The organism is Sporosarcina sp. Y838 (assembly GCF_056786515.1).
This window is the reverse complement of record NZ_JBXCJD010000008.1, coordinates 1-98,649: the sequence shown is the minus strand read 5'-3', so window position 1 is coordinate 98,649 and position 98,649 is coordinate 1. Positions and strand designations below refer to the sequence as shown.

Annotated in this window: 102 protein-coding genes, 1 tRNA gene, 1 pseudogene, 1 riboswitch and 1 other annotated feature; of the genes and pseudogenes, 39 read left to right on the top strand and 65 right to left on the bottom strand. The window is 39.0% G+C overall.

Annotation, left to right across the window (positions count from 1 at the left end):
• Positions 1-142: 142 nt before the first annotated feature.
• Positions 143-214: transfer RNA gene (locus AC1TO4_RS12680), tRNA-Asn, on the bottom strand.
• Positions 215-526: 312 nt separating this feature from the next.
• Here AC1TO4_RS12680 and AC1TO4_RS12675 point away from each other — a divergent pair.
• A complete protein-coding gene (locus AC1TO4_RS12675) occupies positions 527-1,084 on the top strand; it encodes an SLOG family protein (RefSeq protein WP_482105629.1) in 558 nt (185 codons plus the stop codon).
• A gap of 423 nt (positions 1,085-1,507) precedes the next feature.
• Positions 1,508-2,242: a glycerophosphodiester phosphodiesterase gene (locus tag AC1TO4_RS12670; RefSeq protein ID WP_482105626.1), complete on the top strand. Its 735-nt coding sequence runs from the start codon at positions 1,508-1,510 to the stop codon at positions 2,240-2,242.
• Positions 2,243-2,296: 54 nt separating this feature from the next.
• Here AC1TO4_RS12670 and AC1TO4_RS12665 read toward each other — a convergent pair whose 3' ends face one another.
• The 4 genes from AC1TO4_RS12665 to AC1TO4_RS12650 form a co-directional block, all read right to left on the bottom strand.
• Positions 2,297-3,010 carry a gamma-glutamyl-gamma-aminobutyrate hydrolase family protein gene (locus tag AC1TO4_RS12665; protein WP_482105625.1) on the bottom strand — a complete coding sequence of 238 codons (714 nt, stop codon included), beginning with the start codon at positions 3,008-3,010 and terminating at the stop codon, positions 2,297-2,299.
• 78 nt (positions 3,011-3,088) lie between these two features.
• On the bottom strand, positions 3,089-3,406 hold the full coding sequence (locus tag AC1TO4_RS12660) for a thioredoxin family protein (protein ID WP_482099958.1): 318 nt from the start codon (positions 3,404-3,406) through the stop codon (positions 3,089-3,091).
• A gap of 105 nt (positions 3,407-3,511) precedes the next feature.
• The gene (locus AC1TO4_RS12655; RefSeq protein WP_482105624.1) at positions 3,512-4,309 is read right to left on the bottom strand and encodes a GNAT family N-acetyltransferase; all 798 of its coding nucleotides are present in this window, start codon (positions 4,307-4,309) and stop codon (positions 3,512-3,514) included.
• 109 nt (positions 4,310-4,418) lie between these two features.
• Entirely contained in the window at positions 4,419-4,925 is a 507-nt protein-coding gene (locus tag AC1TO4_RS12650) for a DUF3231 family protein (protein ID WP_482099960.1), read from the bottom strand.
• A 202-nt stretch (positions 4,926-5,127) separates the two neighbouring features.
• Between AC1TO4_RS12650 and AC1TO4_RS12645 the strand changes: the two genes are divergently transcribed.
• On the top strand, positions 5,128-6,090 hold the full coding sequence (locus AC1TO4_RS12645; RefSeq protein WP_482100117.1) for a M23 family metallopeptidase: 963 nt from the start codon (positions 5,128-5,130) through the stop codon (positions 6,088-6,090).
• Positions 6,091-6,261: 171 nt separating this feature from the next.
• On the opposite strand, the gene AC1TO4_RS12640 is transcribed toward AC1TO4_RS12645, so the two are convergent.
• Positions 6,262-7,278 (bottom strand): LLM class flavin-dependent oxidoreductase, encoded by a 1,017-nt coding sequence (locus tag AC1TO4_RS12640; protein WP_482105623.1) that lies wholly within the window; start codon positions 7,276-7,278, stop codon positions 6,262-6,264.
• 154 nt (positions 7,279-7,432) lie between these two features.
• Positions 7,433-7,660: a binding site (T-box leader), on the top strand.
• 70 nt (positions 7,661-7,730) lie between these two features.
• Here AC1TO4_RS12640 and AC1TO4_RS12635 point away from each other — a divergent pair.
• Entirely contained in the window at positions 7,731-8,891 is a 1,161-nt protein-coding gene (locus tag AC1TO4_RS12635) for a pyridoxal-phosphate-dependent aminotransferase family protein (protein ID WP_482105622.1), read from the top strand.
• The gene (serA, locus tag AC1TO4_RS12630; protein ID WP_482099963.1) at positions 8,892-10,478 is read left to right on the top strand and encodes a phosphoglycerate dehydrogenase; all 1,587 of its coding nucleotides are present in this window, start codon (positions 8,892-8,894) and stop codon (positions 10,476-10,478) included.
• Between the two features lie 123 nt (positions 10,479-10,601).
• Here the strand turns inward: serA and AC1TO4_RS12625 are convergent, their stop codons facing one another.
• From AC1TO4_RS12625 to AC1TO4_RS12615, 3 genes are all read right to left on the bottom strand, one after another.
• On the bottom strand, positions 10,602-10,856 hold the full coding sequence (locus tag AC1TO4_RS12625) for a GlsB/YeaQ/YmgE family stress response membrane protein (protein ID WP_482105621.1): 255 nt from the start codon (positions 10,854-10,856) through the stop codon (positions 10,602-10,604).
• Positions 10,857-11,125: 269 nt separating this feature from the next.
• Entirely contained in the window at positions 11,126-11,920 is a 795-nt protein-coding gene (locus AC1TO4_RS12620; protein WP_482105620.1) for an HAD family hydrolase, read from the bottom strand.
• Positions 11,921-12,138: 218 nt separating this feature from the next.
• Positions 12,139-13,227 carry a branched-chain amino acid aminotransferase gene (locus tag AC1TO4_RS12615; protein WP_482105619.1) on the bottom strand — a complete coding sequence of 363 codons (1,089 nt, stop codon included), beginning with the start codon at positions 13,225-13,227 and terminating at the stop codon, positions 12,139-12,141.
• Between the two features lie 314 nt (positions 13,228-13,541).
• On the opposite strand from AC1TO4_RS12615, the gene thpR reads away from it, so the two are divergent.
• Both thpR and AC1TO4_RS12605 read left to right on the top strand, forming a co-directional pair.
• Entirely contained in the window at positions 13,542-14,087 is a 546-nt protein-coding gene (gene thpR / locus AC1TO4_RS12610) for an RNA 2',3'-cyclic phosphodiesterase (protein WP_482105618.1), read from the top strand.
• Positions 14,088-14,213: 126 nt separating this feature from the next.
• On the top strand, positions 14,214-14,915 hold the full coding sequence (locus AC1TO4_RS12605) for a DUF421 domain-containing protein (protein WP_482105617.1): 702 nt from the start codon (positions 14,214-14,216) through the stop codon (positions 14,913-14,915).
• Between the two features lie 103 nt (positions 14,916-15,018).
• Here the strand turns inward: AC1TO4_RS12605 and AC1TO4_RS12600 are convergent, their stop codons facing one another.
• The 6 genes from AC1TO4_RS12600 to AC1TO4_RS12575 all read right to left on the bottom strand — a co-directional run bounded on the left by AC1TO4_RS12600 (position 15,019) and on the right by AC1TO4_RS12575 (position 22,356).
• Entirely contained in the window at positions 15,019-15,468 is a 450-nt protein-coding gene (locus tag AC1TO4_RS12600; RefSeq protein ID WP_482105616.1) for an SRPBCC family protein, read from the bottom strand.
• Positions 15,469-15,621: 153 nt separating this feature from the next.
• Positions 15,622-16,344: an amino acid ABC transporter ATP-binding protein gene (locus tag AC1TO4_RS12595; RefSeq protein ID WP_482105615.1), complete on the bottom strand. Its 723-nt coding sequence runs from the start codon at positions 16,342-16,344 to the stop codon at positions 15,622-15,624.
• A 16-nt stretch (positions 16,345-16,360) separates the two neighbouring features.
• Complete coding sequence (locus AC1TO4_RS12590; RefSeq protein ID WP_482099971.1) at positions 16,361-17,071, bottom strand: amino acid ABC transporter permease; 711 nt, start codon at positions 17,069-17,071, stop codon at positions 16,361-16,363.
• Positions 17,072-17,125: 54 nt separating this feature from the next.
• Entirely contained in the window at positions 17,126-17,920 is a 795-nt protein-coding gene (locus AC1TO4_RS12585) for a basic amino acid ABC transporter substrate-binding protein (protein ID WP_482105614.1), read from the bottom strand.
• A 219-nt stretch (positions 17,921-18,139) separates the two neighbouring features.
• The gene (helD, locus tag AC1TO4_RS12580; protein WP_482105613.1) at positions 18,140-20,365 is read right to left on the bottom strand and encodes an RNA polymerase recycling motor HelD; all 2,226 of its coding nucleotides are present in this window, start codon (positions 20,363-20,365) and stop codon (positions 18,140-18,142) included.
• A 242-nt stretch (positions 20,366-20,607) separates the two neighbouring features.
• Complete coding sequence (locus AC1TO4_RS12575) at positions 20,608-22,356, bottom strand: EAL domain-containing protein (RefSeq protein WP_482105628.1); 1,749 nt, start codon at positions 22,354-22,356, stop codon at positions 20,608-20,610.
• A 410-nt stretch (positions 22,357-22,766) separates the two neighbouring features.
• Here AC1TO4_RS12575 and AC1TO4_RS12570 point away from each other — a divergent pair, with 410 nt between their 5' ends.
• A complete protein-coding gene (locus AC1TO4_RS12570) occupies positions 22,767-23,165 on the top strand; it encodes a hypothetical protein (RefSeq protein ID WP_482105612.1) in 399 nt (132 codons plus the stop codon).
• Positions 23,166-23,232: 67 nt separating this feature from the next.
• Here the strand turns inward: AC1TO4_RS12570 and AC1TO4_RS12565 are convergent, their stop codons facing one another.
• The 8 genes from AC1TO4_RS12565 to AC1TO4_RS12530 form a co-directional block, all read right to left on the bottom strand.
• Positions 23,233-23,907: a hypothetical protein gene (locus AC1TO4_RS12565; protein WP_482105611.1), complete on the bottom strand. Its 675-nt coding sequence runs from the start codon at positions 23,905-23,907 to the stop codon at positions 23,233-23,235.
• 63 nt (positions 23,908-23,970) lie between these two features.
• On the bottom strand, positions 23,971-27,615 hold the full coding sequence (locus AC1TO4_RS12560; protein WP_482105610.1) for a multicopper oxidase domain-containing protein: 3,645 nt from the start codon (positions 27,613-27,615) through the stop codon (positions 23,971-23,973).
• A 19-nt stretch (positions 27,616-27,634) separates the two neighbouring features.
• The gene (locus AC1TO4_RS12555; protein WP_482105609.1) at positions 27,635-27,937 is read right to left on the bottom strand and encodes a hypothetical protein; all 303 of its coding nucleotides are present in this window, start codon (positions 27,935-27,937) and stop codon (positions 27,635-27,637) included.
• Between the two features lie 18 nt (positions 27,938-27,955).
• On the bottom strand, positions 27,956-28,246 hold the full coding sequence (locus AC1TO4_RS12550) for a hypothetical protein (RefSeq protein ID WP_482105608.1): 291 nt from the start codon (positions 28,244-28,246) through the stop codon (positions 27,956-27,958).
• 18 nt (positions 28,247-28,264) lie between these two features.
• Positions 28,265-29,020 (bottom strand): hypothetical protein, encoded by a 756-nt coding sequence (locus AC1TO4_RS12545; RefSeq protein ID WP_482105607.1) that lies wholly within the window; start codon positions 29,018-29,020, stop codon positions 28,265-28,267.
• 106 nt (positions 29,021-29,126) lie between these two features.
• A complete protein-coding gene (locus AC1TO4_RS12540) occupies positions 29,127-29,705 on the bottom strand; it encodes an SCO family protein (RefSeq protein ID WP_482105606.1) in 579 nt (192 codons plus the stop codon).
• A 40-nt stretch (positions 29,706-29,745) separates the two neighbouring features.
• Positions 29,746-30,216: a hypothetical protein gene (locus tag AC1TO4_RS12535; RefSeq protein WP_482105605.1), complete on the bottom strand. Its 471-nt coding sequence runs from the start codon at positions 30,214-30,216 to the stop codon at positions 29,746-29,748.
• A complete protein-coding gene (locus AC1TO4_RS12530; RefSeq protein ID WP_482105604.1) occupies positions 30,216-30,635 on the bottom strand; it encodes a hypothetical protein in 420 nt (139 codons plus the stop codon). The genes AC1TO4_RS12535 and AC1TO4_RS12530 overlap by 1 nt, the downstream gene beginning before the upstream one ends.
• Positions 30,636-30,800: 165 nt before the next feature.
• On the opposite strand from AC1TO4_RS12530, the gene AC1TO4_RS12525 reads away from it, so the two are divergent.
• The 3 genes from AC1TO4_RS12525 (at position 30,801) to AC1TO4_RS12515 (ending at position 35,023) form a co-directional block, all read left to right on the top strand.
• Complete coding sequence (locus tag AC1TO4_RS12525) at positions 30,801-32,837, top strand: PKD domain-containing protein (protein WP_482105603.1); 2,037 nt, start codon at positions 30,801-30,803, stop codon at positions 32,835-32,837.
• Positions 32,838-32,866: 29 nt separating this feature from the next.
• Positions 32,867-33,700: a collagen-like protein gene (locus tag AC1TO4_RS12520; RefSeq protein WP_482105602.1), complete on the top strand. Its 834-nt coding sequence runs from the start codon at positions 32,867-32,869 to the stop codon at positions 33,698-33,700.
• A gap of 606 nt (positions 33,701-34,306) precedes the next feature.
• Positions 34,307-35,023, top strand: a complete 717-nt coding sequence (locus tag AC1TO4_RS12515; protein WP_482105601.1) for a 3-ketoacyl-ACP reductase — start codon at positions 34,307-34,309, stop codon at positions 35,021-35,023.
• A 112-nt stretch (positions 35,024-35,135) separates the two neighbouring features.
• Here AC1TO4_RS12515 and AC1TO4_RS12510 read toward each other — a convergent pair whose 3' ends face one another.
• From AC1TO4_RS12510 to AC1TO4_RS12485, 6 genes are all read right to left on the bottom strand, one after another.
• The gene (locus tag AC1TO4_RS12510) at positions 35,136-35,393 is read right to left on the bottom strand and encodes a hypothetical protein (RefSeq protein ID WP_482105600.1); all 258 of its coding nucleotides are present in this window, start codon (positions 35,391-35,393) and stop codon (positions 35,136-35,138) included.
• 88 nt (positions 35,394-35,481) lie between these two features.
• A complete protein-coding gene (locus AC1TO4_RS12505) occupies positions 35,482-35,670 on the bottom strand; it encodes a hypothetical protein (RefSeq protein WP_482105599.1) in 189 nt (62 codons plus the stop codon).
• Between the two features lie 183 nt (positions 35,671-35,853).
• Positions 35,854-36,075 carry a DUF6366 family protein gene (locus AC1TO4_RS12500; protein ID WP_482105598.1) on the bottom strand — a complete coding sequence of 74 codons (222 nt, stop codon included), beginning with the start codon at positions 36,073-36,075 and terminating at the stop codon, positions 35,854-35,856.
• 177 nt (positions 36,076-36,252) lie between these two features.
• On the bottom strand, positions 36,253-36,705 hold the full coding sequence (locus tag AC1TO4_RS12495; protein WP_482105597.1) for a hypothetical protein: 453 nt from the start codon (positions 36,703-36,705) through the stop codon (positions 36,253-36,255).
• A gap of 573 nt (positions 36,706-37,278) precedes the next feature.
• Entirely contained in the window at positions 37,279-37,830 is a 552-nt protein-coding gene (locus AC1TO4_RS12490; RefSeq protein WP_482105596.1) for a DUF420 domain-containing protein, read from the bottom strand.
• A gap of 106 nt (positions 37,831-37,936) precedes the next feature.
• On the bottom strand, positions 37,937-38,734 hold the full coding sequence (locus tag AC1TO4_RS12485) for an ABC transporter ATP-binding protein (protein ID WP_482105595.1): 798 nt from the start codon (positions 38,732-38,734) through the stop codon (positions 37,937-37,939).
• Positions 38,735-38,957: 223 nt separating this feature from the next.
• Between AC1TO4_RS12485 and AC1TO4_RS12480 the strand changes: the two genes are divergently transcribed.
• The 3 genes from AC1TO4_RS12480 to yyaC all read left to right on the top strand — a co-directional run bounded on the left by AC1TO4_RS12480 (position 38,958) and on the right by yyaC (position 41,496).
• Positions 38,958-39,863, top strand: coding sequence for an AEC family transporter (locus AC1TO4_RS12480; protein ID WP_482105594.1), 906 nt, complete (start codon positions 38,958-38,960; stop codon positions 39,861-39,863).
• An 80-nt stretch (positions 39,864-39,943) separates the two neighbouring features.
• The gene (locus AC1TO4_RS12475) at positions 39,944-40,384 is read left to right on the top strand and encodes a YusW family protein (RefSeq protein WP_482100119.1); all 441 of its coding nucleotides are present in this window, start codon (positions 39,944-39,946) and stop codon (positions 40,382-40,384) included.
• Between the two features lie 500 nt (positions 40,385-40,884).
• On the top strand, positions 40,885-41,496 hold the full coding sequence (gene yyaC, locus AC1TO4_RS12470) for a spore protease YyaC (RefSeq protein ID WP_482105593.1): 612 nt from the start codon (positions 40,885-40,887) through the stop codon (positions 41,494-41,496).
• Positions 41,497-41,514: 18 nt separating this feature from the next.
• Here yyaC and AC1TO4_RS12465 read toward each other — a convergent pair whose 3' ends face one another.
• From AC1TO4_RS12465 to AC1TO4_RS12455, 3 genes are all read right to left on the bottom strand, one after another.
• A complete protein-coding gene (locus AC1TO4_RS12465) occupies positions 41,515-42,837 on the bottom strand; it encodes a CitMHS family transporter (protein WP_482105592.1) in 1,323 nt (440 codons plus the stop codon).
• 238 nt (positions 42,838-43,075) lie between these two features.
• Positions 43,076-43,780 (bottom strand): response regulator, encoded by a 705-nt coding sequence (locus AC1TO4_RS12460; RefSeq protein ID WP_482099994.1) that lies wholly within the window; start codon positions 43,778-43,780, stop codon positions 43,076-43,078.
• Between the two features lie 2 nt (positions 43,781-43,782).
• Positions 43,783-45,411 carry an ATP-binding protein gene (locus AC1TO4_RS12455; protein ID WP_482105591.1) on the bottom strand — a complete coding sequence of 543 codons (1,629 nt, stop codon included), beginning with the start codon at positions 45,409-45,411 and terminating at the stop codon, positions 43,783-43,785.
• A 228-nt stretch (positions 45,412-45,639) separates the two neighbouring features.
• Between AC1TO4_RS12455 and pssA the strand changes: the two genes are divergently transcribed.
• Together pssA and asd are read left to right on the top strand one after the other, a co-directional pair.
• On the top strand, positions 45,640-46,173 hold the full coding sequence (gene pssA, locus AC1TO4_RS12450) for a CDP-diacylglycerol--serine O-phosphatidyltransferase (protein WP_482105590.1): 534 nt from the start codon (positions 45,640-45,642) through the stop codon (positions 46,171-46,173).
• Between the two features lie 23 nt (positions 46,174-46,196).
• A complete protein-coding gene (asd, locus tag AC1TO4_RS12445; protein ID WP_482105589.1) occupies positions 46,197-46,973 on the top strand; it encodes an archaetidylserine decarboxylase in 777 nt (258 codons plus the stop codon).
• A gap of 95 nt (positions 46,974-47,068) precedes the next feature.
• Here the strand turns inward: asd and AC1TO4_RS12440 are convergent, their stop codons facing one another.
• The gene (locus AC1TO4_RS12440) at positions 47,069-47,941 is read right to left on the bottom strand and encodes a LysR family transcriptional regulator (protein WP_482105588.1); all 873 of its coding nucleotides are present in this window, start codon (positions 47,939-47,941) and stop codon (positions 47,069-47,071) included.
• 156 nt (positions 47,942-48,097) lie between these two features.
• Here AC1TO4_RS12440 and AC1TO4_RS12435 point away from each other — a divergent pair, with 156 nt between their 5' ends.
• Positions 48,098-49,234 carry an AbrB family transcriptional regulator gene (locus tag AC1TO4_RS12435; protein ID WP_482105587.1) on the top strand — a complete coding sequence of 379 codons (1,137 nt, stop codon included), beginning with the start codon at positions 48,098-48,100 and terminating at the stop codon, positions 49,232-49,234.
• 203 nt (positions 49,235-49,437) lie between these two features.
• Here AC1TO4_RS12435 and AC1TO4_RS12430 read toward each other — a convergent pair whose 3' ends face one another.
• Both AC1TO4_RS12430 and AC1TO4_RS12425 read right to left on the bottom strand, forming a co-directional pair.
• Complete coding sequence (locus AC1TO4_RS12430; RefSeq protein ID WP_482105627.1) at positions 49,438-50,883, bottom strand: DEAD/DEAH box helicase; 1,446 nt, start codon at positions 50,881-50,883, stop codon at positions 49,438-49,440.
• 290 nt (positions 50,884-51,173) lie between these two features.
• A pseudogene (locus AC1TO4_RS12425) lies at positions 51,174-51,578 on the bottom strand (ABC transporter ATP-binding protein); the annotation flags it as partial.
• Between the two features lie 342 nt (positions 51,579-51,920).
• Here AC1TO4_RS12425 and AC1TO4_RS12420 point away from each other — a divergent pair.
• The gene (locus AC1TO4_RS12420; protein ID WP_482105586.1) at positions 51,921-52,130 is read left to right on the top strand and encodes a hypothetical protein; all 210 of its coding nucleotides are present in this window, start codon (positions 51,921-51,923) and stop codon (positions 52,128-52,130) included.
• A gap of 45 nt (positions 52,131-52,175) precedes the next feature.
• Here the strand turns inward: AC1TO4_RS12420 and AC1TO4_RS12415 are convergent, their stop codons facing one another.
• The gene (locus AC1TO4_RS12415) at positions 52,176-52,589 is read right to left on the bottom strand and encodes a pyridoxamine 5'-phosphate oxidase family protein (protein WP_482105585.1); all 414 of its coding nucleotides are present in this window, start codon (positions 52,587-52,589) and stop codon (positions 52,176-52,178) included.
• 304 nt (positions 52,590-52,893) lie between these two features.
• On the bottom strand, positions 52,894-53,856 hold the full coding sequence (gene corA / locus AC1TO4_RS12410) for a magnesium/cobalt transporter CorA (protein WP_482105584.1): 963 nt from the start codon (positions 53,854-53,856) through the stop codon (positions 52,894-52,896).
• A 253-nt stretch (positions 53,857-54,109) separates the two neighbouring features.
• Here corA and AC1TO4_RS12405 point away from each other — a divergent pair, with 253 nt between their 5' ends.
• The gene (locus AC1TO4_RS12405; protein ID WP_482105583.1) at positions 54,110-54,451 is read left to right on the top strand and encodes a DUF5658 family protein; all 342 of its coding nucleotides are present in this window, start codon (positions 54,110-54,112) and stop codon (positions 54,449-54,451) included.
• Between the two features lie 89 nt (positions 54,452-54,540).
• Here the strand turns inward: AC1TO4_RS12405 and AC1TO4_RS12400 are convergent, their stop codons facing one another.
• Both AC1TO4_RS12400 and AC1TO4_RS12395 read right to left on the bottom strand, forming a co-directional pair.
• A complete protein-coding gene (locus tag AC1TO4_RS12400; protein WP_482105582.1) occupies positions 54,541-54,858 on the bottom strand; it encodes a spore coat protein in 318 nt (105 codons plus the stop codon).
• Entirely contained in the window at positions 54,855-55,793 is a 939-nt protein-coding gene (locus tag AC1TO4_RS12395; RefSeq protein WP_482105581.1) for a ferritin family protein, read from the bottom strand. The genes AC1TO4_RS12400 and AC1TO4_RS12395 overlap by 4 nt, the downstream gene beginning before the upstream one ends.
• Before the next feature lie 174 nt (positions 55,794-55,967).
• On the opposite strand from AC1TO4_RS12395, the gene AC1TO4_RS12390 reads away from it, so the two are divergent.
• Positions 55,968-56,591 carry a YIP1 family protein gene (locus AC1TO4_RS12390; protein WP_482105580.1) on the top strand — a complete coding sequence of 208 codons (624 nt, stop codon included), beginning with the start codon at positions 55,968-55,970 and terminating at the stop codon, positions 56,589-56,591.
• Between the two features lie 159 nt (positions 56,592-56,750).
• On the opposite strand, the gene AC1TO4_RS12385 is transcribed toward AC1TO4_RS12390, so the two are convergent.
• Genes AC1TO4_RS12385 through AC1TO4_RS12375 form a run of 3 tightly spaced genes read right to left on the bottom strand, consistent with a single transcriptional unit; the run spans position 56,751 to position 60,541 of the window.
• On the bottom strand, positions 56,751-57,875 hold the full coding sequence (locus AC1TO4_RS12385; RefSeq protein ID WP_482105579.1) for a Ger(x)C family spore germination protein: 1,125 nt from the start codon (positions 57,873-57,875) through the stop codon (positions 56,751-56,753).
• Positions 57,872-58,984 carry a GerAB/ArcD/ProY family transporter gene (locus AC1TO4_RS12380; RefSeq protein ID WP_482105578.1) on the bottom strand — a complete coding sequence of 371 codons (1,113 nt, stop codon included), beginning with the start codon at positions 58,982-58,984 and terminating at the stop codon, positions 57,872-57,874. The genes AC1TO4_RS12385 and AC1TO4_RS12380 overlap by 4 nt, the downstream gene beginning before the upstream one ends.
• Entirely contained in the window at positions 58,985-60,541 is a 1,557-nt protein-coding gene (locus tag AC1TO4_RS12375) for a spore germination protein (RefSeq protein WP_482105577.1), read from the bottom strand.
• 171 nt (positions 60,542-60,712) lie between these two features.
• On the opposite strand from AC1TO4_RS12375, the gene AC1TO4_RS12370 reads away from it, so the two are divergent.
• The 3 genes from AC1TO4_RS12370 (at position 60,713) to AC1TO4_RS12360 (ending at position 62,091) form a co-directional block, all read left to right on the top strand.
• Entirely contained in the window at positions 60,713-61,012 is a 300-nt protein-coding gene (locus tag AC1TO4_RS12370; RefSeq protein WP_482105576.1) for a DUF3219 family protein, read from the top strand.
• Between the two features lie 123 nt (positions 61,013-61,135).
• Positions 61,136-61,618, top strand: coding sequence for a DUF948 domain-containing protein (locus AC1TO4_RS12365; protein ID WP_482105575.1), 483 nt, complete (start codon positions 61,136-61,138; stop codon positions 61,616-61,618).
• A gap of 23 nt (positions 61,619-61,641) precedes the next feature.
• Complete coding sequence (locus tag AC1TO4_RS12360; protein WP_482105574.1) at positions 61,642-62,091, top strand: DUF948 domain-containing protein; 450 nt, start codon at positions 61,642-61,644, stop codon at positions 62,089-62,091.
• 53 nt (positions 62,092-62,144) lie between these two features.
• On the opposite strand, the gene AC1TO4_RS12355 is transcribed toward AC1TO4_RS12360, so the two are convergent.
• From AC1TO4_RS12355 to AC1TO4_RS12340, 4 genes are all read right to left on the bottom strand, one after another.
• Positions 62,145-62,699, bottom strand: a complete 555-nt coding sequence (locus AC1TO4_RS12355) for a DUF948 domain-containing protein (RefSeq protein ID WP_482105573.1) — start codon at positions 62,697-62,699, stop codon at positions 62,145-62,147.
• Positions 62,700-62,713: 14 nt separating this feature from the next.
• Entirely contained in the window at positions 62,714-63,145 is a 432-nt protein-coding gene (locus AC1TO4_RS12350) for a DUF948 domain-containing protein (RefSeq protein WP_482105572.1), read from the bottom strand.
• Between the two features lie 137 nt (positions 63,146-63,282).
• Positions 63,283-63,684: a VOC family protein gene (locus AC1TO4_RS12345; RefSeq protein WP_482105571.1), complete on the bottom strand. Its 402-nt coding sequence runs from the start codon at positions 63,682-63,684 to the stop codon at positions 63,283-63,285.
• 17 nt (positions 63,685-63,701) lie between these two features.
• Complete coding sequence (locus tag AC1TO4_RS12340) at positions 63,702-64,124, bottom strand: DUF1801 domain-containing protein (RefSeq protein WP_482105570.1); 423 nt, start codon at positions 64,122-64,124, stop codon at positions 63,702-63,704.
• Positions 64,125-64,281: 157 nt separating this feature from the next.
• Here AC1TO4_RS12340 and AC1TO4_RS12335 point away from each other — a divergent pair, with 157 nt between their 5' ends.
• A complete protein-coding gene (locus AC1TO4_RS12335) occupies positions 64,282-64,677 on the top strand; it encodes an SRPBCC family protein (protein WP_482105569.1) in 396 nt (131 codons plus the stop codon).
• Between the two features lie 79 nt (positions 64,678-64,756).
• Here AC1TO4_RS12335 and AC1TO4_RS12330 read toward each other — a convergent pair whose 3' ends face one another.
• Both AC1TO4_RS12330 and AC1TO4_RS12325 read right to left on the bottom strand, forming a co-directional pair.
• Positions 64,757-65,302 (bottom strand): hypothetical protein, encoded by a 546-nt coding sequence (locus tag AC1TO4_RS12330; RefSeq protein WP_482105568.1) that lies wholly within the window; start codon positions 65,300-65,302, stop codon positions 64,757-64,759.
• Positions 65,303-65,354: 52 nt separating this feature from the next.
• Complete coding sequence (locus AC1TO4_RS12325; protein WP_482105567.1) at positions 65,355-66,110, bottom strand: NRDE family protein; 756 nt, start codon at positions 66,108-66,110, stop codon at positions 65,355-65,357.
• 239 nt (positions 66,111-66,349) lie between these two features.
• Here AC1TO4_RS12325 and AC1TO4_RS12320 point away from each other — a divergent pair, with 239 nt between their 5' ends.
• The 4 genes from AC1TO4_RS12320 (at position 66,350) to AC1TO4_RS12305 (ending at position 69,646) form a co-directional block, all read left to right on the top strand.
• Entirely contained in the window at positions 66,350-67,168 is an 819-nt protein-coding gene (locus tag AC1TO4_RS12320; RefSeq protein ID WP_482105566.1) for an EcsC family protein, read from the top strand.
• Between the two features lie 191 nt (positions 67,169-67,359).
• Positions 67,360-67,788, top strand: coding sequence for an Rrf2 family transcriptional regulator (locus tag AC1TO4_RS12315; protein WP_482100026.1), 429 nt, complete (start codon positions 67,360-67,362; stop codon positions 67,786-67,788).
• Positions 67,789-67,916: 128 nt separating this feature from the next.
• A complete protein-coding gene (locus AC1TO4_RS12310; protein ID WP_482105565.1) occupies positions 67,917-68,558 on the top strand; it encodes an NAD(P)-dependent oxidoreductase in 642 nt (213 codons plus the stop codon).
• 23 nt (positions 68,559-68,581) lie between these two features.
• The gene (locus AC1TO4_RS12305; RefSeq protein WP_482105564.1) at positions 68,582-69,646 is read left to right on the top strand and encodes an LLM class flavin-dependent oxidoreductase; all 1,065 of its coding nucleotides are present in this window, start codon (positions 68,582-68,584) and stop codon (positions 69,644-69,646) included.
• 117 nt (positions 69,647-69,763) lie between these two features.
• Here the strand turns inward: AC1TO4_RS12305 and AC1TO4_RS12300 are convergent, their stop codons facing one another.
• Positions 69,764-71,041: an acetylornithine deacetylase gene (locus AC1TO4_RS12300; protein ID WP_482105563.1), complete on the bottom strand. Its 1,278-nt coding sequence runs from the start codon at positions 71,039-71,041 to the stop codon at positions 69,764-69,766.
• 207 nt (positions 71,042-71,248) lie between these two features.
• A riboswitch (TPP riboswitch) is annotated at positions 71,249-71,351 on the bottom strand.
• Between the two features lie 103 nt (positions 71,352-71,454).
• The gene (locus AC1TO4_RS12295) at positions 71,455-71,715 is read right to left on the bottom strand and encodes a hypothetical protein (protein ID WP_482105562.1); all 261 of its coding nucleotides are present in this window, start codon (positions 71,713-71,715) and stop codon (positions 71,455-71,457) included.
• 265 nt (positions 71,716-71,980) lie between these two features.
• Between AC1TO4_RS12295 and AC1TO4_RS12290 the strand changes: the two genes are divergently transcribed.
• On the top strand, positions 71,981-73,009 hold the full coding sequence (locus AC1TO4_RS12290) for an NADP-dependent oxidoreductase (RefSeq protein ID WP_482105561.1): 1,029 nt from the start codon (positions 71,981-71,983) through the stop codon (positions 73,007-73,009).
• 125 nt (positions 73,010-73,134) lie between these two features.
• Here AC1TO4_RS12290 and AC1TO4_RS12285 read toward each other — a convergent pair whose 3' ends face one another.
• Complete coding sequence (locus AC1TO4_RS12285; RefSeq protein ID WP_482100031.1) at positions 73,135-73,512, bottom strand: PH domain-containing protein; 378 nt, start codon at positions 73,510-73,512, stop codon at positions 73,135-73,137.
• A 268-nt stretch (positions 73,513-73,780) separates the two neighbouring features.
• On the opposite strand from AC1TO4_RS12285, the gene AC1TO4_RS12280 reads away from it, so the two are divergent.
• From AC1TO4_RS12280 to AC1TO4_RS12255, 6 genes are all read left to right on the top strand, one after another.
• Positions 73,781-74,290, top strand: coding sequence for a ferritin (locus AC1TO4_RS12280; RefSeq protein ID WP_482100032.1), 510 nt, complete (start codon positions 73,781-73,783; stop codon positions 74,288-74,290).
• Between the two features lie 498 nt (positions 74,291-74,788).
• Positions 74,789-75,121 carry a DUF485 domain-containing protein gene (locus AC1TO4_RS12275; protein ID WP_482105560.1) on the top strand — a complete coding sequence of 111 codons (333 nt, stop codon included), beginning with the start codon at positions 74,789-74,791 and terminating at the stop codon, positions 75,119-75,121.
• Positions 75,122-75,136: 15 nt separating this feature from the next.
• Positions 75,137-76,687, top strand: coding sequence for a solute symporter family protein (locus AC1TO4_RS12270; protein ID WP_482105559.1), 1,551 nt, complete (start codon positions 75,137-75,139; stop codon positions 76,685-76,687).
• Between the two features lie 81 nt (positions 76,688-76,768).
• Complete coding sequence (locus tag AC1TO4_RS12265) at positions 76,769-77,959, top strand: CBS domain-containing protein (RefSeq protein WP_482105558.1); 1,191 nt, start codon at positions 76,769-76,771, stop codon at positions 77,957-77,959.
• Positions 77,892-78,695: a DUF294 nucleotidyltransferase-like domain-containing protein gene (locus AC1TO4_RS12260; RefSeq protein WP_482105557.1), complete on the top strand. Its 804-nt coding sequence runs from the start codon at positions 77,892-77,894 to the stop codon at positions 78,693-78,695. Before AC1TO4_RS12265 ends, AC1TO4_RS12260 begins: the two co-directional genes overlap by 68 nt.
• Before the next feature lie 32 nt (positions 78,696-78,727).
• Complete coding sequence (locus AC1TO4_RS12255; protein WP_482105556.1) at positions 78,728-79,393, top strand: 3'-5' exonuclease; 666 nt, start codon at positions 78,728-78,730, stop codon at positions 79,391-79,393.
• A gap of 148 nt (positions 79,394-79,541) precedes the next feature.
• Here AC1TO4_RS12255 and AC1TO4_RS12250 read toward each other — a convergent pair whose 3' ends face one another.
• From AC1TO4_RS12250 to argC, 10 genes are all read right to left on the bottom strand, one after another.
• Positions 79,542-81,086 (bottom strand): S-layer homology domain-containing protein, encoded by a 1,545-nt coding sequence (locus AC1TO4_RS12250; RefSeq protein WP_482105555.1) that lies wholly within the window; start codon positions 81,084-81,086, stop codon positions 79,542-79,544.
• A gap of 168 nt (positions 81,087-81,254) precedes the next feature.
• The gene (locus AC1TO4_RS12245; protein WP_482105554.1) at positions 81,255-81,482 is read right to left on the bottom strand and encodes a stalk domain-containing protein; all 228 of its coding nucleotides are present in this window, start codon (positions 81,480-81,482) and stop codon (positions 81,255-81,257) included.
• Positions 81,483-81,932 (bottom strand): hypothetical protein, encoded by a 450-nt coding sequence (locus AC1TO4_RS12240; protein WP_482105553.1) that lies wholly within the window; start codon positions 81,930-81,932, stop codon positions 81,483-81,485.
• Between the two features lie 2 nt (positions 81,933-81,934).
• On the bottom strand, positions 81,935-82,141 hold the full coding sequence (locus tag AC1TO4_RS12235; RefSeq protein ID WP_482105552.1) for a hypothetical protein: 207 nt from the start codon (positions 82,139-82,141) through the stop codon (positions 81,935-81,937).
• Between the two features lie 11 nt (positions 82,142-82,152).
• The gene (locus tag AC1TO4_RS12230; RefSeq protein WP_482105551.1) at positions 82,153-83,127 is read right to left on the bottom strand and encodes a hypothetical protein; all 975 of its coding nucleotides are present in this window, start codon (positions 83,125-83,127) and stop codon (positions 82,153-82,155) included.
• A 32-nt stretch (positions 83,128-83,159) separates the two neighbouring features.
• Complete coding sequence (locus AC1TO4_RS12225; protein ID WP_482105550.1) at positions 83,160-83,807, bottom strand: hypothetical protein; 648 nt, start codon at positions 83,805-83,807, stop codon at positions 83,160-83,162.
• A gap of 319 nt (positions 83,808-84,126) precedes the next feature.
• Positions 84,127-85,281 carry an acetylornithine transaminase gene (locus tag AC1TO4_RS12220; protein ID WP_482105549.1) on the bottom strand — a complete coding sequence of 385 codons (1,155 nt, stop codon included), beginning with the start codon at positions 85,279-85,281 and terminating at the stop codon, positions 84,127-84,129.
• On the bottom strand, positions 85,278-86,057 hold the full coding sequence (gene argB / locus AC1TO4_RS12215; protein WP_482105548.1) for an acetylglutamate kinase: 780 nt from the start codon (positions 86,055-86,057) through the stop codon (positions 85,278-85,280). The genes AC1TO4_RS12220 and argB overlap by 4 nt, the downstream gene beginning before the upstream one ends.
• Entirely contained in the window at positions 86,020-87,246 is a 1,227-nt protein-coding gene (argJ, locus tag AC1TO4_RS12210; protein WP_482105547.1) for a bifunctional glutamate N-acetyltransferase/amino-acid acetyltransferase ArgJ, read from the bottom strand. Before argJ ends, argB begins: the two co-directional genes overlap by 38 nt.
• Before the next feature lie 15 nt (positions 87,247-87,261).
• Positions 87,262-88,296 (bottom strand): N-acetyl-gamma-glutamyl-phosphate reductase, encoded by a 1,035-nt coding sequence (gene argC, locus AC1TO4_RS12205; RefSeq protein WP_482105546.1) that lies wholly within the window; start codon positions 88,294-88,296, stop codon positions 87,262-87,264.
• A gap of 214 nt (positions 88,297-88,510) precedes the next feature.
• On the opposite strand from argC, the gene fabI reads away from it, so the two are divergent.
• Positions 88,511-89,290: an enoyl-ACP reductase FabI gene (gene fabI, locus AC1TO4_RS12200; protein ID WP_482105545.1), complete on the top strand. Its 780-nt coding sequence runs from the start codon at positions 88,511-88,513 to the stop codon at positions 89,288-89,290.
• A gap of 705 nt (positions 89,291-89,995) precedes the next feature.
• Here fabI and argH read toward each other — a convergent pair.
• The 4 genes from argH to AC1TO4_RS12180 form a co-directional block, all read right to left on the bottom strand.
• Positions 89,996-91,324, bottom strand: a complete 1,329-nt coding sequence (argH, locus tag AC1TO4_RS12195) for an argininosuccinate lyase (RefSeq protein ID WP_482105544.1) — start codon at positions 91,322-91,324, stop codon at positions 89,996-89,998.
• Between the two features lie 206 nt (positions 91,325-91,530).
• Positions 91,531-92,634: a Ger(x)C family spore germination protein gene (locus AC1TO4_RS12190; RefSeq protein WP_482105543.1), complete on the bottom strand. Its 1,104-nt coding sequence runs from the start codon at positions 92,632-92,634 to the stop codon at positions 91,531-91,533.
• On the bottom strand, positions 92,631-93,713 hold the full coding sequence (locus AC1TO4_RS12185; RefSeq protein WP_482105542.1) for a GerAB/ArcD/ProY family transporter: 1,083 nt from the start codon (positions 93,711-93,713) through the stop codon (positions 92,631-92,633). Before AC1TO4_RS12185 ends, AC1TO4_RS12190 begins: the two co-directional genes overlap by 4 nt.
• 3 nt (positions 93,714-93,716) lie before the next feature.
• On the bottom strand, positions 93,717-95,183 hold the full coding sequence (locus AC1TO4_RS12180) for a spore germination protein (RefSeq protein WP_482105541.1): 1,467 nt from the start codon (positions 95,181-95,183) through the stop codon (positions 93,717-93,719).
• 210 nt (positions 95,184-95,393) lie between these two features.
• On the opposite strand from AC1TO4_RS12180, the gene AC1TO4_RS12175 reads away from it, so the two are divergent.
• The 3 genes from AC1TO4_RS12175 to AC1TO4_RS12165 are packed head-to-tail and all read left to right on the top strand — an operon-like array spanning position 95,394 to position 98,509.
• Positions 95,394-96,299 (top strand): DoxX-like family protein, encoded by a 906-nt coding sequence (locus AC1TO4_RS12175; protein WP_482105540.1) that lies wholly within the window; start codon positions 95,394-95,396, stop codon positions 96,297-96,299.
• Positions 96,300-96,309: 10 nt separating this feature from the next.
• Positions 96,310-96,924, top strand: a complete 615-nt coding sequence (locus AC1TO4_RS12170) for a DUF4166 domain-containing protein (protein ID WP_482105539.1) — start codon at positions 96,310-96,312, stop codon at positions 96,922-96,924.
• Complete coding sequence (locus AC1TO4_RS12165; RefSeq protein WP_482105538.1) at positions 96,911-98,509, top strand: YndJ family protein; 1,599 nt, start codon at positions 96,911-96,913, stop codon at positions 98,507-98,509. The genes AC1TO4_RS12170 and AC1TO4_RS12165 overlap by 14 nt, the downstream gene beginning before the upstream one ends.
• Positions 98,510-98,649: the final 140 nt, after the last annotated feature.

Genomic DNA, 98,649 nt, shown 5'->3' with positions numbered 1-98,649 from the left:
CGTCGCCATGGACACCCTTGCGTTAAGCTAACTGTTACTTCTGCCTTCACAGTTCGGGACTTGCACCCTATAGACTACGCCCATGCTGGGCGCACTCAAAAAACCTCTACTCAATTGAGAAGAGGTTTTTACTAAAAAATGACTCCGGAGGTAGGAATCGAACCTACGACCGATCGGTTAACAGCCGATTGCTCTACCGCTGAGCTACTTCGGAATGGATATTAACTTTGTAAACGTATTATATCCAAAACTCATTATGTTATACATTACATTCATCGACAGAAGATAAGATTTCCAAACAGATGATTATATCCAAAAATAAAATCCCAACCTTTTGGAAACAGTTTGGATTTTGTTCCTGATTTCAATCCATGTTGCATGACATGGATATTCCCCCTGTCCAAAATAACCTTTACAATATTAGGGAAAGCGTAATATGAACATCAGAGACTTACCTATATTACAACCACTATTCATGCTAAAATGATAGGTAATCATTTTTTTACTGGTAAAGGAGGCGGAACGTATTCTAAAACGATTGGTCGTTACGGGGTATAAACCGCATGAACTTGGTATATTTGATGATAAACACCCAGGAGTACATTTCATTAAAAAGGCTTTGGAAAATCGACTAGTAACATTGCTAGACGATGGATTGGAATGGGTTATTATTAGCGGTCAACTAGGTATTGAAACATGGGCAGCGGAAATCGTAATTGAATTAAGAAAAGAACATACCGGATTAAAATATGCGATTATCACCCCTTTTAAAGAGCAAGAGAAAAATTGGAACGACATGAAAAAGGAAAAGTACCATACGATTGTTGCTTTGGCCGATTATCATGTTAGTTTAACGAGCAAACCTTACGAAGCTCCATGGCAGTTTATCGAAAAAGACAAATTTTTCATGCGTAATTCTGATGGAATTCTCATTGTCTATGATGAGGAAAATGAAGGATCTCCAAAATTTGTGAAGAAGGCAGCAGAAAAACACGCTGAACGTACGGACTACCAAGTACTCACAATTACCGCGGACGACTTACAAGTAATCGCGGAGGAAGAACAGATGGATGAATGGCAATGAATCTTATGTTACCTTGACAGATGATATTATCCATGATAAGATGATTCAGTTAACAATTAGGTAATCGTTATGATTGAATATCTGGCATTCTATGTACTGTTTTTGAGAATACTTATTCACACTGGCGCGACTAAAGGGTCGCAAGGACGTAAAAGTAGGCAGGGTTTATGTTGCTTAAGTTAGAAGACACCCAGTGGAACAATGACCGCGGCTCTGAAAGCTTATCCTTTCTATGGAAATTATTCCCCGAATTTTCGGGATGAAAAATTAAATTCAAAATAGTAGTGGTACCTAACAAAAAACAAAGGGATGTCCTCAATTGAGGACATCCCTTTTCCAATTTACATTGTTTTCAGCAAGTAAATCAATTGCTACTCCATGATGAAAGCCTTACAATTATAGGTAAATAAAGGAGGTTTTAAATTGAATATTTATGCTCATCGCGGCTCATCAGGAACACATCCCGAAAATACAATTTCTGCCTTTCGGAAAGCTGCTAAACTGCAAATATACGGCGTAGAATTTGATGTTCATCTTACAAAAGATGGTGAACTGGTCGTCATCCATGACGAAACAATTGATAGAACGTCTAATGGCCACGGTTTCATAAAGGATATGACGCTATCAGAACTAAGGATGTTTGATTTTGGCAGCTGGTTTTCTTCCGTATTTCAAGGGGAAGTCATACCTACATTACGTGAAGTACTCGATATTTTCTCTGAAACGTCTCATCATCTAAATATTGAACTCAAATCAGATATTTTTCCATATGAAGGAATGGTCAAAAAAGTTACCGAGCTAGTATCGGTTATGAAACTTGATAGTCGTGTCGTAATTTCTTCATTCGACCACGGAGCGGTTCAAATGGCAAAAAAAATAGCCCCCCATATAGAAACCGCCGCCTTGTTTATGGAAGTACTTGTGGAACCGCTTGATTATTTGCGATCAATTCCTGCAGATGCCTTGCATATAACATTACCATCCGCTCTCCGACCGTTTGCTAAAATGGTTATCGATAAAGGTGTTTCCATTCGTGTATTCACGGTAAATGAGTATCAATATGTAGATGCTTTGACTCAAGTCGGTGTCACCGCTATTTTCACAGATTACCCAGAAAAAATGATGACTTATTTGAACAATAAAAAACTGAGCAAATGAACTGCACCCCAGCTAGTAAGTGTGACTACCAATTGGGGTACCGTTCAAACTAGCTCAGCTTTTTTTCCTAGCAGACGCACCAATAAACTTATCAAAAAGCCGTAGGGAGACAGAATCTCCTTTTGCTGATAATGATTCGGGATGCCACTGAACACCCAGTACAAATTCCTTACCAATGCATTCGATTGCTTCTATAATTCCATCACTCGCCATACCAGTAACTTTGAAAACAGCAGCTACATCTTTCAAAGATTGATGGTGGTATGAATTAACTTGAATGCGCTCACTTCCCGCTATCGATTTTAGCAGACTTCCTTCTTCGACCAGGACATAATGAGAAGGATGTGTTTTGGGTGCGATTTGCAAATGCTGGAGCGTTGGCCCCTCGTTCTGTTTATGTAAATCTTGAAAAACTGTACCACCAGCTGCAACATTCAGTATTTGGATTCCCCTGCATATACCGAGAATAGGTTTGCCTGTTTTGAGCATTTGACGTGCAAGTTCCAACTCGATTGAATCCCTGATTGGTGAAACTTCACCGAGATAAGCATATGGCTCCTCATTGAAAAGCATTGGATTAATGTCCTGCCCTCCGGATAAAATAAGTCCATCCAACATTCCAAGCAGTTGACTGACATCTTCCTCAATCCCAACCGGAATAATAAGCGGTAAACCGCCCGCTCTGATGACCGATCGGACATATTCATTATCTAAAACGTGCTTGCCACTTTGTTCGACATCTGTCGTTATGCCGATAACCGGTTTCATCAACAGTCCCCCTACTTAACGGTATTTTATTTACCAGGGTTACAAATTGCAAGTTCACGTCAATCAAATCACGATGCATTAGGCAGACAAGCTGTTGATAAACTCTTCAATCTCTGCTTGCGATTTTCGATCCTTACTGACAAAGCGCCCTACTTCTACCCCGTCATGGAATGCTATGAAACTGGGGATTCCAAAAATATCAAGTTCCCCACATAAATCGATAAACTCGTCACGGTCAACCAGGATGAATTGATATTCAGGATAATCCGCTTCAATTCGAGGTAAAATTGGTTCAATGACGCGACAATCCCCACACCAATCTGCTGAGAACATAAAGATTATACGCTCCTCACTTTTCAATTGTTCAAATTGCTCGATCGATTGCAACTTCTCCATTCGAATCACTCCTTATTTTAAATTATCTATAATTTTAATTCTATCATCAAAAAAAGTGGCAGTCACCAACTCAGCCTTTAATCGACTCATTTTTTTAACAACCAACTATTTTTTGAAGCTCCACATGGACCATTTTCCGATGTCTACAAAGCCAATCCGTTTGTAAATAGAACCTGCATCGGGATTATCGTAAAACAGACATATCATCTTACCTTCTTTGAGAAGTTCTTCGCAGATCACCGACATACAAAATGAAGCCAACCCTCTTTTTTCGTGACCTGGTAACGTTCCTACACCTACAATCATTGCAGACTGGCTATTCTCAGCCGTACTCGATGCAGAACTAATTATTCGACCGCCCTCTTCGATGTAATAAGACCGTGCTGACCCATTGCTAAGTGAATCACGTTTATGTTCAACACTCATCGTACTCATTGCAAATTCAGGTATCCCTTGCATTTGATCAATGATTATTTCAGCGTCTTCAGGTACAGCTTTCTTCACAACTATTCGTGCGGGAACTACTTGCAAGTCATTTCCCTTCTCACATTTCGCATAATAAAGTACTCGAGGATTGGTTGGTTTCAAATTCAAATGCGGTTCCAATTTAAGAACAATATGTTCAATCCCAGATATGAACTCGTATTTTTTATCAAAATTGATTATTTCTGCGATTCCTTGCGCATCGAATTCTCCAGGTGCATAGACTATGAAGTTTCCAGCATATTTTAACAGAACACCACGCAATTGATCATCCTCTGTGACATCTCCCCATAATTTCTGAATGGGATTATCAAACCCATAGGCTTCGATATCTCCAATAATAAAAAGGTTTTCTGCTGGTTTTTGAGAGACAAAATCTAAAGTTAGTTGCCTGTCTTCCTCAGTAAGTAGTCGAATCATTCAGAACACCTCTTTTACTTTTATGCCTAAGTTTACCAAGAGGTGCTCGATTTCACAATATGAAAAGGACCTTGTCAATAAAGCTGACAAGGTCCTTCTAATCCAGCCGTTAGCTTGGAACACTTTTATGAAGCGGTGGGGGAATAATCCACCCTTTTTCTTTATTCAAAGTTAACAATTTAAAACCGAACAGCATTTTATCCGCGTGGAATTTACTGAACATCATTGCGACATCTTCCCGCAAGCATTGTCCCATTACTTGACTGCATGACACAAGACCCTGCCCGACATTAATGGACATTGCAGCACTGATTTCCGGATCCATAAATCTCGCACCGACCGGTATATCTTCTGCTGTCGCTTTAGGTCGTTCAGGCAATGAAGGGGGTAATGCGATTCCATTCTCTTTCAAAACATTTTCAAGTTGCTTATTTTCTGATTTCATCGTTTTAATTGCCTCTTCTAGGAGTTCAATGAGATCTCCGTCACCTGCATGATTAACAAATGCTTCGTAGCCACTAATTAGCCCATTATTCGCCAAAACATATGCCCATGATCCTATTACTTCTCCGTAGTGCAACGGTTCGTCTTTCGGATTTCCATCTAAAATTCCCAATTTTATTATCTCTCCTTTTTTCTCCACTTGTTTAAATGGATCTCAACCTTATTATGTGAAGATATAAAAGTTATATACATCATTTTGTCTAGCTCGAAAATTTTCACATAGCTACACAGTTATGAATTAATCAATTTAGGGAATTCTAATTAAATGGCTAAAAAGGGAGGGTATTTTTGTGCGACATTGGATTTTGTTTCCGATGTATATCATCACATTGTCGTTTCTATTCTTTACTGTTGTTGTAGCTAAGGAAGAACCATCAAGAGAAACAATTCTGGAAGAACGAATGCAATTTTATTTACGTTTCGAGAATGTAACTGTTCCGTGGTATTATTTAGCCGCCGTCGATCAGTATGAACGTAATATCCAGCAGGTTCGAACTGATATACCCAAGAAAGATGGAACCATCGCAATCCAATTTTTAGATGATTATTGGATTGGCCCACTTAATCCAAATAAAGACGATACATCTTCTGAATCGATTGCCTACTTTGGCGGAAATGGCCTTGATGGTAATGGAGACGGTGTTGCAGATAATAATAATGCGGAAGATGTGCTTTTTACAATGGCTACTTATTTAAGCGGGTATGGACAAGAAGAAGAGGATTTTAAATTAGCTTTAGAAGAATATTACAAGCGTGAAGAAACTGTTAGACAAATCATGACGATTGCAAAACTGTATAAGCACTTTGAAACGCTGGATCTGGATGAACATGCTTTCCCTATTCCCACCAATTATAATTATAGTTACAATGGAACCTGGGGGGCAAAAAGAGGCTGGGGCGGCCGAAGAATTCATGAAGGAACCGATTTATTTGCAGGTTATGGTGTCCCCGTGCGAGCCACGTCTTATGGAGTAGTTGAAATAATGGGCTGGAATGAATTTGGAGGTTGGCGGGTCGGTATTCGAGATACACATAATACGTACCACTATTTTGCCCATTTAGCTTATTTTAATAAAGATATCACAGAAGGTGACATCGTTGAACCAAGAACAATCATCGGTTCAGTAGGCAGCTCAGGTTATGGTAAAGAAGGGACATCAGGTCGTTTCCCTCCCCATCTCCACTACGGGATGTACAAATATAACGGACGGACAGAATGGGCTTTTGATCCGTATCCTTCGCTCAAAGTTTGGGAACGACAAGATAAGCAGAGATGAATAAAAGTGTAAAGCATCGGTTATCATACCGGTGCTTTTATTTTCGAATTTGTTTCCCCCTCTTATCTTCCCAACGTCTATCATCAATATTTACCATAAAAAGATTTTAATTGAGTAATTTTTCATGGTAAAAAGCCGCACCCCTTCATAAAGGTCGCGGCTTTTATTTATTCAATTCATCAATTCTGCAACAATTTCATAAGAACGCAATCGATCTTCATGATTGAATATTTGCGTGTTAATAATTAATTCGTCTGCTCTCGTTTCTTGAATGAAACTTTCGAGCTTTTGTTTTACAGTTTCCGGACTGCCGACGATTGTTGTACGAGAATCTAGCGTTTGCGCAATAGATGCCTTTTGTTGTGGTGACCAAAAGTCTTCGATATTGTCGACGGGTGGTTTTAGTTGTGACGGCATTCCCGTAGTGATACCAAGGAATTGTAGTTGCTGTGAAGTTGCCAACCATTGCGCCTTCTCATCCGTCTCCGCTGCGATGACGTTGACGCCGAGCATGGCATATGGTTCCTTAAGAAATTTAGATGGTTTGAAATTTTGATGGTAAAGCTGCATAGCAGCCATTGTATAGGCTGGCGCAAAATGACTTGCAAAAGAGAATGGCAAACCTTTCTGCGCTGCGAGCTGTGCACTGAAACCGGATGAACCAAGAAGCCAAATCGGAATATCAAGCCCTTCACCTGGAAATGCGCGAACACGGGCTGATCTGTCCGGTTCAAAATAAGCTTGAAGTTCCGCCAACTGTTCCGGAAAATCATCGCCAGTGCTTTGCAAAGTACGGCGCAGCGCATAGGCTGTTGCCTGATCCGAACCAGGTGCACGGCCTAACCCCAGATCGATTCTTCCCGGATAAATCGATTCGAGTGTACCGAACTGCTCGGCAATAACAAGCGGCGCATGGTTAGGTAGCATAATCCCTCCCGAACCGACGCGAATCCGATTTGTTGCTCCAGCAATATGCCCGATAAGGACTGATGTCGCAGAACTTCCAATACCTGGCATATTGTGATGCTCAGCAAGCCAGTAGCGGTTGAATCCCAATCGCTCGACGTGTTGTGCCAATTCTGCACTATTTTTGAAGGACTGCGTTGCGTTGCTGCCTTCATTTATCGGAGAAAGATCTAGAACTGAAAGTGGAATCGAATTGAATTTTTTTATATTATCTACAACCAAATCTAATCACTCCTTATTTTGTTCTCACTAGAAAGGATACCGTTCCTGCAAGCATTGTTCTATCAATTGGTCTCAGAAAAAATTGATATCTTCAAAAACGATGCTTGACATTCGTTTTTCATTTGTTATGATTAGTTCTAATTCCATAACTAATCTAACTATTTTGATGGAGACACACTTTATCTACTGAAATCTCAAGAGAGCTGATGGATGGTGCAAATCAGTGATTTCTTTGTAGAGTAGCACTCCGGAATAGATAAGCCGAAACATTTAGTAGGTTTATCCGTCACATGCGCGTTAAGCATGCTAACTAAGACTGTCGCTTTTATTGGACAGTAAAAAGGGTGGTACCGCGTGAGTATTAGAGCTTTTCGCCCCTTACATTCATTTGTAAGGGGAGGAAGGCTTTTTTTCTATTTATTTTTATTTCCATAATCGAGAGGAGAATGAAGATGTTACAAGACCAAATGCTACTACGAATTCCGGGACCGAGCCCCATCCCACCAAGTGTACAACGGGCGATGAGTCAACCAATGATCGGCCACCGGGGACAAGAGACATCGACTATGCTTAGAAATATCAAGCCTGGACTGCAAAAGGTTTTTGGCACGAGTCAAGACGTTCTAATATTGACCGGCAGCGGGACGGCTGGTTTGGAAGCTGCCGTTGTAAATATTGTCAATCCCGGCGATGAAGTATTAGTCGTTGTAACAGGAGCATTCGGTGAACGTTTCACAAAAATATGTGAAGCTTACAATATCAAGGTTCATAGTGTGGATGTCGAATGGGGACAAGCACTGGATCCTTTGCAGATTAAAGGTCTATTGCAAAATAACCCCGATATTAAAGCCGTATTTTCTACATATTGTGAGACGTCAACGGGTGTATTGAATCCTATTAAGGAGCTGGCACAAGCAGTTCATGAAGTGTCGGATGCTTTAATCATTGTAGATGGCGTTTCTTGTGTCGGTGGTGTAGAGACGAAAATGGATGACTGGGGAATCGACGTATTAGTGACAGGTTCTCAAAAAGCGTTCATGCTTCCAGCAGGGCTCGCTTTTATCGCAGCGAGCGACCGCGCATGGAACATCATTGAAAACAATCCCCAACCTCGCTATTATTTGGATTTAATTAGATATCGTGACAATTTGTTAAAAGATACAACTCCATTTACACCTGCATTATCTTTGTTATTCGGTCTGGAACAAGTGCTTCAACTAATGGAGAATGAAGGATTCGAACAAGTGAACGCACGTCACACTTTGATGATGAATATGACGCGCGCCGCTTTCCGAGCGTTAGGAATCCCTTTACTAACAAGTGACAAGGATGCCTCCCCCACTGTCACTGCCGTAAAACCGGATGATTTCGATGCAGAAGCGTTTAGAAAAGTCATTAAACAAGAATTTGGTTTAATTGTTGCAGGCGGACAACAACATTTAAGCGGAAAAATATTCCGCATTGGCCATATGGGTTACTGTTCACCAGCAGATGTTCTGCAAACGATAAGTGCAATGGAAATCGGCCTACTAAAAATCGGCAAAAAGATAGATTTAGGTAAAGGGACTGCAGCAGCACAGCAAGTCTACGTAAACGAAGGAGTGTTGGTCTAAATGACTTTTAATATACTAATCAGCGATCCATTAAGTGAAGATGGTATTTATCCGTTAAGACAAGCTGAAGGTTTGAACATCGTTATTGAAACAGGTTTCTCACCAGAACAATTGGCTGATAACATTAAAGATTATGACGCACTGCTTGTCCGTAGCCAAACACAAGTGACACGTGAAATCATTGAAAAAGCGACAAATTTGAAGATCATAGGACGTGCTGGTGTCGGCGTCGATAACATCGATTTGGATGCGGCAACTGAACACGGAATTATCGTCGTCAACGCTCCAGATGGCAATACGAACTCTGCTGCTGAACATACAATGGCAATGTTGATGGCTCTAGCACGTAAAATACCACAGGCATTCAATTCGTTGAAAAATCAACAATGGGACCGTAAATCATTTATTGGCGTTGAATTAAAAAACAAGACGCTAGGTGTTGTAGGACTAGGACGAATTGGAGCGGAAGTTGCAGCAAGAGCGAAAGGACAACGCATGAATGTCATTGCCTATGATCCTTTTTTAACTGAAGAAAAAGCGAAAAAAATGGGAATTACAGCAGGTTCTGTTGAAGACGTGCTAAAAGCCGCTGACTTCATAACTGTTCATACCCCACTTCTAAAAGATACTCGTCACATGATCAATAAAGAAGCATTCGACTTGATGAAAGATGGCGTCCAGATCATTAACTGTGCACGAGGCGGTATTATCGACGAAGATGCACTCTATGATGCCATTGTTGCTAAAAAAGTAGCAGGTGCTGCACTCGACGTTTTTGAAACAGAGCCATTTGTTGGTCATAAACTGCTGACACTTCCCGAAGTAATTGCAACTCCTCACCTAGGTGCAAGTACGATTGAAGCGCAAGAAAGTGTGGCAATCGACGTAAGCCAAGATGTTGTAACATTTTTAAACGGCGGAGCTGTCCAGAATCCTGTTAATCTGCCTTCCGTTTCTAAAGAAGCACTTGCCAAAGTTGAGCCATTCTTTAACTTAGTTGAAAAACTTGGTGTATTCCTGTCCCATTTAGCAGAAGGCGTCATTCAAGAGGTAAATATATATTACTCAGGAAATCTCGCAGAATCTGATGTCCGCCCTTTAACTCGAAACACGCTAAAAGGACTTTTAAAACGTAACCTCGGTACACATGTGAATGATGTAAACGCGAAATTTTTGGCAGACCGTTTTGACATCAAGGTAAATGAACATAAAACTTCAACATCTAAAGGCTTTTCAAATTTAGTTACTGTAGAAGTATCGACAACGAAAGGTTTACGACGTGTTGCCGGAACTTTGCTTAACGGTTTAGGCGCACGTATTGTGAAAGTCGATGACAACCTCGTAGATGTTACACCTGAAGGTCACTTGTTGTTCATTAACCATAAAGATCAGCCCGGTGCCATCGGGCGAGTTGGAACGTTGCTAGCAATTGAAAACATCAATATTGCGACGATGCAGGTTGGTCGATCGAATGTCGGCGGAGATGCCATAATGATGCTAACCGTTGATAATCATGTTGAACAGAATAATGTTGATCGATTGAAAAAGCTTGAAGATATTTTCGATGTTATTGCAATAGACTTGTGAGTTTTATTTAGAAAACAGACCTACTTTATCACAAACTCCACTATTTCCATAAAAAAGAACGAGCATCATTTTACATTGATGCTCGTTCTTTTTTCAGTATATAACTGATACATGTCTTTTGGGTTAAAACGTTTTACGCATAGACTTCATGAGAAAGCTAACAATAATCACAAAAATTAGTGCCCCTATAATAGCAGGAACAATATAAAAGTCCGCAAGTTTAGGTCCCCAATTCCCCAGCAATCTTCCACCAATCCATGCACCAATTACACCAGCTATGACGTTACCTATGACTCCGCCCGGCATATCTTTACCTAAAATGATTCCTGCAAACCATCCAATAATTCCGCCTAGAATTAAAAATAATATCAAACCCATACTGTACATCTCCTTTTAAGTAATTTGGATTTTCATGAATCATTATTCCAATGACTATAGTAATTGAAACTTCGGGAAGGAGAACTAAACCTAAATCTCACACTAAATTAATACGCTACAGAGACTATGAATATACCTTTTCGATAAAATCCTCAAAAAAAGATCTATTCACAATAGTGAATAGATCCGAGAAATCCTTAACTATGGAATTGTTTAGTCTCCAAGTTTCAAAGTCCTACGCGCCATAGGATTTCCCACTAGTTGACAGTTTACTTTTTCCTCAACTCTTCTAGTATGGGAAATAGTTCTTCTAAATGACATATCTCATAAGTGGGTATTACTTCTTCACTTGGTTGTTTATCCTCACGATTAATCCATACAGAACGCATTTCCACTCGAGAGGCACCTAAAATATCTGTCATCAAATTATCTCCAACCATGATTGCTTCATCTGCTTTTACATCAGTCTCAGTGAGTATGTGGTGGAAAATCGATGGATCTGGCTTTCCAATTCCAAATGCGCCCGAAATGATAATCTTTTCAAAGTAAGGTGCTATTTCCGATGTGATTTCCAGTTTTGTATATTGCAAACTTGGAGAACCATTTGTCAGTAAAATGAGTTTGTATGTATCTTTCAAAAGGTCTAGCACTTTTAATGATTCTTCATATACAAATGGATGTTTTTTCCTTTCCTCCGGGAATAGTTCCGCTAATTCACTTCCTAGTTTTACATCGTCAATACCTAGCCGCTTAAGTCCTCTCGTCCACGCTTCCATACGATAGCTTGGAACAATTTCTTTCATTCTCTGGAAGGAGTCGCCTTCATCATTAAAATCCCCCCAAAGACCTTCAAAAGGATTAATACCGATTGTTTGTGTGAATTCATATATATCATAAGTTTCATAAAGTTTCCTGGCTTCGAACCTGACAGCTTCTTCAAGTACCACCGGATCAATATCATGTTTTTGTGCGGCATTTTCACAGGTTTTCTTGAATGCAACTGCCACACTTTTATTATCCCATAGCAACGTATCATCCAAATCAAAAATAATTGCTTTAATCATAAATGACCATCCCCTATTTGTTTTATATATAAGTATACATTAGATTACAAATTCTTTATCCAAACTACAAATATCAGTATTGTTAAAAATGCATATAGTTGATATCAGTTTGGGTTGTTTGTTGTTTGTCGTTTAACTACTAAATGCTTTGCTTCATTCAAAGAAAAGGATAGCACCTTAGAGGGCTACCCTTTTCTACTTTCTTATTGAAGAAACGGTTACGCTTTTACCGGTTCAGTAACTTTGACTACCCAACCAAATGGATCTTCTACTTTTCCAGTTTGAATACCTGTGAGTGTATCATAAAGTTTTTTAGATAATTCACCGGTTTCATTATTATTAACGACCATTATTTCATCGCCCCAATTAAGTTCTCCAATTGGTGAAACAACCGCTGCCGTTCCTGTACCAAACGCTTCTTCTAACGTACCATCCATGTGTGCTTGCCTTAATTCTACCATTGAAATTTTACGTTCAACGACTGGGATATCCCAGTGTTTAAGTAATTGAAGGATTGACTTTCTCGTAATCCCTTCCAATATGCTGCCATTCAGAACTGGTGTTATGACTTCACCGTTTATTTTGAAAAAGACGTTCATGCTACCAACTTCTTCAATGTACTTTCGCTCTACTCCATCAAGCCAAAGAACTTGTGAATAGCCTTTTTTACTCGCTATCTCCTGTGCTCTCAGTCCTGACGCATAGTTGCCTGCTGTTTTTGCATTTCCTGTTCCGCCAGCTACTGCGCGCACATATTCATTTTCAACTAAAATTTTAACCGGATGGATTCCTTCTTTATAATAAGATCCAACAGGTGAAAGAATAATGATGAATTTATATTTCTTAGATGGTGCAACACCAAGATACGGTTCAGTTGCGACCATGAAAGGCCTTATATAAAGTGAAGTTCCTTCTGTTTCTGGAATCCAGTCTTTATCAATAGTAATTAATTGTTCCAAAGCTTCAATTGCAATCTCTTCGTCGAAATGCGGCATACACAAGCGTTCGCCCGATTTGTTCATGCGTTTCATGTTTTCTTCCGGACGAAACAGCAGGACTTGGCCATTCTGACCTACATAAGCTTTTAGTCCTTCAAATACCGTCTGGCCGTAGTGGAAAACAGTGGATGCCGGATCCAACTCAAGTGGTGCGTACGGAACAATTCGATGATCCGTCCAACCTTGTCCTTCACAATAGTCAGCCACAAACATATGGTCAGAAAATACTCTCCCGAATTCCAATTGGTCGGATGATGGCTGTTGTTTTTTCGTTTCGCTTAATGTGACTGTAATTGTACGGGTCGTCATAATATGTGCATCTCCCTATTCCTAATTTTCCGGCCATTCGCTCTGGCCATTTCCGTATAGTTGTCGAATTAAAAGGAATACCTAGTTAAGCGACGTGTAACCACTTTAACCATATTCCTTTATTTGGATACAATCGATAAAATCATTATCTAATAATATTGATTATATCAACTTCTTTATAAATAAGCTATCTAATCCCTATAAAAAAGTATTTGTAAGTGAAAATGTTTTTTAACGAAATTGCTGAGTTGATGAAGATCTTCCGGGCCACACTAAGGATGAATCATCAATTCCATTTTAAAGGAGGAGCAAGAATGTCCAAACATTATTTCATCGGTATAAAAATACCATCGACTTTAGAAAATCATGTTGAGGGTTTCAGGAATAAATATGAACTACAAACAGCTTATAAAGTGATTCCGCATATAGAGGATTTGCATGTAACTTTGCTGTATATAGGACCCCTGTCAGAGCAACATTTGCCTTTCCTAACGGATAGACTTTCGGTAATTGCTGATGGTCATAAACCCTTTCACATGCATATCAATGGTTTATCCTATTTTGGTCCGGCGTCAGGTCCGCGAGTTGTCTATTTGACTGTAAGCGAAACCTTGGAATTACCATCTTTACAAAGAGAGATTGAGATCACTGTCGCCAAACAACTTGATATGCCAATCTCAGATCGATTCACTCCCCACGTCACAATCGCAAAAAAAAGGAAGTCGAAGGATAAACTGACCATTCAAAATGAAAATTTTGCACCGATTGAAGTTCCAGTCCTCTCGTTTTCCCTATTCACGATACATCCGGAAAAGTCTCCCAAATATGAGGCAATAAAAACGTTCCAACTGCAATCATAGGATGAAAACTAAATCATAAAACATATTACCTAGTGAAATTCAGGTTGAATTTCTTACCTTACTTGTTAGTAGTCAAAAATAATTAGTATTATTGAAACCCAACGATTAGTAAGGATGTGAAGAAATATGGATTTTTTTCATGGACAAGAAACACTCACGTCAATCCAGTGGATTATACGGGCAATAATTTCATTTCTCTTCTTACTATTCGCAACTAAAATAATGGGAGCACGATCTATTTCACAGTTGCGACTAATCGATTTCACCGTTGCTTTAATTCTCGGAAATATTATTGCTCACCCATTATCAGATGAAAAATTGGGGATGAAAGGATCCTTGATAACAACGACAGTGTTAATTGTCTTATACATTATTTTTGTTTTCTTGAGTTTAAAATGGGACACATTCAGAAAGTGGTTTGAACCATCTCCTTATCCACTGATTAAAAACGGTGAAATAGTTTATATGAACTTAGCAAAAGCACGGATTACACTCGATCATTTATTGTCAGAATTGCGAAAGGAAAGTATTGACGATGTCCAAAATGTTGCTCTTGCACAATGGGAGCCGGATGGAACCATTTCATTTTTCCTGTCGCCTCAACTCCAAGCACTGACTCGAGAAGACATACAATTGATAAAAAAACCATATTCTTTTCAAAGTATAATAATTAAAGAAGGGAAAATCGATTTTCAGGAGTTACATCATTTAGGTAAGGACAATCAATGGCTGGAACATAAAGTTGCAATCTATAACGTGGAAATAAATAACATTTTACTCGCTACACTTGATGATAGCGACGATATGAAGATTTATTTGTATGACTAATTCAGCATGTGTGGTAGTTTCGAAGGAATAGCAAAGTTGCAACTACAAACTTAACTAGTACTTGAAAAAGTTAACCCAAATCGATGGTGACTGGCACCGTGATTCAGTTTTCCGATTCAGCCACCCTTTTTACTCGTTCTAGAAATTCAACAACAACTTTATCGTTGGAAAACAGTAAAAACAACTTCACAAACCATTTTAAAGGCCGATTCGTCATAGTATAGGTAAAAGAGGTTTTATGCTCACTAAGCTTAACCAATTCATAACACGCTGTAATTTCAAACATATTAGCAAGCGTGAAACCGGCTTTCATCTTTTTTTCATTTGGTAAATCTTGATATTGTAACGTTTTTACTTCGTACTCCATTACGCGCTTACCTTCTTTATATTTTTGCAAATACACACTTCCAACCTTTTCGTCTGTTATTGTTATTGGTTTGTTATCAACCACTTGCGGCATAATTTTCCTCATATTTTCTGTAGTTCCATCAAAAAACTTCCAGACCTGTTCAATTGGTGCATCAATCTCGATTTCTTTTGTCCATTGTTTCAATATAAAAACCACCTTCAATTTTTTTCCACCTACTAGTAAGTATCTAACTTTATCACACCAAATGACTAAATAATTATATACCTCCAAAAAAAGGAAAACAGTATAAGTGAACTCACTTCACTCATCTGCTTTCCTTACTATCTTTCGGCCAGATTAGAGCACTTTACTTAAAAATGCTTTTGTCCGCTCATTTTTGGGATTATTAAATACTTGGTCAGGTATACCTTCTTCCACAATAACTCCTTGATCCATGAACAATAGACGGTCGCCCATCTCTCTTGCAAATCCCATTTCATGCGTGACAACGACCATCGTCATCCCTTCAATAGCTAGCTGTTTCATGACATCCAGCACTTCCTTCACCATTTCCGGATCGAGTGCAGAAGTTGGTTCATCAAATAGCATAATTTTTGGTTGCATCGCTAATGCCCTTGCAATCGCAACCCGCTGCATCTGCCCACCGGATAATTGTTCAGGGTATGAATTCGCTTTATCAGCAAGCCCAACCTTTTTTAACAATTGATGAGCCAATAGTTCTGCATCAGCAGGATTCATTTTACGGATTTTTCTTGGTGAAATTGTAATGTTATCGATTACCCGCATATGTGGAAATAAGTTAAATTGTTGAAATACCATTCCCACGTCTTTTCGAATTTCATTGATATCCGTTTTTGGATCATTTACTTTTACGCCATCAATATAGACATTCCCAGCTGTGATGTCTTCCAATAAGTTTATACAACGTAAAAATGTGCTTTTCCCAGAACCGCTTGGACCAATAACGCAAATGACTTCCTTTTCCTTCACTTCATAATCGATTCCCTTTAAAACATCTAACTGCCCAAATGATTTATAAAGGCCTTGTACTTTAATCACACGATCACCTTCCTACTTAACGCCTACTCGAAAATATTTTCTTTCTTTGTGTGGGAACATAACTATTACTGAACCGATTTTCAACATACGTAATAATTTTTCCAAAGATATACGTTAGACATAGATATAGAATGGCAACCGTGATATAGGGTTCCCAAAATCTTGAATAAGCTCCCGCGACTACTTTCCCTGCATATAATAAATCATTTGCAGCGATAATCGTGACTAATGAAGAATCTTTGAGAAGTGCGATTAATTCATTACCAAGCGGTGGAACCATTCGCCTAAAAGCCTGTGGGAGTATAATATTTTTCATTGCAACATTTTGTGTCATCCCCAAAGACCTTGCTGCTTCCATCTGTCCTTTCTCAATCGACTGAATGCCCGCTCGGATAATTTCCGCATTGTATGCAGCACTATTTAAAACAAGAGCAAGTGCACCTGAAACAAAATAACCTAACGAGTGACCGAAAATCCCAGGAATAAGTGCTAAATGTATTAGTAGAATCTGTACGAGTAATGGTGTTCCGCGAAAGAAGTCTACATAGTATTTGGAAGGGTAATAAATCCACTTTTTCTTGGATAATTTCCCCATACCTACGAATAAGCCTAGTACAAACCCTCCCAAATAACCAACAATGGTAAGTGCTAAAGTAATTCCTATTCCACGAATGAACAATTCGCGATAGTTCCAAATCATATCCCATCTTATATCTAGGAAATCCAATTCAATCACTCCCATGTAATGACTTGCTGTATGCAAACCGTTTTATAAAAACGATTACTCAACATCAAATCCTGTGATTTCCTTCAATTCCCCAGATTCTTTTATTTTCTTTATTCCTTCATTTAACATTTCAAGTATCTCCGTATTCCCTTTTTTAACCATTAATCCATAATACTCTTTTTCGAAACTGTCATCTTCTATCGTTTTAACCTTTACGTTCGGATTATTTGCTTTGTAATCAATAATGACTGCATTGTCGCCTATGGATGCATCAGCATTTCCGTTGATCATTTCACTAATTGCTAGAGGCATAGACTCTGTTGCGACGATTTTAGAACTTGTATTCCCTAAAAGTTCCTTTGTCACGATATGACCCGTTGTATTGATTTGAACAGATACTCTTTTGTCTTTCAATTCCTCAAAGTTCGTGACTTTTGAATCTTCAGGAACTAGAATCAATTGATTTGCTATGAAATAGGGATCAGAGAAATCATACGATTCCTTCCGTTCATCCGTAATTGTGATTGAAGAAACTGCGAAGTCTACTTCCCCACCTTTTAATGCTGGAAAAAGAGGCTCCCAACCATAGTTTTTAAATTCAACTTCAAATCCCGCTGCTTCTGCAATCGCTTTCACGATATCAATATCGATACCTACGATATTACCTTTTTCATCCATGTACTCCATCGGCGCATACGTAGCATCTGTCCCGACTTTTAATACTCTTTTTTCGCTAGCTCCATCTGTCGATGTCCCAGAATCTTCCTCGGCTGTTCCGCAGGCAAATAATAGAATGCTTACACTTGCCAATAATAGTCCTAGAGTTAAAATACGCAATTTTTTTGTCATTCTTTTTTCCCCCTTGTATTTTCGACTTTTCGAACACAAATCATTAGAGTTACCCGAAAGTTCAGGATAGTAGTTTTATTATATACGAGTCGTCTTTCCTATACAATAGCGAGATTGGAGATATGAAGTTGAATTATTCAGGTATTTTTATAGTATAAGAGTCATGGATAAGAAATATAGTTAACACTTCGTCCATCGTGCACTGAATCGTTTCGTAACTCAATGCAAGCTAACCATATTTGTAGCACTGGTAATATGCAGTTCATGCATCGGTCTAGTCATAGTCACATAAAGCAATTTTCGATCGATATGGTGATTGCGGAATGGCTCGTTAAAAGAGGCAACAATGACCGCATCGAATTCTAGCCCTTTCGCCAAATGACTTGGAATGATGAGTAGACACTCATCGCTGATACCAGATTGTTCTCCGAGCAATTGGACTGGCATCCCGAACTTTTCCAGATGGCTATGAATCTTCTCCGCATCTTTCCGTGTTTTGCAGATAAGCGCTACTGATTGATGTCCGCGTTCAATAATCCCATCATAGATGCCCTTAATCCTGACACTATCAAACTCAGGCATATCGTAGAATTCAGGATCTCTCCCATGGCGTACGACAGGCTCTACAAGCGGCAAATCTTCATCCATCTGCGTAAGCACTTGATTGGCCAGATTCATTATTTCAATTGTTGTCCGATAGCTTTTTTGGAGTGTCGTATAAGTTGCTCGCGGAAATAATGTCTTAACAGGTTCCCATGATGTTAATGATCTATAACTATGGATTCCCTGGGCTAGATCTCCAACCATCGTAAACATATCTGTCTCAAGTCCATCTTGTAATGCGGCAAGCTGAAACTCGCTATAATCCTGTACTTCGTCAATGAAGACAACCCTCATCTTCCACTTATCCGCAACTCCTTTTAATAACGCATGCAAGTAATAAATAGCTGCTAAATCCTCAATTTCCCACGTTTCTTTTTCATGTGTTGTGAAAAAAGCCTCTCTCTCACTGTCGGACCACTCAGGCGCGAGCTCTGTTTGCAACTGCTTATTTGACAGCCAATCCCGATACAATTTTTTCACATTAAATTTTTTGAATCTACGCATGTAGGCGGAAGTAGTCGTTTTTCCTTCCTTTTCAATGATGGGAAGCCTTTCGTCACGCTCCTCCAGAATTCTTGTGAGCTTGGTTCTCCGTTTCTCTTCATCCCGAATTCCGTAAAGTGCTTTATCAAGTGCGGCATCGTATTTTGTTGTCAGCATATTCATAAGCTGCTTCCGTTTTCGCTTTACGTCACCATCGATGATGATTTTAATCCGCTCAATTCGTTTTTCTACTGGCATATATGAAAAATCTTTGAGAAAGAGCTGTCTCAAACGGGAGGCTTTCACGATTCGATACTTTTCAATGTAGACATCTTCAAACTGTTGAGCCATGTCGAGTTCCAATTTTTCTACATAACGTTGCATCATTCCCCTGTATTGAAGTGAACCCTTTAAGCGTGTCACAAATAGCAAACCCTTTGCTAAGGTTTCAGATTCAGTTAGCAGTTCTAGCTTTGCATCCGGATCTGTCAGCTTCAGTTTTAGCCCTGTCGCGTTCAGCACGTATTCCGTGTACGTAGTCTGACAGATACGTCCTACTCCTAGTTCTGGCAGTACGTCCGCGATATAATCCATGAATAACTTACTGGGTGCCAAAATCATTAATTTTTCAGACGGAAAGCTTTCACCCATTGTATAGAGGAAGTAGGAGATTCGATGGAGAGCGATTGTGGTCTTTCCACTTCCGGCTGCCCCTTGTACAATTATGGGCTGTTTCAAATTTGCTCGAATGATGGCGTTTTGTTCACTCTGAATCGTCGATACAATTTCAGTTAGCCGTGTATCAGCTTTTCCCGCAAGTGCCTCCTGTAAAAGTTCGTCATTCGTTGTCAGATCCACATCACGGATATCAAGCAACTCGCCCTTTTCAATTCGGTATTGCCGTTTAGAATAAAGGTGTCCTTCGAATTCTTCATCTCTTACTTTATAAGAAAGAGCACCGAGTCTACCATCATAGTAAACATTTGCCACAGGCGACCGCCAATCAACAATGATGGGCTCCTGCGTTTCACGGTGGAACAAAGAAGTCTTGCCGATATAAAGCATTTCATCTGCTTCATCTTCCTTTTGAAAATGAATGCGGGCAAAATAGGGCTTTTGCTGAATCGCTTCAAGCCCTTCTCTTTGGGATCGGGCCATTTCAAAAAATCTAGCGTTTGTTAAAATGTTGATGTAGCTTAAACTAGAGTCTAAATAATCCAAGTCTGCCATTGACTGTCGTATCTGCTCTTGAGAAGATTTCACATCACGAATTGATTCTTCCAGTAGTTTTTGCATATATTGTTTTGTGTAATCTAAACGTTCCGATTCAAATTCGAAGTCAGGATGTTTCTGCATCATAACAGGCCCTCCATTTTACGTATTTGCGTTCTATTTTGTCATTTCGTTTCATTTCGTTTGACAGTTTTTTGCGGAAATTGGATAGTATTGTATTTTATCATTGTTACCAATCCAGTGCAATCCACTTTTGCGCAGTACGAAAGCATTCAAAACTGGAAATGAATCATTAAATCTATTCTCCTACAAGAAAGAAAAGCCGTTCATCACTAAATGATGAACGGCTTTTCTGCTTCTATGTTTGTTTAGTTTTCTGCAAATATAAAGTTACTGCCCATTAGTTGCTTACATTGTTTCTTCACTTCACTAACCTTTTTTGCCAAATCATATGTAGTTTGAAAATGATGATTCATTATACCGGCGATTGAAATTGTCAACAATGGAAACAACTCATCTTTTCCATGTCTATTTTTTGATGCAATCCATCCATTTTCAACGTCTTTTTTATTATAGAACTGTTTAACGGATGCTTCGAACTGGTCTATAATTTGCTCGCAATACATCACACTATTTTCTGAGGATACAACGGCAATGAAATCGTCTCCACCAATATGTCCTACAAATTCAGTCGGTAACACAATTCCCCTCAAAATATCGGCAAGTTTCATAAGCACCTTATCACCGTTCTCAAAACCATAAACATCGTTGAATGGCTTAAAATTATCTAAATCTAAATAAAGGATACCATAACCATCTGTTGTTTCAATACAGTGCTGTAACTGTTGCTCAATTAACAAATTCCCAGGTAATTCGGTAAGCGGGTTCATATGTTTCGCAAAGTTAACTTCAATTTCCATCGTTTTCTCTAACAATTCTTTCACAGTTACAATTCCATAATACTGTCCGTTCTTCGTTACAGTAATAAAATCATATAGGTGTTTTGGATCTCTCTTCATCGCAAGCTCTGACACCTTGTGAAGAGGTGTATTGATATCCACTTGTAAAAAGTCATGATCCATTATTTCTGTTATTGCCTTATTGCTAAACAAACTATATCCATAAGGACCACTAATTTTAAAATGTAACTGATTTCGTGTAATGACACCCACCAACCGATTTCGATTAACGATGCAATAGCCCGGTAGAGTATGGTCTAGTTCCATTAATGATTTGACTTCATCGATTAACATCGTTTCGTCAAGCGTTACTAAGGGCGTCGCTATTTTTTTCACGAATGTATCCGTTATTCGATTCCTAGATTTACTTTGTTTACGCTTGTTTTCATCTACAATCAATGCAATTACCTCTTCCCTTATCGGTAATAGGTTGGATTTTGGCTTTTGGATAAAGTAGCCTTGGCCAAAATGAATGCCTAATTCAATGAGCTTAGACAATTCTTCCTTTGTTTCAATTCCTTCAGCAATGATACTTATCTGGGATATTGACGCAAATTCACATAAACTCTTGACAAGCGACTGTTTTGTTATATCACTATCAATATTGCGGATTAAATGCATATCCAACTTCATAAAGTGAGGGTGAATATCTGTTAATATATTCAAACCGGAATAGCCAGATCCTACATCATCAATTGCAATTTGATACAACTGCTCTTTATAGTGATTGATTGTATCTTTAAAATGAGACAGCCTGGAAATGGCTTCTCTCTCAGTTATTTCAAACACAATTCTTCCTGAATCCATATTAAATTTACTTAAATATTCTCTAGTAAAACCATGCCTAAATTTCGGGTCACTCATAATATTTGGATTTACGTTTAAAAACAACTTACCTTCTGATTGAAGTTTATGAGCTGATTCCAATGCTTTTGAACGACATAAGTGTTCCAGCTTCCAAAGTTGCCCCTGTTCCATTGCATAAGTAAAAAGTTTTTCAGGGTTTTGTAATGGCGTATTAGCTGGCCCTCGACTTAAAGCCTCATACCCCAGTACCTCACCATCTTCTAAAGATATAATCGGTTGAAAGACCGTTTGAATGTCTTTGTTACGAATGATGCTGAAAAGTAACTCTTGCAAATGATTTTCTTTTAACATGATCAATAGTACTCTCCCCATTCAATAGGTCATTATAATTAGTATATATACCATTCATTAATCCTTTGTCACAGGAAGGTAATTTTTACGTAAAGAATTTGTAAACTGATAAGTGACTTTCAATTTTTAATAGAATTACATAATAGTGATCGTTGTGTAGGTTTACTGTCCATTCATTTTGTTAAAAAGTCCATATGCTAATAAGAATGAAGAAAGGAGGTTATTATATGGATAAGCATTATAATCCGGACTGCCACTGCCCAAAAACAAGTCATCACCACGATTACGACCTTGATTACAAACATCGCTCGTGCACGCGATGTTGTTCGCATAAATGTAGTCCACATCAAGGCTGTCATGATAGATGTTCCTGCCACTGTCACCGTAGCCGTTGCAGTTGCCGTAAAAATTTGTGCGATACTGATTTCTCAATTCGACTAAGCGGTTTACAAGATGGGTTAAACTTCCGCCTACGTCAGCTACTATGGTGCGAAGCTGAGTTCGAGTTAGAAGGCGGAAATACAGGCAAAGGGACGATTGTCACTGTAGGTTCCAATTTTGTTGAAGTACTTGTAGAAGAAACCTTTCCGTTAGAAAGCCCCGACCATGTTGAAGGGGAAATAGATGAGGCTTTCGAGGAAGACTTGGACAAAGAGTCAACAGAGAAAAAACCTGAAGAAGAAAACGAACTTGATGAGGAGTATGAAGAAAGGAAACATGAAAAAGGTAAGTCATGGATCTTTTCCGTTGATAAGATAGCAAATATTAAAGTGACTGGTTCTTGCCATCGTCAATGCACATGCTGTTAAATTTCTCAATATACAAAGCACGTCAGCCTAAATGAAGCGACACTTCATTTAGGCTGACTTTTTTATTTTATCGATTAATTGTAATGAGTGAAATCTTATCTATCGGGATGATATTTATTTCATCCTCCACTTTTAAAACAATCGTTTCTTTATTCACGTCTGTTAGAAGCCCTTCCACTGTTGAACCGTCAACTTTCACTTGAATTCGTTTAGCTTCTACTATAAGCAAATAAATATCTAAATGAATTCTGAAGAATAAGTGAATTAATTCTGGTGATGACGAAACGACCTCACCAAAGTTAAATGTTAAATTCCGACGTAAACAAGGATCTATCTCGGTTAATTTCGGATCAGGATAAGGCTCTGCATATCGGCCAGAAGGCTTAATGTTTTCAATTTGACGATAAGGTAAAATTGAAACAATTCCCTCTTCCTGTAGGACGACAAAAGTAAATCCAGCTAAGGTTACTATTCCTTCAATCGTCTCACTTAGTTGATTTGTAATTTCAACTCGTAAACCAATTAATCCGTCAAACACTTTTTGAAATGTTTCTTCTGGCGACCGCTCATCTGCCAATGCAAGATCCAGTAGCAGTTCATTTGCATCTCTAATTTTTTCAATAACTCTTTCTAAAACTTCTGGCGGCAGACAGTCCACGGGGGAAGGGAGTCGCGGAGAAGGAAATCGTTCTGGACAACATCGCTCTGGAATATAAAAATCATTTTTTTGTTCTTGTTCCATTTTCTCACCTCCTTTCTTAAGTCATTTATGTAGAAAAAAGAGAAGAATACTCTCTTCTCTTCTTTATTGCTCTAACGGTGGTAAGTGTTCATTTGGCTCACTGTGCACCCTCATAATCCCCCACATGCCTTGCTCGATGTCCCATTGAATATTTCCAGAACGGTACATATAATCTCCTGGGAAATTCCCGTAAGCACCAGCCCCGCCCAACAGCTCCATGTTCCGTGTAGCCCCAGCTACGTTAAATCCAACAAATGATTCTGTTCGAGTATTAATATCCTTGGTATCAAAACGCCAGCGATGACCATGAAGATGGAACGTGTGTGACCTTCGTCTTTCTGCTGGCGTGACCAACCGAATTGTTACTGGATCCCCTGCATAACTTTCAAACAGCGGAGTAGCTGGATCACCGAACACATGTGAACTAAATAAATCTTGCAACACCGGATGTTTTTGATAACGATTAATTAATCGTTCGCTTCGATAATTAAAGCCCCTCGATCCTTGATCATACGTATCAACTACTTCTTCTTCAGCATCTATCGGTGGCAAGAGAATTCCAGCAATTGGGTCGAGAATAACCCGATCGTTTTTATCAAGCAGTCTTACTCCATCATGCATGATGATGACAAATTCCCTTATATCCGGTAAAAATGGGTTGCGTAAAATGACATTCGCTCCAGTGCGAACCGGCTTTAGTGTATATGGATCCAAATATTCCGTTCCCCTCGGCTCTGCAATAAATGCCCCGAAGGCTCCCTGAGATTTGTGGTTGCGGATATCTGCCATATCCCACATGCCACATGCCCCCACTTGAGTATCCACAAACCAGCGATACGTCCTTTTCTCTCCAGGTCCAACGGTTTGGTCGCCATTGAACCCGACTGTTTCTCCTGCCGAGGTTTTCACATCATACTCAATCAATTGAGGATGCAGCGAGATTCGTAAAGATGGTGGATAAAAGGCTTGCTCTTTCACCTCTGGATAAGGATATATGCCATCTTTGAAGGGAAATAAATCAAGCTTTAATTGACTTGTCAACGTCACTTCTACTGTATCTCCGACATTGGCCCGAATGATTAACGGCTCTAGCCTTTTTGTTCCTTTTAAAATAGCATCCATATCTTCCTTGAGTGCAAAGATGATTCCATTTGGATCGTGATCACCGAAATCGTTGTAAATAATCGGAAGTTGGAAAGCAACAATATCAAAATAGCGAATTGGTCCTTTTTCGACTGGAATTAATGTGGGGTCTTCCGCTTGCGGCGGATTTGTTCCAGTACATTCAGGCAGCGGTTTTGTTCGCTTTAACGGCTCTGGTCGGTCTGTTAAAGGAATTAAATCCGGCACCTTTTCGTCAAATGCCCGAATTAGGCCCCAAAGTCCGTTCCATAAATCTTCTTCTGTCTCGAACGCCCACAAATAATCTCCAGCCCGTGGAATAAACGATTCCATCGTAAACGATTCTGAAATACCGATATGCTGCTGCTCTTCCATATTAGAATTCAGACTGCCGCGCTCCCTCATCCACTTCAATCCATGGACATTAAAGCTATGGGATTCTTCTTGAGCTCCTTGAAGGAGGCGAAAGCGAATCGAATCCCCCTCGTATGCCCTTAGTATTGGGGTAATAGGATCACCATTCACATAGGAACTGAACGTAAAAGCAGGGTCGCAATCCGAACCTAAACGAAATTGCAGTGGTTCGTTTTTATAATTTACACCGAATACTCCAGGGTCATCTTCAGAACCTGGAAACTTTGGCGGTTGGAGCGGTTTTCCATTTTTATCAAACAACAAGGCAAAATCCTGAACAAATAACACAAAATCGCGGTAATCAGGAATTAATGGGTTCGTCGCAGTAATTTGTGCTCCATGAACGACTTCCTCTCCTGATGTTGAGTCGAGAAATTTCGTAAAGCGAGGATGAATAACACCCGATCCAAATACACCATGCTGTTGATGAGCATTTGGATATAAATGATCATGGAAGAACCATGCTTTTAATTCGGAATCTGCGTAATATGAGTACTGTATTGTTTCACCCGGTAAAACGGAGGAATCATAATTCCATCCGACATTCGCTCCGTCATTCACAAGAACATCAAATTTGACAAAGTGGATATGGAAGCCAGTTTCGTACGTTCTTGTGACGAGTTGGAATGCATCACCATCGAGAATGTGTGGCAATTTGTTTGTGAAATTAATGCGAATGCAAGTATGTTCCGGTGAATGGATTACGAGAGGCTCCGGTTCTTTTTTACCGGAACAAATATCTTCTAAATCTTTATCGAGAACAAACATCCGTCCTTTTGGATCATGCCAACCTTGTTTGTTGTATGTGATTGGCAACTCGATTAACGAGATGTTAAATTCATTCACCGGTGCCTCTTCAGGACAAGGATCAACAAATACCGCGCCAGGTCGCGGATTTTCAATAGCCGCGTGACGCTCTAGTTCAGTCAATCCCCGCCCGCCTTTTATACCGAGCGGTGGCCGCGGCGCCTTGTGTCCAACTTTACCAGGAATAAAATTCGGGAATCCCGGTTTTAATTTTGTCGGCTTCGGCGGCGCTTTTCGGTCCGGCAATGGATGTAGCGATTTAATGGGAACACCATTAGGATAACACTGGCTTCCATCTTGAAGCGTATTAAAAACCCGGTTCATTCCCCACATTCCAACCGCAAAATGTGGATAAAGATGGCAGTGAATAATCGCGTCTCCAAAAGAACCTTGCAAACTACCTAAACCATACAGCGGTTCAATCGTGTAATGAGACTGTGGACTGGTCGCTTGCGCATCAAAAATTTCAGATTCGAGGTCTTGCGGATCGCTCAACCATTGATGAACATGATAATGAAAGACATGTGTTTCTTTTGCACCGCCGTGCATGACTCGAATTTTGGCAGGGTCTCCTACATATCCCCGCAAAATCGGTGTGGATGGATCGCCAAATACCCATGAATCATGGTGAACTTCTTCTCCTTCAGTATTTGGACCAACGACCCCTTCTGCGATAAGCTGTTGGCGCCTGTTTATCGGTTCAAATCGGTAATTAGCGCCGTGAAATGATTCCTCATCCTGGTTCGTTAAATGATTGATTGGACGATTCCCGGTTAAATCATCCACTTCCATTTCATCATGAAAAATCCAAGCATATTCCCGGAAGGAAGGTAAAATCGGATGATGAACATCAGCATACACGCCACTATTCATCAGCTTCCCAGTCTCAGGATTCGTCCACCAGGAAAAACGTTTCTCGACAAACAACGCTCCGAACAGACCGTTTGAATTGGAGCCATTTTCACTGCTGGACGGATTACCTAAATCAGAAAAGTAATATGTTCCTTCTTTTACAACTTGTATTCGATACAAAATCGAATCGAAAGGAGCTACTGTACTGTCTTTGTTTAATCCAACATTCGCTCCGTCAGCTTGGTCCACTTCATACTCTGCTTGTTGAAAATGCATACCTATGTTAAAAGATAGTTTATTTTCAAGCAAAATTTCAACTCTTTCTCCTTCATTCGCCCGAATTACAAGAGGCTGAACAATATCAACGGGAGTGAACAGATTTTTTTTCACTAATTCCTTTACTTTCTGTTCATTTTCTTTTAACACATACATCATTCCATTTGGATTATGATCGCCAAACGTATTTAAGACGATTCGAATCGGAATGGCTACTACATGGTACTTTCTTATCATAATGACACCTCTTTTCCAACTAATCTTTTAAAATAGGAATTTTTGCTCCAATCCCCGTTTCAATATAGAACACATCAATTGCGTCGATATGCACGTACCATTCCTTTCCTTCCAAAGCAGGTACTGATGTCGTTTGGACATCCAATACGACGATATCTCCAAGTATTTCTTTTATTTTCCCTATAAACATAAATGGAAATGATTCAGTCAATATAAAAACTCTTCTCCCAATATTTTTACTAAAATGATTGACTAGAGCTACCTCTCTTGTCGCATTAACTGTTGTGGCATTAACTGTTCTAGCTTCATTCTGGTTAATCATTCGATCACCGCTCCTCTATTATGCTAATGGGAACACCAAGTCACTAGGCACTTCAGCTGAATAAGAGACAATTTGCTCAAGCGGAATACTTAGTGGAAACGGGAATTTATAAAATGGAGCATTTACCATTTTAATGATGACGGGCGACAGCGTTATATGCCCTTGATGGACTTCGAAAATTGTTCCAGCGAAAATGGGTCGAAATACTTGCCCCAATAAGTTAAGCTGCACTGCCTCTGTGATAACAAGCACTTCTTCCCCCATCCACTTTTTCAATTCCAAAAATAACTTATCTTCAGTTTGTTCCAATCATAATGCCTCCCATTTTTAAAATTTAATACTCTTTTTATTTATTTTACGTTTATTTAAAACTGACTTTAATACTTGTTTCCATAAAGGAAACAGTCCAATCGTAGATACATATCGAATATCGCTTAATATGATAACTTTCTCTGTCTTAAACAATTGAAGGAATAGCTCTTTCTTCGTCGTCTTCGTTATTTTTCCGAAAAATGCTTTTTCATCTGTCTTCACTTCTACCCGCATACCTCCCCATGAATGAAGATTTGTTCGTAAAGATTCATCAAAAAACTGTTTAATTAGCGCTTCCCTTTTAGCCACTGTCTCACCAAACTGGAGAACGAGCTTTTGCTGCAATTGGTTATCATAGATAAAGTGTTGGTGGGTGTTTGAATAGGTAGGAAAACCGAAGGGAATGTTTGCGGATTCTATTGCAGTATAAGGGATCCAAATTCTTTTTTGAAGGTTCGTAAGCATTACGAAGTCTCTTCCAATTGTTGCGACTTTTCCCTCTGTCGTCACAATTACATCTTTTTCGATAACGGAAGAAACTACCACCTGTTGATTTCGTTTCATTTTAAAAAACTGTTTCAACATAAGAGGCTTCCTGCGTGTTTCATCCCGATTAGCTACGTTAAATAAATTTTTCTGGCTATTGTATTCTGTAAGAATTCTCGTTTCTTCTAAGGAAACTGCACTTGTCGGTGACGAAAATGATGGAGGACTCTTCAAATGTTCGTCTGTCTCCTTTTCCGTTCCCAAAATCTCAAGCTCTTCTTGCACCGTGTTTACCTCCAAACTACTCCTTTTTCATAATGCATGAATAACGAATGATTGAATGAATAATGAAAAACTGGAGTATTTACCTTATCCAAGAAAATACTTCTGATTATTTTAATAGCTGCTGCAAATGGTCAGCAATTTCTTCGATATTCACTCGTTTATTGCCTATCGCCATATCGTGGTAAGCTCTAACTTGATCATTTGCATCCACTACATACATAGACGTTGAATGAGTTACAAATCCCCCCACCTCTTTTTCATAGAAGAAATTGAAATATTGAGTAAATGTCTTTGTTTCTACTTCCGAACCTCTTAAAAATAACCAATTGGCACTATCAATTTCAAAGTTTTCCTTATACTGTATTATCCTCTCCTCCGTATCGTATTCAGGATCTAACGTGACTGCTAGGATAAGGTACTCATCTTCTGAAATACCTTTTTCCTTCATTATTTGCTGCAAATCTTTTAAGTCCCACATTGTAGTAGGACAAATGTCTGGACAGTTTGTAAAGAAGAAAGTTATTAGCTTCGGTTTTGTTTGAACGGTCACATCTTTTCCACTCACTTCAGTCAGTGTCCATTCCTCTACAGTGCCAATTTTTGGCAAATCAATTGATTTTGGCCATACGAAATAGAATGCAGTGAATCCGATAACTAATAAGAGTACACCTATAAATACTTTCACTAGAATTCTCCCTTCAGTCTCTTCATTTAAGGAAGTCATATTACACCTTTAATGAATAGCGGATGAAATGACTTACGAGCGCATGAAGACAAGCAGTGAAAATAGCAAGACTATACATGTTTGACGCAATCATTGCTTCAGACTCGATTGGGATGTTGCACAGTGCTGGATTTTGAAGAACAGCACCGAGCATCATTCCCATAATCCCCCCCATTGCGCCGTTATAAATACCGTTTAGTGCAGCCGGGGCTTTTATGGTTGAACCGAATTTCCAACCGATAAATAATCCAACTAATATAGGAAGGTGATAAAAAGCTAATAGGTCTGCAGGAAGCAACAGTTTAAGGTAAAGTGCCATGACAAATGAAGATATCATGGTGATGGCCATACACATCGTCTGCGTAAAACGATCATCAAATAATAGGTGTTTCTTTTTAAAAATCCTATAAACAGAACTTAATTCAACTATGTTCCAGATAAACAACAGGAAGATGAGTAGCAAGGCTGACATCACGACCTTTTAATTGAAATAAAAATAGTGAATAAACTTAAAACAAAAAAACCGTGAATGAACCAGATAAACAACGATGGCATTTCTATAACTGTTCCAATCATCGGTGACATCAACCCAATGATTATTCCATTCGTTAAACCTGTCACGAACGTTTGATAATCGAATAACAGACCAAAAAATGCTCCAGTTAGTAATCCTGCCAGTGTGGAGATAACGGTAACTAAGGTGAAATGAAAGGGGAATTGGAGTATGAGTAGTACACCAGACAGTAAAGCAATCATGCCTCCCATAACAATGCTGATATTCATTCCTAATTGAAACCCGATAAGCTTCTTGATTTTACATAAAAACAAGTAAAAACTTAGAAGTATGCATATATCCACATACATAAAAACCAATATTCCAGTTTCAGACATGGCTCCACCTCTACATAGGTAATGCTATAAGATCTGCGAACGAAACTTGTCCCAGTGGATAACGCTTAGTAACCTTATCACTTTACATCCCCTCTACATAAACTAAGTTGTGAAGGAATTTATTAAATAATTTCTAAATGATTTGTTTATTAGAGGAGGAGTTTTATGGAAGTCGGACCCATTAATGCGTTTGATGGATTCCCTGTTTGGTATAAAGATGAGAATAGTTTACGCCTTCAACTAAACGTTGACCCTACTGACCCATTCTCTGGCATTACACCTGCTGATTTACCTAATCCAGCACAACCCGTTTCTTTTCCTGACAATTATCCAGGGGAAGCTTTTTATCATCAAGTCGAAGCTGAAATGACTACGGGTACAGGTGAAAGAGCGAGGCTCGTTTTAGCATTAGAAGCTGCATTTGTGAATGAAGTGCCGAGGGTCGAGGAACAAGTTGTATTTGGTAGAGTTCGTATTCGTATTTTCGGATTACGACCAAATGCGGAGTATACCGTCACTCACCCGTACGGAGTCGATACATTCATCGCGGAATCTGACGATGGAACTGCCGAAATTAATTTCACAGAAGATATTGGAGGATTTAACGGAGGAGATTTTGAACTTGCACTGAAAAGCCGTGTATTTCCATTTTTACAATGGGATCCAAACATAGCACCTGCAGCGCCTGAAGGTTATATTGGCGATCCAAATGTTCCACACGAAATAGTAGGCAGCTTGTTTGTGGATCAATTTGGGCAACCTCAAAATTTCTTCAGGATTGAAGGTTCTGGAATCGGTATAGGGTCACCGGATCGTTCAATGACACCAGGGCTTTCTCCTGATAATTCTATTGAAACTAGAAATTTTACAGTTGTTGGTAAAATTTCAACAATCTCAGGTGTTGATGTTTTGAGAGCCACTTTTACACAAACCGCAAGTACGGACGGATTAATAGATGTTTTTGCCACATCAGATGATATCGCTCAAATTATTGAAGTGACTGGTAACGGCATTAATCCAACGCAATTACAAGGCAGTAATGGACACTATTTTGCACGTGTTGGATATTCTGGTGAAACGCCTCCCACTTCGATTACTGTCACTAATCTAACTGATAATCCAAACAGTATAAAAGAAGTAGTACCTGTAGATTTTATTTCTGCGTCCGCTAATTTTGATACGGATTCGCAAAACCTTTCGATTACAGCTTCATCAAGTGATTCTGTTCGGAAGCCTATTCTATCTGTCTCGGATTTTGGATTGGGAGAACTAACCATTCCTTCAGAAGGAACTCTTAATACGAATCTAACGTTTACACCACCTCATGTAATCATTACGTCTTCAGCTGGAGGCGAAAGAACGATACCCGTATCAGTATCCGGATTACCGAATGGTCCGATTCCAGTAACAGCCCATGCTGGTGATGACCAAACAGTCCTATTCGGTTCACCAGTTACACTTAATGGCCTCAATTCTACTGGTATCATTACTACTTTTAGTTGGACTCAACTATCGGGGACCGAAATCACTCTAGAAGCCGCGAATACGGCAACTCCAACTTTTACAGCGCCAAGTTCCGAAACAACACTACTATTTGAATTAACCGTCGATGGAGAAGGAGGACCTTCCAAAGATACAGTTGTCGTCGACATTATCGAATTTGCCTCAATACCGATTGCCAATGCAGGACCAAACCAAAGTGTCCAACAGGGAGAAGTTGTTACGTTGTCTGGGAGTGCAACTGGTACTGTGACAAACTATCAGTGGGAACAAATCTCAGGTCCTATAGTTCAGTTAACAAATGCAAATACGGCAACAGCAACATTTCAATTTCCCAATCAAACAGCTCCACTTTCTTTTCGACTAACAGTTAACGGACCCGGAGGCACTTCATTTGACGAAATCCAAGTGACGACTGTCCCCTTAATTCTTTCAATAACTCGTGCTGAATTTCGATCAAGAGATGCGGAATGGCGAATTAGTGGAAATTCAGATGTCATTGGAATTGGAGCTACTATTTCTATCTATATTGGCAATTCGTTGAGCGGTCTCCTCCTTTCTCAAGTGGCGGTTGATGCACTGGGAGAATGGGCGTATCGAATAGAAGATTCTATTGTGCAACCCGACGAAACGAGAGCAGTTTCTATTCAATCCAGCTCAAGTGCAACACTCATAAATGTTCCACTCGATATTAGAAGGTAACAGCGATGAAGGTAAAGGGAGGTTAATAAATGGAAAACTGTAAAAACTGCGGAGTGGGCCAGCCCTGTAAGTGTCAACGTGGCCCTAGAGGCCCGAGGGGTTATCAAGGCTTTACTGGATTAGATGGTGAAAAAGGAGAAAAAGGCGAAACAGGAAAACAAGGCGTCAAAGGGGATCGAGGTCCCCGGGGCTATGAAGGACCACCTGGAATAGTTGGGGAACGTGGGGAAAAAGGAGAACAAGGTGACAAAGGCGACAAAGGCGATCGAGGTCCCCAGGGCTATGATGGATCGTCTGGATTAGTTGGGGAACGAGGAGAAACAGGAAAACAAGGTGTCAAAGGTGATCGAGGTCCCCGGGGCTATGATGGATCGTCTGGATTAGATGGGAAACGAGGAGAAACAGGAAAACAAGGCCCCCATGGGATTCAAGGACCTAAAGGAGACAAAGGAGATACAGGAGATACAGGACCTGCAGGACCGATTAATGTTGCTTACGGCTTCGCCTATACCGAATTGGAGAGTTCTGGAAGTGGTAATATCAAATTTCGTATCGCTACGCCTCTGCAAGATGTTGGATTTTCACCCGAAGGCTTAGTGATAGGTAAAGACGGAATTTATCAAATCAGCTATAAAGTAGTATTGGTATCAAAAGCGATTACATGCGTTCCTTCAAAGTTCTATATAGAAATCAATGAAAAAATTAAGGCATCATCATCAATGACTGAATCCACTACTGCTAATACACTCACTTCCAGTCTCTTGTTTTCGTTACAAGAAGGTGATCTTGTAAAACTTGTTGCTGAATTACAAGAAAACTTCAGTTACAAACTGGCGACATTACAACTCGTTCGTGTGGGATAAATCTTTTTTAGTTAGTAATTTTCAAATATGGATTAAGTAAAGTTAGCACATCTGTTGATTTACCACTTACTTGCAAAAACACTGACGAGAAGGGCTTGAGAACCGCCATTTTTACTGGATTATTTTCGTTCCGCTTTCGGCGAATTAATCACTACCCTTTTGCCGAGGGGCAGGTGTGGCTAGAAGTGACTCCGTCACATCTAGCCACACTCTTTTCGGTCATCCTTTTGTGAATAATTGCCTGTCGCATTCCTATAATATTTAAGTGAAAAATGTAGTTTCTTTTAAAAAAAGAATAGATGAGCTTTTATAAGAATGTAAGTGCCCTATGATGCAATTTAGGGCACTCTTGCACGTTGTATGTAGAAGGTTTGAGCGGTCAAAATTGTATCTCTGACCGCTTCTTGTAGCTGTATCTTTGGAGAGCGACGGATGAACAAAACCAAGAGCAACTATACACGTAGTCCCCAGTGTGTGATCAAGTTATTTACTAGTTATTATTGGTTCATCAACAAACGTGTAAAGGTAACATAAATCGCTTCAGACGCTAATCCACTCTGTTTTTGATATACTTTAAGAAGTATGTACTAGAATGGAGTGAGCAGAATGCAAACGATAAAAGGTAAAAACGCAATAATTACTGGAGCAGGTAGAGGTATCGGTCGTGCGACAGCAATCGCTTTTGCGAAAGAAGGTATAAACGTTGGTCTTATCGGAAAAACAGCTGCTAATCTTGAAAAGGTTGCAGAAGAACTTCGACAATACGAAGTTGAGGTGACGATGGCAACCGCTGATGTATCAAATAACGAATCCGTCATTGCCGCTGTCGAACATGTTAAATCAGAACTTGGTCCAATTGATATCCTCATTAACAATGCGGGCATCGGTAAATTCGGTAAGTTCCTCGAACTATCACCGGAAGAATTCAAAAATATTATCGATGTCAACTTAATGGGCGTCTATTATGTCACAAGAGCAGTTCTGCCAGAGATGATTGAAAGAGAATCAGGCGATATTATTAATATCTCCTCTACCGCCGGACAAAAAGGCGCACCTGTTACTAGCGCATACAGTGCCTCAAAATTCGGAGTTCTCGGACTTACGGAATCCCTTATGCTTGAAGTAAGAAAGCATAACATTCGTGTTAGCGCATTGACACCGAGTACAGTAGCTACAGATTTGGCGTTCGAAGAAAATCTTACGGACGGCAATCCTGACAAAGTGATGCAGCCGGAAGATCTTGCTGAAGTAATGGTTGCCCAGTTGAAACTGCATCCACGAATTCTTGTTAAATCGGCAGGTTTATGGTCAACGAATCCTTAATAAAACTTGATACATTTCTTCAAAACAAAAGGACCTTTTCATAAAGGTCCTTTGTTTTTGTGTTTTCAAGTAACTCTTCTAATAGTTAATGATAATATTAGTTTTGCTAAGCTTAAACCTCAACCTGATCCATAACTCCATCTTCTTTTCTCCTCAAAAGTATCCATAAAGCGACAGCAAAACAAATTATTGAGAAAAGCCCTAAAAACTGTATAGGGGGTTCTCCCCCATAAAAATAGAATGAATATGGCAATGAAACAATACCTAATCCTAAAAAACTTTTCCAACTCCGAACTATTAATGCATAAAACAAGGTAATGACTGAAATCAATAGTGATAGCCCAAATAAAACAGGGAATAAAATCGCCATATTTACCTCCCTCTAGACGTTCTGCCTGTTTATTTAAATAACACACTTATACAAGCTACTTCGGAATCCTTGGACGATTTTGCTTTATTTAAAAAAGTCCATTTTGCTCATCTCGCCGCGCCGCCTCTCGTAGTGAATCTGATTCCGCTGAGTTCTGATTTAATGACTTTTCCCGCTCATTAAAACTGTATTTCCGCCCAGTCAGAAAATCCACAAGATAGCCGCCTACGATCAAAGTCACCATGGAGCCCCAGAAAACCCACATCACCCAATGCATAACATTCCCTCCCCATTTCAACAGATACGTAGCTTTTGGCTAAATGGTACGTTTAATTTACTAAAGAAATAACCAGCCTTGTTAGTTTAAATACTCTTCTACTGATTGCAGGAAATCTCCCATTATCTGGAGGATTGAGATTTTTTTAAGCTTTTCATATGATGGTAAAACTATTAATCACATTCAAAAAAACAACTTGTAAATTACATATCCAACTAGTAATGAAATTATTAATAGCCCCATACCTTTCCAACCCAGTCCACCTGCCAAATCAACTAAATTGCCATTTTCAGCTCGATTTAATCCTTCTCTCAATGCACCTGTTGGATTTTTTTTGAGTTCTTCTTGTCTTAATCTCTCTCTTTTATCTGCCGGAGTTTCTTGTAGATTATTCAAACCAAACACCCCCTAAACAATACTGTACTATCAGGTTTTTTGCTGTTAATAGAAGAAGTAAAACTTAAATCCTGATTAAATGCCCAAGCATATTCCCCTGTTTCAGTATCGAATTTACTTTTTTAAAAATCAAAGAGAAATAACGTTTATTGTTTAAGTGGAGCGCCCGGTAAGTTAATAGTAGGTCTATTGAACTTCAATAATGAACAGATAACTTGAATCACCTTCTTCCCACCTCGCATGAACGTCATATACATAAACACCTTTCTTGCTAGGCACTGTCAGTATATTTCCTTTTAAGTTTACGTTGTCTGCTTTAGCATCGTTTATCCATATATTCGCACCTAATGTACTCTTTTTAGGTTTATTCTTAAAATCTATTTTCAAATTGGCTTCAGGCGAAACGACAACTGCTTTCAATTCATGATGTGCTACGATTCCAGGTGGAGAAATCATATCTACACAGATTGAGTTCAAGAACCCCTCCCAGCAATAAGTTCCTTGCGCTGTGGTTATTTTCATGTCACCAACAGTTATCGTCGGTGAAGGTGGTTTGGAGGAATCGGATATTCGGATAATGCCATAAACTACAAGACCTATAACAATCAATAGTAAAGCGAGGCGTAAAATCTTAGCCATATAGTTCCTCCTTGGCTTTATAAACTTATTCCTTTCTCAACATCCGACTTCTCTTTGGAAAAAATAATGACGCCTATTGCCTGACCCAATTCATGTTAAACTTCAAACACTGGGATTCCTACTAAATAAAAAAGAGAAAATGAAATCAATTTTCTATCCCCCTAGATTTATATGACTCAGAAACCATTAACAATCATTCTAAAACCTGACTGGTAGTAGATTCTTTTTTTAACAAACAACCCATTTATTGGAAATGAACAGATACTTGTTCTATACTCCCAATATTCGACTCAGTGAATACGAATACCTTTTTACTCTTTGTTTACTTTTTGAACAGAAACCCTATCATCCTTTTGCTGAAGCGTAATCGAAGGAAATCTTTGCATCGACCTATTTAGGATTGTATGCAAATTGAAAAGGCTGATTCCTTTCCATATTTATTAATTCCCTAAAAATAATATAAAAAAATCAACACTGTCGATTGCCAGTGTTGATTCATGTTCTACTATGAAGTTAATTAAACTGGGAATCCATCTTTGTTTGAAGCGATTCTAAATGACTACCTTCACTCACTTAATAATACGGCGATATCAGGATATACACCAACACGCCTGTAAAGCTGACGTATAGCCAAATCGGCATTGTCCATCTGGCAATTTTCTTATGACGCTCGTTCTCCATATTCCATGCACGTGCCACGCTTGTCAGCGCAAGTGGAACGATGGCTGCCGCAAGAATGATATGTGTAATTAGGATGAAATAGTAGAATCCAGCCATAAATCCTTCTCCACCATAAGATGTGGATGGAGATAGATAATGGTAAGAGACGTACGTGATCAGAAACAGAAATGTTGTGAAAAAAGCAGCATAAATGAAACGGCGATGAACTGTTATATTCCGCTTTAATATGGCGATAAGAGCACAGACAAGGAATACAAAAGTAAAACTGTTAAAGATTGCATTCATCATAGGCAGGATTGTTATATCGAATGCATCGAAATCTTTAACTCCCCGCATTCCCGAAAGAACAGCGATTGCACCGATCAGTATAACGGAAAGTATAATAATCATTGGTTTATAATTGCGTTTTTTAAACGGCTTTGCAGAGCTCCCATTATTATTCATGACAATCACTCCATTATTGTTTAGATAAAACACTATCCTTTTATTGTATAGTAAGATACCAAGCGGTGCCGTATAAAAAGGCACTTTTTTGTGAACGGGTGTCCGATTACTTTACTGCTTCATTTCTGTTCACTACTAACCAAGGTCTATCTTCTCTCCACTGAATACTAACAGGAATCCGGTATGTTTCACTCAGCAGATTATCGCTAACTACTTCTTCTTTTGGTCCACCTGCTACGACTTTCCCATCTTTAAGCAGAAGCACATGCGATATCCCTGGGACAAGCTCTTCAATATGATGGGTTACGTATACAATATGACACCCGTTCCCCATTACGTTATCAAGTGATTGTAGGAACTGTTCCCTAGATAAAATATCCAATCCTGAACATGGTTCATCCAATACAAGCATTTTGGGGTCACTCATTAAGGCTCGGGCGATGAGTACTCTTCTTTGTTCCCCTTCGGACAGTTGCAGATAGGGCTTTCCTTTTAAATACGTTAGATTTAAACTTTCAAGTAAAGAATTTGCTTTCTCCCAATCCTCTTTTTCCACTTGTTCATAAATACCGAAACTCGCAAACTTTCCGCTCACTACAACTCTTTCTATCTTTTCATTATTGTAATATTCCGCAAAGCGATCCAAGGAACTACTGACAAAACCAATTTCTTTACGCAGTTCCGGTAAGTTGGTTTTTCCAAACAGATTACCAAGAACAGAAACTTTACCGCTTGACGGGAAATTAAAACCGGACATGATATTGAGAAGTGACGTTTTCCCTGAACCATTCAAGCCAAGTATTCCCCAATGCTCATTTTGTCGAATGGACCAATTGACATCCTTTAATATTTCTCGGTCGCCTCGTTGGAACGATACATCTTTAAATGAAACAATTTCCTTCATATTAAGCAGCCTCACTTCCACAACAAAATAGGTTGACTTTTTATCATCATACCACTTCGAAATGAACCATGTTTCCTTTCCGAGAAATTTTAGTAACGTATATCGGACGTTGTAATTTGTTCACTTTAAATAATGTACTACTTACACAATGTCAAGTTATATAGTTGATTAGTCGAAATTCTGCTATGCTAGTAGAATGACATATTGTTGGAGTTGAATCGAATTGAACTTGATTTTGATCATTTTACCCGTATTTATCATTTTTTTCATTGGCTTTTTAGGTCAGAAATTAATAGGCTTTGATATCAAGTCGATATCAACAGCTGCCCTATATTTAATGTCCCCCTTTTTGGCATTCAGGACATTCTACACAAATGAATTGACCATAGACTATTTTTACATCATCCTATTCAGTTTACTTCTTACAATCATTCTTCTTGTTGTTGTGTGGGTTACTTCTATCTTCATGAAAGCAACACGGCCACAGTTGTCGGCAATGATTCTAGGCGGTGTATTCATGAACAGCGGAAACTACGGAGCACCGGTTGTCCTGTTCGCATTCGGCGCTGTCGGATTTGACTATGCTGTGGTCATGATGGTGTTCCAATCGCTGCTAATGAATACAGTCGGGATTTTCTTTGCGTCCATCGGCGGTGAGGAAAGAGCTACTTTACGGCAGTCATTTCAGCGCGTAATCCGTATGCCACTTATTTACGCAGCTATTTTAGGTATTGGACTTCAATTAGTTTCGGTATCTATCCCATCCGTATTAATGGAAGGCATCAGTCTGGTGGCAGATGCCTCGATTCCAACTGTCATGCTTGTACTAGGTATGCAGCTTGCGGTCATTTCCAGAAAGAGAGTAGCTTACCGTTATGTAACTGCGGTTACTGTCATCAGGATGTTTGCCTCTCCTATGATTGCAGTAGGTATTTTGTACTTCATGCCAGTGAACGACCTGCTTAAAGCGGTCATTATTGTCCAAGCATCAATGCCAGCTGCAGCGAATACGACAATGTTTGCATTGCAATTCGGGACGGAGCCTGATTTAGTGTCGTTTACGACATTTATCACCACTCTGTTAAGTATCGTAACCATTCCTATTGTCCTTTTCTTCGTAGGTGTATAACCACCCATATCGTATAACTTTCTACTTCCACGGTTAGATTGATTGTACGATGCCGGGAGAGGATGACCAACTTGGAAAAAATGCGGATCATACAGTTAATCGCGCTGTTTTCTACTTTAGTTTTAATTATAGGCTGTAGCAATAGGAATATAGTGACTGAAATGGAGGACAAAACGGATACACCTAAGGAATCCATTGGTGACACATATGGTTTTACAATTTTTAATTTGACAATTGATACAAAAGATACGAAGAATGCAATTGTTGCCAATTACGATGAAAAAAGCGATAAAACAGAAGCGATCTATGAAAATAAATTGGAGGAATCCTTCTTGCATGGTAACAAAGCGATGGATAAGCTCAATACGATTTTCGAGGAGCTTTCGTTAGAACCTGATATGGATGCTGAAGATATGATCAAGAAAGCATCGGAGGCATTCGAAGTGATTGATTATACAACTTTGAAATTGGATGTGAAGTTTAAAGGTCATGACATGAAAAAATTGATGATGTCGAAGTAGTTTCATAAGTGTAAATAGAGTTTTCCCATAATTAAAGCCTTTGCGACCTGAGCATGCCTACGCTGGAGTGTTCATAACTGAAAGTAATTTTGAGATGTAAGGACTGAGATTACAATGTGATTAATTCAAGAAATACACATTACAGATTGCAGGTCTAATCCCTGCGTGGTAACTGGAGGGATTCAGTTCAATCCCTCCCTGCTCTTCATTCTGGCTTATCACGGGAGGCATCCACAAAGCGGTGCAGCGGTATTAGCAGATTTCCTATTTCATTCTCTTGTTAAGATACGTCTCCAGTAGCCCTCCCATAAGCCAGATAACTTTTTCATCAGTCTTATTAGAGCTTGCGCTCAGTATAAATACTGTATTAAATCAGAAACTATCCATCTAGTTAATAGATACATTTAATTTTTTCGTTCTAAATCTATTGTTAACGCTTTCAATAGTCTGATTAATCTGTTAATATTATATAAAAGCGATTTATGAAGGGGGCTCACCGATTGTTTCCTTTTAAGAACAGAAAAACAGCGCATGTAAAAGAGGCTCAGTTGTATTACAGTTATTCATCGGAATCCTCAACGAAAGAAGATATGGATGAAATGTCCTTTCTGTTAACGACACTATGCAAGTCGTATAACAGAGAAATCATTTTTGTATGTATCGGTTCAGATCGATCTACAGGTGATTCATTTGGACCCTTTGTCGGAACGATGTTGAAAGAAAACCATTGCCCTTATCATGTCTTTGGAACAATTGCAGATCCTGTTCACGCACTGAATTTAAATCAAGTAATAAAAGACATTAATAACCGTTTTTCTGAACCAATCATTTTCAGCATAGATGCCTGTTTGGGTGATAGACATCAGGTTGGTTCCATTCTATTAAAAGAGGGCCCTCTTATCCCCGGATGTGCCATCAATAATGCTCTTCCTGAACTGGGCAACTATCATTTGAAAGCGGTTGTAAATTATTTAGATTCCATAAACCCCGTTAGTTCTTTGAATTCTACACGCTTGGATACGGTCCTGACTCTTGCAAAAATAACTTCTACTATCATTTTGAATTCAACAAAAAATAAAACCCATGCAAAAATGACGACGAATCATTATTGATTCGTCGTCATTTTAATTTCAACCAATTGTTATAACACCTAATCCTAATGCAGCTAGAGTCATAACGACTACGGTTCCGAATGCCCACTTCACAGCAAAACGTTGCAGATCACCAAACTCCGTTTCAACTAAGCCAATCAATAAATGAGCTGCTGCCACTAGTGGGCTCAGCACGTGAATCGGCTGACCTATCAAAGACGCCCTCCCAATTTCAACAGCGCTCACTCCATAAGCTTCGCCTGCTTGTGCCAAAATAGGTAACACGCCGAAGTAAAATGCATTATTCGACATAAAGAAAGTGAATGGCGCACTTAGAATTGCTACGATTACCGCTAAATATGGGCCCAGTGCATCGGGAATAATCATAACCATTGTTTTTGCCATCTCATCAATCATTTCCGTACCACTCATAATACCAGAAAAGATACCTGCAGCAATAACAATAGAGACAACTGCTAATGCATTTTTCGAATGGACCGCGATACGTTCTTGCTGCTGTTTCAATTCTGGATAGTTGACGAGCAATGCAATTGCAAATGCAATCATAAAGAGAACTCCCAATGACATAAAGTCAATGATCAAACAAGCCATAAGGGCTACCGTCAATGAAAGGTTGAACCAAACGAGTTTCGGGCGGCGGTAATCGGCTAAATCTGCGGTTGCCGCCAATTCCATATTCGCTCCAGTTTGTTTTGGATCAGTTTTTTTAATGGGTTCAAGTTCAACAACACCCAATCTCTTGCGTTCCATTTTCCCTAACATGAAAGCGGAAATCAGTACCCAAATCAAGCCGAATCCCATGACCGGAATCATCGGGATGAATAGCTCCGAAGAATCGAGTCCTAACGAAGCCATCGCCATAGCAGAGGCACCGCCCCACGGCGTCATATTCATGACACCCATCGAGAGCATCGCCGTTGTAGCCAATACCAACCGATTCATACCAAGGCGTTTATATAAAGGCAGCAATGCGGAGACCGTGATGATATAAGTCGTCGTCCCATCTCCGTCTAGCGCTACCATCATGGAAAGAACAGCTGTCCCAAAAACAATCTTCAATGGATCGCCTTTTACTATTTGTAAGATCTTCGCTATTAAAGGATCAAACAGACCCGTATCGATCATTATTCCGAAGTATAGAATCGCAAATAAGATCATTATTGCTGTCATTGCAACATTTTCTACACCCGCCTGCATCATCGGTCCAAGCTCAGTTAGGAATCCCCCAAGAATTCCGAATACGATAGGCACGACCATAATCGCAACCAATGCAGAAAGGCGCTTCGACATGATTAAATACATAAATACGGCAATCATTGAAAAACCTAAAACTGATAACATATTTCATCCCCCTATTTTCCCTTTATTAAATTGCAGCTTCATTTTGTTCGGTAGAAACAAAAACTAATGATAGCGCTTTCTTAAAAGAATAGTATCAATAATTTGGCCAAAGAAATAGATAAAGAAAGTAAAGCGTATTCTTTTTATAGTTTGTATTGTTTTCATATTTTCCACGGACGCTCTAACAAATGAAAAAACCGATTGCTCAATTATAAATAATGACTGAGCAATCGGTTTTTTAGTTTGTTGTCTTTTTATATTTTCTCTCTGGTCTTCCAACATTTCCATATAATACTTCAACTTCTATTTCCTCAAGAGAAACGAGATATTCCAAATACCTGCGCATCGTTGAATAACTAATTCCAGCCATTTGGCCGAGTTCATCTGCACTTAAACTTCCTTCCATATCCTCTATCTTACCCCTGACCAGTTTCAGCGTATGTTTGTCAATTCCTTTAGGATATGTCTCTTTTTTAGGTCCAGCCGCCGCTAGCATCTTATTATTCGAACGAAATAGGTCATCTATATTGTCCTGATTAACTAATTGATTTTGATAAAGTTGTCCTCTGACAACGTCATATTGCGTAAGCGTAGCAATTAACTTGTCGATTATTATCGGCTTTATCAAGTAACCGAAAGCACCTCCGCGTATTGCTTCACTGACCGTTTCTGTATCGTTAGCAGCAGTAATCATAATAACATCAATGCCACGATACTCTTTCCGAATTTCTCGGAGCAATTCAATTCCATTCATATCTGGTAAATAGACGTCCAGTAATAGCAGTTGGGGTTGTATGACTTCCAATAGTTGCAAGGCTTGTCTCCCCGAACTTGCTGTTGCAATAACATTGAAATGATCGATTTGATTGGTAAACTGCTTGTAGATTTTTGCTGCGTCTTCATCATCTTCAACGATAACTACGTTAATCGTTCCATTAGACATTTTCACACATCCTTTTCAGTCCAGCTCTCTTGTGGAATAACAATTGTAAATCTTGCTCCACCTAACTCACTTTTATCGACATAGATTTGACCATTCAGTAATCCAATTGCATTTTTCACAATCGATAAACCGATTCCATGATTCTCCCCACTTTTTGTCGTGTAGCCATCTAGGAAAATAACATCTTCCATCATTATTGGTATTCCCGCTCCGTTATCTTCAATATCAAAAATGATTTCATTACCCAAATCTGTAAATGAAACATTGACGATTCCTTTATTTCCATTCTTTGCTCTTGCAGCTTCCATCGCATTGTCGATGACATTACCAATGATTGGAACAAAATGATTCGACTTTGCATTATCTGAAACACTATCCAAGCGGCTTTCAGAGTCAATATCCAAATGTACTTGTAATTCCTTAGAGCGGTTTACTTTACCAAGTAAACAAGCCGCAATCAATGGGTCTTTTACCGACGACATCAGAAAAGAAATGATATCTTGACGTTCACTAACTTCTGAAGACACAATCTTAATAGCACGATCATACTCTTTTAACATAAGCAATCCATAAATCGTGTTTAATTTATTTAGAAACTCATGGTTTTGAGCACGCATACTTTCAGAAAATGTTTTTATTTTCGAAAACTCTTCCGTCAATTGTTCAATTTCTGTTACTGTCCGTATTGTTAAAACAATTCCCATAACTTCATCTGCCAGTATAATTGGAGATGTATCTAAAATATAAAGTTGTTGACCAAACAACAGCTTTTTATTTATATCACTTTCCTTTGTTTCGAGAACATTATCGATATAATTCCCCAAATGATTATCTGTAATAACTGAGCCCACATTTAGTTGTTGATCGTCGAATAATTCACGTGCCCTCTTATTCATTGAGGTGATTTCTTTTTCATTATTAACAGTAATTGTTGCATCACGAATTGACTCAAGTGTCGCCTCTTTTTCTGTAAAGAGGAGCGAAATCTCCTGCGGTTCCAAACCGAAAATAAGTTTTTTCAAACGTCTTGCTATCAAAATCGCCCCAATTATTCCTACAAGGAAAGGAATAATTGCCAACAAAATGATGCGTTTTCTATAATCGAGCACTTGCTGCTCGATATTATTCACTAAAAAACCGACGGATGAGACACCGATAACTTCCCCTTTGTCATTCCAAATGGGTGTCTTCGCTTTAATGGCGGGTCCAGATATCCCATTTCCCCGATAAATGATGGACTGGTGCAATTCAAGCACTTGATCATTACCCGTAGCTGTTGGTTTCCCTATATTTTCTGGATTGGGATGCGAATAACGCAGTCCTTTATCATTAGCGACGGTTACGTAGTCTGCACCTGTTGACCGACGAATTGTTTCAGCGATTGGTTGGATTATCTGTGATGGTTTTCCATCGTTAAATGCTAAAATTATTGCTGGATGTTGGGCCGTTAACTTCGCTACTGTCATCGCTTGTTTTCCCATATAACTTTCAACTATATCGTCAATCATTGTATAAAAAAGAATACTTACCAGAAGCGTACTGATCAAAACAACGATTGTTATAAGTGATGTTATTTGAGTTAACAGAGTCATTCTAGATTTCTTAACCACTCTGACCATCTGTTCATTCACAACCTTTACGTCTTACTTTACTATTTCGGATAATCCTTCTATATTACCCGCTGTGTGAGCCTTATCTTTATAATACATCATAATTTAAAAAACGAATTGTAACAGTAGCTATTAAATATTGAATTAGAATTGCGACTCCATCTGTATTCAAGTATAATTAAGTTTTAACGATTACAAATAATGGCTTTAAATCAATAATAAATTCATTATATAATTGGGAGGTATAGCATGTATTTACCTAGGTACTTCGAACATTCTAAAGTCAAAGCACAGTTGGCGAATGCAATTACCTTGATGAACTTAAGTTTTGGCGTTATAGCTATTATCCTTATTCTAAAAGGCTTAGGCCATATGAGTTTACTATTTATATTCCTTGCTGCGTTATTCGATCGTTTTGATGGGATGGTTGCAAGACGTTATAATGCAGAATCACTTTTCGGAAAAGAACTAGACTCGTTGTGTGATCTGGTTTCATTCGGACTTGCACCTGCTTTATTAATTTATGAAACAACACTTTATACCTCGCCTTGGTTAGGAACCATTGCTACCGTTTTTTATGTTTTAGCTGGAGCGGTTCGTCTTGCCCGCTACAATTCAAGTGAATTCGATGGTGCATTTTATGGAGTACCGATCACAGCGGCGGGTGTGGTTATGACATTAAGCTTTTTCCTTGTTCCTTATATGGCTCCATTATTTTTCGTTGTACTGATGTTTATTATGTCGTTATTAATGATAAGTAATATACGAATTGCGAAAGTGTAAATGAATACAACGGAGGATACTAAATGAAAAAAGCACTCTTTAAATCTTTTGTTGAGTTGACGGGAAATCCTGTTTCTTCGGCTCTGTTAAAATCTTTTTCTAGTTCAATAGTAAGTCGGCCGTTGATTCGGCCTTTCAGCAATTTTTATCGTATTAGTAATGATGAAATGGAATACCCTATTTCACACTATAAAAGTTTACAGTCACTTTTCACACGAAACCTTAAACCAGGTATCCGTCAAATAAACCCTTCACCTCATGCTCTCATTTCACCGGTAGACGGCATAGTTAGCGGTGCAGGGAAAATTGCTAATGACCAAACTTTCCTCATAAAAGGCCACCAGTACAGGATAAACGAAATAATGGGCACTGAAAAAAAAGCAGCTCCCTATAAAGATGGCTCGTATTTTATTTTTTATCTTTCTCCGAGTCATTATCATCATTTCCACTATCCAGTAACGGGCAAACTGGTTTCACGTTACGCACTTGGCGGAGTTTCTTATCCCGTGAACAGTTTAGGATTACGTCTTGGTCAGAGCCCCTTTTCTACAAACCATCGTCTCATATCTGAAATAGATACGGCTTTTGGAAAAGTGGCGATTGTAAAAGTCGGTGCTTTAAATGTGAATAGTATACAACTCCTTAATTCATCGAAAGATTGTATTAAGGGAAATGACTTCGGCTATTTCAGTTTTGGTTCTACTGTTATTTTATTTCTGGAGAACAACCCACACTTCACTCCGACAATAGAGTTGAATAGCGAGGTAAGAGTGGGACAACCAGTTGGTAATTGGTTGTAACAGTAATTAAAAAGCAATCCTTGATCAGTGTACATACTGTTCAAGGATTGCTTTTTAATGATTCTTTTAATCAACATCTAAAAAAACGTTTACTATTATATCCCGTCTTCCAAGTTTATTTGTTCAACAAAGTTAACAAAGGCTTTAACAATATTTAATTTCAAGGAATCTTCATGATATAACATCCATGTTTTTCGAATGATCGGCTTTCCATCTTTCGTTTTGATAACGATTTTATGGATGTCCTCTACGTCATTTAAAATCATACTTGGTAATATCGCATAACCTAATCCATTCACAACCATTTTTTTACATGTATCGACTTTATCAACCTCTATGCTCACCAATGATGGCTGGCTGAAATTCTCATACCACCAATTATCGACAGAAGTTTTAAGTAAAGGATCAGTACGATAATCAATTCTTGGCAAGGAAGGTAGGTTATTAATATCAATTTTTTCTTTGGAAGCAATGCATAATGTTTCCTCAAATAGCAATCGTTTTTGATCTTTCCAACCGTATTCTCCTTTTACAAAACCAACATGGACATCTTGATTATAAATTAAATGTACAATATGACTGCTGAAGTCCGTCGTTACTTTAAATTCAATATTGGGATACTGTTCCTTAAAAAGTTTTAATAGATAAGGAAGCTTATAATCCGTGAAGTAGTTCGAAACACCTAATCGTAATATCCCCTCTACTTCATCTTCCATATTCAAGACATTTTCTTTAATTTTCTGAAGGCGCAAAAGCATATCGTCTGCGCATTTTGCTAAATACTCCCCTTGTGGAGTAAATTGAACTCCACGTCTTCCTCTACTTACGATTCTTACATTGAACTTCTTTTCTAATTGTTGAAGGCGATGTGTCAATGCTGGTTGTGAAATAAATAATTTTTGAGCTGCTTTTGTTATATTTTTTTCGCGATAGAGCATTTGTAAAACCACCCAATCCTGCTCGTCCATACAAATATCACCCTTCAGCTATCAATATATTTTATGTCTATTCATCAATATTCAATATTATTTTTATTTCTCATATTGTACTATACTGAATAAGAATTGCAAATACAGTGAGTAGACAAGATACAATAAAAATGTTATTGAAAGCGGGGAAGTTTATTGTTAAGAAAAAATGAATTCATAAAAACTTCCACATTTGTTGTCATCAGTGGAATGGGGGGATTTCTTCTTGCACTTACAGGCCTTCCAGTCGGTTGGATGATTGGAACCCTTCTAACTGCAACCCTCATTTTTATTTTTAGTCCCAATTTAATGAACATGTCCCTCCCACAAAAAGGTATTCCGAAATACTGGATGGCTATTGGGCAATGTATCTTAGGTATTGAACTTGGACAAAAAATGAATGATTCCGTTTTATTCATTTTCCTGGAAAATTGGGCAACTGTTATTACTATGCTTTTACTATCTATCTTGTTTTCTTTATTATCCGGACTCGTATTATGGAAGTTTAGCAATTTAGATATGTTAACTAGTTTTTTTGCTACTGCACCTGGAGGATTATCTTCTATCCCTAGTATTGCAGAAGAAGTTGGTGCTAATACAGGAGTTGTAAGCATCATTCAAACGATGCGTATATTTTTAGTTGTCCTTTCCATCCCACTCATATTATCTATTTGGCTAAGTAACCCTGTTGATACTACACCTATCCCTAGCACTACTTCGGTAATGGGACAATTTCAATCGGAACATATTGTTTCGACTGCTATGCTTGTTATTGTTGCATTCCTCGGATATTACGTCGGGAAACTTTTAAAATTCCCTGCTCCATGGCTAATTGGTAGTATGGTTTGCATCGCAATTGTAAAGTCTTTCAGTTCAATAGTTATTGGCTATACGATTGTAGCCTGGTGGCCATCAGGATTAATCATAATTTCCCAAGTGCTCATTGGCGCAAGTATCGGTTCTCGAATTCATAGAAGTATGTTTATAGGATTAAAGAAAACGTTAGCCATTTCATTTTTAAGTACAATTTTTCTTATATTTTCCATGTTCCTATGTGCGTATATTGTTTCAGTGATAACAGGATTACCTTTGATTACTTCGGCTTTGGCTTTCGCTCCCGGCGGCATCGCTGAAATGACGACCACTGCGGTTGTCCTGAATGCGGACTCTACATTTGTCGTAGCCGTACAAGTGCTGAGAGTAATAGCTGTTTGTATGATTCTTCCACCCTTTTTCAAGTTCTTGAATCGCTGGAATCTCAAAAAGAACACCCCCGCTCAATTATCCGCTTAGGTTATTGCAATGTTATATATTGATATAAAGAATCCCTCCATATCGACTTCGACGCTAGGGGCAACATACGCTAGATTCATATGTTCAACTAATATAGTTAGTTTTTGAAGCAACAGTTTAGTTTACAGGATGCAGCCATTAACCAAAAAGCAATCCTTGATCAGTGAATCTACTGATCAAGGATTGCTTTTTTAATTGGATGATTATTTATTCGCTCTGTGTACTTTCAATAACTTTCCTTTAACCGTTGTCGTTTTCATTTCATTCAAAACAAGTTTCCCTTTTCCATTAAGTATATCAATATACGTCACAGTATCCTGGATTTTGATGATGCCAATGTCTTCAGCGGATACGCCGGGAATTTTTGTAATTGTACCGACAAAGTCAACAGCACGAAGCTTTTTCTTTTTTCCGCCATTGAAATACAATTTCATAATATCTTTATTTACCAATTCGTTTTTTTTCTTTTTTAATTCAGGTAAGCTTTCCAGTTTTTCAGTGAATGCATCTTTTGCTGCAGCAACTGCCGCCTTCGAAGGTGCGTTTCGTTGTTGAATTTCAAAACCGATGTACGCTTCGATTTCTTCTAAAAAATGATTTTCATTCGGTGTCATGAAAGAAATTGCTTTCCCTCTCTTACCTGCACGTCCCGTTCTTCCTACTCTGTGCACATAGCTTTCAGTTTCCACTGGCAGGTCATAGTTAATGACATGTGTGATACTGTCAATATCTATGCCACGTGCAGCAACATCTGTTGCAACCAAGTAACGGAATTCACCTCGTTTAAAATCATCCATTACAGAAAAACGATCTTCCTGCATCATACCTCCATGTAGTTTATCGCAAGTATAGTGCAGTTGCTCAAGTTGTTCAGTTACATTATCCACCTGATCTTTTGTACGACAAAAGATAATACAACTGTCTGGATTTTCAACTACAGTTACATCGCGTAACATATCAAACTTTTGGGGATCTCTGACGATGATTAGAGAGTGGTCTATTTGATCCGTCAATGTAACGGTTGATGCTATTTCAATATTTTTGGGATCTTTCATATATTTACTGCTAAGCTTTCCAATTTTCTCAGGAAGTGTCGCCGAAAAAAGCATTGTTGTTCTATTTTTCGGTAGTTTATTGATAATGGATTCAACTTGATCAATAAAACCCATGTTTAGCATTTCATCCGCTTCATCAAGAACAAGATATTCAATCCGATCAAGAGCAATTGAGCCTCTTTCAATATGATCAAATACACGCCCAGGCGTTCCAACAACGACGTGGCATTTTTGCTTCAGTTCTTCTTTTTGATAAGCAAATGGAGATTTCCCGTAGACCGCGGCAGCTTTTATACGCTTAAAACGGCCAATGTTTGTAATATCTTCCTTGACCTGATCTGCAAGTTCGCGTGTCGGTGTTAAGATTAGTGCCTGTGGTTTGTTCTCATCCCAGTTCACCATTTCACATATCGGAATACCAAATGCAGCAGTCTTACCGCTTCCCGTTTGTGATTTAACAACTAAATCTGTCTTTGTAAGAGCCGCAGGAATTACTTTCTCCTGGACTTCTGTAGGTGAAGAATACCCGAGCCCGTCGAGCGCTCGAGTAATCTCCTTGCTCAGGTTATAATTTTGAAATGTCATTGTAATCAGCCTCTCATTCTTAGTGTATTATCTCACAAACAGAGGTCTTTCGTCATTTAATGGAGTATTATGATTTATTTTTGACTTGTGCAAATAAGGTTCATTCTTTTGATTCAGGAAAGCCCTAGATGAAAAGAGCAGATTTGAAGGAAATGAACGAACTTCTATGCAATCGTCCATCACTATCTAAGTATTTACTGTTTATTTGATTTCATGACGTATTCAAAAATTCCCCTATATAATTCATTTTCTATGTATGTCGAAGAATGCCTTAACCATTGGTAAGGCACCCGACTTCTTTATTTTTCTTGCACAAGTACACCGTCTGTCATTTTGAATACCTTGTCGCAATAGCCTACTAGACGTATATCATGTGTGACGACAATGGTCGTTGTGTTTTTGTTCTTTGTTTCGTTTTTCAGAAGCTCCATTACTTCATAGGCACGATCTGAGTCAAGAGATGCCGTTGGTTCATCAGCTAAAATAATAGAAGGATTACTGTATAACGCTTTTGCAATTGCCACACGCTGACGTTCTCCGCCAGATAAGTCTGCAGGATATTTAGTTCGTAAATCCCCAATACCCAAGTCATCATATAACTCTTCCAATTGTTTTTTCGTCATATTTTCTTTCTTAACTTGGTCCAATAGTTTCAACTGATTGGCGACCGTTAAAAAGGGAACTAGATTCGATGCTTGTAGAATGAGAAAAAGGATCCTATTGTGATGAATTGGAATTATATCTAGTGTTGCAGCAGGCTTATCATTCTCTCGGATTAAACGATTTTTTAACATCCGTGATCGTTCCATTTTTAAACGAGACAGGAATCTGTATCAAGCTTGGTCGTACGAGACTTCCTAGTGCAAATTCGTCCTAACTATCAAAGTAGTGACGATGCACCTTTAGTCTTAGGAGCATGCCTGCCTTATGAACGACATGAAATCCCTTTGCACATACTATTATTGCAATTTATGATGAAAGGCTAGAAAACAGTATTGGTTGGTACTTCTCCTGCTCCTCGCGCTATAGAGTCGCTGGTAGAAAAATTGAAGCTTGCAAAAGTACTGCTATCAGCAACGACAACGACCCCTTTTATAAATGATCCGGATTTACTGGAGAGTTTAGATCAGTTTGCCGCTAATAATAAACAAATTGATTTTTACCTAGGCGGCACGGGTGCACTCGACTACGCAACGAACAAAACACTTCAGGCAATCCACGTCACCAGTTCACTTGAAGAAGCCTTACACCAATAAAACCGAAAAGAGGGTACCAGCTCCTAACGCTGGTACCCTCTCTTTTCACGGTGTAATCTCTTGTGGTTCCTCACCTTTTTTATTCATCAAACGAATTGAATCGGGTGAAATTTTTAAGATGATAAGATTGGGGTCCTCAGGACCACTGAACCAAGGTTTCAAATGCTTATTCCATACCTTTTCTTTTACACTTTCATCATCGGAAATACTGACAGTACCTTCTATCTCAAGATATTCGTCGCCCATACCTTTTCCTTCATAACCGATTAAGATATGCGTATGTGGATTTACTTCCAGTTCATCCACTTTCTGCGTTTGTTTTGATGTTGCAGTGTAAAGCGTAAATTCATCATTGAAAAACGTCATGTAACGTGTGTGCGGCTTATTCTGTTGAACGGTCGCCATTGTTCCAACGAAGCTTTCCTTCAAAACTTTCAGCGCTGTTTCTTTTGCATTCACAAAGATCTACTCCCTTTCTCAATGTTATTGTAGTTTACCTCTATAAGTAAGAAGCTAAACATCACTTACAGGGATAGGTATATATCGGTAATTTGGTATTAGATTATGTGATTATAATCCACAATTCATATCAATGAAGCAATTTCATAATTGCATACTCTAATTAAAATCCTAATATTAACGAAATTTCTTAATTGAGTATTCGTTTAAATGGATGAGTTTCGTTGATTGTAACGTAATAAAAAGGCACCAGCGTGTTGAAAGCTGATACCTCTAGACTATACAGGATTAGACTATTAACAGATTAAGATTTAAACATTCGCAGCCATCCTTTATATTTGAACAGCCCTAACATAGCTACCCCAATTGTAAACATTATGACTAAGACAATGATATATCCATAACGCCAAGAAAGTTCAGGCATAAAGTCAAAATTCATACCGTATACACCAGCTATAAAAGTCAATGGTATAAAAATCGAAGAAACAATTGTTAAAATCATCATAATCCGATTCATCTGATTGGAATTTATGGATAATTGACTATCTCTAATATCTGCCGTTAATTCTCGATTTGCTTCTAAGATATCGCCGAGCCTTAACAGATTATCATAGATATCACTAAAATAGGCTTGTTCATTCACGGATAATTTCAGCGAACCGGAAGTGGTCATCCGGTGTAGAAGTTCCCGCATCGGTACGATTGTCCTTCGTAATCGAAGCAAATTGCTACGTACATCAAATACGGAGTCCATGGATAAATGGACGGTGGATGGCGCAAGGCTGTCTTCGATTTCATTTAGATGATCTTCTATTTTAAGTAGTACCGGAAAGTAATCATCGACAACTTTATCGATGATTTGGTGAGTAACAAAAATATGACCTTGCTCCCACTTATTCGGGTTCTCAACAATACGTTTCTTGGCATTTTCTAGCTCTTGAATTTTTGTGGAGTGATAGGTGATGACATAATTCATCCCTAGAAAGAGATTCAACTCCTCAGCTTTTAGATTATCATCGCATAAGGAATGCAATACCAAAAATGCGTATTCGTCATAAAAATCCACTTTCGGCCTTTGAAGACGGTTCAAACAATCTTCGATGGTAAGCGGATGGAAATGAAAAAATGAATCCAATAAGGTGGTCTCTTTATCATCGGGCTGATCAAAGTCAATCCAATACCACTTGAATGTTTGAGTATGAATTTCTGTTAACGGAAATTCAAAAACCATCTTATTCTCTGTTGTCAGCCCCATTGTCCGAATCAAGTAAACACCCTCTTCCTAACTCTTACGTTCCTGTGCTGGAAAGCCCATGTAAAGTTATCGCATTTATTACATTATCGGGCATTAAAGCGAGCGCACGCGATTACACCAGTCCCTATACTACACGTATTTATATGTTCAAGTATAGTTTACGAAAGAAAATTCATGCTTAGCATATTTTTTCTATTTTCATAAAGGGTTTAATTCGTTACATTATTCCCATCCTAGTTGAATGTCGTTCAATATTGTCAGGAGAGTGGGAGGACTAATAATCGATGTAAAGCAACCGATTCTAAACAATCACAAACTAATTGCCTTGGGGATTGCCCTATTGCTGTTGGCCACAGCTGATTCCTTTTTTACCGACTTCGGTATTCAACAAAAGCATATTACGGAAGCAAATCCAATAATGCGTTTCGTTTATGATCGAAGCGTTTGGGGATTCTATGGAATTAAAATTTGTCTGCCGTTTGTGTTGCTGGTTTTATTGGCACGGATTGAAGCGAGAAGGTATTTACAGTTTTTAATGGGATTTAGCCTTCTTCTATATAGTTTGGTCTTATTTCAGCATATTTTGTGGATTTCCTTAGTATTGTAAAATGAAAGATATTGAATTTTATACAAACAGACTAAAAAGTAAATACCACTCAATCTACGTCAATTGAGTGGTATTTACTTTTGTATGTCTTATTTAAGCTGCTGCCTGTAATCCGCGAACTCTTGCTTAAGTGCTTCAACTTCCTCGGGGGCAGCTGGGACTAGCGAACTCCAACCGTGTTGGAACTGTAATTCAAGCAACTTTCGATGTAGTAGAGAAGTCTCTTTCAGCAAATCGAAAAATAATGAATAGAACATATTTTGACCGACTTCATGCATTGCCGTTACGTAGGTGATGTCCAAGCTTTTTTCAGTAGCTAATGCAGCACTGAGTAAATCATGGTCATTGACACCGGCCTTTTGTGAATGCGGTCTCTTTGGATTTTCAATTTTTTTAGAAGATGTCATTGAGCTTGACCTCCATTTTCCGACATGAAACTTAGCAATTTATCATATTGCGACAAATGCAATTGACCCGCTTCCTCGAATTGACGCTTTAAATCTGGCATCTGACAGTTTTGAGCGGCCTGTCGATATTGTTTCACCGCAAGTAAGTTCGCGCTCAGCAAATTTTGCAAATAGCCTATGTGCAAAGTGGATATCACTTTCGGGGGCTCAAGATAAGAGGGAGGCTCCATTGCTTTGTCTTTTGTTTTGGGTTGTGATTTTTGCTCTTGCTGTTGTTGTTCGGGTGCCTTTGGCTGTGCTGCTTGTGCCGGCTGTCCTGTCTTTGCTGGTTGTTCTGTTTGTACCGGCTGTTCTGCCTGTGTCGGTTGTTCTGTCTGTGCCGGCTTTTCTGCTTGTGCCGGTTGTTCTGCCTGTGTCGGCTGTTCTGCCTGTGTCGGTTGTTCTGTCTGTGCCGGCTTTTCTGCTTGTGCCGGTTGTTCTGCCTGTGTTGGCTGTTCTGTCTGTGTCGGTTGTTCTGTCTGTGCCGGCTTTTCTGCTTGTGTTGGTTGTTCTGTCTGTGCCGGCTGTTCCGTTTGTGTAGGTTGTTCCGCTTGTGTCGGCTGTTCTGTCTGTGTCCGTTGTTCCGCTTGTCCTGTCTGTGCCGGCTTTTCTGTCTGTGTCGATTGTTCTGCTTGTGCCGGCTTTTCTGCTTGTGTCGATTGTCCTGTCTCTGTCGGCTGTTCTGCCTGTGTCGATTGTTCTGATTGTTCTGCTTGTACCGGTTGTGCGGACTCAGGCTTTGGTTGTTTTTGAATTTGTCTGGACTGTGGTTGTTGTGCTGCCGATTTTTTTATCTGTTCCTCTTGTTGAAGTTGTATTTGAAGTTCAAGTTGCTGCAATTGTATTTGTAGTTGTTTAAGTTGCTGAAGCTGTTGTAGCGACTGTAAAGACTCCACTCTCTTCGCTCCTTTCATGCAATTTGCATGTAGTATGATTCCAGTGATGGAAATTATACGGTATGGATGGAATTTATCATGATGAATGGGAATCGACAATTTATATAATCATGAAAATAACATAGAGTACTACAATTCTATATAATGCGTATCATAGTAAAAAGGAGAAATTTAATGAATCCGTTTTTCTCGATTTGGTCACAACCAAGCAAAACGATTCGCTACATTATTGAGCAAAAATCCATTTTCTATTCGTTCATGCTCATCTCCATTTCTTCTCTCGGAAGCAGCTTCATGGCATTTGCGAATACAGGTCTATTTGCTGAATTGTCATTATCGACCACCATCACATTTATTTTATTTCTGAGTTTATTATCTGGAGTCGCTGGATGGGGAATTGCGTCATTTGCATATACTTGGTTTGGTAAATTGCTAGGTGGAACAGGTACACCGCAAAAAATGGCACGCGCAATTGGAGCCAGTACAATACCCGCCATTTGGACAGCGCCTATTGGTATTATTGCGGTTTCCTTATACGGCAAGCAGCTTTTTGAGACACCGAGTAATCTGTTAGGCACGAATATGGATTTAGGTTTTTTCCTTTTGCAAACGTGGATTATAATAGGGGTATCTATTTTCGGGATCATTCTCCTCAGTAAAGGAATTGGGATTGTCCATAACTTTTCGGCTTTGCGTGGATTTGGAACAATCATGTTATTTGCTGGTTTCATGTTCGTTATTTCAATCATTATTTTGGGATCTTTATTTACAATCCTTCTATTTATTGGAATACAGTAAAAAACATTATGAGGATTTCCAACAAATAATATCGTAGATAGACCGTAATTACGTTAAAAACAGTTGTAAAATGAAATGTTCGCGCTGCATTATGAGATATTTCTTCACAACTTCCTATCTGTCATGACAGGTAAACAGTCATAATAAGGTGAGTACCAATCATTCAAAGACTCCACTCCTAGCCAGAGTAAGGTCAACATCAACGTTGACTTTCATTTCCTTGTACATTTCATGCCACTTCTCTTCCGTCAGTTTAGAATGACGTACAGAGCTTCTATAAAATTCACCGTATCCAAAAACGTCCGAATCAATTTTTTGGCAGTAAGCAATTATTCTTGATATTTCACTCGATAATTTCTTACTGATTGCTTTTTCAAGTTCTTCCGTGTTTTTGGCTTCCCCTATATTAATATCTGGTTTTATTTCTAATAATGTTGCTTGCGCTGTAAGGTGTAGGTCAAATTCAGGGGTTGTTGGATTGACTACCTTCACATCTTTGTGCGTTTTAATCGGATCGAATACCAAAATAATTTCATCAGGGGGATCCTTCGTTAAAGATGAAGGTAAATCATCGCCTTTAATTTTCATTTCGTATGTTCCGATTTTATAATTATCTCGACTTAGCTTTACGTAAAAACTATCCTCAACAGAAAGATCACCTATCATTTTGTCCTTTTTAAACAAGGCAATTCCGGAAATCTCCACTAAATCTTTATCCCTTTTTATGATGGGCAACGCAATATCCCTGCCCGCGGAATAATAATCATAGGCTACTTCATGAAGCGTGGATGAAACCACTTGCTCACTATTAGCGTTTTGCTTTAACAGCTTATGAATATATACCCCAATGTCATCGACATCTGAGTACTCGAATTCAAGTAATGGTCTCGCCTCTCCCTCAACCACTGCCACAACAACATTCCCACTCATTGCAGGATTTTTCAACAGGGTTTCAATATAATGACCAATGCCTTCTTTGGCAAACTCTTCACCGAATAAGACCACTCTCAATTGTCCGTTCTCTATCTTTTTAGCTGCCCTGCGATTGATTTTTGCACGTGTCCCTTGACTTGTTTCGTTTTCAGCGGTAATAATTACAACTTTACTTTGTAACTCCGCGCCCACTTGGCGAATAACTGCTGTAGTCTTCACGCTTTTCTCTTTACCCACATCATAGCCAATCAAATTGATTAAACCTACTCTTTCAAGGAGTTTTGTTTCTGCACATCCGGTCAAACCAATGCAAAGAAATAGCAGTAGTAAAAAAAAATAAAACTTTTTCATTCTATTTGCTCCTTACCTGATTTAAATTTCTTTTTCGCCACTGCTAACACATACAAGATGATAGGGTAAACAAAAACAATATAAAACGCCACCTGGCCATAGTAATTATTAAACGTATTTATTTGAGGTCGGGTTTTAAACATTACACTTACAATTAAAATGATGAATGAGAATACACAGACGAATTTATTTGCACTTACTTTTACCAATCGTCTAGTTCCCCGAAAAGCAGCCCATACAAACAGACAAAGGATCGGCAATATGATCAACATCCAAAAACAAACCGCTATATACTCAAATCGTTCAATGAACGGAAGTTCAACAATACTAAACAATGACAAAGTCGCCCAAATGGTTTTCGTTAATTGTTCCCCGCTGAAGTAAGTTAGTGTAACCAACATGACGCTTAGGTAAATCAATGTTGTTACGAACAAAGCAAGATGAACATTTTTTTTTACATTCGTTTTATCCTTTACAAAGGGATAAATCACATAGATTATTTCAAATCCAATAACCGTAAATGTCATGGACTGTACACCTTTTAGTATTCCGCTCATATTGGTCTCTAAAATGGGAAGAAGACTTCTCGGTTCCATATACTTCATCGGAAAAGCCAACATCGGGAAAAGCCATATGGAAAGTACAACACCAAAAAAACAAACGCCCACAATAACGCGCAGACCGCCCGTAAACGTGTAAATCACGATTAGCAGTAATGTGGCTGCAAGAAACCAAGTATCCAAATCCGAAAAAACCCATGTCTGAACAACTTCAATATAATTCCTTAAAACGGCAAAAAATGCAACTGAACAATAAAGAATGTAAATAATATTGAAGAAATTCCCTATCCATTTACCAAATATATCTTGATGAATACCGTATAAATCATTTGAACCATATATCTCCAACGTTTTAATCATAAAAATTGCAATAATATGCGTGGCAAGACCTGCAAGTAGTACAGAAATCCATGCATCATGTTTTGCGTCCTGGTAGATAATCCGTTGAAATCCTTGTATTCCAATCCCTATTTGAGCGGCATGAATGATGAAAAAAAGTAGAAAAGCACTAATCGTATCATTGGGACCAATTTGTACGGAACTTTTCACTTATTTCACCTTCGCTTCATTTTTCTCGGGATTTATGGGTTCAGGCTCATATTTGTCTTCATACTCTGGTCTGGTATCTGAAGGTCTCTTAAATGTAAATGGCAAGGGTAATCTGACAAGACTATCCCCCCAATCAAGCAGGCGAGGAGGATAAAAAGGTGCTGTGTACGGAGAACCCAAGCTTGTTTGACGTAAAAGGTGAATAAGGATAAAACAAAACCCCAGCATAATGCCATAAAAGCCCCAAAGTCCTGCTGCTACTATCAACGGAAACCGAATAATTCGAATAACGTTACCCATCATGTAACTTGGTGTTGTGAAGGACGACAATGCCCCTAAGGCGACAATGATAATTAAAATATTACTCGTAATTCCTGCTTGTACAGCTGCCGTTCCAATGACAATACCGCCAACAATACCGACTGTTTGACCAACCTTTGACGGTAATCTAATTCCTGCTTCTCTAAGTAGTTCAATAAAAAGTTCTAAAAGTAGAGCTTCAAATAAAGGGGGAAAAGGAACTAATGCTCTTGATTCACTTAACGGGACTAAGAGCGTTTGTGGAATAACTTCGTAATGAAATGTTAATGCCGCTACATATAAAGGAGATAAAAAAACAGAAAGGACGATTGCACTAAATCTTAGTAAACGGGCAAATGTAGCAATCGGCCATCGTAGATTCTGATCTTCCTGACTTTGGAAAAACTCAAGAAATGAGTGTGGGCAAACGATTGCATGGGAACTACCATCCACGATGATCCCCAATTTCCCATTCAAAAGTTCAGCACTAAGCTTGTCCGGTCTTTCTGTTAGTAGCATTTTGGGAAAAATCGATAGCGAATTGTCGTCTATCAATTGTTCAAGAATCGAGCTATCCATTACAGCATCAACCTTAAGGTCGGTGATCCTTTGTCGTAGCGTATTTACCATTTCATCGGAAGCAACGCCTTTAATGTATAACATTGCGATCACTGTCTTCGATTGTTTTCCAATTTCTAATCTTTCATTGCACAGGTTTGGATTTTTTATATACCTCCGAATCAAGGAAACATTCGTTGACAGTCTTTCATTAAAACCGACCTGGGAACCGATAACTTGGGATTCATTTTCCGGCGTTGATAAAGCCCGCGCTTCATTTGTGGGGATATTGGCCAATACGACTTGTGAGTATCCCTCCACATGAATAAGTACAGTCCCATCCATCATCGCAATAACGGCTTTCTCGAGTTCATCCGCCAATTTCGCCTGAGGTATTGTAAGGATGGATGTAATGATTTCAGGTGTGACAAGTGTATACTTCAATAGATCTTGAAGAATATGATTATTTAACGTCGGGATATCCACTAGATTATCTATATATATGATCGTGAGATTCGAAGGTAACGATTTAGTGATTAAGTCAGATGTATTGTGAGTGGCTTCTTTTATCGACTGGAGAAAAATATCACCAGAGGTTGAAATCATTGTTTGTTTTTCTTCTGTGCTTTCGTCACTCACACCTGTTGTCTGTTTTTTCCCAGAAGATTGTTTAGACTTTTTGTTAAACAGTAGTCTCACCTCGTTTGTATCTTTGTTCCTAGAATAGGCTTTAATGGGATGATCTATACCCTCGGATACAGTCAGCGATAAAGTGCTAGACGGGACTTCGACCTAGGCATTTCACCTATAGCACAGAACTAATGAGTGTATAATTAGGCGTGAATCTAAATCCGCAGCGAGGTGAAAAACATGATTGATAATGTGGTCTTGAATGAAGTGTCTATTGCTATAACTAATTACCATGAGGAACTTACTTTTGATACAACTGTTAATAAAGAACTAAGGAAAATCGGGTTTGATTTTAAAGTTACAAGTACCGACTATCATAAGATCACCACATTGCTGTACGAGATGGAGTTCCAAGTGAAAGTGCCAGGAAAAAATCTTGAATTTCCAGCAATGATTCATTCCTATTCCACTTCAATTACGAATTTATATAAGGAAAATGAAGTGGGCGATTTTAACTTGGTGTTACTAGAAAAAGTTTGACATCACTCATCGAACACATACACTAGTTGGTTTTACAACTGTTGTATGTGTTTAGTTATGCCTGTATAGTGGTACAAAATAGATAAAGACAATTTACTAGTCTAGATTGGGGATGAAATGTTAATGGAGATACTTTTATACGCAAGCGCTATCATTGCGGCCTTATCCTTATTGCTAATTGCAGTTTTTGTTGTCATTACTTTGAAAAGCGCAAAACAGACGATAGGAGAAGTTTCAGAGACTTTGAAACGGGTCGAGACGAAACTTGGCGGTATTACCGAAAAGTCTGAGCAGTTGATGGAAAAGACGAATCGGATTGCTGAAGACGCGGAAAACAAACTACAAACCTTGAACAGCTTGTCACTTTCCGCGAAAAACCTCGGAGACTCCACTGAGCATATGAACAAATCCATTCGTGCCATTTCAGATGAAGTCGCAGCACCACCTGAAAAGTATCAAGACTTCATGGAAAAAGCGTCTATACTGACTGAAACAGCAGCACGTGTCTATTACCGCTTCCAACGTGAAAAACAGAATACCGAATCGGATGAAGTTAAGGCTCGGTCAAAACGTTTGCCGATGCCGCAACAAAAAAATAGGTCATAAACTTAATAATGGGGTGAATGAATATGGATTGGTTAGGTATTGGTGTACTCATTATCGGAATCGCATTTGCTGTACTGGTCATTTTTCTCTTGAAACCGATTAATAAGTTGTCGGATGTACTTGCAAGTCTCCAACAGACGACAGATCGTTTGCCCGAGGTGCTCGACGATGTGACACATCAAGCTTCGGATATACTTCAAACAAGTAATGCGACACTCAGTAATGTCAACGAACAAGTGAATGAAATAAGCCCACTTTTCCATATCGTTGGTGATGCAGGGGAAGCTTCAAGAAAACTCACAACAGCCGCCCTTGCTAAAACAAACTTATTAAAACAACAGACCGGCAGTGCAAAAGAGTTTGTTAGACGCGAAAAGTATGAAGGTATCTATGGGCTTCTATCATTTTTATTTTTTCTATCACAGAGACGAAAAGAGATTAAAGAAACAATGCCCATTGCAAAATCAAGGTAAACAACAAAAAATCGTGTGGAAGGAATTCTTTCCTTCCACACGATTTTCATTTTTTATGTTGCATCTTCACTGATGAATTTTCCACTTCTTGCAGCTTCTCTCGCTTCGGCCTTCATTCTATCAATATCAAAAGTACGTTTCTCACCTTCCGTATACAAATTCCTTGCATGCCTCGCACCTGTTCCTTTTTTAGTATCCTTGCTTTTTCGCATGGCATAAAATCCAAGAGCAGCAGTACCGTATAATCCACCTAATCGCTTATCCTGTTGACCAAGGTCAGCTCCGCCCATCTTATCTTTTGCAGAAGCTGTCAAATCGACAAGCGATGATGATAATGTTCTTGTAGACTCACCTACATCTCCAACGATATGGAACAATGGCGTCAGCGTTCCCAGTTTTTCATTAACATCGGCAAGTGTTTTGTTACTGTTATGGATCAAATTCCCCGTCTCTTGTAAAATACTATCCAATTGATCCGGCAGTTGTTCAATTGTCTTATCCACTCCACTTAGTATAGATGAAAAATTATTTAATACGCGTGCTACAAAAACTGCTAACACCAATAATGCGATACCTATCAGCAATACGCCAATTCCTGTTAAATCCATGTTCATCCCTCATTTCAAAATTGTTTTGATGAAGCACCCTTGCCTCGCTTCCAGGAAGTGAATAGACCAGAAGCGAATTCAGAAAACTGGATGATTCGTACGAACGGTTTTGTACCTGGTAATGATGTGTCTTCCGAATAGCGTTTTGTTCTTGCAGCTAATTCATCACTCATGAGCGACGTTGAATCACCTACATGTTTGGCTGTGTAGAAAATACTATTTAATGCTAGTGATTTTTCTTCGATGTCTGTTGCTGTTACATTTGTTTCTGTAATCGTTTGTTCCAATTCAATGACTGTCTTGTCCAGTTTTGATTCCATATTACTGATTGTTTGTCCGACCGAACCAATGACGCCCGATACACTCATAAGCAATTTAGCAATGAATACCGCAACAATTGCGAATGCCACTGCCATGAGAAATACGCCAATATGTATGAAAGTCATTTACCAACAACTCCTCCCTACTCGTCTTATACCACTAAAACATAGTCTGTGAAACATGAATACGCCCAACTTTAAACTCTTTGTTGCGTTCCATTTGACTATTCTAATATTAAGAAGAAATGTCTTCATTCAAAATACTACTTATTTGAATAAAAATAAACTATCTCCCAAGTATGTACATCCGGATCTTGAAAATGTCCAGTATAGCCCCAATCAAATTTCTTTGGCTGATTAGGTAAAAGTGTTCCACCTGCTGTTATAGCCCTTTTTAAGATTGAATCTACTTCTTCTTCACTGTCAGCTGCAATGCTAAGGATAAATTCCGAAGGCTTTTTGGTAGTGTTCGTTTGATTTGCAAACACTTCTAGCTTTGAACGCGAATAAAGCACCAATGACAAATTGTCTTGCATTTCAAATAGAATATGGTCTTCTCCATTATCTATCCCTTGCTCTGGTAATTCCAATACATCCTGATAAAAGGAGACAGACTTCACTAAATCATCCACGGCAAGTGTAATTATATTAATTTTCGGTCTCATCTAATCCCCTCCTCTATTTACTGATTTGGATAGGCTTCTTTGGTAATTCGTATGGATTCTTTGATTAACTTCTTTAGTATATCTATTTGAATATCCGCTAATTTATTGATGTATACACATGATTTCCCTGTTGTATGTTTTCCAAAATCCTTCAATAAATCTACTCGTTTTGGGAATTCTGGTTCAAAGTACAAACTGATTTTTGCTTTTCGAGGAGAAAAACCGGCTAACGGCGCATCTCCTTCATGACCAGATTCATATTTATAGTGATAGGAACCAAATCCAATAATACTAGGGCCATACATCTTTGGTTTGAAACCTGTTGTTTCAGTAAATATATCTAACAATCTATATGCATCTTCACGTTTTTTAGGGTTCTCAATATTTTCTATAAACTCAATAACACTATTATCATTTTCTTTTGTTTTTAGTTCGTACATAATGCTAATCACTCCTTTTCTAAATGAAATTTCAATTAGCTCGACAAATCTTGTTCAGTTCCATATGTTCAGATTAAATACGAATGCATCGTAACACGTTTGTTTTTTCTTCTTTAAGTTCCTATACTTAAAGAACACGTATAGGAGGTTGTTAACATTGAGTAATGGCTGTTCATCAATAGTTGTTAAGAAGAATATAAATACAGTTTGGAATGCGATTGCTAACGACAAGGAATTTTCAATCTGGTACGCTCCAGGATCCAATTGGGTTATTCCAATTTTGAAAGCTGGAGAACAAGCGGTTTTCACATTAATGCCGAGCTTATATAACGAACTTAAAGAAGGGGAAAGCATGCCCATGACCTTCACAATAATAGAAGTCATCCCAAATCAAAAATTTTCTTATTACTGGGATTCAAATCAAATGCTGTTTACCATTGAGTTAACTACTGAACTGGACGGAACGCGCGTACAATTCAATCAAGAAGGATTCGATTATTCATTGGAAAATCTAAATGCTTATTTAGAAAGTAGAGAACTCCCCTATTCTTGATTTGCGATATGCCGCCCGCCATGTGTTTGGGTTACAGTTCTAGTGTGAACTCGGCTAACAGTTCCTCACACTAGACTCTTCATTTCCACACAGTCATATATTTCTTACGGTATTTGATACCTTCTTCTGTTTCTATCAAAACCATTGCTATTTTTTTAATTTCTTCATCTTTTAATTCATCATATAAATTTTTCAACCCTTGAATGATATCAAACCGAATCAAGGTGTAATGTTTTTCATCCGCACCGTTTTGAAAGCGATCGACTAAATGATGCATCAACAGCTCTTTTTGTTCCATTCCAGCCAAGCCCACTTTCCATATCGATTGCAGGCTATGTCGAGCTGTAACAAATTTTGGATCCTTTGTCACTTCCCACAGTGCTGGAAAGTCGCTTAGTATGCGTTTTTCAGGATCACTTTTCGCTAGACCCGCTAGGAACTGTGCTGCCCTAGATCTTCGATGATTATTGGAATCCGTCAACCAATCCCTTAATTGATCCCAAACCTCATAAGCCCATTCCACTTCTTCTTTAATAACTGCAATAATTGTAGTAAATGCTTCATATTGTACCTCTTTATCCTTTGCTTCCAGGTTTGCAAAGTAGGTTCGGATTGCACTGTCCACTTTCTACAACTCCCTCTATATAAAATAAGTGGTAAAGGTAACACTATATAAATCATAATTCGAATTCTTTAACCCCATTTAAAGCCCCATTGACATATGTTCGCTCGATGAAAGTAATACTATGATCATGACCTATGAGTAAGACTGAGGAAGAACGGGTTCCATAGTTTAGTGTTTTGATGAACAGTGGTGACAGTTGCCGTTCAAGGTCCAAGCCTACCCCGGTATTCGGCAGTAGTGCATCTGGCGCGACGTCAGCATCAGATATGATATCGAAAAGAACATCTGTGTTAACGATTTCATGTGCCAATACATAATCCCGAAGCTTAGTCCTCCCTTTCACCACTTTCGGCCACGCCGTATTCAGAAACTGATTGCTCAAACCATGTGTTCCTTCAGATATTTTCGTGGTTTCTGCTTGCTTATTGGAAAAGTAGTATAAAGAATCAAAATCGCCGACGAGAATATTAAATCCTGCATAATCCTCTTTCTTCCTCTTCAATGTTTCAAGGTATTCTTCAGGCGACACAGTTTCTGATAAAAAGCTAGCGACGATATCGCCGCGGGATTGTTTATCAACAGTGATTTCCTGCGGGTCTCGGTAATTCGTCAATGCAGCAAATCGCCCTGATTTCGTTACACCAAGCCAAGTTCCCCTGTGCAACAAATCACGTCCTGCCAATATATCAGGCTTGTCTGTCCAGAAATCTGCCGAGGCAGTCGGACGCTCATAAAACTCATCCCTGTTCGCGGCGACAATCAATTTGTAAGTCGGATGTTCGTTGTAATGAAAATTAATCAGACACACTTTTCGACACCCCTTTCCCTCCATTATACGCCTAGCCAAGTACATATAGTAATTCGCAATACCCATTTGTAAGACTATTCCTTTAGTTGACCAAATGACAATTAAAAAGGGGTGTATTTCATTTGAATCTATAACAGAATACATTCAAGCATAACTAATAATAAGCAAAAAAGTTATTAATGGAACTTTTCACATGGGATAACGTACAATTAATATCAAAGAAAGAGGCGAAACTAAAAGTGGCAGATTCTAAGGAATGGTTAACAGAGGAATTAAATAAGGTTGAGGTTTGGGAAAAAAATCAGAGCGATTTATGGTTTTGGGAAAAGCTTGGGCGTTTGCCATTTAAGATCATCGATAAATTTACCCCTGCTTTTATTCAAAAAAAAATCGGCTTACTTTTGGATGAACTCGGTCAATATGTACAAACGGGCGGCAGCTATTTAAGTTCAGCTACTAAAATCCCTGCTTATTATCCCGACTTAACAGTAAATACATTGGAAGATGTCGAAAAGCTTGATATTTCAACAATGGACACAGCTGTAGAAAAAATTACTGGTAGCAGAAAAAAGTTTGCAACGGTTCAAGGTGCTAGTACTGGTATTGGCGGTATTTTTACGTTAACAATCGACATTCCTCTACTTCTTAGTTTACAGCTAAAAACATTACAGGATATTGCGATTTGTTATGGTTATGATCCTAAAGTAAAAGAGGAACGTTTGTTTATCGTAAAATGCATGCAATTTGTATCTGCTGACATTGTAGGTAAACAAGCCATTCTTACACAATTGTCTCAATTCGATAATCCCGATGACTCTACAAAACGCGAAGTTCTTTCTGAACTGCAAGGCTGGCGCGAGGTCGTTTTTTCTTTCCGGGATCAATTCGGTTGGAAAAAGCTATTTCAAATGGTACCTATCGCAGGGCTCGTGTTCGGCGCATTCATCAATCGCTCTGCTGTGAGTGATATTGCTGAAGCTGGTAAAATGCTTTACCGAAAAAGAAGAATTATTGAAAGGCTTAGGAATGATGTTAGTTCTAAAAGCCAAACTACCTAACTCTTCAATATGTACAAATGCATCAGTCGCATTAAATTTGTGACCCGCTGATATCATTCAACCGAACTTTTTTACTGCTATAAAACAGGGATTTCTACTTGATTCACAAGATTCCCCCTTCACTTAAATTATAAAAATTGACAATCATCATCTGATGTAACTATAATGATTACATCGGGAGGTTACTTGCAATGAAAATCAGTAGTCGCTTTACAGTTGCAGTTCATATTCTATCCCTCGTAGCAATCGAAAGAAACGAGCTTTGCACTTCTGAATGGATTGCGGAAAGTGTGAATACAAATCCTGTAGTCATACGAAGAGTAATTGGTAAACTAAGAAACGCAGGACTTATTCAAGTTCGGCGAGGTCTTGGAGGAGCTACACTTCAAAAATCATTAAAAGATATTACCCTGCTCGATGTGTACAGGGCAGTTGAAGTCGTAGAAGAAGGCGAGCTTTTTCAATTTCATGAAAAACCAAATCCAAATTGCCCTGTTGGTGCCAATATCGAGGCTGTTCTTGAACTGATTTTACTACGGGCTCAAGATGCGATGGAATCTGTTTTACATGAAATTTCGATGGAAGAGTTAATATCGGTATTAACACAAAAAATTGGATAGTTTATTCGGTTTTTTGATTACCGTTGTAACTGTAACCATTACAGTTACATTCTAAATCGTTATCATGAATAGCTACAAATCATTAGGAGCATATTAGTATATATGTGCCAAAAACTGGAGGAATTGTCATGAACATTGGAATTATCGGAGCAACAGGAAAAGCAGGAAGTCTTATTGTAAAAGAAGCGATTGACCGAGGACACGAAGTTACAGCTATCGTTAGAAACGCAGCAAAAATGTCTGGGGAAAAAACGAACATTCTCGAAAAAGATATATTTGACCTGCAAGCTGAAGACATTCAGCAATTTGATGTTGTCGTAAATGCATTCGGCGCACCTGCAGGACAAGAACACCTCCATGTAGATGCTGGAAAAGCATTAATTGAAGTGTTTAAGGCTGCTCCCAAAACAAGATTAATTGTTATAGGTGGTGCAGGTAGCTTGTTTGTAGATGAAGCTAAAACCATCCGCCTAATTGACACACCCGAATTCCCTAAAGAATACTTTGCAACTGCTTCCAATCAAGGACAGAACTTACTAGATCTGCAAAAGACGAGTGGAGTTAAATGGACATTCATTAGCCCAGCAGCATTCTTCAATCCTGAAGGAAAAAGAACGGGTTCGTATCAAAAAGGAAAAGACAATTTAATGGTAAATTCAAAAGGTGATAGCTACGTAAGTTATGCAGATTACGCAGTCGCAGTTCTTGATGAAATCGAGAATCCTCAACATATAAATGAACGTTTTACTCTTGTTTCTGAAGCAAAATAACTAAGTTTTGGGAGATGAGTACTATGCCAAATGAAACCAAGAAATCTGGAATTGAGATTGGAATATATACATTCGGGGATCTTGGTCCAGATCCTCAAACTGGAAATACAATTAGTATTCAACAGCGCCTTCATGAAGTAATGGCTATTGGAAAGCTGACTGAAGAAGTCGGACTTGATATTTTTGGTGTCGGTGAGCATCATCGCTTGGATTATGCAGTATCGGCTCCGCCAGTTGTTCTTGCAGCAGTGGCACAAAACACAAAGCGTATTAAATTGACGAGTGCAACGACTATTTTGAGTACGGTCGACCCCGTTCGTCTATTCGAGGATTTTGCAACACTGGATTTGATTTCGAATGGCCGTGCTGAGATTATTACAGGTCGTGGTGCATTCGTAGAATCCTTTCCGTTATTCGGCCATGACTTAAACAATTATGACGAGCTCTTCGATGAAAACATTCGACTTCTCCAACAATTGAATGCCAATGAAATCGTCAGTTGGAATGGGTCATTCCGTTCGCCTCTAACTAATTCTATGATTGCCCCCCGGCCTGTTCAAGATAAACTGCCGATTTGGGTTGGTGTCGGTGGCACACCTGAAAGTGCAATACGAGCAGGCAAACTTGGAACTGGTTTAGCATTAGCCATACTTGGCGGCGACCCAATTCGTTTTAAGCCACTTGTTGATTTGTATCGTCAAGCAGGCAAAGATGCAGGGCATCTTGAAGAGGATTTAAAAATAGCTGTAACTGGACACACGTATATAGCAAAGACTTCACAACAAGCAAAAGACGATTTCTATCCCTACTATGCAAATTACTGGGGGTACGTGAACAAACAACGTGGAATGAGTACGAGAATTTCTCGTTCTGATTTCGACCATATGGCCAGTCCCGAAACCGGACTATTTGTTGGCAGCCCTCAGCAAATAGTCGAGAAGATTCTTCACCAACACGAATTATTTGGACACCAACGCTTCATTGCACAAATGGATATCGGAGGCTTGCCGTTTTCTTCAGTCGCAGCAAGTATTGAAATGTTAGCAACAGAAGTAGCTCCAATCGTTCGACGGGAGACCACTAGGTAAGGTTATCCTTTGATCATCTACCTCTTGAAACAAACCAACTATTTGATGACGTATTAGAAATGACTTCACTAATTAAGCAACATATAATAGCATAATAGTATTAGATGAATGGGGAGATTACTTGCTCTCCATTCTTTTTAAATTGCACCACTTATTTATAAATATCATAAGCGTTTTTGTAAAAGCCATTAGTTCTCCAATGTTTATTTTTTCATCAACTGTATGGGCCTCTTCCAACTTCCCAGGACCATAAATAACTGTGGGAATCCCTGCTTCGCCTAGCCATCCTGCATCTGTTACTGTTCTTGACATGCCGATGATTACGGGACTTTTTTCGGTGTGTTCATGACAGTATGCTAGAAGTTGAACGGCCGCATGCCCCTCATTCATTTCAAGTGCAGGGAATATTTCCCCGCGTTCTTCAATCATCGATTTTCCACCCCAGCGATAGTGAATGGGATTTTCTCTTAACCACGGATCAGCTTTTGCTACATGGTTCAAATGTTCTTCGATTTCATTTATCACAGATTGATAGGTTTCATTCGGATAAAAGTGAACGGTGATCCAAAGCCGGCATTCATCCGCTACAAAAGCCGCGTGTCTTCCGCCTTCTATAACTGCAGGATTGATGGTGTTGCTACCAGGTGCAAAACCTGGATATTGTTTTGTCACGGCCCAGTGACGCTCTAAATCTTGTAGCCCGGCAATTACTTTCATCATCTTCTCAATCGCACTGGCCCCATTAATGTTTCCGCCCGCATGAAGCATACTCATCCTCATTGCATCATGGTAAACTTCCTCACTTTTAATCGTTATCCAGCCGGTTATTACACCGCCCTGGCCATGAATTTGGCGATTGCTACTATCGACGACGAGTGCAAAGTCTGCTGTATAGCCTTTTTCCATACACGAAAGTGTTCCAGCTTCTCCTGCTTCCTCCCCAATGACAGTCTGAATCTGCAAATCACCTTTCAGTTCCACACCTAGTTCGTTTAATAATTTTACGGCTAGTAAAGTCGCTGCCACTGCACCTTTCATATCGGAAGTTCCTCGTCCATATGCATTTCCATCTTTAGTTGTCAGTTTAAAGACAGGCACAGTCCATTCTGTTTCATCCCTAACTTCCGCAACATCAATATGACCATTAATGAGTAAGCTGTTAAACAGAGCTCCATCTGTCCCTTTTTTTATGCCTACCACGTTTGGATCACCAGGGAACACATCCCAACTGGCTGTATCGAATTTTTCTAGTTTTAAAAACTCTTGAATATACTGCTGCACCCCGGCTGTATTTCTTGCGGGAGGGCTGATTGTCGGAAAACTAACTAGATCTGCAAGTAATTGCAATAACTCCTCTTGACGTTCATCAACCAAGTTGCTAATACTATTTTCCATTTCAATCATCCATTCTTTATTTAATGTTTAGTAAAGTAAATCCATACTTGATAGATTGCAATATTGAATTCGGTGCATTAACAGAGCGAATGCGCCGAAGCGTGTATGATGGGAAATCCCTAGTTCATTGAATTTGCGATGGAACAGAAAACAGCCGCCTTCCATAATCGGAAAGCGGCTGTTTTCTACGTAGTTACATTCATTTGATGTAGAGTCCAGTTGCTTCCCTACGCTAGCATAAACTAGATCAGGTTCGAAGGGTTTACATGCATCATGTGTCTCAGCCAAATTGGCTCCCCTAGCAGACTTCTATTCAATTCGTGTTTTCTTTATGATTAAGCCAAGAACGAGGTTCATAATGCATCCTTTCGTTCTTCCTCTTCAGGAAGATATTGCGTTAATCCAATATTACGCTATCCGTTCTTTATTTTCGTTGTGTATCCTAACTGTTCATTAGATAAAAACGATGCTTTGGAAGCAATCTCCACAAGTTGCATAACTTCATTTTTCGCCCAATGGCTATTTGGAATATCCGTAAATTTTGCGGCAGTCGTGACTTCTACTTGTTTAACAGCTTGAACTTCCGCCTCGTTAGTTGCTAATACAACAGTAGCTGACGTTGGTAAAGCCACTATTAAGGTCAAAGCCAAAAAAAGTATGTGCTTTTTCTTCATGTTTATTTAAAGTCCTCCACTAGTTCATATTAATAACATAATAGTTATAGTTAACTATAATTACAACACTTTTGGATACTATTTTGGGATTCCTCCACAGGTGTCTGCTGAGATTATGACACCGGTGCCAACACCATAGCAATTCGGAAAAATAGCAAATCAATGAAGATGAGACACCAGTCTATAATCATTGACCTTGGTTACTCCTGAGTGTTAGGGTTTGCTATTGCCAACTCATTCGGCAAACTACAAAGGAGGAATTGCAATGACACAATTGATACAACAGGAAATTCATCTAGCAAATCGGCCCAATGGAATGCCTACCAAAGAAGACTTTACCTTTGTAAAAAGTTCAGTTCCCTCACCAAAAGTGAATGAAATTTTAGTACGGACACTTTATTTGTCTGTAGATCCATACATGCGTGGAAGAATGCGAGATGCCAAGTCATATATAGCTCCATTTGAATTGAATAAGGTCATTTCTGGGGGTGTCGTGGGTGAGGTGATTGAATCCAAGTCGGACGCCTTCAAACAAGGTGATGTAATTACTGGAAATCTCAGCTGGGCTGAATATACCGTAGCCACTGAAAATGAAATTCGCAAAATAGACCCTAAGTTGGCACCTATTTCAACACATTTAGGTATTCTCGGTTTGACAGGTTTAACTGCATATTTTGGATTGCTTGATATCGGAAAACCTCAAGAAGGTGAAACAGTCGTCGTTTCTGGTGCTGCCGGGGCCGTTGGTTCAGCAGTTGGACAAATCGCGAAAATCAAAGGGGCAAAAGTAGTAGGTATTGCTGGTTCAGATGAAAAGATTGACTACTTATTGAATGTACTCGGCTTTGATGCAGCTGTGAATTATAAGAAAGAAAGTTTTTGGACAGACCTTAAAAATGCCGTTCCTGACGGAGTAGATGTCTATTTCGATAATGTCGGCGGGGACGTTTCAGACGCTGTTTTTACTATGCTAAATCGAAATGCCCGTATTCCTTTATGCGGATCAATCTCTTCCTACAACGCAGAAGGAAAAGATGCTGGACCACGTATTCAATCGGCTATGATTAAGACGAGCGCTATGATGCAAGGCTTCACCCTAGGCGATTTTGCTACTGATTTTGAAAGAGGATTTACTGACTTAGCTAAATGGCTACTGCAAGGTAAACTGAAATATGAAGAAACAATTGTAGAAGGATTTGAAAATACACCAGAGGCATTCCTTGGTTTATTTAAAGGAACGAATCTAGGTAAGCAACTTGTAAAAGTGGCTGATCCTAAATACGCGAAACTTTAATAGTTCATCTGAAATTGCCTGACCTGCAACACTTATATGCTATAAAAAAACTCCTCAAGCAACTACATGAGGAGTTTTTTTATCAAGCACAAAATCAGGAACTAGTCACCTTAAATTGACCTAGTTCATTTCAAAACATATTCTGCTAGCACGCTTTGTACTTTATAAACATTCAAGGATTTATTAAATTTCTTTTGAATTGGTGCAGAACTTCCCGATAGCCAGATTTTCAGTTCCGCTTCGAGATCAAACGTTCCTGCAGTTTCAATTGAGAAATGTACAACACTTTTATATGGAATAGAATGATATTCACTTTTCTTTCCTGTGACGCCCTGTTTGTCCACAAGAATTAGACGCTTATCCGTAAATATCAACAGATCTCTAATTAATTTATATGCATGCTCAACTTTTTCAGTTGGTGTAAGTAAATCCTTCATTTCCTTCTCTACTTTGCTAACATCAATTTCAGATGCATTCCCCATTATTCCATCAAAAATACTCATTTTTATTCCTCCTGTTTATCCTTAATCAGTTTAAGTCCGCATTTAATTTGTTCGTACACCTTCCCTCCTCCATTCCCGGGGGGTGCCGTGCACTCGCTTTTATTCTCAATTATACATTGCCCAAAGATTCAACAATAAGTTAGTCTTTCCTCCACCAAAATTCCTCATACAACAAAATTCCGTTTTTTCAATCAAAATACGTGATTGAAAGGATAGATTAGGCTATGCTATAGGAAGGTATTTCCTAACATTAAAAGGAGTGATGGATATGATCAGTCAACGACTAGCAGAAGCACTCAATCAGCAAATGAACAATGAATTCGACGCTGCACAATCTTATATGGCAATGGCTGCTTATTGTGAACACACTAATTATAGTGGCTTTGCCAATTATTATCTTCAACAAGCCGAAGAAGAACGTTTTCACGGTATGAAGATTTACAACTATATGAATGACCGCGGGTTACATGCAAAATTCTCCGCAACGTCTGAGCCAAAAATTGAATTTGAATCAGTATTAGATACTTTCGAATCAGGTTTACAACAAGAAAAAGGAGTTACAAAGAACTTTTATGAATTAACGGACCTAGCTTGGGAAGAAAAAGAACATGCTACGATTTCATTTTTGAGATGGTTCTTGGACGAGCAAGTTGAAGAGGAAGCAGCCTTCGATACACATATCGAGTACCTGAAACGCATCGGAGAAGATAAAAACGCATTGTATATTTATGAAAAAGAACTTGGGCAACGTAAATTCACTGCAGAAACTGGAGAATAAGTTAGTCCTTTTTTAAAAATACCCATCATCTTCCTTGACGAAGATAATGGGTATTTTTTTTAGATTTTCTTGATAAGCCTACGTTTCTTAACCCTCACCGTTCTCCTATCAATATGTTGAAAGGTTACATAGTAGTCCTTTGACTCTCTGTATTTTACCTTCGCTAAGATTTTCTAGGCTAGCAACCAAATAGAAAGCAAATTCCAGGTCGATCGGATTCATTATTCCAACAATTATATCGACAAATTTCTCTTCATTCGGTAAGTTTTCATTTTTTTAATCGCATAGATGCATCAGAAAATTCATTATTTAGAAAAAATAACTTGTACGTTGACAGAATATTTGGTAATGTGGACTTAGCTTCCTGTTAAATTATTCACATTTTACTAGTTTAACAACAATTTTTACATAATTTGAAAACGCTCTCATGTAAAAGGAGGTTACATTTCCAATGGCCAACAAGTTTTAAATACTTTTTTAAAAAAAGGGGATGAAATCGTGAGTAAAAGTTCAAAAGATAACCCAGCGAGTGTGAAGTTGGATTATGAAAAAATCATCAATACACCTGAATTCAAAAATTTAGTAAAACGAAAAAGAATATTTTCTACACCGTATATTATTTTCTTTTTTATTGCCTATTTTACACTGCCTCTTCTTACAGGATATACAAACATTCTTGAGAATCGTGCCATTGGTTGGATGACTTGGACATGGGTGTACTCACTAAGCATGTTCATCATGGTATGGGTATTTACATCAATCTACATGAATAAAGCGAAAAGTTTCGACTTGGACGTTGAAGATATTATAAAGAAAAATGTTGTGAAATAAAGGGGGTACTTACAAGTGGATGATATTATATCAATCGCAATATTCGTTGCAGTAATTGGGCTTACACTGGGGATTACATACTGGGCGGCCAAACAAACTACAACTGCAAGTGATTTTTACACGGCTGGGGGATCATTAACCGGTTGGCAAAACGGAATGGCGATTGCTGGAGACTACCTGTCTGCTGCATCATTCCTAGGAATTGCAGGAGCAATCTCTTTAAATGGATTTGATGGTTTTTACTATAGTATTGGTTGGTTGACAGCTTATCTAGTAGTTTTGTTTCTAATTGCAGAGCCACTGCGTAATCTAGGGAAGTTTACTATGGCAGATATGATTGGTGCACGTTTTGGGGCAAGAAAAGTTCGTGGCGCCGCAGCATTAAATACAATTACGATTGTTTTATTTTATATGCTGGCTCAGCTTGTAGGTGCTGGTGCCCTGATAAAATTACTTCTAGGAATCGACTATTGGATTGCAGTTCTAATCGTTGGTGTAATGATGACAATCTATGTCCTATTCGGCGGTATGACTGCAACAAGTTGGGTTCAAATTATTAAAGCCATTTTACTTATGATAGGTACCATTGTTATTTCGTTCCTTGTCCTATTAAAATTCAACTTCAACTTTATCGGTATGTTTGACGCCATGAGAACAGCTACGCCACATGGTGAAGCCTTCTTACATTCCGGGATAATCTATAAAGACCCGATTGGTCTAATATCCGTCCTAATAGCACTGGTTTTAGGTACGGCTGGTTTGCCCCATATCTTAATGCGCTTCTTTACAGTAAAAGACGCGAAAACAGCTCGTTCTTCTGTAATTTATGCGGTTTGGATAATAGGTATATTCTATGTTCTAACAATTTTCCTCGGTTTCGGTGCAGCTAAGTTTGTTGGCGTAGATGCAATCATTGCCGAAAATGCTGCCGGAAACATGGCCGCACCAATGTTAGCGGGTGTGTTGGGGGGATCAGCACTTGAGTCATTCGTTGCAGCGGTTGCCTTCGCGACGATTCTAGCAGTTGTTGCCGGTCTTGTATTGTCAGGCGCTTCAGCGATTGCACATGATATTTACGGAGAAATTATTAAAAAAGGTAAAGTTACAGAGAAACAACAAGTTAGAGCCGCAAGATACGCAGCAATTGCTGTTTCTGTTTTCTCTATTCTTTTAGCGCTTGGTGCGGAAAAATTGAATGTCGCGTTCCTTGTTTCACTCGCATTCTGTATTGCCGCCTCTGCAAACGTTCCGACAATTCTATTCACCATCTATTGGAAAAGGTTTAATACGACAGGTGCAGTTGCTTCCATGTTAACCGGTTTGATTGTTGCACTTGTTCTGGTTGCAGTAAGTCCAAGTGTTATTAACCCTGTTGAAGGAGCCGCGTTCTTTGTTGGACAACCACTCTTCCCTTATGCGAACCCTGCAATTATTTCTGTTCCAGCAGGATTCTTAGCAGCAATTATTGGTACGCTCGTTTCATCTAAAAAACACGAAGCTGATGAAGTTTCTTATGCTGAAGTGAAGTTCAGAGCGGAAACAGGTTATAGAGAACTTGAGCGTTAATCAAGTAATAAAAAAAGTCCTCCCTCTCTATTTTTAATTAGATGAGGGAGATTTTTCTATCAAAAGACGAAGGTGATGACAATGAATGATAAGCAGCGAACAAAAGTAATCTATGAGTTAGTACATGAGCAGCTATTATTTAAAGGATTATCCGACACGGCATTTAGCGAACTAATGTCTGAATGCAAACTCACCTATTACCAAAAGGCTGGAAAGACGGACTACTTCAGAACCCCCCACGAAGGATTATTCCTTATCATAAAAGGTTCTGCAGAAATATTCATAATTGGTGATGATGAGACATCCTATGCTATTGAAGAAGTTCAGGAAGGTGAGATAATCGGTTTTTCAAACATCGCTTATTACCTAGGCGAGTCAAGTCGACCACTCGATTGGCATCATCTTGAAATGGTAGTACTGGAAGATTCCTATTGCTTACAGGTTCCTATTTCTGTCGTGAAGAAGAGAATAGATGATACTGACGTCCGTGATGCTATTTTGAAAAGTATGTCTATACGACTGGCAAATGTCTATGCTTCCTTAGGTGAGCAAATGAAGTTGTCAGATGAGTGGGGAGAAAGCGAGCCATACGTACGTCGTGTTGAGGACTTTATGAATTCTCCTGCCATTACTATTACTGAAGATACGGCATTAAGACAAATAGCGCGTAGCATGATTGATAACTCAATCAGTTCGATTCTAGTAGTTGATCAAAAAGAGCAATTAACAGGAATCATAACAGAAAAAGACCTAGTACAAAGAGTCCTTGCTCAAGGTTATAATAGTGAACTGAAAGCCATAGATATAATGACGAAAAAACCTCATACGATTTCCCGTCATGATTACTATTACGAGGTCCTGTCGGCATTCTATAAGTACGGAGTAAAGCACTTACCTGTCGTCGAAGATAATCGACTGGTTGGCGTTGTTACACTGTCAAATTTGATTACAAAACGGGATCGTGGATCGATGGGTATCTTAAAAACGATTGAGGCTTCTTCTATAGATAGTTTACCTGCAATAAAAAATGCAATTTACGATGTGCTATCGAGTTTAATTAACGATGAAATTTCTACCATCCACTTGATGGAGATAATTACAAAGTTATATGACCGACTCGCACGACATTGTGTGAAACTCGCTGTGCGGTGGTTGGAGGTACAAGGTAGAAGGCACTCCACCCGTTCCTTATGCGTGGTATCAGATGGGCAGTGGGGCCAGAGGAGAACAATTCATGTTGACAGATCAAGATCATTTCCTTGTTTATGCTAATCCAGATGAGAAAGACAAACAACAAGTAGATAATTATTTTTTACAGCTTGGAGATGCGATAGTTTGGCATATGGAGAATGCCGGTTTTTCCAGATGTGATGGAAAAATGATGTCTAGTGAGTCACTATGGCGCGGTTCCATTTCCGATTGGCAGAAGAGACTTCGGAGTTGGGCGTTGAAGGCAACCGATGATGATATTTTACTAGGCTATAATTTTTTATCTTTTCGTTTTCTGATGGGAGATGCATCGTTAAATAATCGCTTTTCCCGGATGGTACAAATACAATTGAAATCCTCACAAACTTTCCTTTATTATATGGCGCAACAGGAACAGAATAGGCCCATACCACTAGTTAATCATTCCTTTCTTGCTTTATTTAAAGCAAGGGGTAACCGTGATATATTCGATATCAAAAAACATGCTTTATTTCCCATGCACCATTGCCTACAAATATTGGGTGTACAAAAAAACATCATTAACGGCACGCCACTGCAATTAGTCGACGACCTGGTGAAAGAAGGAGAACTGTCCGCTGGTTTTGCAGATGATATTCGTCATGCATATGAAATTGCCCTAAAAACAAGGATTCGACTATCATGGAAAAAGCATCTGCGTGGTGAATCTATTACAACTGAAATTCACTTTGCGTCGATTCGCAAATGGGAACGGGATGAATTAACGACTATGTTAACAACAGTCCACGCCTTGCAATCACATTTACTTGCAAAGTTATAAATAATTTTGAGATATTAATTGGAGGGGAAGCTATGTTTTGGAAAAAACAACAATCAAACTATAAACTGGAACAATCATTTTTGCTAGATACAAAGCTTAGAAATATGCCGTTTACCGTCTTCGATACTGAAACGACAGGATTTGCAATTTCTGCAGATGATCGTCTGATTGAAATAGGTGCTGTCCATATTGAAAATAGTGTAGTCACTGACAGTGTATTTCAGACATTTGTAAAACCATCACGTCTTATACCCGAACATATTACGAAGTTGACATCTATTGAACAACATCATGTAGACAATGCACCTACCCCACTTGAAGCAATCGAAAGCTACTTTCAATTCTTTAAAGATACGAATAGTGGGGGTTGGATTGGTCACCATTTAAGTTTTGACACTCTGGTTTTAAAAAGAGAATTACAGCGAGTTAAATGTACATATGAAGTGCCTTCTACCTTTGATACATTTGATTTAATCAATTATTTAAATCCATCATGGGATCAGTTTGATTTGGAAGAATACGCGCGGATATTTGGTACACAAATATTTGAGCGACACCGCGCACTAGGGGATGCCCTGACAACCGCTCATTTATTTATCGAATTATTGAAGCGTCTTGAAGATAAGGGAGTTATTACGCTAGCGGACTTACTTAGAGTAAAGAACAATAAAAAGCAGCAGAATGTTGCTTTGTTTTAGCTAAATACACCAAAACAGGACCCAATGAATAAATTGGAGTCCTGTTTGGCTATTCTTTATCTCCTAACTCCGATAAACCCCTTAAATTAAAAAGCACCCCGAAGGATGCTTTATTGTTATTTCCCCATCACATCTTCAGAAATACACGTTACTTTAAATACCTTCTGGCCCCTGAAAAGTTTACTTTGTATGGGTGTGTATTGATAGATATAATCTCTACTTTTCTGCTCGAATTCGGGGCATGAATCATTTGGTTATTCCCGATATACATTCCTACGTGGTACACCTTCCCTTTTCCTTGATTGTAAGCGAAGAATAACAAGTCTCCGGGTTGCATATTTTTCTTGGCAACAGGAGTACCGTTTACCGCCTGAACAAACGAATCGCGCGGAATCATAATGCCATGATTTTTGTAAACTGAATGAATAAGACCTGAACAATCGAAGCCGAAGCCTGATATGCCTGACCAGATGTATGGAAGACCCAGGAACATTTTTGCGCTATCGACAATGTCTTTTTGAGTCGGTTTTTGTATTGATGCGAAATTTTTAACGATTTTCACATCTTGTTTGCGTAAATACTTCACCCCACTTGCCGGTGTTTGAACGTGAATCCAGTCTCCTTCTTCTTTTATGACAGGTAGAATTGTCGTATAGCTAATATCCATAAATTTGCTTGCTTTTTTGGGTTCATTATAAAGAGTGGCAATATTTGTATCTACGATTGCTATTTGGCAATCAGTGTAATTGGAAGCTGTTTCAGTTATGTGTGTTTTCGGGACCCAACCGGGATATCCCGCTTTGTTCCTGGGCGAATATTGATCCTTCACAGCAATTTCATGCCAATTTCCACTACTTTTTAAAATAACGACTTCCTGTCCGTATAAAGCTTGCGTATCCGTCTTTCCTACAAGCCATAACTTTTGGCTTACGGACATACTTTTAGCCCATTTTTGAATATCGGTAGGACTGGAAATAGAAGGCCGATCCACTACGCGGTTTTTATTGGGTGATTTCCACAAGTTTGTCACTTGAACGTTGACAACAGCAGTTTTTTTACTGTCTACCTTCGAACAGACAGGTTTCTTTTTGAATTCGGGATTTAGTATACGTGCAAGGAACACAGCAAAATTAGCTTTCGTTATGAAGGCTGTCGGTTTATAAGTATTGTTTGGATAGCCTACTGTGATTTCATTGGCATATAGCGTTTTAATAGAATTTGATGCCCAGTTTGATGCATTGACATCTTTAAAAGAATGTTTAGTAGTACCTTGCAATTTAAATGCACTCACTAGGATTGCCGCCATCTGTCCCCTTGTTAACTTGTTGTTCGGCATGAACTCTCCGCTTGCATTGCCTTTCATAATACCTTCATCTGCCATTGTTGCAACGATGGCATAACCCTCATCTTCAATAGTAACGTCGGAGAAATTCGGATCCGGCCGATTCAAAGTATCGAGACCGAGTGCCTTAATAATCATAGCCGAAGCTTCTAGGCGTGTAATTTCTTCATTCACACCAAAGTTCTCCGATGGATTTGCAAAAATAATACCTCGCTTCGCCAAAAAGTCCAATTCCGCTTTCGATGCATGCTTGTCTGTAACGTCTTTGAATAAAGGTGCAGCAAAAACTGTATCTATTGCGGTAAACATAAGGAGGATTGCGGTAAAAATCACCATAAATTTTTTCGTCATTTAGATTCTCCTTTTCTACTAACAGACTCTATACTCAATAGTACAATAGAAAGAAAATTCCGCATAGTCTTTCCTGATAAAAGTGCAAAGAAAAAGTATGAAACGTCTGCCTTGTTAAGGGCAGTCCCATCGTTTCATACTTTTTATATATGCCACGCTTTTTGATTGTTAGTGTTGAATTAATAGTTCAAGAAAATCTTCTGAAACGTACGTTTTCATAACTTTCAATTCAGGTGCAACTTCGAATTTACCAACGCTCTTGTTAAAGCCATACATTTTGTCTCCGCGTTGAATTGTGAATGAGCTGTTGCCAAGTGTAACTAGTACACCGCCGATTTTTGGTTGAGATAGAACATGATAACCTAGATGCTCAGTCACTTTACGAAGTGAAATCATCTATGTACCCTTTTTCATGTAATGATCTACTGCAATGAGTTCTTGTAATTTCACCATTTCCTCTGTTATATAATCAAGTGCAATGATTTTGGTAGGCGTTGTTTGAGCCGGTATACTTTTTGTTGTTGCGGAATAGAAAATAGCTAACTCTTTGTCGTGTAAATCTATTTCTTTAATTTTCTTGCCTTGCTGATTTAAGAGAATTGTATCTTCACCGATATTCAATTTCAATTGGTTATCTAAGCTAAGAAGTTTTTTATCAAATTTAGCAATTTTCACTTCACCATGGACGATTTCAGGAGTGACTGTTGCTGGGTAAATCAAAATCATCGGTTTATTTTTATCATAATAAGCTTCGATGCTTGCCCCTTTTTTAAGATCCGCTAGGTTAAGGTGCTTTGTTGTTCCACCGTTAAACTTCAGGGTATTATCATTAATACGCAAAATCATGATTAATCCCTTATCATTATCAAGTGTGACCCGCGTCTTTTTCCATCCTTTTCAGCTTCTTGAATAACCCCTGTAAATTTCATATAGTTTGTCGCGTTTTCTTCTTTACCGCTACTGACTTCCTGTAGCTGGTGTTCATCTGCATGGGCTGAATAGCTACCAAACAAATCGAATTTGACGAGTTCACTGGAAGAAGTTACACTTTTCACTTTTTATTTGATTAGCTCCAATAACTTCCTGTTTTTCGTTTTCGATTCATCAAATATAGCGCGTAACTGATAAGTGCAGTCAGTACAATCATGAGACAGTGCATAAAAAATGCCGGTGTAAAAAGAAAGTCTAGTATATCTCGTCCTTCTGTATGCCGCGCGAATGCGTTATATGGATTATCTTTCTTATATTTAATCGGTAATACGCCATCCCGGTATTTAAGATATGTGTTCTTTTTTACTTCTTTTGTTAGATTAATTGGTTCACCATTTGTGTCTTCGTAAGCAAGTGCCAAATAATAATAGGTCTGGTGATCGTTGCCAGTTCCATGATCAAGAGAATGATCCGTTATTGTGGCAATGGTTTCAATATAATCTTTCCCGTAATACTTTTCATAACCATTTTTCAAGTCTGCGGTCATTTCGCGATAACAAAATACAAGCATTAGAAATAAGCCGCCCCAAGTTATAATATTAAATATAATGCTCAAACCGAAGTCATGTCTGTCCAGAAACGCTTCAAACCCTTTAAATTTGAACAATAAATATAAAATATAGCCCATTGGATAAATACCGACTAAGAACAACGTGAAATAAAAACCGCGATATTCAGATTCCAGTTCCCTCTGCGTGTTAAAAACACCTTGAATATTAAAACCGTCGATTTTATCTCCAAATTCAAGTCTTTCAAATTCTTTTTTAGATACAGAAACTTTATAGCCATCTTCAATGTTTTGTGTCGTTTTTTCCAAGAGCTGCGGCCTAAGAAGTACGATATAGGACAATCCATCTAACAAATACTTTTCAGCAGTTTTATCAAAAACACCCGCAATCGTGGCATTCATCAATTGTTCTTTTTTTACGTCCTCGTTCCGTTGCCAATTTATGATGATAACCCCTATGAGAAAAATGAAAAAAATGAATCCCGCTACTTCATATCCTATCCGTTTCCAATCGTTCTCTATCTTTTTCTTATTTTTTTTCATCAGAACCGCCTACTTCATCAACAAAATTATTATTACTGAATTTGTATAAATTCCATTTCAGTGAAGTCAATGTAAATCTGATAGCCATCTTGCCATTGTTCTTTTAACCATATAATGCTCTCATGCATTTCTTCGCTATGCCTTTGTGCCCGTTTCTCCAGCTCATCCACTTCATTAAAAGCAGCTAAACACCATTTGGGATCGGGTAGTAAATTCAACCATTCAACTTCTTCTTTATCTAAACTTTCAGTTGGTGACATTTCCATGGTTACCGGCAACAAGGTATTCCACTTACTTCCTAATCCAACCTCTTCGATGAATTTCTTCATTTCTAACGCAAAGTGATACGGCAATTGATAAGTGTCAAGATCATCCCAACTGGACACTTGAAGTTTATAATAGATAATTGGCTCTTTTTTCATTAACTTATCAACTAAGTTCTGTTTGACCGGACTTTCAACAAATGTGACATTTCGAATTGCCTCCATTTTTATGGGGGTTTTCATTTGCTCATCGTTATAGTTCAATATTGTTTTATGTACTTTTTCAATATCTTCTTCCATTTGTTTTAATAATGTAGATAATGACTTTTCTTCTTCCAGTGTTAATCCTATGGTTACTTGTTTTTCACGGAAGTTTCGAATACCCATGAATAGATTGATTCTCTCACTATCTGTCATTTTCTTACCTCCTGTATATTATCTAATGAAGTCTCTTACTATACAGTGTTTTCACAAAATAAGTTTCAATATTTATCCAATATGATTCCGAGGGTTTAGAATATTGACATTAAACTGTATAAAAGGCCTAGCAATTAGTTGAAAACCAAAAGGACCCGCTATATAGTAGCAGGTCCTTTTGGTGTACCTTCAGACTAGGTCAATTTACCAGAATAATTGACTAGGTCAATTGAAATTAATAATTGATCTAGTCAACTTACTAGACAATTTGACTAGGTCAATTGAATAGTGCTTCACTGAACACTTTAATTCAAGTACGCTAGTAGTTTGTTGTCACTTTTTCACTTAGCAAAATGGTAGTAATAATATCCACTGCTTTATCCATCTCTTCGTATGTAACTGTTAAAGGCGGTAAAAGTCGAATAACGTTACTTCCTGCTTGGACGAGCAGTAACCCTGCCTCTTCTGCCTGTTGAATGTATGAAGACACGTCTTCACGGCATTGAATCCCCAATAACAATCCAGCACCACGAATTGAAAATTGATCCTCCGGTAATAGCGTCTGCACCTTTTCAACAAGGTAGTTTGACTTGTCTTTAACTTCTTGCAAGAACTCTTTCTCGAAAACAATATCTACGACTGTTTGTGCAACCGCAACGGCAAGTGGGTTACCGCCATATGTTGTGCCATGGGTACCAGGTCCAAATGAATCGAAGAGCTCGCTTGACCCAAGCATAGCCCCTATCGGGAATCCTCCTCCCAATCCTTTGGCAAGTGTCATAATATCGGGTCTTAGAACCGTCTGTTCACTGGCATAACGGGTCCCCGATCGACCGATTCCTGTTTGCACTTCATCGACAATCAATAAAATTCCGTTTGTTTTACAAATTTCCGTTATTTTTTGTGCAAATTCAGGTTCGATTGGATGAACGCCACCCTCACCTTGAATAACTTCTAACATGATTGCAGCTACATCTCCGTCAATCGCTGCTTCCAATTGCGCTACGTCATTGTAAGGAATAATGCGGAATGTCTCCAACAACGGGCCAAATCCTTCGCGAACTTTAGGTTGCCCAGTTGCGGACATTGCGCCAAATGTACGTCCGTGAAAGGATTGTTCAAAAGTAATAATGACATTTTTCTGTGTATGTTTACGTGCCAATTTAATGGCTGCTTCGTTTGCTTCAGCGCCGCTGTTACAGAAAAAAGCGTGGCTAAAAGGAGTTCCTTCCACAAGTTTAGCCGCTAGTTTTTCCTGTTCAGGACTTTCAAATAAGTTTGATGTGTGCCATAGTTTCTCACTTTGCAGTTTCACGGCTTCGACAAGTTTTTCATTTGCATGGCCTAAACTGACGACTGCGATTCCACTTGTAAAATCGAGATAATCTTTCCCTTTGTCATCAGTGACGATTGTCCCTTTTCCTTTTACAAGATGAACAGAACGTCGCGCGTAATTATTAAATAATGTACTCAAATGAATGCCCCCTCGTATTTAATGTCAGTTCCTTTTAGTTGCTGACCGACAATTTGTACGGACGGAATGCCTGCATGTAAACAATCAAGTGCAGCTTCCACTTTCGGTAACATGCCTCCGTAAATCTCTCCTGTTTCAATCCACTGCATTATTTCTATTTGTGATGCTTTTTCTTGGACAATTCCTTTTATTTGAATACCTGGAGTATCCGTGACGAGGAGAAGACTGTCCGCCTTCATCGCAAATGCTATTTTACTAGCGACCGTATCCGCATTGATATTGAGCGGAGCACCGTCCTCTGACGCACCGATACATGAAATAACCGGTACAAGCCCTGCTGCTAGAATATTTTCCAGAAGTTCTGTTCGGACATGCTGAATTTCCCCTACAGATCCATACACCTCTTCATCAAGCACTGTACATATAAGTAGTTTTCCGTCATATCCACTCATACCTATCGCATCGATGCCGCCTTTATTTAATTGATGGACAAGGGCTGGATTAACTTGACCCACCAACGTCATTTGAATAATTCCTACCGCTTCTTTCGATGTCACCCGAATACCGTTTAACACGGAGGACAATACGTTGTTTTTGGCCAATTCATTATTAATGAAAGGACCCCCTCCATGAACCAGTATCAGTTCATGTCCTGTTTCCTGCAGTTGTTTAAAGTTATTGAAAAAGGCTTCGTTCAATCCTTCAAGCATACTGCCACCTAGCTTAATAACAATTCGTTTACGATCGGTATGTTGCGTTAATTTGGACATAGTCATATGTTAAATCGCACCCCCATGCCAACCCATGACCGTTGCCTTGGTGAAGGTCGACTGTAATTTTCACTTCCGACTTTTTCAAATAGCCGGATAGTTGTGCTTCAGAAAAAGGAACAGGTTCACCGTTTTCAACTACGATTGTTGATCCCATCTTAATCTTAATGGCATTTGGATCTAGTGTTGCACCACTATACCCGACAGCCGCGATAATTCTTCCCCAGTTCGCATCACAACCAAAAATGGCTGTTTTTACAAGTGGTGACCCAACGACTGTTTTGGCAATTTTTCTTGCTTCAGCATCCGAAACTGCACCTGATACCTCGACTTCGATGAGCTTTGTCGCCCCTTCTCCATCCTTAGCTATCATTTTTGCAAGATCTTGGGATACTGCGTGCAATGCATTAACGAACAGTTCCCAGTCGGGATGTAATGGTGTCAGCGCACTATTTCCTGCTAACCCATTCGCCATAACTAGTACCATATCATTTGTAGAGGTGTCGCCATCCACCGTAATTGAGTTGAACGTTACGTCTGTTACAGTTTTAAGAGCTGCTTGCAGATGAACCGATTCAATGTTGGCATCAGTTGTAATGAAACCAAGCATCGTAGCCATATTCGGGTCAATCATTCCCGATCCTTTTGCTGTCCCCGCAAGAGTAATCTTCTTGCCGTCGATTACCGTGCTGTATGCAGTATTTTTTGTAACTGTATCTGTCGTTAAAATCGCTTGAGAAAATAGAATAGATCCTTCTAATGCAGAACTTGGTTGAAGTTTTGGAATCCCTTTAACAATGGGTTCCATTTTCATTATTTCACCGATAACTCCAGTAGATGCTACTCCGACTAACCCAGGAGCGATTCCAAGTTTTTCTGCTGTCTTTTGTTGCATTAGACGTGCATCTAGCAACCCTTGTTTTCCTGTGCAGGCATTGGCGTTTCCTGAATTCACGATGATTGCCTGCATTTTTCCCGTTTGTTTTATCGCTTCTTTCGTAACAAGCAATGGTGCTGCCTGAATTGCATTTGTTGTAAAAACACCCGCAACACTTGCCGGGACTTCACTGACTAGTAAAGCCAAATCATTATTCTTGTATTTTATGCCACAATGAAGCCCCGTCGCTTTAAAACCGATTGGGGACGAGATATTATTTCCTGATAAACGTTTTAATGCTCTTGCTGTTGTCGTCATAATATACCCCCTAGGTTAAATAAATGCCGGGACAAGTGAAAGACCGGTTATTTCTTTGAGACCAAATTGTACGTTCATATTTTGAACGGCTTGCCCTGCTGCCCCTTTTACTAAGTTGTCAATGACAGATACGATGGTTGCCCTGTTCGTCCGCGGATCAACTTTCACGAGGAGATCACAATAGTTCGATCCGTATACTTGATTGGTACCGAACTTTCCATTTTCTTGCATAACTCGGACAAATGGATGATCAGCGTAGGTTGTCGTTAAGCAATCCACGAGTTGTTGCTCCGTAATTCCTTCCATGACGGGTGCATAGATTGTCGCGAGTATTCCCCTTGTCATCGGAACTAGATGTGTACTAAAAGTGATGGGCGCTGTTTCTTGTGCAAACATCGAAAATGCCTGCTCTATTTCTGGTATATGCTGATGCTGATTCAATTTATAGATGGCTGTATTTTCATTCGTTTCACTGAAATGGGTCATTTTATTGGGTGTATTGCCTGCCCCAGACACACCACTTTTTGCATCAATGATTAATTGAGTTGCATCAATCAAGTTATCTTTGAGTAAAGGCAAGAGCGCCAACAGAACCGCCGTAGGATAACAACCAGGATTAGCTATTAGTTGCGCTTGTCTGATTGCATCAGTATTCCATTCGGTCAGACCATATACACTATGCGCAACCGCGGATGCCGGTGCAGGTTCTTTTTGGTACCATTGCTCATATTGAGCTAAATCTTTTAAACGGAAGTCTCCAGACAAATCGATCAGGCGAGGTCCTTTCCCTAGTAACGGAGGAAGAAGCTTACTTGCGACTCCCGCAGGTGCACTCGAGAACACGACATCGAATTCCATTAACTTTTCGTACTCTATTTTTTGGAGTGGCTGATCGGATATATTCATTAGATGCGGAAAATTATGCGAAAAGACAATTCCTTCTTTAGATGATGTGAATAATTCAATTTTTTCAACTTCAGGATGGTTGTGCAGTAGCCGGATGAGCTCTAGTCCACCATACCCTGAAGCGCCAATGATTCCTACCTTCATGACAATCACTCCTGTTTGTAAGTTAAGCTTATTATATGTATGCATAATTATAAAGTCAACTGTATTTTTATTTATTTCGTGAGTTACATTATTGAATGCGTTTTCATTTATTATTTTTGTTATTCACACGAATGAAACAGATATGCTATAATTCACTTAGTATCTGGTACTAATAATAGGCATTGAATTACACTTGCCTAATCAGGAGGTTACTATGGAAGATTTATTGAAACTAAAAGGAAAAAATATTGTGGTAATGGGTGTGGCGAATGAACGGAGTCTTGCTTGGGGAGTGGCCAAAACACTTTTCACAGTCGGTGCAAACGTGATTTTCACATACCGGAAAGAGCGTTCACTCACTAAACTTGAAAAGCTGTTAGGTACGGCGGGTTACGAGGCAAAACTGATTGTGCAGTGTGATGTAAACGAGGATGAAAGTATCCATGAAGCGTTCGGTACAATCGGCGCAGAAGTCGGTACAATTCACGGAGTGGTCCACTCACTTGCTTTTGCCCATGCTGAGGATTTAAAAAACGACTTTGTAGAAACGACAAGAAGCGGATTTGCATTTGCACAGGATACAAGCGCTTATTCACTTATTGCAACGGCAAAAGAAGCTCGTCCATTTATGACGGAAGGCGGTTCTATCGTTACGATGAGTTACTTGGGGGCACAGCGTGTGCTTGACGGATATAATGTAATGGGAGTTGCGAAAGCCTCGCTTGAAGCATCTGTTAAGTATTTGGCGTTTGACCTTGGAAAAGATAATATCCGTGTCAATGCAATTTCAGCTGGTGCAATTCGGACACTATCCGCAAAAGGCATCGCTTCTTTCAATAAAATTTTGACTCAAATTGAAGAGAATGCTCCTTTGAAACGTAACGTAACACAAGAAGAAGTAGCGGAGATGACACTGGTCACGTTAAGCAACCTATCCCGCGGCGTAACTGGTGAAATTATTTATGTAGATGCCGGCTACAATATAATGGGGTAATAGCGCTAAGTACCCACTTAGACGCGATTCCTGGTCATGAAACTTATGCTATAACTTGTCTGTGGATTAACCAATTTCGGCATAAAACACGGGCGAGTAGGACTTAAAAACTGCCATTTTGACTAGACTATTTTCGGCACGCTTTCGGTGAATTAATCACGACAGTTTTACCGTGGGGCATGTGTGGGTAGAAGTGACTCTGTCACTTCTACCCACACTCTTTTCGGACATACTGTTATGATTAATTACCTGTCGCGTTCCTACAATATTCAAGTGAAAAATGCGATTGCTTAGGAAAAAAAGAATAGATGACTTCCAATAGAGAGTGTAAGTGCCCGAAGATGCAATTTCGGGCACTCTTGCACGTTGTATATTGTATTCTTTGTTATGCTCTAATAGATTCTCCTAATTATAGAGATACCTTATTAGAAGGCTTGAGCGGTCAAAATTGTATCTTTGACCGCCCCTCTCCATATAAGAAGCGATCTATTCTTTCGTCCCGAAAAGCTTCGGAACTACTTTTACTATTGTCTTTGGAGAGCGACGGATGAACAATCACCATAAGATTACCGAAAAAATAAATAGCGGCTATACATGTAGTGCCCAGCGTGACATCAAGTTATTTACTGGCTATTCTTGGCGTATCAACGAGTGGGATACTTTATATTACAAAAAGGGACTGTCTGGATAAGACAGTCCCTTCTTTCATTTCCCCACTTGCTTCATCAAGTGCTTATTCCCTTTTGAAATGATGTTTTCGTAGTCAATGTAATCATAGATATCATCCGTAATCTGATTGCTGAACTTCGCCAACTCTTCAACTGTCAAATCCTCAATCGCTTTCTTTTGTTGTTCGCAGTAAATAATCAATTTCCCGACGATTTCATGAGCGTCGCGGAATGCTGTCCCTTTACTCACTAAGTAATCGGCAACTTCTGTGGCATTCAGAAAACCAGCTTTAATCGCTGCTTTCATGTTATCCGCATTTACTTGAAGTGTGTCAATCATTTTCGACATAATTTCTATACAATCCAACACAGTATCAAGTGCATCGAAAAATTGCTCTTTGTCTTCCTGCATGTCCTTGTTATATGTCAAAGGTAGCCCTTTCAAAGTCGTTAGCAGTGAAAATAGAGAGCCGTAGACACGCCCCGTTTTCCCGCGGATCAATTCTGCCGCATCCGGATTTTTCTTTTGTGGCATGATGCTACTTCCCGTTGAATACGCATCTGCCATGTCGATGAATTTGAATTCCTGGCTACTCCACAATATAAGTTCTTCGCTCAATCGGCTTAAATGCATCATCAGTATAGAGAAATTCGACATTAGTTCAAGTAAGTAATCACGATCACTAACGCCATCAAGGAAATTATCCACAGGTTTTGCAAAACCTAATAAAGCCGTTGTCACTTCACGATCAATATTATGCGTTGTACCAGCTAGAGCCCCGCAACCTAATGGGTTTTCATCCAAAATTTCGATTGCGTTTCCAACACGTTTTTTATCCCTTTTGAACATTTGAGCGTACGCACCTAAGTGATGGTTGAATGTTACGACTTGCGCACGCTGTAAATGCGTATAGCCAGGCATGATTACATTGTTTGCTGCACCTTTTTCATACAACGAATCGATGAGCATTTGAAGATTGTCCATCACTTCCGCCGCCTTGCCTTTTGCGTATAAGCGCATGTCTACTGCAACTTGATCATTACGGCTGCGTGCTGTATGCAGTTTCTTTCCAGTCTCGCCAATACGTTCTGTTAAATGCATTTCTACGAATGAATGTATATCCTCGTAATTGCCTTCAATTTTAATGGTACCTGTTTCAATGTCATTCAAAATCGATTGGAGACCGTTTACGAGTAGCTCCCCTTCTTCCGGTGTTAATAAATCACAATGCACTAACATTGTGACATGCGCCAAGCTACCAGCAATGTCCTCTTTATATAATCTGTGATCTACAGGTAACGATGTATTAAACTTCTCCATTATTTCATCTGCACGACTTGTAAAACGCCCGCCCCAAAGTTTCATGTATTCTGCCACTCCTTTTTTATACTACAAGCACTCATTTTCAAAATCCTTTATGCATAAATATGTATAAATATGAATTATATTTCATAATTGCTTATTTAGCAAGAAGTATTATGAAACAGCTAATAGTTCGGGTTTTCTCTACACTTCACAATTTCAACAAGCGTAACCCATCGTTACGCTCGTTAAATCATCAATTTAATAACTTATTTTAAAACCCCTGTATTAAGAAGTTTGAAATCTACACTTACTTTGTAATCTACCGACGCAATTACTTTTTGAGTTAACTTTTCATTCCATTTCCCTTTATGATACATTCTGAAATATTCACTGAAACCGACAGGGTCAACTTCTAATTTCCGAAGTTTTTCTAAGAGGTCTTCTACTTCCTTTTCAACATGTTTGCTAATTTCCTTCTGCAGCACTTCAAGCTCTTTCTTTTTGCTTAATTCTTTGTCCCCCTCATATTCCATCAGGGAACCCTGTAATTTAATGCGAATGGACACTTGTGGAGAATCCAATTTTTTATTACTGTTAATCTTTACTTTACTTTCAATCAATTGTATATGTAGTTCTTCCTTATCTGAGCCCTTTTCAAGGGTAATATCAATCGGGGCAAGTTTGTCCAACCCTTTTAACGCTTGGATAAGCGAAGATTGTTTACTTGGGATTGTTTCAAGCATTTTTCCGACGTCAAACAAAGCAACACTTTCAATATTAAGCGAATCCTCTTTTTTCTCCAAATAAGGCATAGATGAATGAGACACCTTATCCGTTGCTGAATTAATAAAGTCATGAAGCGTTGTAAAGGGACTAAATGCTGTATGCATTTTGGGTTGTAACAAGTCATATAAATACATATTTATACTTGGGATGTCAGGGAAAGTAGCTTTCAATACTTCTTCCGCACTGCCTTTCACGATAGCAAGACGAATATTATTTCCAACGGTTGGATCCCGGTAAAAATGTTTAGCTGTCCTTATTACATCGCCTTTCCTCGCATACTCCTCGCTAAATAATATTGTTCGAAGCTGGTTTAAGGAAATCATTTTACCCGCCTGCGTGGAAATCTCGATGAACCCTTTCTGGATTAAGGATGTATTGACTGAATAGTTTTGAGTAATTTCTTGTGAATCGCCTGTTGCTTGTGGAATCGACACCGTCATCCTTACTTCATCTTCACTGATGTAATCGAAGGCAATACTGCTGATCATCGATAAGTCCTCAACGGAATTTGAACGATTTTCTTGCGTACAACCGGCTAGACACAACAATAATGTTGGGAATATGAAGAATATAAACCGTTTCATGTAACAACCTCTTTTCTTGTTTTCAGTAAATGAATGATGCACAAGAAAATCGGCCAAATTATAAATCCATAGTTGATGTAATAAATACCTTCATATAGTCTATTTTGGAATTCCTTCGGTAACGGAATGCTTACTATGATAAATACAACAATAGCTATAATGTATAAATGACTCTTTTTTTCTTTTGCTCGTATTGAATCCAACCCCTTTTTTGCAACCCATAAAAATGCAGCCGCGGTCGTCAGGATTAGAAAAACCCACAGTGATATGGCAAAAACATCAACTCGCTCAAGAAAAGGAAGAGTAACCGCGTTATACAAATATAAAACTGGATACATCACATGTTCAAGTTGCCATTCGGAATAATAGATGACACTCGTAAAGACGGTCAAGAGGTATAAGGATACGGTCATCCATATGCCCAAAGAGGCATGTTTAAATGCTTTTTTCTGCTGGATAATATACGAAAAATAAAAAAGGATTAGTTCAAAACCGGACATTGCTATAAATCCATTTTTTGTTGCTGTGAAAAACTCCTGTTTAGTAAAGTTAAAAAGAGGCAGAATATGTTTAATGTCTCCTTCACCAATTGCCCATTTCAAAAAAAATAAAATCCAAACTACCAGGAAAAAACTAATGATACAAAATCGGGCGATTGATTTAATGCCGCCGCTGACAATGTAAACGAGCAAAAGCATGAAAATGATTAAAGGCCCAATTATTGTCCGATCCGGCAGTGCAATAACTTGTATTAGGTCTAAATACCCCTCAATAAAAGACGCCAAAATCAACGCTGTATATACAATCAGAATTCCATTGAGACTTTTCCCTACCCATTTGCCAAGCAATAACTCGTGAATCGCGAACAAATTATGATGACTGTATTTAATGGCAATCCAAATCATCGGAATAAGTAACAGGTTTGCGATAACTCCGAACAGGAGCGGGAACCACCACTGGCTAAAGCCTACCGGACTTAGTAAATTCGGCAAAGTTAATAAGATGGTGCCGCTCATCACAAGATGGACAAGAAAGACGACATGGTATCCATTCAATACCTTTGTTTGATTTTGATCCATAACCTATTCCTCTCCGTCTTCAGGGAGTACTTTTTTGCTTTCTGCAGTTGCGACACCCTTTTTATGTTTTCGGAAGGAAGGTGGCGCCAAAACAATGCTGTCCAGAAGGTCTGTCCACTTTCTAGGGATTACCGGTGACATAAAAGGGGTTCCTAAAGATGTTAAATTCACTAAATGAAAAATAAGCCATGCAAAAGCTATCATTTGTCCGTATAAACCGAAGAAACCCGCCGATAAGATAAAAATATATCGAACAAAGCGACTTGCATTACTCATTTTAAAACTTGGCGGTAAAAATGAGAGCAATGCTGAAATGGCTACCAACACAATCAATATATTGCTGACAAGACCTGCTTCAACAGCTGCTGTGCCAATAACGATACCACCGACAATACCAATCGTTTGCCCGATTTTGGTCGGCATCCGAGATCCTGCTTCTCTTAGTACTTCAATAACCAGTTCCATAAAAAGAACTTCAACGACTGGTGGGAATGGAACCTGGCTTCTTGATTCTTGTAATTTTTTCAACACTTCATAAGGTAACATTTCTGGATGGTGAGTTAGAGCAGAAATATAAAAAGGAGTTAGCATTATGGTTAAGAAGAAACCGAAAAAACGGATACAACGAAGTAATGTGGCTGTCGTCCAACGGTTATAATAATCTTCCGGGGACATGAAAAAGCCAAGAAAAGAGCTCGGACAGATCATTGCGCCTATACTGTTGTTCATCATGATAACAACCCTTCCGTCAATTAGAGAGCTTGTTACCATGTCAGGCCTTTCGGTTACTTGGTATTGAGGAAATGGAGAGAATTGATGGTCTTCCATCAACTGGGCTAAAATGGTGATATCATCAAAACCCCTATAGTCAATCGCTTCAATTTTGTTAATAACCTTGGTCAAGTTCTTCTCGTTTACAATGTGATCGATATACAAAACGGAAATTTTAGTATTTGTTTCTGTCCCAATAATAAAGTCGCGATTTTTTAAGCCAGTATTCTGTATCCGTCTTTTAATGAGGGATAGGTTTGTTTGTAGAGATTCAGTAAATGAATCCCGGGGACCGCTGACCGTTGATTCGGTATCTGAATTAGCGATTGAGCTAGTTGGTGGGCTATATGTATTCACAGTTGCGAAAAGATTTTTTGTTTGAAAATAAACAATCGTGTTCCCTTCAGTGATGGAAGATAAAATGCTAGAAATATTGACTTTCTCAGGTACTTCGGCAGATTTCAATAGGTCTTCTTTATTCGTTAACAATGGCGCAATAACAGTTCTGTGTAGAGTAAGTTTTTCGATAAGCGAACTAAGATAAATGATTGTCACAAGTTCATCGGCAGTTTGAATGTTTTTAAATACGGCATCTTCTACTTCATCAAGCTTGTTCTTAATTGCGTCAAGAAGTACATTATTGTTTTGTATGGATGTTTCATTAGTAAGACCATTCTTTTCACTCTCCGAAAAACTCATCACTACCACCTTCCTATTTTTGCATACGGTTATTATCAATCTTTCCCAAACCGTGATAACTTATACAAGAAGGCTTATGCTGATTAGTGGTAGCGGACGTCCTAGCATCTATGTCGAAGGGTGTGAAAAGCAACATCAGCAATCCACATTCTTTATGATAGTAGAGAAACTGTTTACGTGAGTGCTAGACGAAAAAATAGAGAGGTGAATATGGTGAAAAGAAAGCCAATTTACGTTGAAATACAGATTCAGACGGATATTGAAAATGTATGGGACGCTTCGCAAAAACCGGACATGCACGAACAATGGGATCTTCGCTTCTCTTCCATTACCTATTTGCCAAAAGAAGAAGGTAAGCCCCAAGAGTTCGTTTATGCGCGGACTGTGTGGCCTTTCATAAACGTTAAAGGATGGGGAAAAAGTGTTGGATCATTTCATAAAGAAGACGGTACGCGATCCTCATCCCTTCAGTTCGGAACGGAACAATGGATATCCCCCATCCGAGAAGGGCGTGGCTATTGGAAATACGAACCACAGAAAGACGGAGTAAAATTTTTGACGCAGTATGATTACGACGTCAATTTTGGTCGTGCCGGAGAAGTTGTCGATAAACTCGCATTCCGCCCAGTTATTGGTTGGGCGACTGCACTTAGTTTCGACGTGTTGAAGCGGTGGCTTGAGCGAGATGAAGCCCCCCGCTCCCAGTATTTGCGATTTTTCAGTACCTATTTAATGACGTTATTGTTTGCTTTCATTTGGATTTATCAAGGTCTTGTTCCGAAGATTATCGGAATGCACATAGAAGAGAGAGCGATGGTCGGAAGCGTTTTAGCTTTATCAGAGAAAGGAATTACGACATCAATACTTTTAATTGGAATTGCAGAAGTCATGCTCGGGATTAGTTTGCTATTTTATCGCAATAAGAGGCATTTATTCATACTGCAGCTACTGTTATTCCCGTTGCTGACGATATCGGCGATCATTGCTGTACCGGCAAGCGCAATCCATCCTTTCAATCCAGTGACATTCAATTTGTCACTAATTGTTCTTTCGATGATTGGATTGATCATAAGTAATGATGTTCCTTCAGCGAGAAGCTGTAAACGAAAAAGGTGAGGTGGACTTTATGTCGATTTTCAGACAAGTATTGGGTGATAATTTCAATCGGCTGCATCCCATGCTACAAAAAAGGTATGACCTGTCGACGGGTGCTACATTTAGAGCATCCGGCGTCATGAATGAAATCGGTGGCGGACCTGAGTGGTTGTATCCGGTTTTAAGGGCAGGTGTTAGATGGAAACTGCTTTTTCCGGAAAGAGGCATAAACATTCCATTTACAATAACGAATAAGGCGTTTGTTGCGGAGAATGGCGAAAGCCAGGTGCACTGGGAACGTGTTTTTCATTTCGATAAAAAAAGACGTTATTTTAACGCGCTTATGAGTTTTGATGCAAGACGGCTTGTCATCCGGGATTACCTGGGTGAACCGTACCTCATTTATGCCGATTTGGATTTCCAAGTAGCAACTAACGGAAGTTTGACGATTACATCACTACGCCAGCGGCTTGTTCTAGGAAAGATCGAAATTCCATTACCACGGATTTTTCAAGGGCTTGCAACCGTGACAGAAAGGTTCGACGATGAACTAGGCCTTTACCAAATTCATGTTACGGTTAGAAACCCCCTGATTGGAATCGTATTTTCGTATAAAGGGGCGTTTTCCGCTGATGTCAATACTTAAGTTTGCAAGTATACATAGTGTTTTATTTATCATCGTGGTTGTTTTCAGTGAGGATCCGTGGCCTTTTCTAATGCTCACGATTGCACAGCTCGTTTACGTCCCGTTTGCATTGCGTCTCATTATGACTAAGAATGAGTGGTTTTCTAAGCATTATTATTATTTTGCGATTCCCGCTTATTTAGCAGTAGCGCTGTTGCAAATAATACCAGATTCAAAGTGGAATGGTCTGCTAGCGGCGGTATATTTAGTGTTTACGATAAGTATCGCTTTGTATGGTTTGTCGCGATTTATAAATAGGGGATTCACGCATTCGGAAGAGTTCGCGATTGATGCGGGGCTTGTTTACATCTCGCTTGGCGGGGCTTGGTTCTTTGCTTATGTGACTGGTATTGACACTGGATTCAGTCCTCTTATTACGTGGTTGACTGCCATACATTTTCACTACTCTGCATTCTTATTGCCGATTTTCATCGGTTTACTGGGAAGACTTTATAAACCCCGGATCTATGGGATTGTCTGTTTAATTCTTTTAGTATCACCGCTGATTGTTGCGATTGGTATTACATTTTCCAGGTGGATTGAGCTACTGTCTGTCGGATTATACATTATTGGTTTAGGTGGCTTCATTATAATTGCTTGTAAAACAACATTCGCAAATAAAATACAAAAGTGGCTCGTTCGTATATCGTTTGGCGCGCTCGGAGTGACAATCATCTTTTCATTGTTATATGCCCTTGGCAATGGCTTTGGGCTGACATCCGTGAACATTGAATTCATGCTTCGTTTTCATGGCGTGTTGAACTGTGTGGTATTTGCGTTATTTGGTATTTTCGGTTGGTCTTTACAAGTTCCCGGTACAAATTTTCGTCCCCCCACTTTCCCCGTCAGTCGTATTCGAGGGAATCGGGTTATAGGTGAACACGTTCTCGAAGGCAGATTGCGTGAAAAACATCAAGGACTTGTCGACGACATGAAGGTTTACGAGCCTTTTATTCAATGCGAGACGATATCCCCTCGCATCATTGATTTCTATGAAAACACCAATGACTACCAGTTATTCGCAACGATTAACTGGCATTCTTGGTTTAAACCGTTTGCCGTTCTTTACGCGTTTATAAGCAGAAAAACCCAACAAATCAATTTGCCTCTTCATGGTAGACAAGTTAAAATGACCGGGAATGTAATTGCACTTCAGGATGAAGCGGACGGCAGAGATAATGTAAGGGCGTGGGTCCGTAAAATCGGCAATGACACTACATTCATCGCACTTTATTCACAGCATAGTACAGCAGGTCGAATGTACATGAACATTGCCTTGCCGCTACCATTTTCAACGATGACCGGGATCTTGGAACTGCATCAGAGTGAGAACGATTTGCGGCTGACCAGCAAGCCTCATTCTTGTGAATCGGATGCGGGGATTTATCTATCTTTCCTCGCCAATCAACCGTTCAAGCTTCCCATCGCGGAGGATTTTACCGTTAGTGATAGGAAAGACAGTAAATTGAGTGCCCAACATGAAATGAGTATATTTTCAATCCCATTTTTATCGATTACGTATTTAATAAAGCCTAACGGGAAGTAATAAAAACGTTGATGATTTGAAAAAACGTCTAAGGACTAAAATGGAGTAGGAGGGAGTGATTAACTCCCGACCTCTCACACCACCGTACGTACCGTTCGGTATACGGCGGTTCAATTAAGATTGATGACGCAAAGTTTCGT

What these genes read in the sequence shown, in the direction of transcription:
- AC1TO4_RS12645 (WP_482100117.1), top strand. Translation starts at nt 5,128, where the DNA reads ATGTATATCATCACATTGTCGTTTCTATTCTTTACTGTTGTTGTAGCT.
- AC1TO4_RS12240 (WP_482105553.1), bottom strand. Translation starts at nt 81,932, where the DNA reads ATGATTTTGCGTATTAATGATAATACCCTGAAGTTTAACGGTGGAACA.
- AC1TO4_RS12460 (WP_482099994.1), bottom strand. Translation starts at nt 43,780, where the DNA reads ATGTCTAATGGAACGATTAACGTAGTTATCGTTGAAGATGATGAAGAC.
- AC1TO4_RS12355 (WP_482105573.1), bottom strand. Translation starts at nt 62,699, where the DNA reads ATGGATTTAACAGGAATTGGCGTATTGCTGATAGGTATCGCATTATTG.
- AC1TO4_RS12520 (WP_482105602.1), top strand. Translation starts at nt 32,867, where the DNA reads ATGGAAAACTGTAAAAACTGCGGAGTGGGCCAGCCCTGTAAGTGTCAA.
- AC1TO4_RS12560 (WP_482105610.1), bottom strand. Translation starts at nt 27,615, where the DNA reads ATGATAAGAAAGTACCATGTAGTAGCCATTCCGATTCGAATCGTCTTA.
- AC1TO4_RS12315 (WP_482100026.1), top strand. Translation starts at nt 67,360, where the DNA reads ATGAAAATCAGTAGTCGCTTTACAGTTGCAGTTCATATTCTATCCCTC.
- pssA (WP_482105590.1), top strand. Translation starts at nt 45,640, where the DNA reads ATGTATTTACCTAGGTACTTCGAACATTCTAAAGTCAAAGCACAGTTG.
- argJ (WP_482105547.1), bottom strand. Translation starts at nt 87,246, where the DNA reads ATGACGACAACAGCAAGAGCATTAAAACGTTTATCAGGAAATAATATC.
- serA (WP_482099963.1), top strand. Translation starts at nt 8,892, where the DNA reads ATGACTTTTAATATACTAATCAGCGATCCATTAAGTGAAGATGGTATT.
- AC1TO4_RS12180 (WP_482105541.1), bottom strand. Translation starts at nt 95,183, where the DNA reads ATGAGTTTTTCGGAGAGTGAAAAGAATGGTCTTACTAATGAAACATCC.
- AC1TO4_RS12510 (WP_482105600.1), bottom strand. Translation starts at nt 35,393, where the DNA reads ATGGCGATTTTATTCCCTGTTTTATTTGGGCTATCACTATTGATTTCA.
- AC1TO4_RS12365 (WP_482105575.1), top strand. Translation starts at nt 61,136, where the DNA reads ATGGAGATACTTTTATACGCAAGCGCTATCATTGCGGCCTTATCCTTA.
- AC1TO4_RS12310 (WP_482105565.1), top strand. Translation starts at nt 67,917, where the DNA reads ATGAACATTGGAATTATCGGAGCAACAGGAAAAGCAGGAAGTCTTATT.
- AC1TO4_RS12255 (WP_482105556.1), top strand. Translation starts at nt 78,728, where the DNA reads ATGTTTTGGAAAAAACAACAATCAAACTATAAACTGGAACAATCATTT.
- AC1TO4_RS12465 (WP_482105592.1), bottom strand. Translation starts at nt 42,837, where the DNA reads ATGTTATCAGTTTTAGGTTTTTCAATGATTGCCGTATTTATGTATTTA.
- AC1TO4_RS12440 (WP_482105588.1), bottom strand. Translation starts at nt 47,941, where the DNA reads ATGGACGAGCAGGATTGGGTGGTTTTACAAATGCTCTATCGCGAAAAA.
- AC1TO4_RS12555 (WP_482105609.1), bottom strand. Translation starts at nt 27,937, where the DNA reads ATGATTAACCAGAATGAAGCTAGAACAGTTAATGCCACAACAGTTAAT.
- AC1TO4_RS12185 (WP_482105542.1), bottom strand. Translation starts at nt 93,713, where the DNA reads ATGGATCAAAATCAAACAAAGGTATTGAATGGATACCATGTCGTCTTT.
- argC (WP_482105546.1), bottom strand. Translation starts at nt 88,296, where the DNA reads ATGAAGGTAGGAATCATTGGCGCTTCAGGGTATGGTGGACTAGAGCTC.
- AC1TO4_RS12265 (WP_482105558.1), top strand. Translation starts at nt 76,769, where the DNA reads ATGAATGATAAGCAGCGAACAAAAGTAATCTATGAGTTAGTACATGAG.
- AC1TO4_RS12530 (WP_482105604.1), bottom strand. Translation starts at nt 30,635, where the DNA reads ATGTCTGAAACTGGAATATTGGTTTTTATGTATGTGGATATATGCATA.
- AC1TO4_RS12385 (WP_482105579.1), bottom strand. Translation starts at nt 57,875, where the DNA reads ATGAAAAAGTTTTATTTTTTTTTACTACTGCTATTTCTTTGCATTGGT.
- AC1TO4_RS12565 (WP_482105611.1), bottom strand. Translation starts at nt 23,907, where the DNA reads ATGGAACAAGAACAAAAAAATGATTTTTATATTCCAGAGCGATGTTGT.
- AC1TO4_RS12245 (WP_482105554.1), bottom strand. Translation starts at nt 81,482, where the DNA reads ATGATTTCACTTCGTAAAGTGACTGAGCATCTAGGTTATCATGTTCTA.
- AC1TO4_RS12585 (WP_482105614.1), bottom strand. Translation starts at nt 17,920, where the DNA reads ATGACAAAAAAATTGCGTATTTTAACTCTAGGACTATTATTGGCAAGT.
- AC1TO4_RS12170 (WP_482105539.1), top strand. Translation starts at nt 96,310, where the DNA reads ATGTCGATTTTCAGACAAGTATTGGGTGATAATTTCAATCGGCTGCAT.
- argB (WP_482105548.1), bottom strand. Translation starts at nt 86,057, where the DNA reads ATGACTATGTCCAAATTAACGCAACATACCGATCGTAAACGAATTGTT.
- AC1TO4_RS12660 (WP_482099958.1), bottom strand. Translation starts at nt 3,406, where the DNA reads ATGGAGAAGTTGCAATCGATCGAGCAATTTGAACAATTGAAAAGTGAG.
- AC1TO4_RS12360 (WP_482105574.1), top strand. Translation starts at nt 61,642, where the DNA reads ATGGATTGGTTAGGTATTGGTGTACTCATTATCGGAATCGCATTTGCT.
- AC1TO4_RS12665 (WP_482105625.1), bottom strand. Translation starts at nt 3,010, where the DNA reads ATGAAACCGGTTATCGGCATAACGACAGATGTCGAACAAAGTGGCAAG.
- AC1TO4_RS12165 (WP_482105538.1), top strand. Translation starts at nt 96,911, where the DNA reads ATGTCAATACTTAAGTTTGCAAGTATACATAGTGTTTTATTTATCATC.
- AC1TO4_RS12475 (WP_482100119.1), top strand. Translation starts at nt 39,944, where the DNA reads ATGCGGATCATACAGTTAATCGCGCTGTTTTCTACTTTAGTTTTAATT.
- AC1TO4_RS12230 (WP_482105551.1), bottom strand. Translation starts at nt 83,127, where the DNA reads ATGAAAAAAAATAAGAAAAAGATAGAGAACGATTGGAAACGGATAGGA.
- AC1TO4_RS12525 (WP_482105603.1), top strand. Translation starts at nt 30,801, where the DNA reads ATGGAAGTCGGACCCATTAATGCGTTTGATGGATTCCCTGTTTGGTAT.
- AC1TO4_RS12305 (WP_482105564.1), top strand. Translation starts at nt 68,582, where the DNA reads ATGCCAAATGAAACCAAGAAATCTGGAATTGAGATTGGAATATATACA.
- AC1TO4_RS12290 (WP_482105561.1), top strand. Translation starts at nt 71,981, where the DNA reads ATGACACAATTGATACAACAGGAAATTCATCTAGCAAATCGGCCCAAT.
- AC1TO4_RS12620 (WP_482105620.1), bottom strand. Translation starts at nt 11,920, where the DNA reads ATGATTAAAGCAATTATTTTTGATTTGGATGATACGTTGCTATGGGAT.
- AC1TO4_RS12605 (WP_482105617.1), top strand. Translation starts at nt 14,214, where the DNA reads ATGGATTTTTTTCATGGACAAGAAACACTCACGTCAATCCAGTGGATT.
- AC1TO4_RS12635 (WP_482105622.1), top strand. Translation starts at nt 7,731, where the DNA reads ATGTTACAAGACCAAATGCTACTACGAATTCCGGGACCGAGCCCCATC.
- AC1TO4_RS12295 (WP_482105562.1), bottom strand. Translation starts at nt 71,715, where the DNA reads ATGAAGAAAAAGCACATACTTTTTTTGGCTTTGACCTTAATAGTGGCT.
- AC1TO4_RS12390 (WP_482105580.1), top strand. Translation starts at nt 55,968, where the DNA reads ATGAATCCGTTTTTCTCGATTTGGTCACAACCAAGCAAAACGATTCGC.
- AC1TO4_RS12175 (WP_482105540.1), top strand. Translation starts at nt 95,394, where the DNA reads ATGGTGAAAAGAAAGCCAATTTACGTTGAAATACAGATTCAGACGGAT.
- AC1TO4_RS12490 (WP_482105596.1), bottom strand. Translation starts at nt 37,830, where the DNA reads ATGAATAATAATGGGAGCTCTGCAAAGCCGTTTAAAAAACGCAATTAT.
- fabI (WP_482105545.1), top strand. Translation starts at nt 88,511, where the DNA reads ATGGAAGATTTATTGAAACTAAAAGGAAAAAATATTGTGGTAATGGGT.
- AC1TO4_RS12280 (WP_482100032.1), top strand. Translation starts at nt 73,781, where the DNA reads ATGATCAGTCAACGACTAGCAGAAGCACTCAATCAGCAAATGAACAAT.
- argH (WP_482105544.1), bottom strand. Translation starts at nt 91,324, where the DNA reads ATGAAACTTTGGGGCGGGCGTTTTACAAGTCGTGCAGATGAAATAATG.
- AC1TO4_RS12505 (WP_482105599.1), bottom strand. Translation starts at nt 35,670, where the DNA reads ATGCATTGGGTGATGTGGGTTTTCTGGGGCTCCATGGTGACTTTGATC.
- AC1TO4_RS12370 (WP_482105576.1), top strand. Translation starts at nt 60,713, where the DNA reads ATGATTGATAATGTGGTCTTGAATGAAGTGTCTATTGCTATAACTAAT.
- AC1TO4_RS12515 (WP_482105601.1), top strand. Translation starts at nt 34,307, where the DNA reads ATGCAAACGATAAAAGGTAAAAACGCAATAATTACTGGAGCAGGTAGA.
- asd (WP_482105589.1), top strand. Translation starts at nt 46,197, where the DNA reads ATGAAAAAAGCACTCTTTAAATCTTTTGTTGAGTTGACGGGAAATCCT.
- AC1TO4_RS12260 (WP_482105557.1), top strand. Translation starts at nt 77,892, where the DNA reads ATGGGCAGTGGGGCCAGAGGAGAACAATTCATGTTGACAGATCAAGAT.
- thpR (WP_482105618.1), top strand. Translation starts at nt 13,542, where the DNA reads ATGTCCAAACATTATTTCATCGGTATAAAAATACCATCGACTTTAGAA.
- AC1TO4_RS12285 (WP_482100031.1), bottom strand. Translation starts at nt 73,512, where the DNA reads ATGAGTATTTTTGATGGAATAATGGGGAATGCATCTGAAATTGATGTT.
- AC1TO4_RS12485 (WP_482105595.1), bottom strand. Translation starts at nt 38,734, where the DNA reads ATGAAGGAAATTGTTTCATTTAAAGATGTATCGTTCCAACGAGGCGAC.
- AC1TO4_RS12655 (WP_482105624.1), bottom strand. Translation starts at nt 4,309, where the DNA reads ATGATTCGACTACTTACTGAGGAAGACAGGCAACTAACTTTAGATTTT.
- AC1TO4_RS12400 (WP_482105582.1), bottom strand. Translation starts at nt 54,858, where the DNA reads ATGACATCTTCTAAAAAAATTGAAAATCCAAAGAGACCGCATTCACAA.
- AC1TO4_RS12535 (WP_482105605.1), bottom strand. Translation starts at nt 30,216, where the DNA reads ATGTCAGCCTTGCTACTCATCTTCCTGTTGTTTATCTGGAACATAGTT.
- AC1TO4_RS12250 (WP_482105555.1), bottom strand. Translation starts at nt 81,086, where the DNA reads ATGACGAAAAAATTTATGGTGATTTTTACCGCAATCCTCCTTATGTTT.
- AC1TO4_RS12340 (WP_482105570.1), bottom strand. Translation starts at nt 64,124, where the DNA reads ATGTACGAACTAAAAACAAAAGAAAATGATAATAGTGTTATTGAGTTT.
- AC1TO4_RS12300 (WP_482105563.1), bottom strand. Translation starts at nt 71,041, where the DNA reads ATGGAAAATAGTATTAGCAACTTGGTTGATGAACGTCAAGAGGAGTTA.
- AC1TO4_RS12625 (WP_482105621.1), bottom strand. Translation starts at nt 10,856, where the DNA reads ATGGGTTTGATATTATTTTTAATTCTAGGCGGAATTATTGGATGGTTT.
- AC1TO4_RS12190 (WP_482105543.1), bottom strand. Translation starts at nt 92,634, where the DNA reads ATGAAACGGTTTATATTCTTCATATTCCCAACATTATTGTTGTGTCTA.
- AC1TO4_RS12495 (WP_482105597.1), bottom strand. Translation starts at nt 36,705, where the DNA reads ATGGCTAAGATTTTACGCCTCGCTTTACTATTGATTGTTATAGGTCTT.
- AC1TO4_RS12225 (WP_482105550.1), bottom strand. Translation starts at nt 83,807, where the DNA reads ATGACAGATAGTGAGAGAATCAATCTATTCATGGGTATTCGAAACTTC.
- AC1TO4_RS12575 (WP_482105628.1), bottom strand. Translation starts at nt 22,356, where the DNA reads ATGTTAAAAGAAAATCATTTGCAAGAGTTACTTTTCAGCATCATTCGT.
- AC1TO4_RS12345 (WP_482105571.1), bottom strand. Translation starts at nt 63,684, where the DNA reads ATGAGACCGAAAATTAATATAATTACACTTGCCGTGGATGATTTAGTG.
- AC1TO4_RS12350 (WP_482105572.1), bottom strand. Translation starts at nt 63,145, where the DNA reads ATGACTTTCATACATATTGGCGTATTTCTCATGGCAGTGGCATTCGCA.
- AC1TO4_RS12615 (WP_482105619.1), bottom strand. Translation starts at nt 13,227, where the DNA reads ATGACGACCCGTACAATTACAGTCACATTAAGCGAAACGAAAAAACAA.
- helD (WP_482105613.1), bottom strand. Translation starts at nt 20,365, where the DNA reads ATGATGCAGAAACATCCTGACTTCGAATTTGAATCGGAACGTTTAGAT.